This window comes from Francisella philomiragia subsp. philomiragia ATCC 25015, from assembly GCF_000156715.1.
Lineage (GTDB): Bacteria > Pseudomonadota > Gammaproteobacteria > Francisellales > Francisellaceae > Francisella > Francisella philomiragia.
Window position 1 is genome coordinate 596,667 of sequence record NZ_DS999316.1, and the last position, 103,192, is coordinate 699,858.

Below are 103,192 nucleotides of genomic sequence, written 5' to 3' on the forward strand. Positions count from 1 at the left end.
AGCACCTTAATTTATATTAAATATTTTGTTTTTTAATAATTATCTTAATCATGATATAATTTTCATTAATTTTGTGATTTATTTTAGTATAAATGATTGACAGTCCGTATATTAATAAGAAGCTGGCTTCTTTATTACTACATCGTAAACTCATAACAAGACAGCAGCTTGAAGAAATAAGCTTAGATAAGTCACTGGCTAAACAAGACTTTTTAGACTACTTAATAGATCATGAATTAATTGATAGTAAATCATTTATGATTGAGTCAGCGACTTTACTGCGCTTACAGTATATTGACTTAACTGCTATAAACGTAAAATTTTTACCTCAAGATTATTTTGATACCGAATTTTGTAATGAAAATAAATGCTTACCTCTATTCAAAAGAAAGAAAAGTGTGTATGTAGCAATAGCAAACCCTATCGATAGTCAAAAAATATTAAAAAAACTTCGTAGTAAATATGATTACTCTTTTACTTTAGTAGTTGGAGAAATAAATCTTATTCGAGAGAAAATTGAAGAATATGATCAATATCTGAAAGATGAAGGACATGTCGAGAGCGAGTCAAAACTTGAAGAGCAGATGAATGCAGGTGGAGAACTTGATATCGATTTTGTTGATGAAGGTGAACGCGAAGGTGATGCTATAATAGGAAGTGGTGAAGATGAAGAAGCTCCTATTATTAGATTTATTAATAATACAATTGTTGATGCAATACAAAAAGGAGCATCAGATATACACTTTGAACCATATGAGAAAAACTTCCGTATAAGATACAGAATAGATGGTTTATTAATAGAAACTTTTAATACTAAAAAAAATCTCGGTCCCAAAGTTATATCGAGACTAAAAATCATGTCTAGTTTAGATATTGCAGAGAAGAGGATTCCTCAAGATGGTAAATTTAAAATCTCTCTTTCACGAGAAAAAGCCATCGATTTTCGTGTTAGTACATGTCCAATAAGTTTTGGTGAAAAAGTTGTACTTCGTATCCTTGACTCTAGCTCAACTCAAATACCTATTGAACAATTAGGTTTCTCAGAAACTCAAAAAGAGACATACTTAAAGTACATCAAACAGCCTCAAGGCATGGTATTAGTAACAGGTCCGACAGGTTCAGGTAAAACAGTTACGCTATATACAGGGATTAACATTCTTAATAAACCTGAGAAAAATATTTCTACAGCTGAGGATCCTGTTGAGCTTTTTGTAAAAGGTATCAACCAAGTTAATGTTAATAATAAACAAGGTCTAACATTTGCCGCAGCTCTTAAATCATTCTTACGTCAAGATCCCGATATAATCATGGTTGGTGAGATCAGGGATATTGAAACAGGCTCAATTGCGATTAAAGCATCTCAGACAGGTCACTTAGTTATGTCAACTCTACATACCAATAGTGCTCCAGAAACACTAAACAGATTAGTAGACATGGGATTGCCTAGATATAATATTGCTACTTCTGTAACATTAATTATTGCACAGCGTCTAACTAGAAAACTTTGTCCAAAATGTAAACTAGAAGATACAGAAACTGAATTTAAATTACTTGTTCAAGATAGTGGTCTTAATGATGAAATTTTAATGAAAACTTTTGGTACAACACTTGAAAAAGTGCAAAATTCAAAAATATATAAGCCCAATCCTAAAGGTTGTCCAAGATGTTTCAAAGGCTACAAGGGAAGACTTGGTTTATATGAGGTGATGCCTGTTTCTAGAGAAATTGCCAGAATGATACTAGAAGATAAAAACACTATGGATCTAGCAACACAAGCACAAAAAGAAGGTATTGCTACAGTAAGACAATCTGCCCTTGTGAGAGTTTCGGAAGGGTTAACATCTATGGAAGAGGCTTACAGAGTAAGTTAAAGGAATAAATATGCTATTTGGAAATAAAAACAAGAATAAAATAACTATTATATCTTGGAGTTTTAAGGCCAAACTTAAAAATGGTAAAACGATAAAAGGAGTTATTGATGCTGATACTAAGGAAAAAGCAGAAATTCAAATAAGGCAAAAAGGTTACTCCGATATAAAAGTAAAAAAACAACCCAAGGACTTATTCCCTAAGAAAATATCTTACAAAGATATTACTGAAATGACTCGTCAGCTAGCTACAATGACTAAAGCTGGTATCCCTATTATTAAATCATTTGAAGTATTTATAATGGGTATACGTAAGCATCCTCGTCTAAAAATACTAGCTATTCAAATTAAACAAGCAATTGAAGGTGGAGAATCATTTTCAAAAGCATTGAGTAATTTCCCAAAAGTATTTGATAAACTATACGTCGGACTTATCACTGCTGGTGAAGAGTCAGGTAATTTAGATTTGATGCTTAATAAAATTGCAGATCAACGTGAAGCATTAGAAAGTATAAAGAAGAAAGTTAAAAAAGCCCTCTCTTATCCTATTGTTGTATGTGTCATTGCTGCTGGGGTAACAGGAATACTTTTAACTTTCGCAGTTCCAGCATTCTCAGCAATGTTTATAAACTCAGGTAAACCACTCCCTGCAATTACACAAATTACAGTGAATGCATCAAACTTTATGCAAGATTCATGGTGGAAGATTATCCTTGTAATATTTGTATCAATATCAGTATTTAAATCATTAAAATTTAGATTTCCAAAGATACAAATTGCCCAAGATCATTTTATGCTTAAAGTACCAATAATTGGTGAAGTTATTTTTAAATCAGCTTTAGCAAGATTTGCCAGCACTTTAGAAATTACTGTTCAATCTGGTATGAGCTTAACAAGAGCATTAGACATGGTTTCACTAGCAACAGGTAATGCAAAATATGATCAAGCAGCTATAGACATTAAAAAAAGTATTAGTGAAGGAGCATCATTTAAAGAAGCTATTGTTGAAACAGGAAATTTTCCTTTCCTAGTAGAACAAATGATAGCTGTTGGCGAAGAGTCAGGTGCATTAGAAACTATGCTTGGAAATTTAAATAGAGTGTATCAAGAAGAAGTTGACACACTTGTAGGAAGCTTAAGTTCGATGTTAGAGCCACTAATTATGATTGTTTTGGGTGGAGTTGTTGGTTTCCTTGTAGTAAGTATGTATATGCCAATGTTCCAAATGGGTGATGCCATAGGATAAAATTAGAAACTTTTATTTCCTATACTCGTTATTATGCGCATTAATTTTTTATTTCTATGTCAATCCTCAAGACTCACATAACATTTTTGTCTGATATATTAAAACAATTTCAATTAGAGGAAATAGATTGAGTTTATACAAACATTAAATTATTCATAAAATATAGCACGAGCCACATAAAAATTAGCCATAGTAAATAAGAACGATGACTTTTACAATTTATTACTACTTTAGAGAAACTTATAAAAGGCAATCTAGTTATATGGTACTACAACAAAGATTAGGATATTCAGCATACTTTTAAAGAATTTAATATCATAATCAAAGATACTAATAATAATGATGATACTTTAGAATTATCACAGAAAGAATTAGAACCAAACTGTATAGTTTTTAAATCTAAGCATTGTAAGATTATAGCCGTACTAACCCTCTACAAAAAACATGATAATAAAGTGATATACAGAGTTTTTACAATGACGCAACATATAAATAATCTAAAGAAATTTAATTGCATTACTTAAGAATATTTTACTTTTAAATGGAAACAAAGACCAAGCTAAATACTCATTAGAAAGAGCTCAAAGTAAAGTTATTTAAGAGCCTAATCTGGTTTTTAGAAGATAATTAAAGCAATTAATAAGGATAAAATAAATTTGTTATAAAAAAATTAAGCTTCTTCTTTTAAAGGAGCTGAAACACTAGCTTGTACGCGCTGATTACGAGCATCTGACTTATGAATACCATCTAAAGTATTTTCATAACCAAAGCCTTTAGTGATAATTCTATCATTATCTAAACCTAATTGTTTCATATAGTCAGCAACTGCTTCCGCTCTTCTCTCAGAAAGTTTTTGATTATAGATCTCAAATTCGCTTCCAGTAGTTCCTTGAGAAGCATAACCTTTAACTGTTACAGTTTTAATATCACTATTTTTTACAAAGTTGACAAATGATGCTATTGCTTCTTTACCTTTAGAGTTTAAGTTTGCGCTATCATAAGCAAATTTAGTATCTAAATAAACTGTTACATCATCACCATTCACAGTATAACAAGCAACACCTTCTTTAGTTAAGTTAAAGTTACCTTCACACTGCTTAATACCTTGAGGTAAAACATATTTAGTCTCATCAATTGTTGGCATAGCTGTAGTTTCTGCTGCTGTAGTAGCACCATTATCCTGAATATTACCAGTGTCATTAGTAGTATCATCTTTACCACCAAAGAACCAAGTAATACCGCCACCAATCATATTAGTACCTGCTCTACCCTGAGCACCAGACATACCTCTTGGAGCCATTGTCTGAATATATCTATAATCAGCACTTACCTGAACATCTCTAGAAAGTTCAAATTTAAGACCACCACCAACATCCCATGCACCAGTAGCTTGACCAGCTAAATTAGCCCAACCAGCACCGCCAGCAGCATATGGAGTAATCATAGTGCTATTACTGAAGTTTATAACACCTTCACCCAAACCAGCAAATACTCTACCCACTAACTGGTTATACTGAACAGCAAAATATTTATTGACGTTATAACCAATAGTCATGTTCGCACCAGCTCCTGAAGGAGAATTAGGCGTTCCAGCAAGACCATTAGCATCAACACCAAAGTACCACTGACCAGTTCTATCTTGTGGCCCCCAAGTGTTGTTTTTGTTAGTTAAAGAGCTATAAGTGTTAGCAAAAGGAGCAATAAAAGAATTACTTGAACTACTTTGAGTTACTGGTGTATTTGTATCTGCTGACATATCCATATTGTCAGAACCTGCTGCAAATGAAAACGTAGCTGTACCAAATAGCACTGATGTAGCGATAACAATGTTCTTTAATTTCATCAAAAGCTCCTTTAAAAACTCTTTATTTTATTTAATAGTAAATTATAAGACTGAAGCATTATACAAAATTAAAACACTCTTTCCAAGTTTTTTTAACTTTTATGAAGTTAGTATTTTATACTTTGACAATAACTGTTCTTGAGTTTCAATATGATTTGGATCTGTAATTATGCATCTTATAGGACATACCTTTGTACATTGAGATTCTTCAAAATGCCCTACGCACTCTGTACATTTGTCCGGGTTAATTTCATAATATTCTTCGCCTTGTGATATTGCCTCGTTAGGACACTCTGGTTCACATATATCACAATTTATACAGTCATCAGTAATTAATAGTGCCATACTAATCCTTTGAATATTTTAATTCTATTCTATCAAATACACATTCAGGAACAAACTCACCTACTCTTTGATAATTATGAATAGCAACAGCTCTAACTAAAGTAGACGATATACAAGAAAATTTTTCACTAGGAGTTAGAAATATAGTTTGAATATCACTATTAAGCTTATTATTCATACTCGACATTTGAAACTCATAATCAAAATCAGAAACTGCTCTTAATCCTCTCACAATCGCACATGCACCATGCTTCACCGCCGTATCAACAAGAAGCCCCTCAAAGCTAACAACTTTTACTCTATCATTGTCTTTGAAAACTTCTTTAATCATTAACTCTCTTGTATCTAAATCAAAAAGAGTTTTTTTACCATATGCTGTTGATACCGCAACTACTATTTTATCAAAGATATTCAATGCTCTATCAACCAAATCAACGTGACCATTTGTTATAGGATCAAATGTGCCTGGATAAATTGCTACTTTTGACATAATTTACTTAAAATAATCCTAGCTCTAGTTTAGCTTCCTCTGTCATTAACTCTGAGTTCCATGGTGGATCAAAAACCATAACAACATCAACCTTATCAACATTTGGTAGCATTGCAACACGTTTTTCAACATCAGTCATTAATACAGGACCCATGCCACAACCAGGAGCTGTAAGAGTCATATCTATAATCACATGAAAATTACCACTCTCCAACTTTCGAGTAACAACATTGTAGATTAAACCCAAATCGACAATATTAACAGGGATCTCCGGATCATATACTGTTCTCATTTGATCCCAAACAGCATCCATATTTATTGGATCACCCGGCTTTATATCATAATTATCGACTGGATATTTGACTATTTGTTTACCAATCGCATCAGCATCTTTACCATCCAAGTGAAGTAAGTTACCATTTACATTTAGCGTAAAACTACCGCCTTTATCTTGAGTTACCAAAACTTCTTGACCAGGCATAAGTTCAATTTCGTTACCAAATGGTACTGCTACAGCTTTTACTTGCCTTCTAACTATAGTTACATCTGTTGTTTTCATTATATAATTCCCTAAACTGTAAAACTTTCGCCACAACCACAGCGAGCAGATTCATTTGGATTAGTATATTCTAACTTATATAATCCAAAGTCATGTTTAACATAATCAATTCTTAAACCATTTAAAAAATTCATAGATTTATTCGATACAAAAAATCTCAACCCTTGCTGATCTACTACTGTTGTATCAGCAGGCTGCTGTGTAACAAAATCAATATCATAAGCTAAACCAGAACATCCCATCAGTTTTGTGCCTACATATATTCCAATATTATTAGAATCCTTAGCTAAGTGTTTTTCGAAATGTTTTGCTGCTGCGACAGTAACTTCTAAAATACTATTATTAGGATCAAAAACTTCAACCATACTAACCTAATCCTTTTAATTATTTGACTATTTTAATTGAGATATTACTTTTTTCAATGCTTTAATAAATAAGTCTACTTCATCAATAGTATTATACATACCAAATGACATACGCACTGTTGATGTAGCACCCATTCTGTATAGTAGAGGATGTGCACAGTGTTTACCTGTCCTAACACACATCCCTTTGATTGCCAACAGCTCTCCTATATCTCCGGCATTACAACCATCAACTACAAATGTTATAACACCTGCCTTATTTGGTGCTTCACCTATTATTTTTAAACCATCAATTTTTTTTAATTCATTTGTTGCATATTCTAATAATTTTTTTTCATGACTTGCGATATTTTCCATACCAACTGAATTAACATAATCTATGGCTTCACCAAAACCTATAGAACCAACTATGTCAGGTGTTCCTGCTTCGAATTTATACGGCGGTAATGCAAATGTTGTTTTATCGATTGTTACATCATTAACCATATCTCCACCATAATTATACGGAGGCATTTTCTCTAACAATTCGTATTTACCATACAAGACTCCTACTCCAGTTGGACCATATAATTTATGACTAGAGAATACAAAGAAATCACAGTCTAGATCTTGGACGTCAACCTTTGAGTGTATTACTGCTTGCGCCCCATCAACAACTATTAATGTCTTTGGATTAATTTTTTTGACTTCTTGTATTATCTTTTTGACAGGATTAATAGTTCCTAATACATTTGAACATAATGTCAGTGCTATAACTTTAGTTTTGTTTGTAACTAGAGATAAAAGATTCTGTATATTAAGTTCACCGTTATCTTCAACTTTTGCAACTTTAAAAACTAACTGTTTCTCTTCACAAAGTATTTGCCATGGTACAAAATTAGCATGATGCTCCATTTCAGTAACAATAATATCATCACCACTAGAAACCATAGACTTACCAATAGAGCTCGCTAATAAATTGATTGATTCTGTAGTTCCTTTAGTTAATACAATTTCATCTGCTGATTTAGCATTTATAAAATGTTGAACTTTTACACGTACATTTTCATATTTATCACTTGCTTTTTGACTTAGTTCATAAACCCCTCTATGGACATTTGCATAATTAAACTTATACGCATCTGCCACAGCATCAATAACTACTTGCGGCTTCTGTGCTGAAGCTCCAGTATCAAAAAAAACAACTGGTTTATCGTTAATAGTTTGATTAAGAAATGGAAAATTTTCTCGAATTTTTTTCACATCATACATTGTGTGTTTGCCCAATTAAATATATAAATCACCTAAATTATACTAAATTAGTATAACTTTGTCAGTAAATGATATTTTTTTGATTTAAGAAAAATAGTTAAAATTAATTAACATACAGGAACATTTGTAGCTAAACCACCTAAAGATGTTTCTTTATATTTACTAGACATATCTAAGCCGGTTTCATACATGACTTTGATAACATAATCCAGTCCAACAAAACGCTTCTCACCCGTATCTAGATGAGCAAGCTTTGCAGCATTTATAGCCTGTACTGCTCCCATTGCATTACGCTCTATGCATGGGATCTGTACTAAACCACCAATAGGATCACAAGTTAATCCTAGATTATGTTCCATACCTATTTCAGCTGCTGATTCGATTGACTCAATGTCACTACCAAGCAGTGCACAATAACCAGCAGCAGCCATCGAACAAGCTACTCCTACTTCACCTTGACATCCAACTTCTGCAGCAGATATTGATGCTCCTGATTTATATAAAATACCTATAGCAGCACATACAAGTAAATACTTATTAACTACTTTTTTAAGTTCTTGTTGATTAATAATCTCATGAGTCTGTAAATAATACTTCAATACAGCAGGGATCACTCCAGCAGCTCCATTTGTTGGTGCGGTAACTACCCGTTCACCACAAGCATTTTGCTCATTCACCGCAATTGCAAAAGCATTCAAATAGTTAAAATCAGTATTAACAATATTTTGCTCTTTAAGCTTTCTTATCATACTTGGAGCTCTTTTTCTAACTTTAAGACCTCCTGGAAGTATTGCTTCTGGACAAGTTAAACCCTTTTCTATAGATGTATCCATAACTTGCCAAATTTCAGCTAATTTATTTAGTGAGTACTCTTCTCCATAAGCTATTTTTTCATTCTCAAACATTATCTCATCAATAGACATATTCTCTTTATAACAAATATCTTTTAATTCCGCCATACTTGTGAATCTATAAGGTTTATTGCATTCTATTTCTGTAGGAACCTCATCTTTTCTTATTTGTTTTTTATCAACAATAAAACCTCCGCCTATAGAAAAGTATTCCTTTTCACAAAGAAGATCCTCACCATTGAATAGTGAAAAACGCATTCCATTAGAATGTTCTGGAAGAAATTCATTATAGTGAAATATTAAATCTTTGTCATAATCAAACTTAATTTCAAACTTTTGAGCTAGATTAAGTTTTTTTTGCTCTAAGCAGGTTTCATAAAGTTTTTTTGCTAATTCAATATCCACTGATTCAGGTAAAAAGCCCATAACCCCTAAAACAACTGCATAATCTGTTTTGTGACCTTTACCTGTAAGAGCTAGTGAGCCAAACAAATCAATCTGGACTCTAGTAGTTTCAGGTAACTTATCTTTATACAAATCAATAAAATTGCATCCAGCTCTCATAGGGCCTATAGTGTGAGATGAAGATGGCCCAACACCAATAGAAAAAAGCTCAAAAGTACTTTCCATAAAACTCCTCCAGAAAGCTGAAATAAAACAATAAAACCACCCAAATTATATCTTATTTTAATCTTTTTTCTCTAACTTTCCAATCAGGCATATAGCATGAAATATAGTTATAAAATTCTTTTGAATGATTTGGATGCGTTAAATGAGCTATTTCATGTAATACTACATATTCTATAGCTTCTATATCTCTTAAAATAAGGTTGAAATTTAGATTAATTGTTTTTTTGATATAGTTACATGATCCCCAGCGAGTTTTTGTTTTTTTAATGGTTACTCTGTTAATTTCTTGGTTTGTAATTTTTAGGTACTTTGCCACTAGATTATTGAGAATAATATCTGCCTGATCTCTATAAAACTCTTCTAGCAGTTGTAATTTAAACTCTCTATTACTGATAACACTAGGATTTAACAGAAATTCAATGTAATAATCATAATAGTTAACCACATTATGCTTTGATTGAATAACTCGGATAGGATACTCTCTACCTAAAAAATAAATAAGATCGCCATCATTCAAACTATAATTATTGTAGTCAAATCTTTGATTGTTCTGCAATCTTTGAGTTTGTTTATCTATCCATGATTTCTTTGTTTGTAATAACTCTAAAATCTCTTTTTTTGCTATACCTTTCGGTGAAACTACAGTAATTAAACCATCTTTGCTCAAAGAGATTTTAAGATTTTTAACATTTTTATAGACTATATCAACTTTATATGACATCAATTATTCTACTACTATATTTTGCCAACCTTGAGCAATATCTGCACTATTTTTTGACCAATAATCGGCTATCATATCTCTTATCGTAATATTACTGTCTTTATGATTTTTAATATTATCAAATACAAAACCATCTCCACCAGTAGTTAAAAAATCAATCGTTGCAAGCTTATATGTTTGCTTTTCATTTAATGGTTTACCATCTATTAAGACATCTTTTATATTACCGGCGCTATCCAATGAAACTTTCAATCCTACAAGCACTCCTACTTGTTTATCTCCAAGAGGCTGTATACTATGCTCAATAAGCTTAAGCAAATCAGTGCCTTTGATATCTAATGTAACAACCATATTATCAAAAGGCATTGTTTCATAGATCATTCCATAAGTAATATCACCTTGAGGTAGAGATCTTCTAACACCATGTGAGTTGACGAGCGCTAAGTCAGAAGCTGTTTGACCCTTGATGATATTTGCTAGTGTATATGTTAAGGGGATATTATAATAACCATCTTGAGCTTCATCTGACAACTCTCTAGGGGCATTAGTTATGACCTTATCAAGCTCAGCTTTGACAGAGTCATTATACTTAGCTAGTATATTGTTAACATCCTTATTTGGCTCAAGATTTTTTGTTGCTTGTGCTAGATTAATAACCTCTGGAGTTACCTTACATACATCTGATGTGTGACAATCATAGTGCAAGACACTTATGTCTTTACCTTGACTCTCTCCTTGCTCTACTACAACGCCATTTTTAATACCATTAACAAATTTATGGCTATGTCCAGTCAATACCGCTGAAATACCATCAACGCCATTTACTACTGCATATATTTCTGACTCATCGCCTAAATCAGCTCTCTTAGTGAAAAAGACTTCTGAGTTTTGTTGATCAGTAGGAATATGTGTAAGCAAGACTATCGTATCTGGTTTTGGAATATTATGTCTATTATAGTTACTTATATATTTAACCCATTTATTAGCGCTTGTAACTGGATCTGTGAATTTGAGATTAGAAATATTTTTCTCTGCTGTGGTTTCAGGAGTTTCTAAGGTTGCTAGCCCTATAAAGTATATTGTTTTACCACTAGGCAATGTTTCGTAGCCAAATGGCTTAATATAAGCCAAAGAATCCTGACTTGTATATTTTCTATAAAAATAATCAAATAAAGAGTCATCTTTATAACTAATATTTGCAGCTAAAAATCTGATACCATTCTTTTCATACCAGTGCTTAAACCACTTTTGACCATAATCAAAATCATGATTACCTACAGCAGAGTACTTAACTCCGATATAATCAAAGAAATCATTGACAACATCACCATGTGAGATATTTGATATGCCAGTACCTTGATAATTATCTCCTGCTGCTACAACTACTAAGTTCGGATGTGTTTTTTTGTAATCATCGATAAAACTAGCTATCTTTGCTGCTCCAACCATGTCTTTATTGGGTTCAACCTGACCATGAAAGTCATTTAAAGATAAAACTGTTATATCATCTTGAGCATATCCAAAAACAACACTAAAAAAAATTATTATAAAACTAAATATTTTTTTCATAATTATTTCCATTAATTATAATGATAACTCTTGTATGAACCTAAAACTTTTAAGAAAGTGCTCTTCTTAAGTACTTCTAATAAAGCTTTTTGAACATTTTCATCATCCTCAGATCCCTCAAAATCTATAAAAAACAGATAATTCCAAGCTCTATTTCTTGATGGTCTAGACTCTATTTTTGTAAGATTAATGTTATGTTTACCAAATACATTCAAAGTATTTACAAGCGCATTTGATTTATCTTCAACAGAAAAAATTAATGTTGTTTTATATTTATTGTTATCAGAGTCGAGCTGGATATCATCATATCCCATTAATAAGAAACGTGTGTAATTAAAGTGCTCGTCTTCAAACTCATCTTGGAAGATCTTTAATCCGTATGTTTTTGCAGCAAGTTCTCCAGCTATTGCTAAATGATCTTTTATATTTTTCTCAAAAATATACTTTGCCGCTCCTGCAGTATCAACAAATGCTTCTGGAACAAGCTTTAATTTATTAAGACTTTTTGAACATTGTGATAGTGCTTGCGGATGAGATATTACACTTTTAATATCAGAAAACTGAACCCCTTCTAATCCCATTAAGCAATGCTTAATTTTTAACACTACTTCAGCCTTTACTTTTAAATTACTTTTGATTAACTCATCATAAGCAGGTACGACAGATCCTGCTAATGAGTTTTCAACAGGGATCATGACAAAATTTGACTTACCAGCTATTGTGTGTTCAATAGCTTCAGAAAACGAGAAACACGGAACGGTCTGAAAATCTTTGATATTTTGTTGATTTAAAAAACTAGTTATTGCCTGCTCAGAGTAAGCTCCATGCTCACCCTGAAAAGATACTTTAATCATAATATGTTATTAATAAGCTTGTCTAAACAATATAATACATTATGAAATAATAAGATAGAAATATTTATTTAGATATAATTGTCATCACTAATAGCTTTTTTGATTCCTTCTTGCATATCTTCTGCTGGTAAGCATAGATTTTTTGCAATAGTAACAACAATAAAACTAATCACAAGAACTATTGCCGAACTCCAGTATAAATCGAGATCTCCAGTCCCCCCAAATGAACTAAAGTATGAAACTAATGTTACTAAAACTATATATATCCAAAACCATACAGATTCTCTTAGATTCCAATGAATCTCTTCTGATCTATCCCTTCTAAACGTCCTATAAACACCAAGCATAACCAAAGCAATGATTAAAGCAATACCAGCCTTTGAAACTATTGCCCAACCACTCCATAAAAATACTAAAGTAGCTGCAAACATACCTAAAGTTGACAACAAATAAGCGCCTTTAAGCCTAAATGGTCTATGCATATCAGGTAAATGATGTCTAAGTGCCATAGTAGATGTTGGACCAGTAATATATGTAAGTGCTATCAAAGATGTTAAGAAAGTAGCCATTTCCTTCCAACCAGGAAATGGTGCAAACATAACTAAAGCTATCAAGAAATTAAGACCAATAGCATAAATTGGTTTTTGCATGATTGGACTTAACTTTCCTAAAATGCTCGGAAGATAACCATTATGTACCATTGCACCTAACGACTTCATTGCGATACTAAAGTAAATTAAACCAGCCATAAGTGGAAAAACTATAGCTCCAAAGTACAATGGATACATAACCCACTTAACTCCAAAACTTTGAGCCATCACAGCAAATGGTCCAAAACTAGATGAAGTAGCACCTGGCATAACAACACCTTGCCAATCATTGTTATGTACAAATTTTGACATAACTAGTAAATATGCGGCTTGCAAAAATAGAAAAATAACCAAACAAATCAAAACAGCACCGACTGTTGCCACCGGGATTGATTTCTTAGGATTTTTTGTGCTACCTGCTAATTCTACAATAGTCTTAAATCCTGTAAACGCATAAGCAATACCACCAACTGAAACTGCAGCTAATACACCATTAAAACCAAATGGCATAAATGATAACTCTTCTGTCTTTATATCTTTTAGAGCAGGTAATGTAAAACAAAATATAATAAATACAATAGATATAAATATTGGTACAGCAACCTTAAATAAAGTAACAATATTATTAATTTTTGCTAACCATTTAAGTGAATAAAAATTAATAACACAGAATCCCAAAAGAAAGATTATCGCTAAAGGTAATCCAGCCATCGACAAAGCACCATCTCTACTGGCATCTATAAGCGAAGGATAAAATACAGCTAAATATTGAATAACGGCTTGAACTTCGATTGGCGCTAAGACCAAGTATGATATCCAAGTAATCCATGCAAACATATAGCTTGTCATAGTTCCATGTGTGATATGAGGAATACGAGAAGTAGATCCCTCAACAGGCACAATTGTACAAACCTCAGCAAATACTAAAGCTATGAAGACCATTAAAATAGCACCAACTATCCAAGAAAGAATAGATCCTGGCCCAGCTTCTTGAGAAGTATACTGAGCTGCGAACATCCATCCTGATCCCATAATAGCACCAACACCCATAGCTACCAAGCTAAGGGTGGAAAGACTTTTCTTTTCCATGTTATCCTTTAATTAAAAATTATTAATGTAATTATGAGTTTACTGTGAATGACCTTCCTTGTAAATACTTTAGCTATTATATAACCTCTCTTATAATTCTATCATTTAGCGTACTCATGATGTCATACTCAATGGTGTTGACTTGTTTAGCCATTAAAAAAGCACTGTTCCTATTGCGTGGAATATCAGATATTAACTCTACAACATCTCCAACTTTAACATTATGCTCATTATGACCTAATGAAACTGTCAGGCCATCCATACTCATTCTACCAGCCATTGGATACATTACATTGTCAATATTAACAAAACCTCGATCTCCAAGTTCTCTTGGAAATCCATCGCCATAACCAATTGGTATCACTGCAACTTTTTCGCCATCGAAACCTCTATATATCATAGAGTAACCCACCCCATCGCCCTCTTCTAATTCGATTATCTTAACTACTTTTGATAATAACCTTGCGATCGGTTTTATTTCTCTAATTGATCTTTCAACATAGAACTCTGGAAGAAAACCATAAATGAGGATTCCTGGTCTAACCATATCGTAACAAATTTCTTTGTCACCAAGAAAGCCATAAGAATTTGATAAATGACAAATTATGTCCTGAGATAACTCTTTAGCATACTCAACAATTTCTGAAAATCTTTTCTTCTGCTTAGTATTAGTTGGATGATCCCTATTATCAGCACACGCCAAATGACTGTACACACCTTCAAGTACAACCCACTTAGAATTATAAGCTCTCTTAATAGTTCTACAAACATCATTGTAACAAACACCCATACGGTTCATGCCGGTATTTACATTAATATGGACATATATCTTTTTATTAAGCTCTTTGGCTATTTGCTCTAACTTTTCAATATCGTCATAATCTTGGATACTAACTCTAATATTTTCAGAGACCATTCTTTCAAGATACTCATAGTATATTACTCCAAATACTAGCACTGGCTTTTTAGTGATAGCAGTAACTCTAAAAGCCTCTAGAGAGTTAGCCACAGCAAAGAAATCAACTAAATCATGCGTATTTTCTACTATCTCTTCTATACCATGCCCATAAGCATTTGCCTTAACAGGAAAACATATCTTAGCGTTGCCAACATATTCTCGAATAATCTTAATGTTATTTCTCAAAGTTTGTTTACTAATTTTTAGAATATTCATAAATTTCCCACATTATTTATAAATTACATTATTAATTTTATTTTTTAAAACCAGAAGTGAACAAGCTGCAACTATAGTAACTATAGCTATCCACATAAACAAATTTTCATATCCTAAATAGCTATTAATCTTAGCTTGACCAACTAGTAGAGAGCTTTTAGAGTTGGCTAAATCTTTACTAGCATAAAGCGAAGCTACGTATGCACCAAGCTTGATCCCAACAGCCCAAGTTAAGAACCACATCCCCATACAAAAGCCTCTTACCTTAGTGGGAACAAGTTGGGTTATCAAAGATAAACCAACAGCTGTTGCCATAATCTCAGCCCATGAAAAAAATACTCCAACTGCTACTACTTCCCACCAAAATGAAACTTTTGAAGATGGATCATTAAATACACAAACGAAGTATAAAAACGCGTAACATATACCAGCAAATAATAAACATAAAGCAAACTTACTAGTTGATCTTAATCTATCGCCCATCTTGTTAAAATACATAGCAAGAATTGGAGAGAAAATTAAAATCCCTGAAGTATTTAATAGTCCTGGTACAGTTTGCGAATTTAGCTTAATACCTAAAACATTCAAATCCACATGGTGAACATTAAATAAGAAAAATGACGTTGTCTTTTGAGCATAGGTCATAAAGAATATTGTTGCGTAAAATATAAATACTAATAAAAGTAACATTTTCAAACGATACTCTTTATCTTGCTGAAAAGTAATATTTATAAAATAGCCAACAATCATAACTACTGCTAAAACCAGCACAATGATAATTAGACTACTAAAATAAAGTAATCCTGTAACTACTGATACAAAAAATATTATACCTACTATAGCTAAAACTAACTGCTGAAAACTAAGTGTTTTTTTGCCTACAGGAGCTGCTATTGTTGAAAATAACTTTTTATTCATAAATATATTACCAAGAGCTAACAATACTCCACAAGCACACACCCCTAAAGCAATTCCATAGTGTCTATTTTCTAAGCCGTAAGAGTCCGCACTACTTAAATAAGGTATTAAAATAGCACCTGATAATGCCCCAATATTGTTAGCCATATTAAAATACGCATATATAGAATCTAGCTTTGCTGGATCTCCTGCATATAATCTAGACACACTGTTTAAAGTCATCGGCACAAATAAACATGCTCCAACGATAATCATTGCCAACCCAATATAAATCGAAAAATTCATTAGCATATCGCTAGTTGCTAATAATGAATATCCTAATAGTAAACAGATACCACCAGCTATTAAGGTTCTTCTAACACCTAAAGCTTTATCAGAAATAAAGCCCCCTAATGAGCTTAAAACATAACAAAGCGCAGTAAAAGAACCAGCAAAAGTTGAAGCATACGACTCTGTAAGATTTAACTTATTTATACAGAAGAATATTAAGATATAAAAGAAACCAAAAAAACTAAACCTTTCAAATAATTGTAACAAGAATAATGAAATAAAATATTTTGTTCTTTGTTTTTCTTCTATATGCTGCACTTACAGATCCTCCTCATATTAGCGACAAGCCGTTTTAAAGCTATTTGAACTAGTCAAACAGTAAATCGTGTTAAATTATTACTCTTTAAAGTACTACTTAGTAGAAAAGTAGTCGCGTAGATTAAAAATCAAGCTCAAATGATTCTTGCATATTTTTAATAAAATTATCAAGTTTAAGACTAACCAAAAAGTTCTGCAATCTTCGCCCACAACTGCCGTCAGCAATATTAATTAGAAAGCTAAACACTACCAAGTCTACTAATGATAGTTTAGAATTGAAGAAATACTCTTTTTCACCCAAATAGTCTGCTATAGCCTTTAAATCACGCTCCGCTTTTGAATAAATTTCATTATTAGTTAGGTTTGTAACACCAGCAGCCTTTAGTTGACGCAGAATGTTTCTCTTAGCAACAGGATAAACTATACTCGCCATAGCCTTTGGTAGTTTAGTTGATTCTAGAAACTCTTTCTTCCATGCATAATTATCTTTATCAGCCCAGCGACTATATACTCCAACCCAATACAAGCTATCCTCACATAATCTTATGAATGCTGTAGATATAGCTCTTTGCTCAGAATTTAGATGCTCATCCAAATTATTGTGATTTTGCTTATCTAACATTTCGATAATGAGATTGCTATCGGCGAATTTCTTACCCATAGTTTCTATATATGGCATCTTACCTGTTGGTGACTTATTAAACTCCAAACTAAAATGATTCTGATAACTCAAATCAGTAGCTTTTAGATATAGTTCAAGTTTTAGACAAAAAGGACTACAGCTATAATTTCTGCCTTTTAACTTTGGTAACTGGTGTAAATGAATAATCATAATTTTCCTTCTTCATCAAAATTTATAATATTATGTACTGATGATCCTGATTGAGAATCCTCAAATTGTTCAGATACTATATTTTCTCTGATAACATCAGCCTTCTCAAATTCTGATATAACAATATCATCAAGCCTACCGTTTCTTATTACTATATATCCTCTAAATCTGTCATCAGATAATGAACTGTTATAGTCGAATGAATATACTCTATAAAAAACTAAACGCCTATTCTCAAGCTTAACATCTATTTTACGTAAACAAACAGTTTCATCTAGCAACTCTAAATCATATTTTGCCGTTGAACGTTGAGCAACATCTACAGCATATTCCTTATTTTTCATAAAATTACGCCATAAAAAGAAACATAATCCTAAAAAAATAATCGTATACAATGCTAACGACATATAACTACCTTGAAAATATCTTGTAAAATATCATTATATGTTAAAATCTACTCGTTAAAAACATACTTTTTGATCGCTTTGAAAATTTTAAAATACTTCTATGGTTCTTTCTTTGTAACTCTTATTGGTGTCGGTATTGCTATATTTATTTATCCAACTGCTCCATTAGAAACAATATACTCGGTATTAATTCTGGCCATACTTGAAATTTCTCTTAGTTTTGACAATGCCGTCATCAATGCAAAAATTCTTGGACAAATGTCACAAAAATGGCAAAAGATCTTTATCTACTTAGGTTTACCGATTGCCGTTTTTGGTATGCGTTTATTATTCCCAATTTTATTGGTAAGTGTCACAAGTGGTATTAATTTTACTAACGTAGTTACACTTGCTCTAAACGATCCTCAACAGTATCAAAATATATTAGAACATTCGATGCCCTATATTTGCAGTTTTGGTGGTAGTTTCTTACTTATGGTTTTTCTGAACTTTTTTCTCAGTGAAAATGAAGGTCATCATTGGATACCTATAGTTGAGAACAATAGGATTACAAGAAAAATACGTGATTATAATGGTGGATATATTCTATTTGCAATCTTTATTGGCTTAATAATCATCTATGATGCAGAACCTGATTATCAAGGCAGTTTAGCAATTGCTTACTTTTTAGGTATAGTTGTACATGAAAGCATTGGTATGCTTAACTCCATATTTGATACATCGCATATAGATAGTTCGACAGTTGCTCGCAACGGCATAATGGGATTTATTTACCTTGAAATAATAGATGCATCATTTAGTTTTGATGGTGTAATTGGTGCATTCGCTATTACAGCAAATATTATCATAATTATGATTGGTCTTGGTATTGGTGCAATGTTTGTAAGATCACTGACCATACTATTTGTAGAAAAGAAAACTCTGGCAAAATATATATATTTAGAACATGGTGCTCACTACGCTATTGGTTTTTTAGCAGCTGTGCTATTACTAAAGATATTCGTTCATATTCCAGAATGGTTTAGTGGTTCTATAGGAATACTAGTATTGTTTATAGCATTTATTCACTCGGTAATATCTGCCAAAAAGTTAGAAAAGCAATAGCTCTAAGTCATCTACATTTCTAGCTATATATTTAGATAATTGTGACACTTTTTCTCTTTCAACATGTTCAAAATATGCTATGAACTTATTAACATAACCGCTTTCATATAGCTGATAATCTGTATAACCATCACCAACAGCTATAATTTCACCATTTATCAAATCTTTGACTTTATCAAAAGCGCTTAACTTTGAATTACATGCTCCATTAGAGTTATCAAGAGTCTTAAAGCTTCCATCGTCATTCCAAACAATATCTACTGCAAATATATTGTCTCGTGGAATATGCAAATAATCTGCAAATGGCTCGATACTCTCCGTTAATCCACCACTAAAAATCCATATTTGATAACCTTTATTTCTAAGTGTTTCGATTATTTTTTTGATACCACTTGTCAATAAATCAGGACAATACTTATCTGCAAAATCTTTGATACTTTGCTTTGTTGGACTTGCAATAGCTAATCTTCTTTCAAGAGATTCTCTAAAACAAATGTCTCCTTGCATACCTAAATTGGTAATATGCTCAATTTCTTTTAGCTTTGAAGGAGATTGTTTTAATAATGGCTCTAAGATTAACTCTAACGATTCTTTTTTAATCAATGTTGAATCAAAATCAAAAATTATATTTTTCATAGTACTGAGCATATTCTATAATAAAACAAGTAAGTGTAATTATATAGTAGCGCTAATTCGTACAGATATAAATAATATCTTTATTTTTATCAGTTTTAATTTACGTGGTATTTTTGAAGCATAATAACTAGTCAAATCTTGCTTCATCTTGGCACAAAACTATTATTTATCAACTCATTTTCTCTATTTCTTTGGATGTATGACAACTTAAGGCTCCATAGTTAAATATCGCATAATTTGGAGCGTAAGTGCATACTACCTTTTCACTATCAACAGTAGCTATCCAAAAATAAATTGGTTTACTGTCAATCTCGCTATGTATTTTTACATGATCTGCTTTTACATGATAGTTCTCTGCCGTCATATTAATTAAATCTTGTTTTGTCTGAGCACAAGAGCCTAAAAATAGCAAAATGATTATCAATATAAAATATTTTAACATCACAATCTCCAATATACCTGTAACTGCAATAGCTTACACTTAATTGATTATTTAGTCTAATGCACAACTTACTTAAGATAGATTCCATGTAGAGCTGGAGGAATTAGGATTGGTAAATATGCTTTATATACTAAACTTAAATCAGTTGCATTTAAATAGACAATATAACTAAGTTTCTTATCTGTATCGATAACATTTACAAATATAAGACCATCATCTTCAGTTTGAGCTTGTGGATTAGCTATAAATATAGGTTCTGAGACAAAATTATTTCCAAAGCAATATTCAACGATATCATTATTTGATAAGTCTATTTTTATTATGTTATTAAAAAATTCTGCTTGATCTGTACGCTTAACTAGATAAGCATAACGATAGTTTTTTATTAGATATTTCTCATTAATCCTTGGGAACTCAACATTAAGAGCTGTAATAATACTTTTCTCTATAGTGTTACGACCGATATCAACGACCATACGTGTTAGCTGTGTTTTTAGCCTACAATCATTACTCTCAATATTTTTAAAATAGAACTTCTTATATGGTTCAAGATTATCGGTATACTCAATAAAGTCTAGATATATTTTGTTATTTTGTTCAAAAGCATTAACACTGTGAAGGAAGACCATACTTGAAATATCCAACATGCTCACTTTATGTGTTTTTCGATTGATAAGCACTAATTTACATTTTGCATTTGGATCATGGGAGATCACTTCTGAAACAGGCTTAGTCAAAAAATCAAGTGGATTTGCTCTTAATGGGCCCAAATATAAAACAACATAGCTCTCTGTAAGAAATAGCGTATGGTTATATATAAATTGATTATCATAGAACTCATATATTTTTGTTCTTTGTGAAGAGTTTTTCGCAATTTTATAAATAGTATATTTACATTTTTTTGATATATCGACGACAAAGTTAAACTGCTCTTTTGTTATAGGATCGAATTGAGGATGCGCACAGCTAAACTGCCCTTTGATTTTATCACCAAATCTAAATTCGTTTAATGTTTGCAGATCATCTTTATCAAACTCAATCATAGTAGTTACTTCACTAGTTGCCAATAAACTATCTTTCACTTTTAGGATATTTACATTACAACTTGGTTTTTCTACCTTAACTCCTAATATAGTTTTGATTAATGATCTTATTCTGGCAAATTTATAAGGCACAATTGTACCAAACTCATCGAACTTTATACGTCCTTTAGTAGCAGCTAGATATTGCTCAGATCTTAAATATCTATTTGAAAAATAAATTTCCCTATCATTACATCTAAAGCTATACAACATAGCCAGTCCATCAAACCAGTGATTCAATTTAATATTCCCATATTCAAATTTAGCTGGCCCGACTCTCAAAACCTTTCCATCAAACCAATTAGGTAAGTTTGATATTTCAGGTTTTAATATATATCTAGTAAATTCTTCATCTACATTAACAAAAACTGATGATAATTTGTTCATATTTGACTACCAAATATAATGCTACTATTTACATTATACTTATTATTCTTAGCTAGTTTAACAAAACGATAAAGATACAATAATATAAATAATAGTTATTAATTCTAATATTTACTTTTTTTCTATATAAAAATTGCTTATTATTAAGAATCTTAACTAATTTATATAGAACTAAAGATGCAAAAATCTTCAAAAAAACCTTTGGTTTCTATAAAGAACCTTTCAAAACAGTTTGATGATGGTCATTTAGCTGTTGATTCTGTTAATCTTGATGTTTATCCAAAAGAGTTTTTTTCTTTGCTAGGTGGCTCAGGAAGTGGTAAAAGTACTCTTCTTAGAATGCTTGCAGGCTTTGAAAGACCTACTGATGGCAAAATAATTATTGATGGTGTAGATATGTCTAATACTCCACCATACAAAAGACCTGTTAATATGATGTTTCAATCATATGCTCTTTTTCCGCATATGAATGTTAAACAAAATATTATGTTCGGTTTAAAACAAGAGAAATCTCTAAAAAAAGAAGAAATAGAAAAAGCTACTGATGCTGCTCTAAAAATCATAAAAATGGATCATCTTGCTAAAAGAAAACCACATCAATTATCTGGTGGGCAACGTCAGCGTGTAGCTCTAGCAAGATGTTTAGCAAAAAGACCTAAATTAATTCTCCTAGATGAACCATTATCAGCTCTAGATAAAAACTTGCGTGATCAGATGCAGTTTGAACTTGTAGATATTCAAGAACAGACAGGCAGTACATTTATAATGGTAACTCATGATCAAGAAGAGGCTATGACTATGTCTACTCGAATAGGTATCATGACTGACGGCTGGCTAGAGCAAGTAAGTACTCCTTCTGAAATTTATGAATTCCCTAAGAGTCGATTTGTAGCTAATTTTATTGGTAAAAGTACAATTTTTGAAGGTCGCGTAGAAGCAGTAAGTAGAACTCGAAGTATCATAACTTCAGAACAAGCTGGCACTAATTTTGTATTAAGAAGAAACATAGAAGCTATTGAAGATCAAGAAATCTGGGTTGGGTTACGTCCTGAAAAGATTGTTATAAGTAAAGACAAACCAGAAGATTACAATCCTAACAAACCTGTAAATTGTATTAAAGGTATTGTTGAAGATATTGCTTATATGGGAGGTTTATCTACTTACCATGTTAGGACAGCTAATGGCAATATAATTAAGTCTACTGACTTTAATATTGAGAGAAATGCAGATCATCCATCTTGGGATGATGAAGTATATCTCACTTGGGAATCAGAAAATATCATGGTGTTATACTCATAATGCAAAACTTAGAAAAAAGCTTTAGACATACTTTAGTGTACTTAGTTCCTTTTGTATGGTTTATGGTATTTTTACTTATACCTTTCTTATTTGTTATAGGTATCAGTTTTACATTACCAACAGATGGTACTCCACCAGTTACATCTTTGATGCAATTCAAAGACTCAACTGTAAACTTCACCCTATATCTGAGTAATTACATTGAATTAATTCATTACAATCTTATATTCATATCATTACTTAAATCTTTTAAAGTTGCCTTTATAACCACTGCTTTGTGTATCTTAATTGGCTACCCTATGGCTTTAGCTTTATCTAGAGCTAAAAAAAATACTCAAATCTTCTTCTTAGTCTTGATTATTATTCCATACTGGACTTCATTTTTACTTAGAACTTACGCTTGGGTAACATTACTAGGCAATCATACTCTTAACCAATTCTTAATGGATCTAGGTCTACCAAGTATGGCTTTGTTATATAATGATTTTTCAATGTATCTAGGTATGGTTTATTGTTATTTACCATTTTTGATATTACCACTTTATAGCACATTGATAAAAATTGATCCTAGTATATATGATGCAGCTGAAGACCTAGGTTCTAAACCAATAAACTCATTCTTTAAAATAACTCTGCCATTATCTATGCCTGGCTTGATTGCCGGTAGCTTGTTAATATTTATTCCAGCTATTGGTGAAGTGGTAGTACCACAGATCATGGGTGGGATGAATTCATTAATGATAGGAAATGTTATTTGGGAAGAGTTCTTTACATCTAACAACTGGGGTATGTCTGCTGCAATATCTGTAGTACTAATAGTCGTACTAGTATTACCCATTCTGTGGATGCAACGTATACAAGCTAAGAGAACTTTTGTTTAGGAGGTATAAGCAATGAAAAAATTTTCATTTAGTAGCATAATGCTTGTATTTGGCTTGATATTTTTATATATACCTCTAGTAATCCTAGTAGTTTTCTCATTTAGCGACTCTCAGATTATAAACTTATGGGGTGGCTTTACTTTTGACTGGTATCATGAAGTAATTAATGATGAAGATATTATAAATGCTACTTTTACTAGCCTAAAGATAGCAACAATAACATCAATTATTGCAACAATACTTGGAACTATAGTAGCCTACTCTATGACTAGATTTAAATTTTTTAGATCGAGAAGTTTTTTATATGGTCTTGTAGCTACTCCACTTGTTTTGCCGGATATCATTCTTGGTGTAGCTTTATTATTAATGTTTTCAACATTACAACATCTTATCGGCTGGCCTCATGAGAGAGGAACTACTACGGTAGTTATAGCACATGTAACAATGTGTACAGCTTATGTTGCAATAGTAATGCAATCACGTATAGCTAGTGTAGATATATCATTAGAGGAAGCTGCTCTAGATTTAGGTGCTGGTCCTATAGAGACTTTCTTTAAAATAACTTTACCTCAACTTATACCTGCATTGATTACATCAGCATTACTTACATTTACATTATCTATTGATGATTTAGTTGTCACAGAGTTTGTGGCTGGTAGTGATAACCCTACTCTGCCAATGTATATTTACTCAACTGTCAAAAATGGCCCTACTCCAGAAATAAATGCCCTAGCGACAATTATGATAGCAATTATCATAATAGGCGTATTACTTGGTATGTTTATTTCTGCTAAATTCCAAAAAAGACAAAGCTAAAGTAATTACTCAAAAATCATAAGTACAATTGAAAGTATAAGCGATAATCCTAGGATTAAGTTAAATACTCTTAAATGATTTTCATTATTTAAAATTCTTTTGACTGAGCTACCTCCAAATAACCAAAATCCTGTACATAGAAATGAAACTATCATATAAATAATTGTTATAATAAGTACTTGAAACATCAAGCTCATATCAGCACTAACAACCGTATAAGTAGATACAACTCCAATTGCCATAATCCAAGCTTTAGGATTTATCCACTGAAATAATGCTGCTTGAACAAAGCTTAGTGGTTTACTACTTTTTTCATCATCTAAATTAGATGATAGAATTATCTTAAAAGCCAGCCATAACATATAAATACCGCCTACAACTTTTATCACTGTATGTAGTGTTGGATGATTTATAAAGATTGACTCTAAGCCAATCCCTATGATTAAAACCATAAAAGGAAAACCAAGACAAACTCCTAAATAATGAGATAATGTCTTTCTCACACCAAATCTTATCGATGATATCAACAACATCAAATTATTTGGTCCAGGCGTAATAGTAGATGATATACAAAATAAAAACAAAGGTATGTAGAAACTCATATAATTAACTTTAAGTTTTAAAGTAAAGATTATATCTAGAAAATAATTAATTATGATATCTTTTTCAGCAAATACTCATTATGAAATGATGATATTTTCAAAAAGATAGATATAGATAAATAGATTATTCGTCAATTGAAACGAACTTACGATTTAAAGCACCACCAACATGGAACTTAACAGTACCATCTTTAAGAGCAAATAAAGTGTGATCTTTACCACAACCAACATTCACACCAGGATGAGTCTTAGTACCTCTTTGACGCAGAATAATTGTACCTGCTTTAACAAATTCACCACCATATCTTTTAACACCTAAATACTTAGGGTTTGAATCTCTTCCGTTTCTAGTACTACCACCAGCTTTCTTATGAGCCATTTGTATACTCCTTAAATATTCTTAATAAAATTATAAACTAATAGATGAAACTTTTACCGCTGTAAAATACTGACGGTGACCTTGTTGCTTCATGCTGTGCTTACGACGACGGAACTTCATGATCTTAACTTTTTTGTTACGACCTTGTTCTACAACTTCGCCTACAACTTTAGCACCTTCTACAATAGGAGCGCCTATTTTAACTTCGCCTTCTGCTGTTTGACCCATCAAAACTGTATCAAACTCAACTTTTTCGCCAATACCAAGATCGAATTTCTCAAGTTTAACAACTTCGCCTTCTTTAACCTTGTATTGCTTACCGCCATTTTTAATTATCGCGTACATTTATTACTCCATTTATTAGATTTTAAATCCTCAGAACTGCCTATAATCAATAGACTTCTGACTTTTTGTTATTATTCCATAGTACCTAGTTACAAAACTAGACACCATATTATAACAAAATTAATTAAAAGCTCAAGTTTAAGATTAGATATTATCTACCTTTTTAGAGAACCTATAAAGCAAAACTGATCCGAATAAAACTACTACAGAAATAATATAGAGAGCAGGAGAAATAGATTTTGTAGTATCTATAATATAGCCTATCAAATATGGTGTAACAAACCCTGATAAGTTGCCCACAGAGTTGATTATAGCTATTGCAATAGCTGCTGCCATACCGCTCATCAAGGTAGCTGGTAGACTCCAAAATAGAGATACTAATGTTAAAATCCCTGCTGTGGCTAATGACATAAATATCAATGCAAAATAAATATTATTATCAAAAACTGCTATACCTAAAAAACCTATTACTGCGATAATATTTACTACTATGAAGTGATATTTTCTTTCTTTAAAATAATCAGAACTTGCACTAATAGCTATCATTGCTACTATGGCAGATATATATGGTATTGCCGATATAACACCTATTGCAAAAATATTTTTTATACCCACATTATTAATTAAAGCTGGCAAGTAAAAACAGACTGTATATAGCCCTGTAATGCCACAAAAATATATTGCAGATAACCACCAAACACGTATATCCATAAAAACAGCTAACTTTTTAGGCGATTCTTGATTTGCACAATCATTTTCTAATTGTTTGTGTAAATACTCTCTTTCAGCTTGATTTATCCATTTTGCTTTATCTATAGAACTTAATAAACTTGGTGCCATAAACCCAAGAATAATTGTAGGAATCCCCTCAATTAAGAATAGCATTCTCCAACCCCCATAATAATATTGATCAAAGATATTCATAATAAATCCAGAGATAGGGCCCCCAACGATTCCAGAAAGAGCTATCGAACTTAAAAATATGGCTGTAACTTTTGCTCTCCTATATGAAGGATACCACTCAGATAAATAATAAATAACTCCAGGAACAAATCCGGCCTCTGCTAAACCTAGTAAAAATCTAAGTAAATAAAACTGTTGCGCAGAGTCTATAAACATAGTCAAAGAGGACAAAGCACCCCACACTACCATTAAGAAGCCTAACCACCTACTAGCGCCAACTTTAACTAACAAATAATTACTAGGCACTTCAAATATAAAATAACCTATGAAAAATATCCCAGCCCCTAAGCCATATACAGTTTCAGAAAACCCAAGTTCTGACATCATTTGAATCTTAGCAAAAGAGACATTGACTCTATCTATATATGCAAGAGTAAAACATACAATTAAAAAGGGTAAAATTCGCCAACTAATTTTTCTATATATACTAACGTTCATACTCACTTTTTTAAAAAAAGTAACATTTATTAATTATATGTAATATTAATCAAAATGAAATAAAATAGTTTTATATAAAACCATAAGTAGCTTTTATATATATTCAGTGTAACACCAGCAATCAACTAAATGATCATTAACTAATCCAGCTGCTTGCATATAAGCATAAATTATAGTTGGTCCAACAAAACTCATCCCTCTTTTTTTGAGATCTTTTGAGATTTTCTCACTAATAGAAGTTGAGATTGGAACTTCTTGATGAGATTTCCAGTGGTTTTTAATAGGTTTATTATCTACAAATGCCCATATATAATCACTAAAACTATCAAACTCCTTTTGAATTTGTAGAAATGCTTTAGCGTTCTTTCTAGCAGAATAGATTTTCAATTTATTACGGATAATATTTGGATTGTCTCGAAGAGATTCAAGTTCAGAATCTGACATACTTGCAGCTTTAATAGGATCAAAATTATAAAAAGCATCACGATAAGCTTGACGTTTTTTTAGAATAGTTTCCCAATTAAGACCTGCTTGAGCTCCTTCTAATATCAAAAGCTCAAAAAGCTCCCTGTCATCATATTTAGGAATACCCCATTCATTATCATGATAGTTAGCATATATCTGTGAGTTTGAGCCAAAGCACCTTGTTTTGTTATCTATCATATTATAAGATTCACTAGTTTATTATTAGATTTATAGTATTAAAGACATAATAAAGATATTTATGACTCCAGTAAATACGTTAGTGTAGTTGGGTATATTTAAAATATAGTCTCTATATAAAATAATAAAAAAGATCAAAGATACAAACTGTTGTAAGTTTCAAATAAAGGATAAAAAATTATGGACATAAAATTCCCAACAATTGATACACTTCCTAAAAATGTTCAGGAAAAATTAAAGACTCTTCCCAATATCAATTTATATAAAAAGATGGCTACAGGTTATCCGCAAGGTTTTATACAAATGATTGATCTCATTGCTGTCATCTACTCTGATCAAAGAAAAATTCCTGACAGACTGAGAGAAATAGGGATACTAAGAATCGCTAGAAACACTAAATCAGAATATGAAAACTACCAACATTATTATCTTTCAAAAGCTTCAGGTGTAACAGACAAAGACGTAGAAATCATAAAATCAAGCTTCACTGTTACAGATCTGTCTACTGAAGAAAACTTAATCTGTAAAGTAGCAGATGAACTTTGTTCCAATTTTAAAGTCTCAGATGAAACATTAAATCAACTTTATACTAATTTTGATTATCAAACATCAACAGAAATTATAGTCCTTCTTAGCCTATATATTTTTATTGCATGCTTTATTAGTGGTGCTCGTGTAGAAATAGAAGATAATTCGCCTTTAAAGACACACAATACTCCTCTTTAAAAGCTTTCTATACTTACTCCAAACTATCTAATTCTCATTAATTAATATAGCTCTCACTTTGATATAAATTACAATCTTATCGAGATTATACAGATCGACTTCAAATAACAACCAAATCAGGGATTTAAAAAACCTATATTCACATCATTTTTTAATCAAATTAGAAAAAGTTAATCTACTACTTTACCATGACACTGTTTATATTTCTTGCCCGAACCGCAAGGACACGGATCATTTCTTTTTATTTTTGGACCTTCTCTCTTAACTTGCTGAACTTTTGGTGCTTCTTCTTGCTCTTTATCATCTTCTGATTGGTTACTATCAATAACACTTTCATGCTCGGCTTTGATTTCACTCATAGACTCTTTCCATTCTTCTTGAGCTCTTTGAGTTTCTTCTTCCGTAGCAATTCTTATCTTGGCAAGTGAAGATATAACCTCATACTTAAAGTTATCTAGCATAGTTGAAAACAACTCGAAAGCTTCTTTCTTATACTCATTTTTTGGATCTTTTTGAGCATAACCACGTAAATTTATACTATTACGTAAATGATCGATTGAGCTTAAATGCTCACGCCAGTGACTATCTAATGACTGTAATAATGAGAACTTCTCAAATTGTCTAACTGCACCGACCTCTAAGTTTTTAGTTTTCTCAGCAAATTCAAACTCTATAGCCTCTCTTACAAACTTCTTAAGATCTTCTTCTCCTAGATTATCATCTTCTTCATAAAGCTTTTGTAAGTCAATCTCTATCATAAAATCAGACTTAAGTGCCTTTTCTAGACCCTCAAGATCCCACAGTTCATGCATAGAGCCAGCAGGCACATAATCATGAAATAACTGTTCCGCCACATCTATACGAATATCAGCAAGAATTTCACTAACATCATCAGAATCTAAAAATGCTTGTCTTTGCTCATAAATAACTTTACGCTGAGTATTCACAACATTATCATACTCTAGTAAGTTTTTACGGATATCAAAATGATAACTTTCAACTTTACCTTGAGCTTTTGATATAACTTTTGACATAAAACCAAAAGCTAATGATTCACCACCTTTTAGACCTTTCTTAACTCTTTCAGCCATACTTTGAGAAGCAAAAATCCTCAAAAGATTATCATCCATTGATAGATAGAATTTACTCTCACCTGGATCACCTTGTCGAGCAGCACGACCTCTTAACTGATTATCAATCCTACGTGAATCATGTCTTTCTGAACCAATAATACATAATCCACCAGCATTTTTAACAACCTCGTTTCGCTTAACCCATTCTGCCTTAATTTGGGCAACCTCTTCTGCTGTAGGATCCTCAAGCTGTGCAATTTCAACTTCCAAATTACCACCTAAAATGATATCAGTACCACGACCTGCCATATTTGTTGCGATCGTTACATTACCTGGATAACCTGCCATGGCAATAATACTAGCCTCTTTCTCATGCTGCTTAGCATTTAATACATTGTGTCTAATTTTCTTTTTCTTCAGCAAAGTTGATAAAACTTCAGATGCTTCAATAGAAGCAGTACCAACTAATACTGGTTGACCTTTAGATATTCTTTGTTTGATATCCTCAACTATAGCATCAAACTTCTCTCTTACACTACCATATATTTCATCATGATGATCTTTTCTAATTAATGGTTTATTAGTAGGAATAATTATTACTTCTAATCCATAAATGGAGTGAAGCTCAAAAGCTTCTGTATCTGCCGTACCAGTCATACCTGCAATTTTGTTATATAGCTTGAAGAAATTCTGGAATGTAATAGATGCCATTGTCTGATTTTCAGCATTAATTTTGACACCTTCTTTAGCTTCTATCGCTTGATGCAAACCATCTGACCACCTACGCCCTGGCATAGCTCTACCAGTACTTTCATCGATAATAACAATCTCCTGATCACGCACAATATAATCAATATTAAGCTGATACAATGAATGAGCTCTCAAACATGCATTTAAATAGTGCATTTTTGTAATATTATGCGGACTATACAAATTATCATCTTCTTCAAGGATGCCCTCTTTCTTAAGCATACTTTCAATTTTTGCATAACCTTTCTCAGTTAAATATGCATTTTTAGACTTCTCATCAACATAAAAATCTTTTTGCTCTTGATCCTCGTCTAACTCTTCTTTTTCTTGCTTTTCTAAAAATGGAACTAATCTATTGAAAAGATTATACATCTCAGAACTATCATCAGATGCCCCAGATATAATAAGAGGGGTCCTAGCTTCATCAATTAAGATTGAATCAACCTCATCTATAATTACATAGTTACGACTTCTTTGGACTTGCTGTTCTTTATCATAAGCCATATTATCTCTAAGATAGTCAAAACCAAACTCATTATTTGTTCCATATGTAATATCACAAGCATAAGATTCTCTTCGTTGCTCAGGATTTAGGTCAGCCACTATCACACCTACTGATAATCCTAGGAATTCATAAATATCACTCATTAATTCCGCATCACGCTTTGCAAGGTAATCATTAACTGTAATCACATGCACCCCATTACCAGTCAAAGCGTTTAGATATGCTGGTAACGTCGCAACTAAAGTTTTACCTTCACCTGTTCTCATCTCAGCTACTTTGCCTTGGTGAAGTACTATACCGCCAATAAGTTGCACATCGTAATGGCGCATATTTTTGGTACGCTTACCAGCTTCTCTAACTGTAGCAAACGCCTCTGGAAGAAGATTATCTAATGCTTCACCTTTTGCTACTCTATCTTTATATTCTTGAGTTTTTGCTTTTAACTCTTGATCGCTAAGTTTCTCAAACTCAGGCTCTAAAGAGTTAATTTTTTGGACCGTTTTAGAAACTTTTTTGATGAATCTATCGTTGCGACTACCTATAATTTTTTGTACTAAATTTAACATTGTTAACTAACCAAATACTTAATAGTTTTAAATAAAAATAATAACCTAAATGTACATTATATAGAGTTTATAAGAAATTTAAATTAAGATAGATACATTAATTGTACGAATTTAGACCATATACCTGTCATAATGAGATATTTTAAGCTAAAGCTGCTAATGTTAATAACATTAAGTCTATTAACATCTTGTTGCTCCACAAATACTCAAAAGAAATATGATATTAGAACAAATGCTGATATTCAAAAGGCGCAAAAAACTAGCAATAAACCATCTAAAATAGAAGATCCAAATATAGAATCTATTCCACAATGGTTTATAGCAAATCAATCAAACACAGATGAAGTTTTATATGGCTTTGGTTCAGGTAAAACCTCACAACAGGCAACTCAAAATGCTCTAGCTGATATGATTCAAAGACTTCAGGTGACTGTGTCAACAACAACAAGTTTCACTAATATTTCTAACAACAATAAGGTATCTCAGAAACTTATCCAAGAGGTCACTACTTCTTCTGCAGATGTTACAATTCTAAATTATCAAGTAATAAATCAATCACAAACAGATAATACATTCTATATAGAAATTCAAATAAATAAATCACAAACCATAAATGACTTAAAAGATTTAATTAGTAGTAATATCAAACAAGCAAGTCAACTACTCTCCACTACATATAACAAAAGCTCTATTTATAGATTTAATATTACGCAACAAGTAGATAAAAATATCAAAATAATAAAATCTATCCTAAGAGCACTAGTAGTTTTATCTCCTAGTATTGATATTAATGAATACATGGAAGCCCTAAATCATATAGATAATGAGCTTTTAAATGTTAAGCGAACTATACAAATATATATTGATAAACAAAATAGTGGCTTTTTTTATAGCTCTTTAGAAAAATATCTACAAGTAAATAACTACATAACCACAGATAATAAAAACTCTGCAAATATCAGTATATCTCTAAAATTAAAAGACTATGATAACCGATTGATTAACAATTGTTACTGTATCAATACAACTATTGAGCTACAAATAACTGATAATTTATCTAGCCAATTAGCTCCTAAGCAATATGTAGTAAAGTCTTGTTCAAGTAAAGGAAGAGAATCCGCTATAGACAATGCTATTGAAATATTCTATTCTCAACTAAGTAATGCTACCAAAATATACTAGATTATTATGAGCTTAAAAATTATTCCAGAAAAAGTTGCTAATATAGATTCACACCGAACTAGAAAAAAAATTACTGAATCAACTTACGCTAGCAAAGATTTAATAGCAAAAGCTGTTAATCTAAGTACTACTATAGAAGTAGCAAATAAACAATTACATAAACTAAACCTACCATACCTAAAAGATACTCAGCTAGTCTTCTACTCTCCAACTAAGATAATAGTACAAAGTGACAAAGAAATACTAAAATCAAAAATAAAAGAACTACATAACCAGTTTATTACAAAATTAAACCAAACAACTCTGTTTTCAAGGGTTGAGAAAATAGAGCTTATCGTAGACTATTTAAACCATAAAACAAAAAAAGCTGATATAAATCCACCAAATAAAGTAGCTAAGAAGGCACTAGAAAAAATAAAACTAGAAATTAATAAATTAAAAGAATAAATATACTATTTCTCAGTAATAGTACCTAAAGCAACTTCCATCATGTTAGTGAAAGATTGCTCTCTTTGTTGAGCAGTAGTTGATTCACCTGTTATGAAGCTGTCAGATATAGTTACAACTGCAGATGCATTTTTACCCAACTCATTTGCTGTTGCAAATAAAGCAGCAGTTTCCATCTCAACTAAATCACAACCATACTTTTTGATAATTTTTTTATAATCATCAGAATTTTTTCTATAAAAAACGTCTGTACAATGTGCTTTTGCTTTTTTAAGTTCTATATTTTGTCTTTTTGCAGACTCTTCAAGATCCTTATTAAGCTCTTCTGAAGACTTAACATCGCGTGCCTTATCACCAGTTACAATTTCAACAAAATCAGATTCACAGTAACTTTCTTCAACAAGTACTACATCATAGACTTTGAACTCTTCTTTATATGAACCAGCTGAACCTACTCTAATGATATTATCAACATCATAATACTTAAAAAGCTCATAAGCATAAATGCCCATGCTCGCCATACCCATACCAGAACCCATAACACTTACTTTTTTGCCTTTGTAAGTACCTGTGTAACCAAACATATTTCTTACAGCATTAACTCTTGTAACATTTTCTAAATAGTTATCTGCAATATATTTAGCTCTTAAAGGATCACCTGGCATAATTACAGTTTTTGCAAATTCTTCTTTTCTTAATGTTTCTATATGAGGAGTAGGTAATGACATATCTTTTCCCTTTATCTTAATTTCGCTGAAGATATATTAGCATAAATTCCACAAAAATCTTAATTTTATAGCTTTTAATATCATTAACTTTAATTAAAGTATTAACTTTAAAATTATTATTCATATATGTTGGATTTTGTTATGAATATTTCTAGAATTAAAATATGTTTGTTTTGATTAATAAAAGATTTAAGTTTGTATATTTAAAGATCATTTCTGGGATTAGACTCATCAGATGAATCAGGAATATCCTCATCAGGTAAAGCAGGAGCGATAACCATACCATCATCAGTACTAGGCTTATAGCTATCTCCGTACTCACCTGGTTCACGCACATCGCGTCGTGCCATCAAATCATCTACCTGTAATGCATCTATAGTCTCATATTTCATAAGAGCATCGGCCATAGCATGAAGTATATCGACATTATCTTCCAATAACTTCTTAGCCTTGTTATAGCTCTTATCAATCAATTTACGTACTTCTGTATCTACCTCACGGATAGTAGAATCTGACATCTTGACAGATTTACCACCACTTCCACCAAATGGACCCTCATCTTCAACATCATATAAGACTGTTCCCATAGCATCTGACAAGCCCCAACGAGCTACATAATTACGAGCGATATCTGTAGCAACTTGAATATCATTAGATGCTCCTGTAGTAACATGATCATATCCAAATATAAGCTCTTCTGCGATTCTGCCGCCAAATATACTGCACAGACGTCCATGTAGAATAAGCCTGCTTTGGCTAACAGTGTCACCCTCTGGCATATACATAGTCACGCCAAGAGCTCTACCTCTAGGTATGATACTTACCTTATAAACTGGATCATGTTCAGGCATCAGTTTACCGATAATAGCATGACCAGCTTCATGATATGCAGTAAGCTTTTTCTCTTTTTCAGTCATAGCCATACTTCTTCTTTCTGAGCCCATCAAGATTTTATCTTTAGCTTTTTCAAAATCTGCCATGCTAATCTTATCTTTAGACTCTCTTGCAGCAAATAGTGCTGCTTCGTTTACAAGGTTAGCAAGTTCAGCACCAGAAAATCCTGGAGTACCACGCGCTATCCAATCAGCTCTAACATCATCGCCTAAAGCTACTTTTTTCATATGAACTTTAAGTATAGCTTCACGGCCTTTAACAGTTGGCAAACCTACATTTACTTGTCTATCAAACCTACCAGGTCTTAATAATGCCTTATCTAAAACATCTGGTCTGTTAGTAGCAGCAATTACTATAACGCCTTCATTATCAGCAAAACCATCCATTTCAACAAGCATTTGGTTTAGAGTCTGTTCACGCTCATCATTACCGCCACCCATACCTGAGCCACGATGACGTCCTACAGCATCTATCTCATCAATAAATACCAAACAAGGTGCTTTTTTCTTAGCTTGGTCAAACATGTCGCGTACACGAGATGCACCGACACCAACAAACATCTCTACAAAGTCAGAACCTGAAATTGAAAAAAATGGTACTTTAGCTTCACCAGCTATAGCTCTTGCTAGAAGTGTCTTACCCGTTCCTGGAGGTCCTACCATTAAGACACCTTTTGGAATTTTACCACCAATTTTTTCATATTTTTTTGGCTCACGTAAAAAATCAACGATCTCAGCCACTTCTTCTTTAGCCTCATCGACACCAGCCACATCTTCCAAAGTCACTTTGATCTCATCTTCGCCTAAAAGTTTAGCTTTACTCTTACCTACAGAGAAAGGACCTCCTTTGCTACCACCTCCAGCTTTCATCATCATATAGATAAAGAAACCAAAGATTAGTAACATAGGCAACCAATTCAGCAAGAATGCTAAAAATATATTTGGCTTCTCAGGTGCTTTTGCTTTAATAATAGCTTTGCTATCCTCTAACTTATTGACTAAACTACCATCAAGTAGCGGAGCATAAGTCACGAAGCTTTCACCATCTTCTGTCTTACCAGTGATAGTTCTACCATCAACGTCTACTACGCTAATCTTGTTATCTTTTAGCTTAGTTACAAATGAGGAGTAGTTAATACTTTTAGATGAGCTATTCGTATCATTGATACCATTGAAAAGCAGTAGCATCCCACCAATGATTAAAATCCAAAAAATAATATTTTTAAGCATATTATTTTTATTATCATTATTTTGTGCCATATATTTATTTTACCTTTTTCTTCCTTATGAAGTTTTAATACTAAAATCCAACTAATACTATAGTAAAAAATTCGATTATTAGCTAGTCGTTTTGCCAAATAATTGTATAAATATCAATATGATATTGAGCAATATAAATATATACTAATCTATTGATGATACTTAATTGTTGTCAAAACGAACGTAATTCTTAAATTTATAATGGATAAAAATAAAATAATAGCCTATACAATTGGTATAGTTTTTCTCATAGAGTTAATTGATGGTTCTGCACTTAATACTGCCCTACCTCAAATAGCAAATGATTTTCAAGTAAATGCGTTAGCTCTTAAGGTAGCTGTAACTGTTTATCTGTTAGCTCTGGGGCTATTTATCCCTGCATCTGGTTGGATCTCAGATAAAATAGGTTGCAAAAAACTTCTAATCATCTCTTTAATAGGGTTTATTATTTCTTCTGTAGCTTGTGGACTATCAACAAATATTATTAGCTTAGTAATATTTAGAGCCTTTCAAGGAGCCTTTGGAGCATTTACTGCTCCAGTTGCTCGTTTGGCTATGGTTAGAATATTCAAAAATGATCGACTGACAGCGATGTCAATAGTTGCAGTTATTGCTACATTAGGACCCGTTATTGGACCTTTAGTTGGAGGTGCGATGACAACTTATATTGGCTGGAGAATGATATTCTTTATTAACTTTCCTATTGTGCTAATTTGTATAATACTAATAAGCATCTACTTACCTAATATTTCGGTAGCAAAAATTAGAAAGTTTGATTTTAAAGGTTTTCTAATTCTTGGAATATCAATAGCTTTATTAATGTTCTTTATTGATCTTATGATTGATGCAAGCATACTTCCAAATATTAAATGGTTAATACTTTTATCATCTATAATTTTATTTGTAGTATATCTTCGACATGCAATACGATTAGGTGATAATGCCGTTATTAATCTAAACATTTTCAAAAACAACTGCTTTAAATATCTTACTATTATAAGCTCTACGACTCGCTTACTGATAATGGGGATGTCTTTCCTTCTGCCATTATATTTACAGACAAAGCAACACTTTTCTGCTTTTGAATCAGGCCTAGCATTAATGTTTTTTATAATGCCAGCATGGTATGTTAAAAAGATAGTAAAAAAAGTACTAATCAGCTTACATTTTTATAAGTTTTTTGTGATAACTCTTACAATAATGGCTTTTACATATTTGAGCCTAGGAATAGTCTTTATTGACTTTAACTTTTTTGCATTCTCAGTTTTACTTATAATAATCGGTATTTGTTTTGGGATGTTTACTATAGTTTGTAATGCAGGAATTTATAACTCCATTGAAAATGATGAACACATGAGTCCTGCGACAATTGTTAACAGTTCAATAATTCAACTAACAAATGCATTTGCCATATCATGGGCGAGTGTGGTTTTAGCAATGCTTTCTGGGGTTAAAGATATAAGCTTTGATTCTATTATATCTTCTTCTGCTTTTGCATGGGTTCAGGTTATATACTTTTTAGGCTTATTAGCTATCTTAGCTTATGTGATACTTTGCAAACCTAATAACTTAAATAAAGTTTCAACATCTTAATCAAAGTAAATTACTTAAGTACTTCCCCGTATAAGATTTTTTACATTTAGTAATATCCTCAGGTGTTCCTTCAAAAATTATCTGCCCACCTTTACTTCCGCCCTCTGGACCTAAATCTACTATCCAATCAGCCATTTTAATAACATCAAGATTATGCTCAATAATTACTACTGTATTACCTCTATCACGTAAATCCATAATTACTTTTAGCAGTTGATGAATATCATAGAAATGTAGCCCAGTTGTTGGTTCGTCTAAAATGTATAAAGTCTTACCCGTTGAGCGTTTTGAGAGCTCTTTAGCTAGCTTAACTCTTTGAGCTTCTCCACCAGATAAAGTAGTCGCACTTTGGCCTAACTTAATATAGGATAATCCCACGTTCATCAAAGCTTCTAATTTAGTTTTGATACTCGGAACAGCTTCATAAAACTCTAGAGCCTCCTCTACAGTCATTTCTAATACTTCGTATATATTTTTTCCTTTGTACTGTACGGCAAGAGTTTCACGATTATAACGCTTTCCTTCACAAACATCACAAGCAACATAAACATCTGCCAAGAAATGCATTTCAACTTTTATAACGCCATCACCTTGACAAGCTTCACATCTACCACCACGCACATTAAAACTAAATCTGCCAGCACTATAACCCCTTGATCTTGATTCTGCAGTAGCTGCAAATAACTCTCTTATAGGAGTAAAAACGCCTGTATATGTAGCTGGATTAGAACGAGGAGTACGTCCTATTGGCGACTGATCAATATCAATAACCTTATCTAAGTGGTTAAATCCTTTGTGAGATTTATATTCCATAGGTACAAGCGTACTTCTGTTTAGTAATCTAGATGCCAAAGGGTATAGTGTCCTATTTATCAAAGTTGATTTACCAGAACCTGATACCCCTGTTACACAAGTCAAAGCTCCAATTGGAATTTTTAAATTATCGCCTTGCAAATTATTTCCAGTAGCACCATTAATTTCAATATAACGATTTTTACTAGCTTTTAGCCTAGTCTTTGGAACTTCTATCTTCTTACGACCACTTAAGTAATCAGCAGTTAAAGATTTTTTATTTTTGATAATTGCCTGATAATCCCCAGATGCTACTACTTCGCCACCATGAACACCCGCCATTGGTCCCATATCAATAATATAATCTGCTTGTTTAATTGCATCTTCATCATGTTCAACGACGATAACTGTATTACCTAAATCCTTAAGATTATGCAACGCATCTAAAAGACGTTGATTATCTCTTTGATGAAGTCCGATAGATGGCTCATCTAATATATACATAACTCCCACTAGACCAGCACCAATTTGACTAGCTAGCCTAATGCGTTGTGCTTCACCACCTGAAAGAGTATCAGCTTGTCTTGAAAGGCTTAAATACTCCAAACCGACATTTGCTAAAAATTCGACTCTTAATCTAATCTCTTTAAGTAAATTCTCTGCAATAACTTTTTGCTGCCCTACAAATTCTAATTCATCAAGCCATTTTAATAAATCATCTATAGACAAGGCACATACATCTGCTATATTTTTATCTTCTATAAATATATTTCTAGCATATTCATTAATTCTAGCACCATTACAAGACTTACATTTGAGATTACTCATAAGCTCATATAGGTCTTTTTTGACCATATCAGAATCAGACTCATAGTATCTACGCTCAAAGTGAGGTATAACTCCCTCAAATGGCTTGACCCTAGTTTGCCTACCACCTCTAATTGAATCAATAGTCATCTTAATAGCCTCATCACCTGAGCCATATAAGATTACTTCTTGAATCTTTTTAGATAATTTTTCAAAAGGTTCATCTAATGAGAACTTATAATGCTCAGCTAAAGATTCAAATTGTGAGTAATAATACTGATTTGTCTTATTCCACTTAACAATTGCTCCATGTTTAAGTGAAATTGCTGGATCTATTATTACTTTTTTCTCATCAAAAAATTCTTTGACTCCTAGACCATCGCAACTACTACAAGCTCCTAATGGACTATTGAATGAAAAAATTCTTGGTGATAACTCTTTGAGAGCATAATCACACAACGGACAGGCATGCTTAGATGAGAATAAAATATCATCAGCAGTTTCGTTAGTCATATCTACTAATTTGACGATACCATTACCAAGATCTAAAGCAGTTTCTATAGACTCTGCAATTCGTTGCTCATTATCTTTTTTAGGCTTAAATCTATCAACCACAACTTCTATGTTATGTTTCTTGTAGCGATCTAACTCTGGATAATCTTCATCTAAATTAAAAAACTCTCCATTTATACGTACACGAATATACCCCTGTGCTAATATCTTATCTAACAGAGTATGATGAGTTCCTTTCTTTTGAGAAATAATTGGAGCTAATATCATTAAGCGTGTATTTTCATCAAACTCTAGGATTTTATCAACCATCTGACTGATTGTCTGTGCTTTAAGTTCTATTTGATGAACTGGACATTTAGCCGTTCCTGCCCTAGCAAAAAACACCCTCAGATAATCATATATCTCAGTAACTGTACCGACGGTAGATCTCGGATTGTGAGATGTTGTTTTTTGATCAATTGAAATAGCAGGAGATAGACCTTCTATATGCTCAACATCTGGCTTATCCATCATCGATAAAAACTGTCTAGCATAGGAAGATAGCGACTCAACATAACGTCTTTGTCCTTCTGCATACAAAGTATCAAATGCTAGTGAAGATTTACCAGAACCGCTTAATCCTGTAATGACAGTAAGCTTATCTCTAGGTATTTCAACATCGATATTTTTTAGATTATGGGTTTTTGCACCCTTGATGATAATTTTTTTCATAAAGAATTTTTTAGAGGAATATCCATTAGGTTAAAGATTATTTATATTCTACATCTACAATTTCGTATGTAACTTTACCTTTAGGAGTATCTAAGATAATCTCATCACCTACTTCTTTTTTAATCAAAGCACGAGCTAATGGCGCTACAACAGATATCTTATGATTATCTATATCAGCTTCATCTTCGCCCACTATCTGGTATGTAGTTTCTTCTTCTGTATCAACATTAATAACTGTGACAGTAGCTCCAAAAATGACCATACCATTAGCTTGAAGTTTTGTTACATCAATAACCTGAGCGTTAGATAATTTTGATTCTATATCTTTAATCCTGCCCTCAATAATACCTTGTCTCTCTCTAGCAGCATGATATTCAGCATTCTCTTTTAGATCCCCATGATCACGAGCTTCTGCTATAGCTTCAATAATCGCAGGCCTTTCAGTTTTCTTTAATCTACTCAACTCTGCTCTTAATGCTTGTTCTCCTGCTGGAGTCATAGGCACTCTACCATTTGTCATTATTTATTTTCTCCTTTTAATAACACACAAATTAAATTATTCACAAGTATACGCGCCACCGCCCTCTCTTGTAGGACTGTCAGTATAAACTACTCTGCCCACCAAGTTAATAACTAATGCTGCTTGATAGTTATTGTTTCTATCACAATATGTGATATTCCCATTACCGGTAGCCATAAAACCATTTGGCGCTATTCTTACGAAACCAGGATTACCTGCTAAATTAACATAGATATTTCCTCCATTCCCCTGAGGAAGATTAGCTATTATTTCATCGGTATTCCCATCATATAACTCAGTACCATTGGCGCTTTCAAAAGCTACTATTGGACCATCATTCCATGAAGTTGAATTTAAACAAGAAAAACTATTTTTATCTAACTTACCCGTTCCGTCAAAACTATCTGAATTAGCAGCACAAACAATTACAGTCTTGGCATCTGAACGAGCTTTGATAACACCATACTCAATAAGTTTTTGTAAATTAGTTAGTCTAGTTTCGGCAAATGTTTTATAGTAAAAAGAAAAGGAACTAATTGCTGCCATCATCAATATAGTCATAATGACAATAACAACCATTGTCTCAACTAAAGAAAAACCTTTTTCCTTACTAATAACCATTATTTACTTTTTACCTTCGCTATAAGCCACTTAGTTGACTCATCTAAATTTTGATACTCTGCTGAAGAGTCATCGCTCATTGCCTTTAAAATATTTTTACCAAGTTTTTTACCAAGCTCAACACCCCATTGATCATAGCTATTGATATCCCACAATACTCCTTGAACAAATATCTTGTGTTCATACAAGGCTATAAGTACTCCAAGGGTATATGGACTCAACTCATCTAGTAAAATTGTCGTACTTGGTCTATTTCCTGGAATCACTTTGTGAGGTGCTAACTGTTTTGCTTGAACTTCACTCAAACCAGAATTTAAGAGCTCATTATAAACCATATCATAAGATTGTCCAAACATTAGCGCTTGTGACTGAGCAAAACAATTAGCTAGTAAAGCCTGTTGATGATTATCATAATTATGATGACTTGTCGCTACAGCAATGAAATCAACCGGAATAAAAACATTACCTTGATGTAGAAGTTGATGAAAAGCATGTTGTCCATTTGTGCCAACACCACCCCAAAGCACAACACCAGTTTGATAATCAACACCCTCACCTGCAATATTTACTGATTTACCATTACTTTCCATATCAGCCTGTTGAAGATAGTCGACAAAATAACAAAGTCTCTCATCATAAGGGAGTAAAGCCTGTGATTGACTCTGATAAGCACAAGAGTAGTAGCTTGCTAATAGCCCCATAATAACAGGAATATTTTTATCAAACTCGGTTTCTTTAAAGTGCTTATCTATAGAGTAGGCACCTGCTAAAAGTTTCTCAAAATTATCATAACCAACTGCAAAAGCTATCGACATCCCTATTGATGACCATAATGAATAGCGACCACCAACCCAATCCCACATTTTATAGCAATGTTCAAGATTTATACCAAACTCTTCTACTTTATCTAATTTACTAGATATAGCAACAAAATGGTTAGCTACAGCTTTTTCATCTTCATAATGATCAAGTAACCACTCTCTAGCTGAAATAGAATTTAGCAGAGTCTCCTCTGTTGAAAATGATTTAGAAGCCACAATAAATAAGGTTGTCTCAGGATCAATAACATGCAAAGCTTGTAGCAATGAATCAGCATCAACATTTGAAACAAAATGTACTTTTAATCCAGTACAATGATAAGGTTGTAATGCTCTGACAACCATCTTAGGTCCAAGATCTGAACCACCAATTCCAATATTCACAATATCTGTAATTCTTTTACCCGAAAAACCTTTCCACTCTCCTGATGTTACTTTTTCAACAAGAGCTTTTACACGTTGTTTTTCTTCATTTACCTCTTTACGAATATCTTGTCCATCTATAACTAATGGAGAATTAGACAAATCGCGTAATGCAGTATGTAAAACCGATCGATTCTCGGTAGAGTTAATTTTTTCTCCAGCAAACATCTGCTGGATTTTATTTTTAAGATTAGATTTACTAGCTGACTCCAAAAGAGTTTTCAATATATTGTCATTTACAAGATTTTTTGAATAATCAAAATATATACTCTCAAACTTTAAAGATAATTTCTCAACTCTGTGATTATCTGTAGCAAACTCATGCGATAAGCTTACTTTCTGTTCTCTTAGCTCTTTATTAGAATCATTACAAAATAGCATTTAATCTATCCTTATATTTTGCATGCGATATAAACAATAAAATATCCCCACGTGAATAAGATATCTCTACCTTATCTTCTGTAGCATAATTTCTTGCACCTGTACCAGTATCTATACTCAAGCTTGCTCCGCTTAAAGGATACCTAAGACCATTATAATATATATTTTCTGCATATCCAAAAGGCATAACTGAAAACATCTTACCCAATACACCACTGACAGTATATTTTTTAGGTATAAAGAAGTATCTAGAATATATATCTATAAACTCAATTTCTATCTTTTGCATATAGTTTTTAGCAATAGTAATATTACATAAGAAATGATCCATTTCTCCTTCTGAAGCACCAAACACATAGATTTTTGAAACACCTAGAGATATTATATATTCTAGTGATTTTTCAAAATCAGTAGAATATTGATCCTTATCAATGAGAAATAGTTCATCATTTAAAACAGCAAACGAGTCAAAGTCGCCTATAACTTTTTTGACTTTTGAGTTTAAATATTTAGATTTATTGATCTTTTCGTAAGCACCATCTGCACAAAATATATCAAGATCATTAAAACTGCTCTGAATATACTTTTCACAAAAAAATAAATCAATACTACCATTTAAGAACAGTATAGCTTGTGACATTGTTTTTATATTTAGAAAATAATAGTAAATTATAACTTACTATGACAATAATCAAGAAATTTTAAGACTGATAATTAGGTGGCTCTTTTGTAATTGTTACATCATGGACATGTGATTCTTTCAAACCAGCTCCAGTAATTTGAACAAATGTAGGTTCTGTACGCATTGTTTGGATATCTTTTGAACCAGTATATCCCATACTAGATCTCAAACCACCTATTAACTGGTGAATAACTGCAGCTAGATGACCCTTGTAAGGCACTCTACCTTCGACACCCTCTGGAACGAACTTCTTAGCATCAGTATTACCTTGGAAGTATCTATCAGAAGAACCCTGCTCCATGGCACCTAGTGACCCCATACCACGATATGACTTATAAGAACGTCCCTGAAAAAGTTCAACCTCACCAGGCGACTCTTCAGTACCACCAAAAAGACCACCAATCATAACTACCGATGCTCCAGCAACTATAGCCTTTGCTATATCTCCAGAGAATTTGATACCGCCATCAGCAATAACTGGGACTCCTGTGCCTTCTAAAGCTTCAGCAACATTTGATATCGCTGTAATCTGTGGCACACCCACTCCTGCAACTATTCTTGTAGTACATATTGAACCAGGACCTATACCCACTTTCACAGCGTCAGCACCAGCCTTAACAAGATCTTTTGCAGCTTCTGCTGTAGCAATATTACCACCTACAACTTCAATATTTGGATAGTTATCCTTGACCCATCTAACCATATCAAGCACACCTTGAGAATGACCATGCGCAGTATCAACCACAATTATATCAACACCTTCTGCTGCTAACGCAGCAACACGCTCTTTCGTATCTGCAGCAGTACCAACAGCAGCACCGACTCTTAGACGGCCAAGCGAATCTTTGCAAGCATTAGGCTTATTTTGTGATCTTTCGATATCTTTTGTTGTTATCAAACCAACTAGCTCACCTTGTTCATTAACTACAAGCAACTTCTCTATTTTATGTTCATGAAGTTTTTTCTTGATTGCGCCTTGAGAAGCATCCTCTGCAACTGTTACTAACTGTTCTCTAGGTGTCATTATAGAGCTTACTGGTTCATCTAAGTCTTTAGCAAATCTAAAATCACGCTTAGTAACAATACCAATAATCATATTATTATCATCAACGACTGGAAAACCAGAAAAATTATGCTCTTTCGCAAGTTGCATAACTTCTTTGATTGAGCTTTCTTGCTTTATAGTAATTGGATCAATTACCATTCCGTTTTCAAATCTTTTTACTTTTTTAACTTCTTGAGCTTGAGCTTGTATAGACATATTTTTATGGATAATACCAATCCCACCTTCTTGAGCTATAGCTATAGCAAGACGAGATTCAGTAACGGTATCCATAGCCGCAGAAACTAAAGGAATATTCAATTGAATATTTCTAGTAATATTTGTCTTCAAATCTACTTGATGTGGAAGTACGTTTGAATATCTAGGCGAAAGCAACACATCATCAAAAGTGATTGCTTGTTGAGTAATTCTTAACATTTTTAATCTCCGTAATTAAAATCTAAAAGAGGTGATATTTAATTACAGAAATATTCTATCATATTAGAAAAAATATACTAGAGATAGATAAGCTAATAATCTACTATTTAGCTTGAGATAAAAGATAATGTACTAGTAGCGGTACTGGTCTGCCTGTTGCTTTGCAGCTAGCAAAATCTCCCATTGCAGACCCTGCAATATCAAGATGAGCCCATTCATAATCTTCCGTAAATTTTGATAAGAATAATCCAGCAACTATCGATCCAGCCGATCTATCACGACCACAGTTATCCATATCAGCAACTTTACTTTCTAATTTCTTAAGGTATGGCTTATGCAAAGGTAATCTCCACACCAAATCATTAGAAGCATCAGCTGCTTGCTGAAGACTATTAGCTAACTTATCACTATTTGCAAACAATCCAGAAAAAGCATCACCTAAAGATATAATCATAGCACCTGTTAAAGTTGCCATATTAATAACTGCTTTGGGATTATATTTACCGATATAAGTTAATGTATCACAAAGCACCAAACGACCTTCTGCATCTGTGTTGCTTACTTCTACTGTTATACCTTTCATACTCTTAAGTACATCACCAGGTCTATAAGATCTAGCATCTACAGCATTTTCTGCTAACCCCATAACTCCAACAACATTTATAGGAAGGTTTAGCATTGCTAGAGCTTTCATTGTACCCATAACAGCTGCAGCACCGCCCATATCCATTTTCATAGAGTCCATCCCAGCTGCTGGCTTAATACAAATACCGCCATTATCAAAGACTAAACCTTTACCAACCAGTACTATAGGCGCTTCATCTTCATCTCCACCATTATACTCCATACAAACAGTATAATTAGACATATCAGATCCACGACCTACAGCTAGAGCACAACCCATACCAAGCTCTGCCATTGCATCTTGATCTAGATAGTTAAGATTAAATGTTTCATATTTAGATGTTAAATCTCTCGCCTCATTTAACATATAGTCAGTATTACAGATATTAGCAGGAAGGTTTTGTAAATCTTTAGCATAATTTTGACCACATGCAATCGCTGAACCAATCTTAGCAGCATCTTCAAGATCTTGATTACCCGAATACACCAACTCAATCGCTTCTAATGAGAAATTTTCTTTTTTAGATTTTAGCTGATCGAAAACATAAGTTTCAGAGATAAATGCTCTAACAGTGTCTAATGCAAATTGCTTCACGTTAGCATTATCAAATATATAATCTATGTTTACAGAAACTTCTTTTATATTGAGCTTTTTAAGCTGCTCAGCTGCTTTAGCAATAATCTTATCATATTCAGATGCTATAAAATCTTGTCTAAGACCAAGACCTAAAAGAATCACAACCTTATCACCATGTAGCAAAGGAAGAACCTCACCAGACTCAGCTTTAAAAACTTTTTTATCCAATAAAGATTTGGAATTTGGGCACTTTGTTTCAGCAACTAATTTTTTAAGATTTTCTTGAGCAACGATTAATACCTCAGCAGACAACGTCGACTGATTATTTACAACAATTTTCATTAGAGATCCTATATTATTTGTAACACAATTTTATAAACATAATATCAAAAAAGAATATTTATCGCATTAAAATTAAAAGCTAGTTATTCTTATCTACTGACTTTTGCTTATAAAAAATATAGAATTGCAGATAGCATAATTATTATATATACATAGTGACATACATTGATTCTTGAAAAATATTACAATAAAGACATAGTTAACACCTTTACATCGATTACATTATTCATAATATCTATTGTATCGGCTAACTTACTTATTCGACTTTTTCAACAAGCATACTCGCAAGGTTTAGGTATTGACTCAATTATAAAGTTTGTGATACTAACAATACCTGGGAACGTAAGTCTAGTAGCTCCTATCGCAATATTTCTAGCTATTGTTATTTGTTTTGGTAAGTACTTTGCAAATAATGAGATGTTTGTAACTCTAGCAGGTGGAGTTACATGGATGCAAATAGTCAAAAATACTATGAAGCCCGTGTATGCTCTGACAATCATTACATTTTTAACCGTAATGTATATTAACCCCCTATCCAAACAAACTCAGGATATTTATCAAGCTTCACTAACAGCAAAAGCTCTTTTGTCCTCAATAACCGATGACAAAATAATTAAAACTACTGACGGAAAAGTCATATATATAAAAAGTAAATCAGGAAATACTCTTAAAGATGTATTTTTGTATATGGCTACAGATAATAGTGATGAGTATAAAGTAGTAACTGCACCTGTCGCAGAAGTTATAACAGATAAGGGCGCTGCATATGTAGACTTCCATGATGCTCACATATATACAAAAGAGCCCAAAACATCTGAGTATACTTATGACACAGCTAAAAATGCTATCTACACTATCTTTGACACTTCTGATCGTGATTACAATCATGATAAAGTTGATAGATTATATATGCACACTCTTATAGAAAACTTTACTGACAAAGATGATGGTACAGTCTCTCGTGGAGAGTTCTTTGGGCGTATTAACAACTCTATTTCTGTTATAGTAGCATCACTACTTGCACTTGCGCTTTGTCGTCTAAGACCAAGACAGAACAAGTATGCTAAACTACTACCCTCAGTTGTTGTTCTAGCAGTATATTTGTGTAGCAACATGTTTGTAAACACTCTTATGACTGGTGGTAAATTACCAGTTTGGATCGGACTTTGGCTTCCTCACATCTTTTTTATAATTTATGCTATCAGAACTATAAGAAAAGATAATGGATCTTCTAAGAAGGAAAAATAAATGTTTTTAAACCGTATTGATCGCTACATATTCAAAACAGTATTTAGTAGCTTTCTGATTGTAAGTTTAATTTTTTGTATCTTGTTTTTTATTTTTACTTATCTAGCACAAGTAAGTAACAATGATACAGGTGCAAGTAATATAGAACTTATTATAATAACCATATACCAATTACCAGGAATTTTATACACACTACTTCCCGCTTGTGCTATGGTGGGTGCTCTAATGGGACTTAGCTTACTTGCAAACAACTCCGAGATAATAGTATTGAGATCTTTTGGCCGCTCTACAGCTCAAATCGCAAAGGGAGTTGTACTAGTTGGTATCATAGGCTCTATAGTTACTATGGTTTTTGGTGGGTATATTGCCCCAGTTTTACAAAAACTTGCTGATTCAAATACTGTGGCATATAACACTCATGATTTATGGCTAAAAACTCCTGATGGTTTCATGAATATCTCAAACATCGATCCAAATGAAGGAAAAGCATACGGCATAAGAAAGTTTATAACTAAAGATAACCAAGTACAGGAAGTTAGATATGCTGAAAAAGCTGAATATGTGAACGATGCTACAGCGAATGTATTTAATGTCAGTGTCGTCACATTTCCTAATAAAGATGTTAAACATATAGATGTTAAAGAGAATGTTTATAAAGCTATATGGTCTAACCCTATACCAATATCTGTAGCCAAAGTTATCACTATCAATGACAATGATTATCTAAATTTCACCCAGTTGACTAGATATATGTTATCGAATAGCCAAGCTAAAGATTCAATATCACTAAAATTCTGGCAAGAGATTTTTCAACCATTAGCATTAATGGTATTAATATTACTTTCTGTACCATTAAGTATTGGATCAACCAGATCATCAACACTGATACTTAAATTACTACTAGGTGCATTTTTTGGTTTTGCATTTTTTATCATTAACCAAATATTTGGTCCAATTGCATTAATTCTACACCTACCAACTATACTTGGTGCCGCAGGTCCTACAGTTATTGCATTGATATTACTAATTTATCTATTTATAAAATCTAAAGAAACATAAGAAACTTATATGAGCATCGATAAATACTCCCTTGATAATGATCTTAATATATATATAAAAAAAGACTCTAGAGCACCTGTTGCTCTCGCTCAGATTTGGTATAAGGTAGGATCAACATACGAACCTACTAAACTAACAGGCATATCTCACATGCTTGAACACATGATGTTCAAAGGTACTAATAAATATACTAAAGATGAGCTAAACAGTATAGTTGAAAATAATGGTGGCGTGCAAAATGCATTCACAGGATTTGACTATACTGCTTATTATCAGTTTTGGCACAAAAAGAATCTAGAACTGAGCCTATCTATTGAATCATCAAGAATGTCAAACTTACTATTTGATGAAAATGAATTTATTCCAGAGAGAAAGGTTGTACTTGAAGAAAGAAATCTACGCGTAGATGACAAAGCATTTAGTTATGCTTTTGAACAATTTATGAAACTTGCATATCAAAATAACTCTCGACATACTCCAATAATTGGCTGGCGTGAAGATATTGAAAATTATACACTTAATGATCTAAAAAAATGGTACCAACAAAACTATGCTCCAAACAATGCTAGTATTGTTCTTGTAGGTGATATTGATAAATCATCTGCTATACCTATGATAAAAGATTACTTTGGTGGTATTCCCAAATCTAAATTGATGAATATAGAAAAAGAGCCAAGCTTAATAAATATTGGCTATAGACACTCAAAAGTACAAAAATCACCAAATGATACAGATGCTGCGATATTAGGATACATAACACCCTCGTTAACAACTGATTATCATGATAATGATCCTTTTGCTTTAATGATACTAAATAATATTATTGGTAGTGCTGATGCATCAATATTACAGCAGCGACTAGTTAGAGATGAAAATCTTTGTTGTCATATAGATAGCGAATACTCCCCTTTTATAAAAGGAGAAGATATTTTCACTATCACAGCAATAGCAAACCATGATCAAAGCCTAGATAAAATTCAGGATAAAATAGAAGACTCTATTGCTAAACTTAAAAACGATGGCGTAACTCAAGAACAATTGAATAGAGCAAAAGTAACCATAAAAGCTGATAAAGTATTTGCTATGGATTCACTTGAAACTCAAGCAAATTTGATAGGCTCTCTTGCTAGTATAAATCTAGATGTTGACTACTATAAGTATCTTGAGAAACTCTATGATGTCTCAATTAACGACGTTAATCGCGTACTTAATAGATATTTTGACAAAAACAATCTTACATCTCTTCACTTATTAAAGGATTAGAAACTATGATCCATAAATTTGATATAGATAATACAACAGTATATTTCCAAGAATCTCCTAGTCTACCAATGGTTGATATTCAGCTTAACTTTAGAGCTGGATCAGCATTTGATAGCGATCTAAATGGCTTAGCTGATTTAGCAGTAGGAATGTTCGCTACAAAAACTCAAAAATCTAGTGAACAAGAGCTTATAAATAAAATAACTGATAGTGGAATATCTATACACTCAGAAACTACTAAAGAATTTTTTAATATAAAAATTCGTCTATTAAATGACCTCAACATTATTAATAATACTATTAATATACTACAAGAAATTTTCACCTTCCCCGACTTTGATGCTGATATATTAGAAAGAGAAAAGATTCAGACTCTTACTCATATTGACTATTTATATCAACAACCTAACTACTTGGCTTCACTTGAATTTTCAAAGCATATTTTTGCAAATAATCCTTATAGCAAGCCAACAATTGGCTACAAAGGAACTATTAAAAAAATATCAAAAAAAGATATTGAAGATTTCTTTAATCAAAATATTTGTGCAAACAATGCCAATATATGTATAGTTGGTGCTATTGATAAAATACAGGCTGAAGATATTTCTCAGAGCCTAGTTAGTTTTTTACCAAAAGGTAAAAAAAATACGCAGAAATTTGCTCAACAAAAAAACAACTCTCAAATAATTAAAAATAAGTTCTCAAGTAAACAAACTGCTATACTAACAGGTCATCAATTGTTACTTGATATTAATGATCCATTATATTTCCCACTAAAACTAGGAAATGAAATACTTGGCGGTGGTGGCTTAAACTCTCTGCTTTTCAATAAAGTTCGTGAAGAGCTTGGATTAGTTTATAATATCTCAAGCACAGCTAATATTAATCCTGATTATGGTAGCTTTGTAATATCTGCTCAAACAAGCAATCCAAATCTTGCCTTAGAAACTATAAATAGTGTCTATAGTAATTTCATTAACTCTACTATAGATGAACAAACTCTAACAAACTCTAAAAAGCATATTGAAGGCACACATTTATTAAGCTGTGTAAAAAATAGCTCTAAGCTAAATATGCTATCTTCAATCGCAAATAAAAATCTGCCTTTAGATTTTTTTGATACTTATGTTGAGCATATCAATAATGTTACTGCTACACAAATTTACGATGCTTACCAAGCTATACAAGAAAATAACATAATCACAGTAATGGTTGGAGATATCGAATAAGTGAAGACAAATACTATTCGTATAATATCTGGAAAATACAAAAATCGAAGACTAAAATTTCCCAATGTGAATGGCTTACGTCCAACTTCTGATCAGCTTAAAGAAACTATCTTTAATTGGTTAGCTCCATATATACATGATAGCATTTGCATTGATGCTTTTGCTGGTAGTGGCAGCCTAGGTATAGAAAGCATATCAAGAGGTGCTTCAAAAGCCATATTCTATGAACTTAATTTTAAAGCTTTGCAGCAAATCAAAGAAAATATTAATACATTAGATATACTGAATTATGAAATATATAAAACTGATAGCATAAAAGCCCTTGCAAATTTTGATCCTTGCAATTCTAGGCTAATTATATTTTTAGACCCTCCATTTAATAAAAATATTATTCCAAAAGCTCTAGAGTCGATATTAAAAAATCAAAATATCCCTAATGAAACATTAGTATATGTAGAAACTGAAAAAACTGCTGAATATAACCTTGATGGTTTCGATATATTAAAAGAAAAAACAACTTCAAATATTTCTGCAAAACTAATAATAAAAAATGATTTAAATTCTAAAAATAATCTCTAAAATATAGCCAACTCTAGCTTTTGGAAATAATTATGTACCACGTTGGAATATCAGGCCCTTTTATTTTTACTATCATGTTCCTAATAGGCATAATTGCTGAAAGCATGACTGGAGTAATCTCATCATCTCGAAGAAACATGGATGCTTTTGGAGTAGTTGCAATCGCATTAACAACGGCTTTAGGTGGTGGTGTAGTTAGAGATTTGCTACTCGGTAATCTACCAGTAACCATTATGCTCCATCCTCACTATATTGTGATATGTTTATGTTTCTCTATTATTGCTATTTTTACACAAAAGTATATCAATAAGTTTTATAAAATATTTTTGATCTTAGACTCAATTGGTCTTATTGCATTTGCATATATAGGTAGTAGTATAGCGTACCAAATTTGTACAGAAGTATTTCATATGAAGTTCTTTAGTGTTTTTATAGTTGGAATTGTTATTGCTATAATTAATGGTGTAGCTGGTGGTATTATGAGAGATATGATCTGTAATGATATCCCTGTTGCCTTCAAGGCAGAATTATACGCATCTGTAGCAGCGGTTGTTGGAGGTATGAACATTATCTTTATATATTTGGATGTGAATTTATATATTAGTGCTGCAATAATTATCGGATTTGGATTAACTATAAGAGTTATGTCGATAGTATATAAATGGAAATTACCCATTATCTAATAATAGATCTCTAATCTATACTATAGCCTACTACTTTTAGATGATTTCAGCTATATAACTAAATACCACTATGGAATCTAAACTCTGAATCTGAAGATAATATAAGATCCTTTTCTATTTCACCTATTCTTTTGATATCTTTGCCAATATCTGTAGAAGAATATTTTTCTGCAAAATGTAGATATATCGTAAAATGTCTTTTTTCTGACTCTAATAATCCATTATAAAACTTCTGTAACTCAGAATCTAAATATGGAGCAACTTTTGCAAATCTTTCACAAGAACGAGCTTCTATATATGCTCCAATGATCAAAGCATCGATAAAGCGCCCTTCTTTATCTGTCCTAGCGGCTTTAATTAACTGACTAGCATATCTAGATGCTGATATAGCTTTGTATTGTATATCCCGCTTTTTCATAATACGCATCACTTGTTCAAAGTGTACTAACTCTTCTCTAGCGATCTTAGACATTCTTGTTACTAGTTCATATTTGTCTGGATGTCTATATATGTATGTCATAGCTGAAGATGCTGCTTTCATCTCACAGTGAGCATGATCTATCAGCATTAATTCTATATTAGCTAATGCTTTCTGTATCCATTGTTCAGGTGTTTCACATAACAAAAAATTCTCAATAGTTGCAAAGTCTGCATACTGCTGCTTCATAATAGCTTATAAATTTATTTTTTGAAGTATTATAAAAAAATTGCTTAATATATTCTATTTAAAATTATTAAGAGTAGAATGTTTATATGAGTAAATCTGAATATTTAAATTTATGAGTAATATAAATATAGCTAATAAACGCGTAGCAAAAGATGAAGTGCTTTATCATATAGGGTTAAGTGAAGAGATGATAGATAGTGCAGAAATCGCAATTCTTCCTGGAGATCCTAAAAGGTCTGAACCTTTAGCAAAAATGTTAGATAAAAATGCTAAGTTTCTTGCTACTAATAGAGAATATACATCGTATTTGGCCAAAATAGCTGACAGAAATGCTATTGTGATATCAACTGGTATGGGTGGTCCTTCAACTGCAATATGTATTGAAGAGCTAGCTATGATAGGAATCAAAAAACTAATACGTGTGGGAACATGCGGAGCTATTCAAGAGAATATTGATTTTGGTGATTTGATATTAACCACTGCATCTGTTCGTTTAGATGGCACATCATATCATTATGCTCCAATAGAGTATCCTGCGGTTGCTGACTTTAAGCTAAATAGTTCTTTATACAACTCGGCAAGATCATTAAATATAGATATTCATTGTGGGATAACGGGATCTTCAGATACTTTTTACCCGGGTCAAGAAAGAAGAGATAGCTATAGCGGTTATGTAAGAAAACATTTTAGAGAATCTCTAGATGAGTGGAGAAAATTAAATGTTCTTAATCTAGAAATGGAGTCTTCTGCTTTGCTTACAGTATGCGCTACTTTTGGCTTGCAAGCCAGCTGTATATGTACAGTTCTAGCAAAGAGAACAACCTCAGAATCAGTCAATAAAAGCAGATATGATGAAGGTATGCAGAATATAATGTCAATTATAAAACACTCGATTGAAAATAATTTCGAAAACTAAGGAAAAATAAATACTAATGAGCAATGATATTAACAACAAACTAATTGATGCAGCTATACAAGCAGCTGGGAATGCTTATACTCCATATTCTAAGTTTAATGTTGGTGCTGCACTATTAATGAAAGATGGCTCTATTTTAAAAGGTGCTAATGTAGAAAATGCTTCTTATGGACTATGCAACTGTGCTGAAAGAACAGTATTATTCTACGCTTACGCCCAAGGTTATCGTAAAGAAGATATCAAAAAACTTGCGGTAGTTGCAGACACTCCAGAAGGAGTTTCGCCATGTGGTGCTTGCCGACAAGTTATGTCAGAACTTTTGGATCTTGAATGTCCAATCATATTATCAAATATCAGAAAAACAGATATAAAAGAAACAAATATTAAAGAACTTCTTCCATATATGTTTTCTTTCTAAAAAAATTATTATCAACAAGCAAAATTAACAGCATAAACATAAGTTTATGTATAACGATCATGCTTTTATAAAAATAAATAATGGTGGGTAGTACAGGATTCGAACCTGTGACCAATTGGTTAAAAGCCAACTGCTCTACCGACTGAGCTAACTACCCATAATTACAAAATAAAATCTCTTTAATTTTGTATTGAAATGATTAATCTAATGGTGGGTAGTACAGGATTCGAACCTGTGACCAATTGGTTAAAAGCCAACTGCTCTACCGACTGAGCTAACTACCCAAAAGATGCTGTTTATTATACTGACTAGATTTTTTGTGTCAACACTTTATGCTGTTTTTTTCTATTTAATTCCAAAATTTCTATAGGGTGTTTGATTGTATGGCCTTCCATACGCTTTACTTGACATCTACATGAAAATCCTGTTGCGATTACAGACCTAATTCCACTTTCTTTAATTTTGTCTTTCCAGCTTAAATTATAAATATGCTTTGATGTATCGATATGCTTAGTCTCATGACCAAAGCTACCAGACATACCACAACAACCAACTTTAGCAATTTTAGTTTCTACCCCAAAATGCTTAAATATTTTTTGCCATTGCTCTATCGAAACAGCAGATAATGATTTTTCTGTACAGTGATTAAATAAATTAAACTCTTTATCTAGCATTTTGCTCATGGTCGGTAAAGTATCAAGTTTTGTTATTAACCACTCTTGTATTAGTTTAACTTTGAATCTTACCTTATCACCACAGATCTTTTTGTATTCATCTCTATAAACAAGAGTCATTGCTGGATCGACACCAATCATTTCGACTTTTGTTTCTGCTATTTGGTTGTATAGCTTAGTAGCTTTGATAGCTTGCTTTTTAAAGTACTTAAGGAAACCTTTGACATGTGATGGCTTACCATTTACTTTAAATGGAGCAAAATAAACCCTAAAGCCTAAAGCTGTCAAAAAGTCATATAATGTCAAAACTATATGAGTATCATATAAAGATGTAAATATATCTTGAACTATACAAACAGTTTTTTTCTTTTGCTCTGTAGACAGATTTCTCATCTCTTCGAGATTAAACTCTGGAGCACCTCTTTTTTTAAGTTCTGATCTTAGATTTAATGAACTAATAATTGGAGTATCCGCAAAACCAACCAAGTTAGTCAACCCAGCCCTAACAAATTGAATATTAAAAATATCATTATATATTTTTGGCATATACAAATTGATACTCAGCAATGATTCACTAAATTTAACAAAATAATCCAAGCCAGGACGTTTATATTTAGAGTGATAGTGATATAAAAATTGTGATTTCATCGTAGGAATATCAACTTTTATTGGACATCCAGATACACAAGCCTTACACCCTAAACACTTATCTAGTGAGTCATATACTTGATGTGAGAAATCATCTGGATATTCTTCTAACTTATCAAAACCAGTGTTATAAACTTTATCTTTTGTTGAATACCCTGCTGCTGAAAGCTGATTAAGCCACTCACGTAATACTGCTGACCTACCTTTTGGTGAGTATAACCAGTTTCTACTAGCTTTGGCTGATGGACATATTACAGTATCTAAATTATAGTTTAGACATTGTGAATTACCATTACAGTTATATGCTCCAGAGAATTGTTCGCGCATTTCTTTTGGCACTTGCTCATCTGAATAGCCTCTAAATGGCCCATCTACTTTTACAAGCTTATCTTTACTACCTGTTGGAACAGTAATCTTACCAGGATTAAGTTGATTATGTGGATCAAATACTTTTTTGATATGTCCTAATGAATCATACAGCTCTTGACCAAAGTACTCTTTGATGTACTCACTTCTATAACCATGACCATGCTCACCACATAAGACTCCACCATACTTCTTAACAAGATCACTAACTTTTTGGATAATTTGTTTGACCTTTTGAGAATCTTCAGCTGAAGACATATCTAGCGCTGGTCTTACATGCAGACAGCCTACATCAACATGACCAAACATTCCGTATTTAACACCATAAGAATCTAACAATACAGTTAACTCTTTGATATAGTCTGCTAATTTTTCAGGAGCCACTGTCGTATCTTCAATAAAAGGTATTGGTTTACGATCTCCTTTCATAGCACCAAGTAGACCTACACCTTTTTTTCTCAACTCCCAAAGACTATCCATATCTGTTTGACTTTCTGTGAAATGAAACACTGCTTGCTTTTCTAACAGTTTTCTTTCTAGACGAGAAGTCATATTATCTAACTCATGTTGACTATCAGCAATAAATTCAACTAAATTTACAGCCGCTACATTTGTAGAGTTACTACCCTTTTCAAGCATATACTTTATTTTATGATAAACCTCATCACCCTTTGCAATCTCAATAATATTATTGTCTATAGTCTCTATAGCAGATGGGTTAGATGATAATAAATCTCTAGCAGCTCTCAATGCGTCATCAAAACTACTATATGAAATTGCAAACAGTGCTTTAAATTTAGGTTTTTTAGTTAGTTTAAGTTTCAGCTCAGTAACAAAAGCTAATGTTCCTTCGGAACCGGATATTAAATAACTTAGATTGACCGTATTATCTTTTTTATTATAAGTTTTAGCTAGATTATATCCCGTCAGATAGCGGCTTAATTTAGGAAACTTCTCCTCGATTAGCTCATACTTATCTATAATTTGCTCAACAACAGTTGAGTATATATTTTTCTCAATATCATTTAACTTATTTTCATTAAGATCACTTAACTTAATTTTTTTAGTAGATAATTTCTGCCCATTTACTAGAGTACACTCTAATTCTAAGACATGAGCACTTGTACGCCCATATATTCTAGAACCTTTACCACATGCATCAGTATTTACCATACCACCCAAAGTTGCTCTATTACTTGGTGATAAGTTCGGTGCAAAGAAATATTCTGAGTCGGCTAATGTATCATTTAACTGATCAAGTACAACACCTGGCTCTACTTTGACATATTCATTATCAAAATCTACCTCTAGAATATTATTCATGTATCGACTAGTATCAACAATAACACCAGCACACAATGAATGTCCAGATGTACCTGTGCCACCGCCACGAGGTGAGAATTTAAGCTCTTGATATTCTTTTTTGCTTGCTAATGCAAAGATTCTATTTACATCATTTTTATTACATGGAAAAACAACAAGCTCAGGAACAACAAAATATACACTATTATCCATTGATGATGATATTCTCGAAGCATAGTCAGAATGTATATCACCTTCAAATCCTTTTCCTCTTAGCTCCTCAGCAAAAGCATTAATCAAAGCATTTAGAGCATTTGTCTTATTTAAGACTGGCAGTTTACTTGTTTTCATATATAAAAAATGACCCTAGTTAATAAAAAACAGACAAGATTCTCTTAAATTATATAAGAAAATTAACTTCACATAAATAATATTAGAAAAATACATAGAAGATAAAAACATTTCATTTTTTTGTATCAAAGCAGACAAAGTACAAATATAAAGTTATAATGACACTCGTATTTAAAAATAATTTCAAAAGTTAAAAGTTTTTGAGGATAAATATGAAAAAAACTACTCTTTTAGTAATCTTAGATGGTTGGGGCTATAGCGAAAGTGATTACTTTAATGCTATCAAAAATGCAAACACTCCTACTTGGGATAGCATCTGGCAAGACTTTCCTAGAACATTAATTAGCGCATCTAGCTTAGAAGTTGGTTTACCTAGAGGTCAAATGGGAAACTCTGAGGTCGGACATGTAAATATTGGTTGTGGTAGAGTGGTCTATCAAGAGCTTACAAAAATTGATAAAGCAATCGAAGAAAAAACTTTTGGTAATAATAAAGCTATCTGTGATGCTATTGATAATGTTATTCAAAAAGACTCAAATCTTCACTTAATGGGTCTACTCTCTCCTGGAGGAGTTCACTCTCACGAAGAACATATTTTTGAAATGATAAAAATTGCTAAACAAAAAGGTGTCAAAAGAGTATATCTACATGCTTTCTTAGATGGTAGAGATACTCCTCCACGCTCAGCTGAAAGCTCAATCAAAAAAACAGATGATCTGCTACAAAAACTTAATCTTGGCTATATTGCTAGTGTTAGTGGTAGATACTATGCAATGGATAGAGATAATCGTTGGGATAGAGTTGAAAAAGCATACGATGCTATAGTCAATGCTGATGCTGAATTTGTTTGTAATTCGGCATTAGAAGCTCTAGAAGAGTCTTATGCTCGTGATCAGTCTGATGAATTTGTCATTCCAACCTGTATCCAAAAAGATGGAAAACTGATAAAAATTGAAGATAATGATAGTGTTATTTTTATGAATTTTAGAGCTGATAGAGCTAGAGAAATATCTCATGCTTTCACGGATGAGAACTTTGATCATTTCCCGAAAGATAGACATTTAAACATAAACTTCACGACTCTCACAGAGTATGATTCAAAACTTAAATGTAATGTAGCATTCCCACCAGAACAACCAGTTAACACTCTTGGTGAAGTGCTAATGAAAAATCATAAGACTCAACTAAGAATAGCTGAAACTGAAAAGTATCCTCACGTAACTTTCTTTTTTAATGGTGGTAAGGAGGATCAATTTGAAGGTGAAGATAGAATATTAATTCCTTCTCCAAAAGTTGCCACTTATGATCTACAGCCAGAGATGTCAGCTCCGGAAGTTACTGACAGACTAGTTGATGCTATCAATAATGGTAAATATGATTGTATAGTTTGCAACTATGCAAACTCAGACATGGTTGGTCATACTGGCAACTATGAAGCAGCAATGCAAGCGATTGAATATCTTGATAAATGTTTAGCAAGATTGAAAGATGCAATACTTGAACATGATGGTAATATGTTTATTACCGCAGATCATGGTAATGCAGATATGATGGTCAACCCTAAAACACAAAAGCCTCATACTGCTCATACTACCAATCTGGTACCATTTGTATATGTTGGGCATAAAAAAGCTCAAGTAGCTTTAGAGCATGGCAAGTTATCTGATATTGCTCCAACTATACTTAATGTAATGAATATTGCTCAGCCTCAAGAAATGACAGGCAAAACTATATTTAAATTTGAAAAATAAGGATTTCAGACAAAATGCTTGATGCTAAATATATTAAAGATAATTTAGAAGAAGTAGCTGAGAAACTCGCAACTAGAGGTTATCAGTTTGATATAGCAGAATTCAAAGCTCAAGAAGCAAAAAGAAAAGACCTTCAAGAGAGAACTCAAGAGCTTCAATCTCAACGTAATACTATCTCCAAAGAAATAGGTAAAAGAAAGTCTAAAGGTGAAGATGCTAGTGACATTTTTGCCAAAGTTAATGATATCAACGATGAACTAAAAGTAATCGAAAAAAAGCTGAAAGATCTTCAAGACTGTATAAATAATACTCTTCTTTCTATGCCAAATCTCCCTGCTGATGATGTACCAGTTGGTAAGGATGAAAGCGAAAATGTCGAGATAAAAAAATGGGGAACTCCTCGTGAATTTCACCCTGAAGCTCAAGCTAAAGATCATGCAGATATTGGCGAAATACTTAATATGATTGACTTCAAAGCTGCAGCAAAAATTACAGGTAGTCGATTTGTAGTTCTAAAAAGTAAAATTGCTAAGCTTCATCGTGCATTGACACAATTTATGTTAGATATGCATACAGAAAAGCATGGCTATGAAGAATTATATGTGCCATATATGGTAAATAATGATAGTTTGTATGGAACAGGTCAGTTACCTAAATTCTCTGAAGATTTGTTTAAATTAGAAGGTGACTTTGAATATAGCCTAATACCAACGGCAGAAGTACCTATCACAAATCTAGTAAGAGATGAAATCTTAGATACAGAATCTCTACCTAGATACTACACGGCACACACACCATGTTTTAGAAGTGAGGCTGGTTCTTATGGGCGAGATACTAAAGGATTGATTCGTCAACATCAGTTTGAGAAAGTTGAATTAGTGCATATCACTATAGCTGATAAAGGTGAAGAATCTTTGGAGCTCTTAACATCTCATGCAGAAAAAGTACTACAAAAACTAAACCTACCATACAGAGTAGTCAAACTATGTACGGGAGATATGGGGTTTAGTGCGAAAAAGACTTATGATCTAGAAGTTTGGATACCTTCACAAAATACTTATAGAGAAATATCATCATGTAGCTGGTGTGGAGATTTCCAAGCTCGTCGCATGAAGGCTAGACACAAAAATCCAAGTATGAAAAAACCTGAATTGGTACATACTTTAAATGGTTCTGGTTTAGCAGTTGGTAGAACATTACTAGCTATTATTGAGAATTACCAACAAGAAGATGGATCTATCATGATTCCTGAAGCACTTATTAACTATATGGGTGGAATTTCTGTTATTAAATAATGAAATAATAAGTATACTTGTGACACTTATAATTGCAATAATGCCTCTGATTATTGCAATTATTTTGAGATCGACTTATTTTAAAGAAAAATTTGATAAACATAGCTTTAATAAATATAAATATGATGAGCTTGAAGCTACATTTGAATATTGTCTAAATAAAAATAATCCAAGTTCAGTCAAAAAAATAAAAGCTTATAAATATAAACTTTTATTTGATATTGCCGATATTCGAAAAATCTTTGTACGTATTTATCTTATTAATTTTCTTACTGCTAATGAGATTAATTCATTATTTTTATTAGATCTTATAAAATTTGGTAAGGAAAAGTGGATTATATTGCCTATTATAAGAAAGCCTGATGTAATTAAGTTAATAAAAATAACTATGATTTTAGGCGCATTAACTATTTTTATAATATTTATGGCTTATTTATATTATATATTTATTAATTCTCTTAATATTAACTATTATATTTTTATAGCGCTTTTAGCCGTTTATTTTTTAACTATATTAGCTTTAATATCATCATTAATATTTTTATATTTTGAGATTATAAAGTATGTTTTAATATCTTTATATATTGTTTATAAAGTGTTTATAAAGTTAAAAGAAAATCATTAGTTTTGAAAAGAAGATTTTATGAGAAAAATGATTATAAAGAACTTCAAAAATATTTTTAATAGGTGTTCTTAATGTCAAAGATTTTTAAAATTATAAAGCGTCAGATTTATGTATTGAAAAGTAAACTTTGGTTTAAACCGGCAGCTTATTGTGTTGTAGCAACTTTAGCAATATATTTTTGTTATCTATTTCAGAAAATAGGTATAAATTTCTATTCTACAACTATTAATAAAGATACTGTTACTACCCTACTCTCTATAATTACAAATAGTATGATTGCAGCAATGGTTTTTGCTGTAGGTGCTATAGTTACAGCTTATACATCAGCTAGTCAATCCGGAACACCTAGAGTACTATCTATACTTCTAAGAGACAGCACTTCTCATAAAGCTACATCAACCTTTATCGGTGCTTTTATATATGGAGTTATTGCTACTATTGGTCTTAAATCTGGAATTTTTAATCAAACAGGAATCTTTTTAATATTTATTATTACCATACTCGTATTTATATGGATTATTCTTACGTTTATTGTATGGATTGACAATATTGCAAAACTTGGACAAATAAAAACTATCTTGCAAAAAACGGAGAAACAAGCTTTTTCTACAGTTAAACAATATACAAAAAATCCGTACATGTATTGTAATAAGCTGGATAAAGAAAGAATACCAGAAGAGGCACTACCAATTTACTCTGATTATTATGGATTTCTTAATGAAATTCATCTAGAACTTCTAAACAACTATTGTGAAAAACTAAATGCAAAACTATACATTGTAAAATACAAAGGAGAACACTTAGCTAGCTCTGAGATTATAGCTTATATCAAATCTCCCAAATATTTATCTAAAGAGATGCTTAGCAAAATTACTGATAATTTTATTATCTCTAATGAAAAAAACTTTATTGAAGATCCAATATTTGGAGTAGAAACTCTCAGTGAAATCGCAGCTAAAGCTTTAAGTCCTGGAACAAATGATCCTGGAACTGCTATTAGTGTTATTGATTCGCTTAATCGTTGTTTGAAGTATCTAATTGATCATACAGACTCTACTACCAAAGTTATTTATAAAAATATTTATGTGGAAGGTATTGAGATAGATCGTTTTATAAAAAGTGGATTTGAATATATAAGAATCTACGGAAGCAATAACCTTCAGGTAGCAAAACGCATCCAAAAAAGTCTTCTTCATATTTCTAGACAACTTGAAAATAATAATAGTATTAATTTTGCAAAAGAATATCTATCAAACTGTCTAGCTCAAGCCAATCATGAATTAAAATATGACTTTGAAAAAAAAGATCTGAAAATATTTACTGATAAATTAGAAAAACAAAAATAAATTTCTCAAAAACTTAATAAACATTCAATCAAACAATTCTAAACTAAGCTTATCAGTGATACTATTTAAATATATTAAATACATTTATTAAATCAATTGGTATGCATTTATTAGGTATAGAAGCTGGTGGTACTAAGTTTTTCACAACGGTTGGTGATTTTGATGGAAATGTAATAGAACGTTATCGTACGGATACTACCACGCCAGAAGAAACAATGTCTGAAGTTCTTGGGATAATAAGGAATTATCAGAAAAATTATGAGATCAAAGCTCTAGGTTTGGCATGTTTTGGACCTATTGATATTAATATTAAATCTAAAACTTATGGATATATTACAAATACTCCAAAAATAGCGTGGCAAAACTTTGATATAGTTAAAGCAGTAAAATCTGTCTATAAAGGATCTATTGGGTTTAATACAGATGTAAATGCTGCGGCTATTTGTGAACAACTTTGGGGTTGTGCTCAAGACTTAGAAAACCTTCTTTATTTAACGGTTGGTACTGGTGTTGGTGGCGGAATAATCTGTAGTAATAAGCTAGTACAAGGTGCAATGCACTCCGAAATTGGTCACTTACTAATACCACAAAATCCACAAGATAATTTCTTAGGATGCTGCCCATTTCATGGCAACTGTATTGAGGGTCTTGCATCAGGTACTGCTATAAATAAAAGATGGAATGTAAGCCATGCTGGTTTACTAGCTGATGATCATATTGCTTGGCAGTTTGAAGCTGAATATATCGCAAAAGCATTAGTCAATTATATATGTGCATTTTCTCCAGAGAAGATTATTCTAGGAGGTGGAGTAATGCATAAGACAATCTTATTTGATATGATTCGGAAAAATGTAGCAGATTATATAAATAACTATTTAGAATACCCTGCATTAAAAGATATGAATAGCTTTATTGTACCTGCCTCTTTTGGTGATAATACAGGCGTAAAAGGCTCACTCGCCCTTGCACTAGAAACCTTCAATACACAAACTAAGTAATCTCGTCAAAATTATCCTTATATTATTTGTTCTTTACTGTTAAAATCTTGTTAAATTTAATTGATAAATAAACCATTAGCTAATCTTGATAAAAAAAATACTTGCTAACCATATACTATCCAAATCTTTGCAAACTATGGTTGTTCAAGCTTTAGGACAAGCATGCGCATTTATTACAGCTATCCTTTTAGCTCGCCATCTAAATATAAAAGATTATGGTTTTTATATTTTTGGTGTTACCGTTGCTACTATCATAGCCGTAGTTGCAACTATGGGAGCTGGTGGTATATTAGCCAGAACTTGGGGTAAATCTGACTTAGAAAGTAGCTTTGAGCGCCATAAAGAAACGTTTCGAGTACACAACTGGTACTTCAAACGAGGCTTTGCTATAGTAATTATAATAATTACTGTAATAATTTTTTATAACCACTCTGAACATAATGATAATTCAATAGAAAATTTTGCATTGTTGTTTGCTATACCATTTTTTATGGCAAATATATTCCAGTCATTTTTTGTTGCAAGAAGAGTTGTTGTTTTTGCTAATCTAATACAACTTGGTTTAAGACTTATTATGCTATTTTTAACCATAGCTTTTATAGTCTTATATATTAATGATACTGCAATGCTTATTGGGACCATGATGATCTTTATGACCATCTATGTTACATCCATATGGCTTATCCAGACATCAAAATATAGTTTCGAAAGTGCTAAACCAATTGGTAGCAACTTATCTTTTGCTTTAATGCAGTGGGGATTGCTACTTTTATCACAGGTAGATATTATTATTTTAAAAGGATTATCAGGTCCTAGCAATGTAGCACTATTTGGTGTCGCACTGCAGCTTAGCGCTCTAATAAGTTTCGTATTAAATGCAGTAAACTCTAATGTTTTGTCACAGGTAGCTGATGACTATAAAAATAACTCTAGAGAAGTATTTCAACAGAAAATAACATCATACACAAGAATAATATTTGTTCTATCTATTGTGGCCATATTGGGTCTCATCATCTGCGGTTATCCAATAACTTTAATGTATGGAGAGCAATATACAACATCATACTTTATTTTCTGTATTCTAATGGTGGGACAAATTGTTAATGTACTTTCTGGTTGTGTAGCTACAATTCTTAATATGGCTGGATTTGAGAAAAACACTTGTATTGCATTCTATATCGCTTTAGCTTTAAATATCATATTAGGAAGTATTTTTACTTTGCATTGGGGAGTATACGGACTAGCAGTTGCTTCAAGCATTTCAATGATATACTGGAATATTCACTTATTATATAAAGTAGTCACTAAAATAAAGATCAATCCTACTATATTTATCTTCAGATAGTCTTACGACTCTATTGGACTACTATTAGTCTTAGCTGCGCTATTAAGTGATTTAGAAACGTTATCAACGGCATTATTTACTTTTTCTTTGACTTCTTTTACTGGTTCACTTTTTATATTTGCAACAAGTAACAAGCCACCTACAAGAGCCAAGAAAACTATTAATGGTATATTTATTTTTCCAAGAATTTTTTTAAAAATTTTCATACAATATCTACTTAACTATTTAAAAAACCATAGTAGCTCCGCTACTTGCTTGATCTGTACCATCATCAAATCCTTTTTTAAAGTTTTGAACTTTTGTCTGAGCACTATTAGCCATATTACTCAAAGCATCTGAGGCATCATTTGCCTTTGCTTTTATAACTTCTTGGCTCTTATGTGCTTGATCTACTATTTGATTAGCTGTTTCAGAAAATTTATTCTTAACATCATTATATGTTTGATTCATAGATTGTGAAGCATTATTAGTCTTCTCGATAATATCTTGTTTTGCTTGAGTAACAGATTGTCCAAATTCTTTACCTGTTTGATAAGAATCCCCTTGTGAATAATCAAAATCATCAGCATATACTGATAAAGAAGATAATCCCAAAGCTGTCGCTATAATTGCTATTTTAATTTTTTTCATAAGAGAATCTCCTAGTCATTATCTATATCCAATTTATAAAATTAGCTAACTAGTCAAACCATTAGCTGCATCATCAATATTGCTAATTTCCTCTTTCTTAGATTGAGTTTTACTAGAGTTATCAATAGTTGCTTGATTATTTTCAGACTCAACATCTGCCAAAGTCTTAACTGCTTGTGGTGGTTGCTGCTGATTTGTACTACTATCACTAGTTATATTTTGAGCTGGAGTATCCATAGAAGTAGCTTCAGGAACAGCTCCACAAAACATTGGTAATATCATCAAACTTAATACCGATAAACTTAGATATCTTTTTTTCATCGTATTAACCTTACTTTAAAGTGAATAAACTATTATAGAAATTACCACAAAACTCTTTTTTTTACTATATTTCAGCACTAGTTTGATATCATAAACAAGTTTATAATTCTATTGTGTTATAATTTAAAACAAAATAAAAACTACTAAATTTCTAATGCTTTCAGATGCATCCAAAGAAGATAAAAAACTAGCAAGGAGTTGGCTTAAAGATATCGCATCTCCTGCTAAAAAATGGATTAAATTAACTGTACTAATAGCTTTCTTAAGTGGTCTACTACTAATAGGTCAACTGTATCTACTAGCTCATATTTCTTATGAAGCATATCTACAAAATTCAACACTAGGTCAACTAAGCACCTATTTTATTTTGATTATTGTGATTGTGTTAATCAGAGCTGGATTAAGCTGGATCAGAGAAATAGTAAGCTACAAAGCCGCAACATTAGTGAAAAAACAAATTCGTGAAGATATTTTAGCTCATGTTAATAGTCTTGGCCCTATTGAGCTTAATAAAACTTCTAATGCCAACATAATAACTAGTGCGATGGAGCAAGTCGAAGGATTAACAGGTTTTTTGACTAAGTTTTTACCTCAAATAACATTATCTGGGCTAATGCCCTTGGCTATTTTAGTATTTATATTTCCGCAAAGTATAGTATGTGGAATTCTACTACTAATATGCGCCCCTCTTATACCATTATTTATGATATTAGTGGGTTTAGGAGCAGAATCTGAAAGCCAAAAACATTTTAAAACTCTTGCAAGAATGAGTATGACTTTCTTAGATACTCTAAAAGGACTTACAACTCTAAAACTTTTTAATAAAAGCAAATCTCATAGCGAAACTATTTACAAAGCATCTGATAATTATAGAATCCGTACAATGAAAGTTCTTAAAATCGCCTTCTTATCTTCGGCTGTACTAGAGCTTTTTGCTGCTGCTTCGATCGCTCTAGTTGCGATATATCTTGGTATGGGTTTTATCAATGCTGGTGCAGGTAATGATATTTGGTGGTCGCTAGAAAATATAACTTTACAGGGTGGGTTATTTATTCTACTTTTAGCCCCTGAGTTTTTTATGCCTCTTAGAGAGCTTAGCACTCATTATCATGCCAAAGCTGAAGCAGTTGGTGCTGCTCTAGAAATTTCTAAAATATTTGAGATGCAACCATCTCATCAAGAAAGAAATGAAATATTTAATGATAAAGTAAACTCTATAAACATCAAAGATTTGATAGTTAAGTATGATGATAAAATAGCTCTTGATAATGTTTCTTTAGAGATTAATCACAAACAAAAAATAGCTATAGTTGGAGCTAGTGGCGCAGGTAAAACCACACTGATAAATACGCTACTTGGTTTTATAAAATATCAAGGTAATATCTTAGTTAATAACACTATTGAGCTAAAAAATCTTGAAGAAAAATCTTGGCTAAAAAATATCTCTTGGCTAGGACAAAACTCATCATTATTCAAAGGTTCTATCAAGGATAATCTACTACTCGCAAATGCTAGCGCTACAGATGAGCAAATAAATCAAGCTTTAAAAAATACCGATTTAAATGAATTTATAAGCTCTCTTGCAAATGGTTTAGATACGGAAGTTGGCGAGCAGAATATAGGAGTATCTGGAGGACAGGCGCAAAGATTAGCTTTAGCTCGTGCATATCTAAAATCTCATGATATCCTAATTCTCGATGAGCCTACAGCAAGTCTAGATAAAAATAGTGAAGAGAAAATCATTAACTCATTAAAATCAAACTGGAATGATAAAACTGTAATTATGCTAACTCACAAATTAAGCTTCCTAGAGTGTGTTGACAAAATTGTAGTCTTAGCAAATGGAAAAATAGTTGAAACAGGAACATTTGAAAAACTAGTTAGCGATCAAAATAGTGAGTTCTATAATTTCTATAGAAATGAGGTAACAGCATGAGAAATTTAATACCGTTTATAAAGCTGTTTAAAAGTCAAACTCAATGGATGCTCTTGGGTACTCTACTTGCATGGTCAGCAATACTTATGGGCATAGGACTAATGTCACTATCTGGCTGGTTTATCTCATATACTGGTTATTTGGCTACTACTACCTATGCTATTGCAACTTCATTTAACTATTTTTACCCTTCTGCTGGTGTACGCTCTTTCTCACTTGGTAGAATACTAAGTAGATATGGTGAAAGAATACTAACACATGAGGCAACTTTTAGAATAATTACAGATATTCGTGTATGGTTCTATCAAAAGCTTGAACCACTTGCGCCTTCTCATTTGTACAAATATAAAAGTGGCGACTTACTTACACGTCTAGTCAATGATATTGGTGCATTAGATAATCTATATATTCGTATAATCTCCCCAACTGTTGTATTTGTCTTAGCAAGTATAACTATAGCTATATTATTTAGTTTCTTTAGTTTGAGCCTTGCGCTACTGACATTTATATCATTATTACTAATAGGATTTGTAATACCGTTAGTTAGTAGCCTTTTAGCTATGAGAAAAACTCAAGATCTTAATCACACTAGTGCTGAATTAAAGACAAATATCACAGAACATGTTAACTCTCTAGCAGAGCTTAAAATCTTTGACTTAGAAGGTAAGCATCTAGAAAATATTAAAAAGCAAAATACTGAACTACTAAATCAAGAAGAAAAAATCAGTTTTATAAGCGGTTTTGGTAGTGCTTTAATGACTTTGGCGTTAGGCTTAACTGTAGTTATGGTAACAGTTTTTGCAGTCAAACTAACTCAAAATGGCTATATAAGTGGTGCATTTATTGCTTTGATATTTTTGGCGATAATGGCAATGTTTGAATCAATTATGCCATTACCACTAGCATATCAGTATTTAGGTAAGACAATTTCTGCTTCAAAAAGGATATTAAATATTACAGATGCTAAAGCAGATGTTGAGTATCCAACAAACTCTGACATTAGTTTAGATAACTATAGTATCAGCTTCAATAATGTTGATTTTGGATATAATGCAGAGCAATCAGTACTTAAAGATTTTTGTTTAGAAATCAAACAAAATGAAAAAATAGCACTATTCGCACCAACAGGAAAAGGCAAATCTACCATTATCAACCTACTTGCTAGATTCTGGGATGTTAATAGTGGTGAAATCGCTATCGGTGATAGAAATATCAAAGAATTTAACGAAGATCAACTTAGAAACCTAATGACTGTGATTAATCAATCTCCGCATATCTTTAATACCACGATTAGAGAAAATCTAAAGATTGCTAAAGATAATGCTACTGAAGAAGAGCTCCTAGAAGCTTTAGAAAAAGTTGAATTAAAAAAACATGTTGAGTCACTACCAAAAGGACTGGATACTTGGACTGGTGAGCTTGGTAGGCAATTATCAGGTGGTCAGCAAAAACGTCTAGCTTTAGCGCGTGCATTCTTACAAGATAAGCCTATACTTATACTAGATGAGCCAACCGAAGGACTTGATAAAGAAACTGAAAGATTAGTTTTTGAAAATCTAGTTAAGCTTATGCAAAATAAGACTGTAATATTTATTACTCATAATGCTAAGCTTTTGAATAAATTTGATAGGGTTGTTAGACTGTAAGTTACCCTCTCAACTCACTATTTAATTTACCAATATCTAATTTCTTCTGCCATTTGGATATAATAATAGTTCCTATAGTATTACCAATCATATTTGTAATAGCACGCCCTTCTGACATAAATCTATCTATACCTAAGATAATCACAATACCTGCAACTGGTACTACGCCCAAGGCGCTCAAAGTACTCGCTAATATAATAAATCCACTGCCTGTAACACCAGCAGCTCCTTTTGAACTAATAACCATAATTAGTAGCATAAAAACTTGCTGGCTCAAAGTAAGCTCTATACCTAATGCTTGTGCTATAAATATCGCAGCTAGTGATAAATATATAGCTGTACCATCTAAATTAAAAGAATATCCAGTTGGTATCACCAGACCTACAACCGATTTATCACAACCTAAATTCTCAAGTTTCTCCATCAAATTTGGTAGAACTGTTTCTGATGATGAAGTACCTAATACGATAAGTATTTCTGTCTTGATATATCCAAGTAGTTTAAATATATTTATGCCACAATATAGCTTTAGTATTAACCCTAAAAATACTAAGATAAATATCAAACATGTAATATAAAAGCATAGCAACAACCCTAATAAACCAAGTAGTGTACCTGCTCCATACATACCTATTGTATAACCAATCGCAGCACAAGCAGCTATCGGTGAATAATGCATTATTACATGAATTATCTTAAAAAATACTTTGGATAAGCTCTGGATACCATCTAATATTGGCTTGCCTGATTCTCCATACATTACTAAGCCAACAGCAAATAATATTGATACAAAAAGTACCTGCAGAATATCGCCATCTGTAAAAGCTCCTACAAATGTATGAGGAATAATATTCATAAAAAAGTCTTGCATATTTGCCACATGCTCAACATTTCCCATATACGCTTTTGCGGCACTAGCATCTAGAGTATTTGGATCAATATTAAGACCTAATCCAGGTTTTAGTAGATTTGCCGTAACCATCCCAATTATTAGAGCAACTATTGTCATTGAGAAAAAATACAATAATGCCACTCCACCTATCTTACCCACTGCTTTTAAGTCTTTCATTGCAGCAATACCTGAAACGAGTGTCAGAAATATAATTGGTGCTATCATCAGCTTGATTAATTTAACAAAAACATCTGCAAAAGGCTTCAAAGCTACAGCAAAATGAGGAGTAATAATTCCAAGTAAAACTCCTATAACTATACCAAGTAAAACCTGTGCATATAAGTGACGAAATATTTTCATATTGATTTCAAAATTAAGAAGTCATAATTTCAATATATCTTATATAGATATCCTAAGTAAATTGTTTTTACTAAAGTTTGCAAGTTATCATTTAAGAAATCATAATACTTCTAAGAGATAAAAATATAGGATTAGATATCATGACCAATGAACAAAAAGGCGTTTTACAGGGACTATTAATTGGAATAGTTCTATCTATTTTGATAGTTGCTATAGGATCAATATGTGATGTTTTTAATTTGGGAAAAATAGATAATAAAATTACTATAGCTTTTAATAGTTTAATAATTCCTGGGGTATTTCTTGTAATTGCCGTAGCAAGATTAGCAAAATATCGCTTCTTTAGTGATACTGATATAAATGGTAGTGGGTTAACACAAGGATCACAGCAAGCTAAGATCCTACAATCTTTAATACAAAATACTTTAGAACAATTATGTATAGCTTTTGTAGCATACTCCGCTTGGTCTGTAATCATGCCAGCTCAAAGTATGTCAACTATCATTTTCGCAGCTTTCACTTTTGCTTTAGGAAGAATATTATTCTTTGTTAATTATAGAAAAGGAGCCAGTGCCAGAGCTTTAGGATTTACTTTAACATTCTACCCTTCTGTAGTGATGATAATTACTGTCTTAGGCTTTAAACTTTATAATCTCTTCTACTAAGAGATAGTACATTAGAAAATTATTACTCTGCTAAAGCGACCGCTTCTATTTCAACCTTCACATCTCTTGGTAATCTAGCTACCTCTACACATGAACGAGCTGGGAAATTACCATTAAAGAAAGAGCCATAAACTTCATCAATAAGCTTAAACTCTGTCATATCTTTGATAAAGATAGTTGCCTTGATTACTTTATCTAGACCTGAGCCTGCTGCTTCTAATACTGCTTTTAGATTCTGCATGACTTGAGTAGTTTGTTCTTTAACACACTCTCCAGACATAGTGCCATCTGCTTTTAGTGGTATTTGACCAGAAGTATATACAAAGTTTCCTACTTTTATAGCTTGCTCATACGAACCTATAGCTTGCGGTGCATTAGTAGTATTTATTTTAATCTTTTTCATTAGACATCCCTCGCGAGTTTATAAGTTGGATCTATTTCTTCAAAAACACAGTATGGACCTGCACTTTTGAGTATTTTACGACAATCTTCACTTAGATGTTTAAGCGTAACTTTTTTACCTAAATCTAAGTATTTTTTAGTAATATCATCTATTGCCTCAGCTCCGGAAATATCCATAACTCTAGAGTTAGCAAAATCTAATATAATATTATCTGGATCATAATTTACATCAAATAAGCTCTTAAACGAAGATGTTGAACCAAAAAATAGTGGTCCAAAAAACTCATATACTTTTGTATTGTCATCTTCTCTATGAGTACGGCTATGTACTTGTGAACTTTTCCAAGCAAAAACTAAAGCTGAAATAATCACACCAGAAATAACGGCAATCGCTAAATCCGAAAATACAGTAATAACAGTAACTGCCACTAAAACCACCTTATCTGAATTTGGCATATAACGGATACGATTAACACTCTCCCACTCAAAAGTATTGATACACACCATAAACATAATACCAGCTAACACCGCGACAGGAATATAAGATATATACCCAGATAGAGCAACTACAAAAGATATCAATAGCAATGCTGCTGTTAATGATGATAAACGCCCACGCCCGCCATTTGTGAAGTTAATTATTGACTGACCTATCATGGTACAACCAGCCATCCCACCAAAGAAACCACAAACAATATTACCAGTACCTTGAGCGATACATTCTTGATTACCATTACCATGCTTATTATCCATTTCATCAAGCACTGATAATGTCAGCAGTGATTCAATCAAACCAACAAGTGCAACAATCACAGCATAAGGTAATACTATAAGAAATGACTGCATAGTCAAATGAATATTAGGCAATGCAAAACTTGGAAATGCTCCAGAGATATCTGCCAAATCTCCAACATTTTTTGTCTGTAATTTGAAGAATACTACTACAGCTGTTATAACAATAATTGCTACCAGACCTGAAGGCACTTTGTCAGTAAATTTAGGTAAGAAGTAAACAATCAACATAGTTATGCCAACTAATACATACATTGTAATTCCTTCACCTCGGAATAATGGTATTTGTGCTAAAGCGATAACTATCGCTAAACCATTAACAAAACCATACATCGCCGGTTGTGGTACTAGGCGAATTAACTTACCTAAACGAAGTATCCCAATTGTAACTTGTATAACACCAGCCATAATCGCACATAACAATATGTACTGCAGGATATAACTACTTAGTTCACCAGACTGGGTAAGTGAGTTTAGCATCTCAGGTGAAAGTGATGCCTTAACTTGAATACCTAAGCTTACTAATACAACTGCTACCGCTCCAGTTGCTCCAGAGATCATCCCGGGTTTACCACCTATAAGAGCTGTTATCAGACCCAATATAAAAGCAGTATATAAACCAACTGTAGGAGATACTCCCGCGATAAATGAAAAGCCTATAGCTTCAGGGATTAGAGCAACTGCAACTACAAAACCAGATAATACATCTGATTTGATGTTCCTGCCAATAAAATTCTCTTTATAATTTAACAAACTTATTTCCTAATTTTTTAGATTCTAATTTTTAAGCCTTAAAGATACCATAAAAGAAATTTGTATTTAAGTAGAATTAAAGTTCGTCTAAATAATCTAAATAGTATTTTTGTATTTTTTAATACATATTATCGAAACCACAATCATAAAAATCAATAGTGGATAAATGCTATTTAGAATATCAAAGAATCCTCCTCCTTTGAGAAGAATTTCTCGGACAATATTTAGATAATGAGTTAATGGTAAAATATTACCTATGACTTGTGCCCACTCTGGCATACCATCGAATGGAAACATAAATCCTGACAGCAATATCGATGGTAAGAAAAAGAAGAATGTCATTTGCATTGCTTGTAATTGTGTATCAGCAATAGTTGAAAATGTAATACCCACCAAGAGATTTGCAATAATGAAAGGAAAAGTTGCGATAAGTAATAGTAAAATACTACCAACTATAGTTATTCCAAATATTACTTTGGCAAATATTATAATAAGCAATAACTGAATATAACCAACCACAATATATGGAGTAATCTTACCGAAAATAATCTCAAGAGATGTAACAGGTGTCGCAAGTAGAGATTCCATAGTTCCATACTCTTTCTCACGTGTGATTGTCAAAGATGTAACCATAACCATAGTCATAGTCAAAATCACTCCTGCCAATGCTGGTACGATATTATTTTGTGTTTTACTCTCTGGATTATATTTATTATGGATTACAAAATTAAAAGGCTGTGGCTGAGGTATCTGCTTATTAGAAAAGTATTGACTGTATATCTCTTTGACCTTATCAACAGCGTGTAAAGCACCTGAGTTTGAAGTTGCATTTGCTCCATCTGCTATTATTAGAATATTCGGAGATTCACCACGATAAACTTGCTTAGTAAAGTTAGGCGGTATATCTATGATAAACTGTACCTTACCTTTACGCATTAGTGTTGTCGCATCATCTCTTGAGATGTCTTGATATTTGATATCAAAATAACCAGTATTATTAATTTTCTCGATTAGATAGTTTGTTTGTAGTGTCTTATCAGCATTAACTATTGCTGTACTTAGATGCTTTGGATTCATATTTATAGCAAAGCCAAATAGTATTAGCTGAATAAGTGGTATACCAATCACTAGTCCAATTGTGACTTTATCTCTAAGCATATGAATAACTTCTTTGAGAAAAATCGCATAGTATCTATTAATATCAAAATACTTCATGCAAAGTTATCCTTTTGGCTACTCATCAAATATATAAAAGCATCCTCAAGTGATGTTTCTATTGATTGCCATTCAAATTGATTATACTCTGTTTGAATGTGTGTAATATCAACATTATTTTTAACACTAAGATGTACACTACTACCAAACATTGATACTTGCTCAATTTCAGTATTATCTTGAAGCTCTAACACAAGGCTATAAACATTTTTGCCTGAAATATTGTATGTTTTGATACCACAGCTATTAATAATATCTTTTTGAGTACCACTAGATAACAGCTTTCCATAAGCGATATATGACAACTTATTGCACCTTTCTGCTTCATCCATATAGTGAGTTGATACCAATGTTGTGATGCCTTTACTTGATAGTGTTGATATATAGTCCCAAAATTCTCTGCGTGCTTTTGGATCTACTCCAGCTGTAGGTTCATCTAATAGTAATAATTTAGGATCATGAATTGTTGCCACACCCAAAGCTAATCGTTGTTTCCAACCACCTGATAATTCATAAGCTTTTTGATTTGCTCTAGCTTTACCTATTTGCAGATTATCTATTGTTTTCTCAACAGCTTCTTTAATATTTTTTAAACTATGAAGTCGCGCAAAAATCTTGAGATTCTCTCTAACTGTAAGATCGGGATAGAGTGTAAATTTCTGAGTCATGTAACCAACTTGCTGTTTGATAATACTCGCGTGAGTACCTATATCATAACCAAGACAAGTACCCTCACCTTTTGTAATTGGAAGTAGACCACATACCATTCTTATAGAGGTTGTCTTACCTGAACCATTAGGTCCCAAAAAACCATAAATATCCCCTTGCTTAACTTGCAGAGAGATATTATCAACTACCGTTTTATCACCATAGACTTTGGTAAGGTTTTTGACATCTATTATTAGTTGATCCTCTTTGTCACTTATCATCTTAGCTCTACCTTTACAGGCTCTCCGATATGAATCTCAGAGCTATTTGCGGAGTAATCAACCTTAGCATGCACTTCAAAAGAAATCTCTGAATCAGAATTTATGCCATACAATAATGGCGGTGTATATTCAGCCTTTTGTGAGATATAACTAACTTTAGCTTCTAAACTCTTATTATTAGGTGTAATAAATTTAATAGTTTGGCCAATATGTAGGTTAGCTAAATTATCCTTTGATAAATAAAATACAATATATACATCTTCAGGATTAATAATAGTCATTACTGGACTATACGCCCGCACTTGTTCACCTTTGTGATAAAAAATCTGATAAACATAACCATTTTCTAATGATTTAACATCTGCTGAACTGATTTTTTGTTGTAAATATTTAGAGTTACTATTGATAAATTTTGACATAAAGTCAACCGCATTTCGCAAATCCTCTCGAGCAGGTAAATTATTAATAATTTGCATTACCTCTAATGCTTCAACTTGATTATTTGCTTGGATATATTTACTTTGCGCCTGTTCAAATTCTTTTTGAGAAGTACTATCATCTTTTAATAACATTTGTTGGCGCTGATACTCTTTAGATGCAACGGCTAAATTTGCTTTAGCATTAGATATATCGATGGCTGTCTTTTCTATATATGGTTGTCTTTTACCTTTAGACATATTTTCTGAGACTGCCTGAGATGCACTGTACAGAAATTTATTTGAATCTAATAAAGTCTGATTTTTTGATGAATCAATTAGAAATAATGATTGCCCCTCTCTAATATACTCTCCTTGACTTACATCTAATCTAAGAAGCCTACCACTTTCCTGTGAAGATATATATCTAACATCTGTACTAACGTAACCAGGAATTACTTTAATACTCGATCTACTAATATAATAAATAAATCCTAAGACAAAAATAACAAATATAATCGATACAATTATAATTTTTTTTCTAATCGACATCACTAATCAAAGATAAAAATCACTACGGTGATTATAAAGTAAACAACTATCATAAAAAACCATTTTTCTGATATAAAAATATTGCTATTTGATAATAAAAAAGTAATTATACTTCTGCTTTCAACCAAATCATGTAAGTCAAAATGTTCAAAAAAATTACCGCAACTGCTTTTACTTTATGTAGTGTTAGTATCGCTACTGCTGATGTTATAAACATTTATGCTCATAGAGGTCTTAGACCTATTGCTCCAGAAAACACTTTGCCAGCATATACAGAGGCTATGCGTGTTGGTGTCGATGTTATTGATATGGATATAAATATGACTAAAGACAAAGTTTTAGTTGTAACACACGATTTAACACTAAACCCAGATCTTACAAAAGATGAAAATGGTAATTGGGTAACAGAAAAAACTCCAATAAAAGATCTCTCTTTAGATCAAGTCAAAAAATACACAGTTGGATATATAAAGCCTAATTCTGCAACAGCAAAAATGTATCCAAATCATATTGGTATGGATAATGTTCATATGCCAACACTTGAAGAAGTTATCAACTATGTCAAATCTAATGTTGGTAGTAGAGTTCGTTTACAAATTGAGATAAAAACCAACCCTTATGATCCAAATGCAAGCTGGTCAGCACAAGAAATGGCTGAAGCTTTAAACAAAGTTTTGGTTAAAACAGATATGACTGATAATGTTGAGGTACAATCTTTTGAATGGCAAGCTCTAGTAGATTTACAGAAATTAAATCCAAAAGTCAAAACAGCATATTTGACAGATCATACAACAGAGCCAATGAATGCTGAACAAGCAAAACAACTTACGGATTACCAAAAATGGACAGCTCCACTTGATCCTAAAGACTATAATTACAATTATCCATTAATGGTTAAAAAATTAGGTGGTACATTCTGGGAACCTTATGAAAAAGATCTAACTAAAAAAGATGTTGAAGAAGCTCATAAACTAGGTGTCAAAGTTGTGACTTGGGGCTGGACAGAAGATGAAGGTAGTGATTTCAACTATGAAGTTATCAATAACTTAATCGATTGGAAAGTTGATGGTATCATTACTGATAGACCAGACATACTAAGAGGTGTAGAAGCAGCTAAAGGTTTAGATTTACCACCTGCTTATCCTAACATCCCTTTTCCAAAAAAATTCTAAACATCATCTAAAACATCCTAATTAAACAGTTAATTTATATTGCTGAATACCAAAAATTAAACTAAACTAGCGAATTACTATTGTTTAATATTTACCAATTAATAATGAATTTTCTTAAACCTGCGAAAGCTCTGCCTTTATTAGCTAAAGAGCAAATTCAAAAAGCATACCCTCATTGGCGCCTAAGAATGTTTTTGGTAGCCTATATAGGTTATTTCACATACTATTTTGGTCGTAGTAGTTTCGATGTATCAAAACAATATATTACAACCTTAACTCCAGATGAGCTTGGACTAATTGGAGCGGGTTTAGGTATAGCTTATGGTATAAGTAAATTTTTGATGGGAAATATCTCAGATAGAAGTAATGCAAAGATATTTTTGGCTATTGGATTATTTATTACGGGGCTTATAAACCTAATATTACCTAGCTTATTATCTCTAGGCGTACTTGTATTATTCATTGCAATGCTTGTTAACGGATGGGTACAAGGTATGGGATGGCCAGCATGTGCGCGTATCATGACACACTGGTTTTGTGCTAATGAGCGTGGTACAAAAATGGGGATCTGGAATACTGCTCATAATGTTGGTGCTGGATTTTTAGCTATTGCAGTTGTACCTATTGGGCTACTAATATTTCATGATAACTGGCACGGCCTTTTTTATGTTGCTGGTGCAATGTGTATATTTGTATCTATTTTAGTTTTGATATTTGGTGCTGATACTCCTCAATCAGTTGGCTTACCAGCTATAGAAGTATACAAAGGCTATACAACTTCAGAAGCTCATCATGAACAAGAGTTTTCAGCTAAAGAAATCTTCTTTAAATATGTCCTAAACAATAAATGGGTTTGGCTAATTGCATTTGCAAATGCTTTTGTTTATTGTGCTAGATATGGTCTTTTAAGCTGGTCAACATATTATCTTGTTCATGTTAAGCACATGTCAACAACTACAGGACTTTTGGGATTTGCATTGTTTGAATTACCTGCGATTCCAGGAACTATAATAATTGGTTGGATAACAGATAAATATTTTGGTAGTCGTAGAGCTCCTATGGGTGTGATATGTATGCTTTTATTCATCGGTGCTTTGTTTGTATACTGGTATAGTGACACTGCTTGGGTATTACTACTTTCATTATCTGCTATGGGTGTACTTATCTACGGACCTGTTGCTTTGATAGGAATATTAGCTTTGGACTTAGTGCCTAAAAAAGCTGGTGGTACTGCAGCTGGATTCACAGGATTGTTTGGCTATTTCTTAGGTACAGTTGGAGCTCAAGCGGTGATTGGTATTATCGCAACTATGCTAGGTTGGGATGCTGTATTTATATTCTTATTAGGCTCTTGTGTGATTGCTACTGCATTATTAGCTATCTGCTGGAACCTAAGTGCAAAAAAACACTAAAAATACATTTATGAAAAATATTTTAATCACAGGTGCTAATGGTGGAATTGGATCTGCCATAGCATTAGCTGCAGCAAAAGCTGGTTATAATGTTGGTTTACAGTATAATAAAAATCATGAGAATATTGATAAACTAAAAACTCAGCTATCTAGCTATAATATCAATATTTCTACTCATTGCGCTGATATAGCAAATGAAGAAGATATCAAAAAAATGTTTGATGAATTTATATCTGACCATGGTTCTATATATGCCCTTATAAATAATGCTAGTACAATTTTTCATACCTCTCGGTTAGAAGATATGAGTGCCGATCGTCTGCAAAAAGTATTCCAAGTAAATGCTATCGGGAATATTCTATGTGCAAAGTATGCTATAAAAAATATGTCACAAAAATATGGCTATAGTGGTGGTAAGATTATTAATATATCATCTGGCGCATCTCGCTCAGGCTCTCCTAATGAGTATATAGATTACGCTTGTACTAAAGGTGCGATTGATACTCTTACAAAAGGTTTATCAAGAGAACTAGCTGATGAAGGAATCCTTGTAAACTGTATAAGACCTGGCTCTACATATACAGATATCCATAAACTCTCGGGCGATGCCGATAGAGTTAACAAGATCAAACATAAAATCCCGCTTAAAAGAGGTGGTTATCCTGAAGAGATTGCTAGTGGGGTTATATGGCTATTATCAGATGGCGCAAACTACTGCACCGGTACTATTATTGATATCACTGGTGGATTGTAAAAGTGAAACTTATATTAATAAAGTTCCTTTTTTAAATGCTTCAGATATTTTTAATTTCATAACATTTAGACTAGATAAACTTTGCCTCTAAACCATTATTTATGAGCCTAATAATTTGAGCTTCAGATAACTTCAAAGCTTGAGCTATCTGCCTATAGTTTTCATTAAGATAACCTCCAAAATATGCAGGATCATCCGAATTGATAGTTACTTTAACACCCTTTTCTAAAAGTTTAGCCGCTGGATGATCAGATAAGTTACTTGTAACTTTTAAGCATTTATTTGATAATGGACACATTGTTAAAGCTATATTATCTTTTATGATTCTCTGTATTAGTGTCTCATCATTTAAAATAGCATTACCATGATCTATTCTATCAACCCCTAATATATCTATTGCTTCCCAAATATACTCAACAGGACCTTCTTCACCAGCATGAGCAACCAAATATAAACCTTCTTTCTTCGCCTGCTCAAAAACTCTTTTAAATTTAGATGGTGGATTTCCTAATTCACTACTATCTAAACCTATGCCTATAAAGCTCTCACGAAAATCCATTATTTTTTCAAAAGAACATAAAGCATGATTTTCAGATAAATGTCGTAAAAAGCACACTATTATACTTGTTTTTATAGAAAAATCTTTCTCTGCTCGCTTAATAGCTTGTGTAACACCACTAAATACTATAGATAAAGATATTCCTCTTTCTAAATGTGCTTGTGGATCTATAAAAATTTCAGAATGTGTCACATTATCCTGATTTGCCTTGACTAAATAAGCATAGGTTAGATCATAAAAATCTTGCTCAGTCAATATTACAGACATTCCTTGATAATATAAATCTAAAAAATCTTGAAGATTATTGAAATTATATGCTCTTTTTATTTCATCTATTGAGCCATATTTAAGATTTACTTTATTTCTTTGCGCTAATTGAAACATCATCTCAGGCTCTAATGTTCCCTCTATATGGAGATGAAGTTCTGCTTTAGGTATTGCTAAAAGATTTTCATAAATCATATTTAATTATACTACCAAATAAAAGTACTATCCCATTAAAGTTAGTAGATTAGCTATAGAGTTAGAACTTTCAGTTTCTATTTTAAGTAGATTATACAATATCTTGCAGAGTTCCTCTTTATCAATACTTAATAAATCTTCCTTAGGAACCTTATAAATACAACAATCATTAACAATTGCTTCTACGGTCAGGAAGTATTCAGAGTTACAAATACTATCGATCCCTATATGATCATTGTCTGCTACTATACCAATATTACTTTGCCAGCCACCTGGGGAAGTAATATTAAGCGAAGCAAAACCTCTTTGTAGTAAATACAAACTATCTGCTTTTTCACCAGTTTCTATAATATGCTTACCTGTATCAAAACTATATAACTTCGCTTTTTTAGCTAATTTCATAACAGTCTCTTCAGAACATTTATTAAAGATTTCAAATTTTTTAAAATCTTTCATCCTTGAACTATAAGCATCCTTAACCATATTAGCAATATTTAATGGATTGATTTCTGTCCATTTAAATCCTAATCTGTCTAATACTTCACTAGTATAATTCTGTTGGATAGTAAACGTTGTATGATCTCCATCTCCTAACCAACCATAGTGCAACATAAAGTCTTGTATATAAGCCGAGAAAGTTGCAAGATTATATTTATTACGAATACTATTAACAAAATCAACAAAAGAAATCCTTTCTATAGATAATCCGAGTTGATTATCTATAAGAATATCATCTAGATTAGTTATATTATTACTATATGTGTGATAAATACCATTGTATAAATTCTTCTTATCAAAGATAGTACATATAGCTCTAGCAGTATCATTAATGCATGACATCTCAGCTGAATATCCATCAAAAACTTCTCCAATATTCAAAATTGATGTCACTGTTTGAAAGAAACCATTATCTTTCAAATTTTGCTGATGTTTTAGAGTCTCTGAATTGTATACTAAGTTACCTACACGATATATATTTGCATTGATTCCCTCACTTCTTGCTTTAACAGTTTCATACTCACCCTCTAATTTTGTTTTAATATAAACACTATCTATACCTTCTAATTTAGGAATATCTGCCTCGTTAAAAACAATATTTTTCTCTTGATATGATCCAAGTTCACATACAGAGCGAGTCGATATATAGTGGAATGATATTTTTTTATTTTGCCTTGATATATCTAATAAATTCTTCACAGGTAAAACATTATCATTATAAAACTTTTCATATTCACCATAATGACTTACATTAGCTGCAGTATGTATAATAGACTGAATATTCGTTAATGTATCAGAATAAGCATTATCACTTAGCCCTAAATTGTCTTTAGATAAATCCCCAGCATATATTTTTATACTGCCATCTTCGAACTTTTTATTCAGTTTGTCGCCAAAGTAGTAATAAAGTTTTTCTTTGGTGCGCTTAAGGGCATCATCATCATCTTTTCCTCTTACAATGGCTATTATTCTTTTATTTATTTTTATTAACTCATTTAGTATATGGCCTCCTAGAAAACCAGTAGCTCCTGTTACAAGAACAGTATTAACATCATCAAGCTTAGATATATCAACAGAATCTAACTTATCATATAAGTACTCAATCCTTTTATTTGCATTTATTTCTAAAGCTACTAACTCTCTACTTTGCTCACCAGGGTTACTTTCATTTGCTAAGATAATCTGATCAAATTTCAGATTAATATCAAACTCATTAATATTAACATTCTCAGTAATATTTCGAATAGTCTTATAATCAAATATATCTGATATTGATAATTTAAGACCTTCAGATTGTAAGGCTGAAATAACAGCTATTGCCTTAATTGAATTTCCTCCGATAGAAAAGAAAGAATCATCAATTCCTATTTGATTAATTCCTATAATATCAGACCATATTGTAGCTATTTTTTTCTCAATCTCATTTCTTGGAGCAATATATTCAGATTGTAAAGCTGACAAATCTGGTTCAGGTAAATTTTTTCTATCAATCTTACCATTTGGCGTTAATGGAAACTTATCAAGCTTAACGTAAAGATCTGGAATCATATAATTAGGCAATTGTTTAGCTAATTCCTCTTGAATTAAGATATTATCGAAGTCACTCTCAGCAGTATAATATCCACATAGATACTTATTGTTATTTTTATCATCTAAAGCTAAAACTACTGCATCTTGTATCTCTTTAATATTTGCTAATCTTGTTTCAATTTCTCCTAACTCCATACGATAACCACGAATTTTAACTTGGAAATCAATACGCCCGAGGAACTCAATATTGCCATCACTCTTCCACCTAGCTAAATCTCCAGTACGGTATATCCTCTCATCTAAAACATCGTGAAACATGAAGACTTTTTCAGTCAACTCAGGTTGATTCAGATATCCTTTTGCTAATCCATCACCTGCTATACATAACTCTCCAGGTACTCCTATAGGACAAATATTAAAGTTTTTGTCCAATATATATACTCTATAATTTTTTATAGGTTTACCTATTGGAATATTTAGATAGCCTTTATCTAAATTTATTGTAGTTGCATAAACTGTTGCTTCAGTTGGACCATATGCATTTACAAGCTGATATGAAGATGGCTGATAATGTTTCAGTTTATCTCCAGCTGTTATCAAATACTGCAAACATGGAACATCTTTATTTGCAAACTGCTCATAGATTGCTGGAGGCATAAATATATGCGAAATATTATTTTTGTTTATATATTCAGCTAAAGCATCTGGCGATAGCCTTAATGATTTATCAGAAAAATGTAAGTTAGCTCCAGATACTATAGTTGGAAATATTTCAGATATGGAAACATCAAATGCGACTCCAGCATATTTTAAAATTTGACTATCACTTCTAACGTTATACTCATCAATGTACCAATAACAAAAATTACTTAAAGCTTTATGTTGTACTTCTACACCTTTCGGTTCTCCAGTAGAACCTGAAGTATAAATAACATAAGCAGGCTGCTCAGTGGAAACTCTAACGCTAGGCTTTTCTGAACAACTAGTATCAATACGATCATCTAAACAGACAATATTTCCTTTATAATTCTGCTGAAGCTCAGAAGATATATATTCTTTATTAGATAGTAAAATTTTAGCAGAACTACTTTCTAAGATTTTTATTTTTCTATCAAGGGGAAACTCTGGAGATATTGGTACATAAGCCTTTCCACTTTTTAATACTCCTAAAATAGCAATAATCATATTACTGTGATTATTATCACTCAATATAGCAACAAAATCTTCTTTGGTATTACTCAATAGATAATTTGCTATCGCATTAGCCTGCTCATTTAACTCTTGATATGTTAAAACTTTTCCCTTATAAGTTAGAGCTATGTTAGTAGGATATTTCTCCACAATTTTATCAAACATATCAATAACTGTTTTATCTTTAGGATAGTTAATATGTGTATCATTAAACTCATTTAATATAGTCTTTTTTTCCTGAAGCCCAATTAACTCTAGATCTTTTAACTGTTTGCTCTTTTCACTATTAACTATCAGCTTAAGTAAATTTAAATAATAATTTAAAAAGTTTTCTATAGTAGTAGATTCAAAGAGCTCTTTTTTATACTGTATAGTAGCCTCAAGAGAATCATTATTTGTGCTTTGTAGTGTAAGAGTAAGATCAAACATAGACTCTTTGACTCTTGGTAAGTCAACATCCACCCTAAAACTATTACCATTATATTTTAAGTTTTTTTCTAGATAATTAAAAAAGAAGTTTATAAGAGGTAATCCTCCAGAGCTACTTTTAATATCAGCATCTTGAACTAACTGTTCAAAATTGTAATTCTGATTTTTTAATAAATTAAGTGATAGACTCTTTATATTATTAAAATATTCAGAGATAGTTCCAACATCATCAATCTTAACTCTGAAAGGTAAGGTGTGTACAAACATGCCGATATGTTCAGATATGCAAGAATTTGTTCTTCCTGTAGTTGCTGTACCAACTGTTATGTCATTTTGCCTTGAATATCTTGATAGAAGTAAACTATATACTCCCATCATCAACATATATGGTGTAATATCAAGTTCCTGACAGTAAGAAAATATTGTTTTTTTTAAGTTATCATCTATTGATTTACTCAGGTAATTTGCCTTACTACTCATATTAGATGACTTTAAGTAGTCAAAAGGAAACTCAATCTCACTCGCACCATCAATTTGTTTAATCCAATAATCTCTAGTGTTCTTATATGACTCTGATTTAATATAGAAATTCTTATACCAGTATGCATAATCTTTATATTGCACACTAAGCTCTCCAAGATCTATACCATCATATAGATCAAATAACTCTCGAACAAAAGGTTCTACTGAAGTGCCATCAAATATAATATGATGAAAATCAAATAGTAATACATGATAATCTCTACTTATTTCTAATAAACAAACTCTAAATAATGGTGTTTCTGAAAGTTTAAAAGGCTTAATAAAATCTCTAATTGTTATATCAAGTTCTTCAGCAGAGATTTTCTTATATTGCTTAGATACATTAGATTTAGTATTTATATTCTGTACTACAGCATCATCAGTATATTCAAAGCTAGTTCTCAGAGATTCATGTCTCTGTATTAATTTATCTAAAGCTAAACCAATTTGCTCTTTATCAATATCTCCAAAAATTTTCAAACATAAAGGTATGTTATAAGTAGTTCCTTGATTTCCTAGAAAATCGGTTACGTATATACCTTTCTGAGAACTTGTAACTGGATACTTATCAAGTTTAGGAGCATGTATAATCTCATGATCAGGACTTTTTTCCTGCAAACATTTTGCAAAATCCTGAATTATTGGATTCGCTAAAATATCTGCTACACTTATTTGATAACCTTTTTTTGAAATTGCTGATACTAAGGATATAGCTAGTATAGAGCTTCCACCAAGTTTAAAAAAATTATCCAACACACTTATTCTATCGATTTCAAGAATACTTTCAACTTCATTAACTATAATTTGCTCTGCTTCATCTCTTGGTGCAATATACTCAGATTGCAATGCTGACACATCTGGACTAGGTAAGCTCTTTCTATCAACTTTGCCATTAGGTGTTAATGGAAATTTTTCCATTTTAATATAAATCTCTGGAATCATATAATCAGGTAAATACTGACTTAGCTGTTCTATGATAAACTCATTATCTAAGTTTTTATCTGATATATAGTATCCACATAAGTATTTATTATTTTTATTATCATCCAAAGCAACTACAGCTACATCATCAATATTTTCAATACTCGCTAGTCTAGCTTCAATTTCACCTAGCTCAATTCTAAATCCACGAATCTTAACTTGAAAATCAATCCTTCCTTGAATTTCAATATTACCATCTTCTCTCCAAATAGCTAAATCACCAGTCTTATATAAAATATCTTTAGTAATTCTTTGATCTCCATCATATTTAAATGGATTATCTATAAACTTTTCTTTGGTTTGATCTTGCTTATTGAAATAGCCTAAAGCTAAGCTTTCTCCAGCAATACATAATTCTCCTGGAACACCCACAGGACATAACTTTAGCTCATTATCAACAATATAAATTTGGACATTTGAAAGTGGTTTACCAACTGGTATGTTTTGATAATTTTTATCAACTTGAAAATCTGTCACATAAACTGTTGATTCTGTAGGGCCATAGCCATTTATAAAGTTATAAGATCTTTCCGTCCATTCTTTAAGTTTTTCACCACCGACTTCTATAAAATCAAGTTGTTCATTATTATAAGCCCTTAGATACTGCTCTCCTAGCTGAGTTGTTAGGAAGCACCCTTTAATCTTATTTTTATAGAAATATTTATCTAATTCTTCAAGAGACATCCTGACATGCTCTGGTAATATGTGAACAGTCCCACCAACTATTAAAACTGGATATGTTCCCATTATACAAGCATCAAAACTAAAGCTAGCATATTCAGCAATTTGATCACCAGATTTAAGTTCTCGCTTATCTTTATACCAATAAGAGAAGTTCATAATATTTTGATGAGATAACATAACTCCTTTTGGATTCCCTGTCGAACCAGAAGTATATATTAATAGTGCAATATCTTTAGTATCTACATAAATATCTCTATGATAAGTTGATTCTAAACTATCTATCTGATCAATATCATTAAATTCACCATCAAATTTTATTTTATCAATTAATATCTTTTCTGAAATCAATGTAACGGCTTGTGCATCATCAAGCATATATTGCACACGCTCAAGAGGATACTTCTCATCTATACAAATATATGTATACCCAGCCTTCCATGCTGCAAGCATACTTGCTAGTATTTCTACTCTACGAGTCATATAAATAGCAATAATATCTAGTGAGTTTTGCTTTTTTTGGGGTAATGAATTTGCGATTTTATTAATTATTTGATCAAATTGTTTATATGTTAAGCTTTTCCCATCTGCAACTATAGCTATATTATCTGGATACTCATTTACTGTTTTTTCAAATAAATCAATAGTGGTTTTATTTCTAGGATAAGCTGTATACGTATTATTAAATTTATTTAATATTAGATTTTTATCTTCTTTAGATAATAAAGAATAGTTCTCATTATTTTTCATTACATTTAACTCCAAAAAATTTAATTAATATAGCTGTTTTATCATCTTGAGCTAAAGATTCATCTTCGAATAAGTTTATATCTTCAAGTAATTTTTCTAATTGGTTTGAAGCTGAAAGCTCTGAGCTTGTTATCAAAATATTTTTTATTTTATCAATACCATAAAAACCTTGTGATGATTTAGTTTCTGATAGTCCATCAGTATATAAAAGCAAATTCTTGCAATTTACCATATCAACAATATCTTCACTATATATAGCATTTGGATCTATACCTAAAACTATATAACCATCATTCAAAGATGCAAATTGATTATCTTTTAACACAATAATAGGTTTATCATGCCCTGCATTTGATATATATATTTTGTTATTTTCAAAATCAATTTTCATACATATACAACTAATAAACATATTATTCTTATTATGCTTACACATATAACTATTTAATTTTGTAATTATATCTGCACAAGAAATTTCCGACGAAATAAGAAACCTAAATCTAGCTAGTAAAAACAAACTGAAGATACTCGCTGCTGAATTTTTTCCCATCGAATCACCAACTAATATCCATAGATTATTTTTTTTATCTCTTCTTATATCATAGATATCTCCACTCAAATCTTCTGCTGAACTATAATGTGTTGCTATATCTAAATTTTTAATTTGTGACATATCAATAGTATCAGACATAAACATTTCTTGAATTTGTTTAGCTAAATATAGTTCTGATTTTTTAATATTGAATTTTTTTTGAATTTCTATATATCTAAGGATGTCTGTTCTCATCTTTTCTACAGATTCAAATAGTTTTTGAATTTCTATACTCTGTATATTTGATGATTCAATTTTTTTATTAAGATTTTTATTATCTACAATATTCTCTAGATGATTAGATAAATCAACTAATGGCAAAATTAATTTATCTATTTTCTTACGCAAAATTTTTGATAAAAGAATATTTAAAGCTATTAGTAATAAAATAAGAATAATAAAAACAGATAAAACAATAAGTATTAATTTAGTTAAATCGATCTCTGTTATGATATCAATACTCCCAAAAACAAGACTTTCTTTACGATATATTCGTAACCCATCAATATACCACTCACCATTGACTGGTTGTATTAAAAAATTATCGTACAAAAGCTTAGGAGTTAAATCACTATCAAACTTAGCGTATGCTGGTCTATCATAGTTATCTTCAACACGCACAAAGACACTTGTATCACTAAAATCTATTTCTGACTTTATTAAATTAACTATATCTTTTATATCAATATCTAATGCAGCTACTGCATATATTTCATGATTACTATTAGTTACAGGAAATGAATAAGTTGCTGTAAATTCGCCAACTTCTTGACTAAATAAATTACTTGTAGGAAGATCAATAAATGCTTTTTTCTCAATCAATGGTTTTTTAAACCATTCTCTATCATAATAATTAGTTCCATATTTATCATATATATCTGAAAGCTCTTTTAATTTCACTGTATTATTATATTTATAAAGATAAACTCCTCTAGCTCCATATTTAGGAGTAATCGCGTAAGCAATACCAAAAATATCCGCATGAGTTAGCAACACATCTTTTGTAAAAGAGATAAGCTGGTCACTAATATAAGGCTTGGATATAGTAATGTCCGAATCAAGTAAATATAAAGTTTTAATCTCAGCTGAAGATGATGCTATTTCGCGTTCAATTCTATCTGATACTTGATCTATCGATGCATACATTCTATTAACTTTAACAGTTTCTTTATATGTAAAAAAAGAAAACAATGATGCTACCAATACTAAAAATATTATAAATATAAGTATATTAATAAACCAATAAGCTGGCCTATGAAAATACCATGATAAGTTTCTATGAGTATGTTTATTATTAATTTTCATAATAATATTTCTAAATAATTTATATTATATTCATCTGTTCTCATATAGTCCCATCTATCACAAAAATTTTCTATTAGACCAATCCCATGACCTCCAATACTATGCTTTGTATGCTCTTTAGAGTATTTTTTATAGTCAAAATAAGATGTATTATCTTTTAAGGAAAATTTTATACAAGAACCATAATTTTCAATGAATATCTCAAACTCTAGAGAAGTATAATTTAGAGTACTTCCATGATACCAACAATTAAGCATTAATTCTTCATAAATTAATTTAATTTTAAACAACTCGACATCACCAACTTTTCCTTCTCGTAAAATTACATCAATGTCATAAATGAAATTATTTATGTCTTCTAGATTGAAACATTCTCTTGAGATATTTAACTTCATTTTAATTGATCTTTTACTTCTTCAAAATTTTCGTAAACAGGAATAAGTTTTATAAAACCAGATACTCTTAAAACTTCTCTAACTAAACTAGATGGTTTTAATATCAACATTTTTTTATTATCGAAAGATAGATCTTTAAAAACTATTATTAAAGATCTCAAGCCAGCACTACTTAAATAAGATAATTTTGAAAAATCAAATATAAGATTATTTTTTTTATCTATTGATAATTCTTTTATAGTTTCATTAAATTTATTACATGATGCTGAATTTAATTCACCATCCAAATAAATAATCAAAGCATTATTTTCTTCATTAGAAAATGTTATTTCCAACACTATATACAACCCTTTATTAAATAAATTAATTAAACCAATTTACCTGATAAAAAAATATAATTAAATATATTTTTATAGAATTTTAATATTTTTTTTAAAAGAGCTTTGAAATTTTATAGTAAAATACATAATATTTTTTTAGACATAACTTTTATATAAAACTATTATTTGTCTTACAAACAGACACCTTATATTCTGGCATTAATTTATTTAAAATTATATTAGTACTTAAATTATCAACTTTATAATCCGAAAATATACTAATATCTAATATATTTATTTTTTTAACATCATAATACAAACCAGTTCCTAAACATTTAATTATTGACTCTTTAATATTAAATACATCAAAAAAAAAGTGTAACTGTTCTTTATGACTTTTAAGAGAATTATAATAACTGATTTCTTCATCATGCATTATAATACTTTTTAAATCTAAATGATTAATATTGCTATCAATATACTCAATATCAACACCAATATTACTCACTTCACTAATTCCTACTAATATATGATTATTAGAATATGAAATACTAAAACCTATATTATAATCATCTTTAAGCATTGGCTTTTTGTATGCTCCATATTCTAATTCAAAGTTATTAATGTTATAACGATCATTAAGATAGTGATATAAGAAACTTCTAGCTAGTAACCTTTTAAACCTATCATTTTCAAATTTATAAGTTTGTATCTCAATTTTTTGCTTTTTGGGAATAATATTAAAATCATATTCTAAAGAATTTTTGTTTGTGTCTAATAAAAACAACTCAATATCATCAGAAATATGACTAATCTTTTCAAACTTCATAAACTATTACATTTTACGATAAATATACAATAATATATTAAACTTATAGAAATGCGAAGAATCTCAAATATAAACTGATATTCATACAATCTATAAGAATTTGTTATAGAGCTTATAACTATATACTATTTGACTAGACTTTTTCATTTACATACAATCACTTGTAGACCTTAATTTTATTTTAAAGATAAGATTCGGTTCAGTTTAGAAAATATAAGAAGAATCTTGTATTATAAGTTAACTTTATAGCGAGGAAATCACCATGCTAAAGAAAATTGTAACAGCATTAGGAATGTCTGGAATGCTACTAGCAGCCAATAGTGCTATAGCTGATGACAAAAATACCGAAATGGCTACACCTCAAAGTGTAGATTTATCGCCATTACGTAATCTAAATAAGCTTGATAGTCCAATGGGGAAAAACTATGACTATCACCAGTCTTTCAAGAAGTTAAATACTGAAGAACTTAAAAAAGATATACAAGATCTTTTGACCCAATCTCAAGATTGGTGGCCTGCAGATTTTGGTAATTATGGTCCTTTCTTTATTAGATTATCTTGGCATGATGCTGGTACTTACAGATTAGCAGATGGTCGTGGTGGTGCTAATCGTGGTCAGCAAAGATTCTCTCCGCTAAATAGTTGGCCAGATAATGTTAACCTTGATAAAGCAAGACAGCTTTTATGGCCAATCAAGCAGAAATATGGTGATGCTGTATCATGGTCTGATTTGATTGTTTTAGCTGGTACTGTTTCATTAGAATCAATGGGTATGAAGCCGATTGGTTTTGCCTTTGGTAGAGAAGACGATTGGCAAGGCGATGATACAAACTGGGGTATATCTCCTGAACAACTAATGTCTAGTAATGTCAAAGATGGCAAGCTTGCTCCAGCTTATGCAGCAACTCAAATGGGTCTGATATATGTAAACCCTGAAGGTCCAGATGGCAAACCTGATATAAAAGGTGCTGCTAGTGAAATTCGCCAAGCTTTTAGAGCTATGGGTATGACTGATAAAGAAACAGTAGCTCTTATTGCTGGTGGTCACACATTTGGTAAAACTCATGGTGCAGTTCCAGAGAAAGATATCAAAAAAGATATTGGTCCTGCTCCGGATAAAGCACCTATCGAGCAACAGGGCTTAGGATGGCATAATAGCTACGGTACTGGCATGGGTGATGATACTATGGGTAGTGGTCTTGAAGGATCTTGGACTTCTACACCAACTTTTTGGAACCATGACTTCTTACATAACCTATATAACTTGAATTGGGAAAAAACTCTTAGCCCTTCTGGAGCTCATCAATGGACTCCTACAAATGCTAAGCCAGAAAATATGGTTCCTGATGCTCATAAGCCAGGTGTAAAACATAAACCTATAATGTTTACAACAGACTTAGCATTAAAAGAAGACGATGGATTTAATAAATATACTCAAGAATTCTACAATAACCCTCAAGAATTTAAAGAAGAATTTGCTAAAGCATGGTTTAAATTAACGCATAGAGATATGGGTCCAAAATCTAGATATATAGGCCCTTGGATTCCTGAACAAAACTTTATATGGCAAGATCCTGTACCTGTTGCTGACTACAAGCAAGTATCAGCTCAAGATATCGCTCAACTTAAGCAAGATATCATAAAATCTGGATTAACGAATCAACAACTTATAAGAACTGCTTGGGATTCAGCTTCTACTTATCGTAAAACCGACTATAGAGGTGGATCAAATGGCGCAAGAATTGCTTTAGCTCCTGAGAAAGATTGGCAAATGAATGAACCTACTAAACTTGAAATTGTTCTTGCTAAGCTTAAAGAGATTCAAACCAACTTTAATAATAGCAAAACTGATGGCACCAAAGTATCATTAGCTGACTTAATAGTACTAGGTGGTAATGTTGGTGTTGAGCAAGCAGCTAAAGAAGCTGGTTATACTATAGAAATACCATTTGTACCAGGTAGAACAGATGCTACGCAAGCTCAAACTGATATAGAGTCTTTCAACTATCTAAAAACAAAAGCTGATGGTTTTGTAAACTATAGTGACGGTAGTCTAGCATCTAACAAGCTACCTCAAGCACTAGTTGAAAAAGCAAGCATGCTTAATCTAAATATCCCTGAAATGACTGTCTTGGTTGGTGGTATGCGTGCACTAAATGTAAACTACGATAACTCTCAAGAAGGTGTATTTACCAAAACTCCTGGTCAATTAAATAACAACTTCTTTGTAAACTTACTTGATATGTCTACAAAATGGGAAAAATCTGACACAAACAATGGTGAGTATATCGGTATAGATAGAAAAACTGGTGCACAAAAGTGGACTGCTTCTTCTGTAGATCTAATCTTTGGTTCAAATTCTGAACTTAAAGCTGTGGCTCAAGTTTATGCTGAAAATGGTAATGAGCAAAAGTTTGTAAACGACTTTGCAAAAGCTTGGCATAAAGTTATGATGCTTGGCAGATTTGATGTTCAAGAATAAACTTTAATTCTTATAATTTTCTCAATCATATTTCTTTTGGTTTAAAATAGATAAATATAGTTCCTAGTAATTAATTTAATATGCCTGTTATCTTACAAATATTTGATTTTTTGAAGAATTTAACTGAAATGCTTTTACATAGCCTTGATCCCTCGTTATTTCAGAATATCACACTAGGAATACTAGCTATATTCATTCCTTTTGTAATCGTATTTTTAACAGATCTCTTGAGCTCCAAAGAAAAAAAGAAAACTGAGTTTGAAAAAATGGTTTTAAGTGATGAAGTATTTGGAACTAAAAAAGTTTTTTGGTTAGCAATTTTTGGAATATTTTTCTTTTCCTTTTTTTCAGGAACTAATATATCTATCACCGCAAAATTAATATGTTTATTAATTGTGATTATTATTATTTGGGAATTTTATAAACCATTCAAAAAACTTCTAAGATTTTCAGAGGGAGATAAACTTCAATTTAAGAAATCATTTTTGAAAAGGCTAAATTTTTCTACGTTACCCTACTTTAGTAAACCTAATAATATTAAAATAGCCAATAAGATGGTCAAATCATGGCAATCTATCTGGTATGAAGAAAATATTAATAATGAGAGAGAATTTATTAAGATATTTATTTCTCATATTGAGAACTCAATAGAATCAAAAAGGTTTGAATTAGTTATACAACTATCACTAACATATATAACTAATATTAAAAAAAGAAATTTATCAGAAATTGGAATCTTTATTCTACCTAAGATTATAGAATGGAATGAATCACTTTTGGAAAGTAGTGAAATATTTTTTGATAAGTTTAAAAGTAATAAAATAAATAAAAAAAGGGAAATAAGAAGAATTCTCTCTTTATCAGAATCTATGAATTTTAATAGAAATACTTTCCACAACTGGCACTTTTTTAGAAGATTTTTTTAGAAGCTATTATTAAAAACTCTATTAAAAGCAATTATATTGAAATTTTATATGACTTCAAAGAATATATTGATGAAAATGACTTAGATCAATATGTTACAGAAGTTAGCAAGCATCAAAAGTTATTCCTAGAAAGTTTTTTTAAAGTATTCTTTGATGAAATATATAAAATCAAATACAGAAGTTTGGATTCTAACTTTCCAAATGATTGGCAAGTAACCACTCAAAATAAAGATAAACGAATGCCTAGATATGTTTTAAACACCTTTACTAATCTTGCAAGATTTGAAATATTCAAAAAAACTGATGATGAGTTTAACATAGGGATTACTGAAATAATTAGTAATATTTTTCCAACTGTTTGCCCTATGCTTTTCAAAGCTTTCATTCTGCTTTATTTTTCTGGAGAAAATATTAAATATGCAATAGATAATGGAGATAACTTTTTTATTATGAACTCATCTGGAGTTACTTGGTATAGTTCTGAAAACGAAACTAAAAAAGATAGAGAAGAAAAAATACAAAAACTTTCTAGTGAGCAAGAAGCTACCCAAAAGAAAGAAACAATTGAAATTATCTTAAATTACTTTGGTAATGACTGGAGAGTAATTAGATGCTTCAAAGAAGATCTATCTGAAGAAGAAACTAAAAACTGGGAAAATTTATCAGAAAAAGAAAAGAGAAATATAATTAAAAGAGTTAAGATAAACAAGCTTATAAATTTAAAAAATAATATTAATGATAATGAGATAAAAGAATATTGCAAAGAATCTAAGCTAAAAGAATATAAAAGAAAAGACCTTTTAGAATTAGTTGAGCTTTTGTTGATTAATAAGCTAAATAAGTGAACTTGTAAATATTTTTATTTAATCTAATATGTAACTATATGAGCACTAATTTACTAGATTTTATATGCCTATAAATCTTTATTGTGAAAATGACTACCTTAGACAAAACAATGAAATTGCTAAAAAAGAAAATTTTTCTGCTTTTAGAAGAGATTATGCTCGTGTTGTCCACTCTTCATCATTTAGAAGACTTCAAGCAAAAACACAAATTTTCCCTAGTTTTGAAAATGACTTTTTTAGAAATAGGCTTACTCACTCTCTAGAGGTAGCACAAATAGCCAAGTCTATAGCTGTTAAACTTAACGCAGAACATGGACTAAATTTAGATTATGATCTAATTGAAACAGCAGCACTCTGTCATGATATTGGTCACCCTCCTTTTGGTCATAACGGTGAAGTTGCTTTAAATAAAAAAATGCGTAATTTTGGCGGCTTTGAAAGTAATGCTCAAACGCTACGACTGATATCGCACACTGCTAAAAAAGACATCGATCAAAAGCAAACTTTCGGTTTAAACCTAACCTATAGAACTCTTGCCGCAACTATAAAATATGATCAGCTTATTCCTCCAATCAGTGATTTAGGAAAACTTACAAAAGGCTATTATCATGAAGAATCAAGACTAGTTGAAGATATTAAACAAAAACTCCTTGAGCCATATAATATAAAAATTATAGAAAACTTTAAGACTATAGAATGTTATATTATGGATGTAGCAGATGATATTGCTTACTCAACTTATGATGTCGAAGATGCTCTTAAAGGCGGATTTATAGATCCTCTATCTATGGCAAGTATTGATAATAAGCTTCTTGATAAAATCTACAATGCAATGCCTAGTGATTTAGGAATTACTAAGAATGAAATCCAAAATATCCTCAAAGATATATTTTCAGATTATATTGATTTTAATGATGACTGTACAAAAATATATAAAAGATCTAAAGATATTGCTAACAATAGCTTATTACGTACAAAACTAACCTCAAAATTAGTTAATAGTTGTATTCAAAATATTGAGCTAGACTTAAACCTAGAAGTTCCTATTATTTCAAAGGTATATCTAAATAATGAAATTAGAAAACAAGTCGAAGTACTTAAAAAATATATTTTGTTTAAAATAATAAAATCACCTAAACTTAATGTCCTAAGATATCGTGGTCGAGAAATAATTTCAGAGATTTTTGATATTTTGATTAGTTCAACCCCTGATGAAAGCCTACTACCTGATGATATCGGAGCTATATTTTATAATACGCAAAACACTCATGGGAAAGCTAGAATTATAAGCGACTATATATCTTCTATGACCGATAGGTATATAATTGAGCTCTATAATCAATTCAAATCAGACCCTTCAGCAATGATTTTTAAGCCTTTCTCATAAACCAACTAGCTGCTGTAATCCCAAAAAATGATACAGCTCCAGCAAATACAATTAAATATACTGGTACCAAAAGATTATTAGTTGTAACTATAAGTGATATTGTCAAGGCTGGTATACCTGCAGAAAATATCAAATATCCTAGATTATAAGCAATACCATAACCACGACATCTATACTCTAATCTAAAGAAATTTGTAATAATCACATTATATGTTGAAGCAAAAAATCCCATCATAATAGATAAAATAATAAAGCATGCAAAAACATCAGTTCCAGCAATCATATTCTTATAGAAAATTGGTGTTACTGAAATACTTATCAAAATCAATAAGGCCATCATCTTAGACTTAGATACATAATCACTAATAAAACCACCTACCAAACAACTAACCGCCATAATTATAGAACCAGTTAGAAGTAAATTAGAAATATCATAATTTGACTCTACATACATTTGTTTATACGCGGGTAAAAACATATATAGCTGAGTAGTTAACATAGCAATACAGGCAACTAAAGCTATACCAATAATTACTTTTACAATAAATAAAGAATTCTCAGAGCGAGGTTTGTCTAGCGCTTCAACAACTCTAGGAATATCAACAATATTTTTTCTGAGGAAAAATAATATAAATGTAAAACAAGCACCTATGAAAAATCCAATCCGCCAACCATAATTTTCTATAAAGCTTTGACTAGTAAAGTGATTTAGGACAAATAGCACTAATGATGTCATCATAATCCCAATACTTAAACAACAAAACACTATACTTGTCATAAAACCTTGTCTTTGAGGATAATTCTCAACAATATATACTACTGATACTGGTATCTCAGCACCTACTGCCAATGATTGTACACAGCGCAATCCAACAAACAAAATAGTAGCTAAAACACCAATACTTTCTATGGTAGGTAAAAAAGCTAATGCAAGAGTTGCGAAGAATAGTAAGAACATATTAAGCCTTAAGACAAATGCTCTACCTTTCTTATCAGCGATATATCCAAACCCCCAAGCACCAATAGGACGCACAAGATAGCCAACGATATATACTAAAAAAACCAATAACGTATTGCTTATAGAACTACTTTTATCAAAAAACTTACTACCAATAGCTACAGCAAATACAGAATATATTGCAAAATCATAGAATTCAAAAGCAGCACCTAATGATGAAAATAGTAATCTATTATAGTTTTTCATTAATTTTCTAATATCTAAGTTTGAAGATTTTAGTATATATTAGTGAAATAATAACGATAATCAAATATTAATTAGCATAAGCAGTAGATAGCTCCATCAACTCTAAAGTTACACTATAATTGTCTAAATTAATTTCAGAATTTAACACTTCGCGGATTTTAGCTTTCAATTGTTGTGAGATCTCTTCTAGGTGCTCAGGCTTTCTTCCTTTTAGAACTTTTATCTGTACATGGATTACATCTAGGCTATCATCTCCAGCTACACTACTAAAATTGTATCTATAAACTCTACTTTTAAAGGTTTCTAATTTAGTTGGTAACTTTTCTACCAAAAATTGCTGTGCTAAATTTATTACCTTCTTTGCTAATTCTGTATCAAATTGTTGAGGTACTTCTAAGATTATATGCGGCATTTAAACTCCTTTTTTAATATACTGACCTAGTGGAGGCATCAAAAATACTGTTCTAGCTATATAGAATAATATTAGCGCAATCCATAAGCCATAATTTTCATAAGATTGTAATAAAAAAACAGAAGCAATATACACTCCTGCCGATAAAATCATCGCATTTCTCATTGCTACAGTCTTTAGGAGACCTACAAACACACCATCTATCCAAAAGCTAAAACTTGCAAATAGCGGCATAAGAAACGAAAAAATAATATATTTATTTATCTGGATCTTAACATCTACAATATCAGTAAAGATTGATATTATATAACCACTAAAAGAAAAATAAACCAAAGATAAAACCAGAGTTAGTATCATACTTTGCACAAATGTTTTGTAAATAGTTTCTCTCAATAGGCTAGTATTTTTATCAACGTACGCTTGAGCAACTAACGACTCAGTTGTATTAGCAAGAGCATCCAAAAACATTGCAAAAAACATACCTATTTCTACAAGTATAGTATTTGCGGCTAGAATAGTTTTTCCGTAATTCGAAGAAAATATATAAAATGAATTAAATGCTAATAATAAACATAAAGAACGTACAAAAATATTTATATTAAGTTGAAGAAAAGGCATATAACTACCTAAATTCAAGAGCCTATAATCCATTAACTTTTTGATACTAAAACTACCTGATTTATAGAAATATCTAAATGTCTTTATACTCAGATAAATACTACAACTAGCAGAGGCTATAACTAAGGAAATTGCTACACCAACAACATTATAATTGAGAATAACAACAAATATTGTGCTCAGCACTATTGCTACACTCATATAGATGATAGAACTATAAAGTACTACTCTAGGATTTCCAATACCAATAAAGAAACCAATAAAAATATAATTTAGTAATGAAAAAAACAAAATATAAATAGCGATATTATAAAAATTTGCTAATAAAATTTTTATATCTGATGAAATATTTACTACCTTCAATACAGTAATCAGAATTACACTTTTAAAACTAAAAGCAATTATTGATACTAATAGTGCAATTAGCACGGCCTTTATAACTATTTCTAACATCTTTTCGAGATTATTTAGTGACTGGGCTATCAATCCTGTCAAACTCATTCTAAAAAATGAAAACATAAAGCAAATAACATTTATTATTGAAACTCCTAATCCTATAGCTGCAAGATAGTTGCTATCACTGAGATGACCAATTAATGCCGTATTAACAATACCAACCATTGGTAAAACCAAATTAGATAATATAAGAGGTAAAGATAATAAAAATATTTTTTTGTGCATCTAAAGAATCAAAAATCTATGTATAAATAAAATTATAACATTTTAAAATTATCGTAATCCTATCAATCATATCTACCTAGCTATTATTTTTTACTGTGAGCTATTAGGTTTTGATAATTAACTCATTTATAACCATATGTTATATTGAGTGGCAAATTAACAACAAATAAGGATTTTTAAAGAAAAATTAATTTTTATTTATGCAAATCATAATAAACATCAGGAAAAATATTTTTTTCTTGATTAGCTTTATTTCATAAGCATAAAATTAATTTGTAAGCAATACACTTACGGTTATTAATATTTGTATAAGGAGAATTCCATTATGAAAAATAAACTTAAACTTACACCTACTATGGTTTGTGCTTTGATAGGTATAGGATCATTTTCAATAGCTAATGCTACTGATGCATGGTCTACTGCAAACCTAAAGTCATACGTTGCAGGCTCTCAAGTAACTGATGGTGGCAAAACATATAAATGCAAAGTCTGGCCAGCTTCTGGATGGTGCCAAATCGCTGCATATAAACCAAGTGGCACATATGGCTCTGATGCTTGGGATGTTATTGGTGATGATCCATCTCCAACTCCTACACCAGAGCCAACTCCGGAGCCTACGCCTACACCAGATCCAGTAAATCCTGGTGACTCAGTACAACAGTGGGATGCAAATACTGTATACAATCCAAGCGATAAGTCTAAACCTTCTCAAGCTATATATAATGGCAACTTATATACTGCTAAATGGTGGACCCGTGGTGAAAATCCTAGTCAATCTGGACAATGGGGAGTTTGGAAAAATGAAGGCCCTGTTACTGAACAAGGTAAAGCAACTGTATCAATAGTATTACCAGCAAAACCTGACTTTATAGCTAATGATAAATTAGCGGATGTTCAAATCTTAAAAGATGGTCAAAAAATAGCAGAATCAACCAATGCTAAATGGGGCTCTACTACAAATCTAGAAGTTGTAGTTGGCGATAGTGCAGACTTAACTGTAAGTGTTCCAGCTATTGATGGAGCTACAGGCTCTGCTACTCCAGCTTCATTCACTTTAGCCAAAGATGCTTCCAAAACAGTTAATATAGAATACACAGCTCCTAAGCCTGCTGAAGAAGGATCTATTAAAATAAACGCTACAGCAGAAGCAATGGGTAACCCTACAGCAACTTACACTCTCAAAGATACTAATGGAAATATTGTTAGTAGTGGTAATCTTGCAATTAATAGTTCTACTACCTTAGATCATATTCCTTCATCTGAAAATGGTACTGCTTATACTCTAACTATAGGTAGTTTTACAACTAATGGATATAATTATACTCCTGTCAAAACTTATTCTTTAGTTGTTACTAACTTTAATACTACAGCTGTTGATGTTACATTCGCTAAGAAACAAGTTCCTACTGAAAGTATTTCAATAGCAGTAGAAGGTCTACCAAAAGACAAAACAACTACTCTTACACTGACCAGTGAAAATGGTGATACTAAAGAAGTTGATATTAAGAGTAACTCTTCAATTTCTGTAGAAGTACCAAAAGATGGAAGTATCTGGAATATTGCAGTAGCTGCAATCGCTGGATTTAAACTTTCTGTGACTCCAACATCTTTTACAGCTAATCAAGATACTCAGCAAATCTCACTGAAAATTACTGAAAATAGCTCTTCAGCTGATAACTGGCCTGATAGAGTTGTTGTTGGTTATGTTAGAGGGTATGACGCTCCGTGGTATAGCCAGCCTGAAACAACAAATGAAATGATTCAAGCTGCTATGACTCATGGCTATAATGTAATTGTTTACGCTTTTGCTGGTCAAGAACCTAATGGTACAGTAACTCTACCAAAATGGACTGATTCAATGAAATCCAGAGTACCAAGCCAAATTAATATAATTCATAATAGCAATGGTATTGCACTGTTATCAATAGGTGGTGCAGTTAACTATTTTGATCCAGATATGAGTGGAGATAAAGCTATTCCTACAGGTAAAGCTATGGGTAAATATCTAGCAGAGAATGGCTATGATGGTCTTGACATAGATGTAGAGCATCCAAATGCTTCTACATCAGTTGCTGCAAACTTTATCAAATATATAGATGCGGCTAGAGCAGAGTTCAAGTCAATCACTGGTAAAGATATGTACTTAGCTGCAGCACCTCAAGTTAATGGATGGTATGGAACAGGTCAATGGGCAAGTGGTAGTGCTAAATTTGCTGAAGCAATGTATACTCAAGACTTCATGAGAGACGCACACTTCAATGCTGTATTTATCCAAACATACAACCAATATGGTGGTGCTAACTTTGGTGGTTTATTAGGTTTTGATGTTGGTTTCTTAACTAAGACTTTTGAATTATTAAGCCCTCAAACTAGAGATAAAATGCCAGGAATACCTGCAGGTTCTTTCTACGTACCGGAAGATACTAAGATAGTTCTTGGTGTACCTGATTTCAAAGATCCTTCTGTTTCTGCAGCAGAATATAAACAAGGTTCATGTCTGGCAACAGCTAAATGCTCTGGTGCTGGTCTATATGATCCTGTAGATATATCAAAAGATATAACAAATGGTGGTCTTGGTAACTATAGTCAATATGGTGGTCTAATGACATGGATTCTAAACTCGGATGACTATCAAGGTTGGACTTGGGTAGATGGTGTCAAAGGAGTAGCCTATAACTAATCCTATTATATCTTAAACATTTCAGAGCAAATCTTATCTTATTCATATAAATCAAATATCTA

88 protein-coding genes and 2 tRNA genes are annotated in these 103,192 nt (G+C 31.8%); 35 read left to right on the forward strand and 55 right to left on the reverse strand.

What is annotated here, in order from left to right; all coding sequences use genetic code 11:
* Positions 1 to 92 precede the first annotated feature (92 nt).
* On the forward strand, positions 93 to 1,871 hold the full coding sequence (pilB, locus tag FTPG_RS08325) for a type IV-A pilus assembly ATPase PilB (RefSeq protein WP_004288006.1): 1,779 nt from the start codon (positions 93 to 95) through the stop codon (positions 1,869 to 1,871).
* Between the two features lie 10 nt (positions 1,872 to 1,881).
* The gene (locus FTPG_RS08330; protein WP_004288007.1) at positions 1,882 to 3,114 is read left to right on the forward strand and encodes a type II secretion system F family protein; all 1,233 of its coding nucleotides are present in this window, start codon (positions 1,882 to 1,884) and stop codon (positions 3,112 to 3,114) included.
* A gap of 670 nt (positions 3,115 to 3,784) precedes the next feature.
* Here the strand turns inward: FTPG_RS08330 and FTPG_RS08335 are convergent.
* The 15 genes from FTPG_RS08335 to FTPG_RS08405 all read right to left on the reverse strand — a co-directional run bounded on the left by FTPG_RS08335 (position 3,785) and on the right by FTPG_RS08405 (position 18,190).
* Positions 3,785 to 4,957 (reverse strand): OmpA family protein, encoded by a 1,173-nt coding sequence (locus FTPG_RS08335; protein ID WP_035722631.1) that lies wholly within the window; start codon positions 4,955 to 4,957, stop codon positions 3,785 to 3,787.
* A 99-nt stretch (positions 4,958 to 5,056) separates the two neighbouring features.
* The gene (locus tag FTPG_RS08340) at positions 5,057 to 5,302 is read right to left on the reverse strand and encodes a YfhL family 4Fe-4S dicluster ferredoxin (RefSeq protein WP_004288009.1); all 246 of its coding nucleotides are present in this window, start codon (positions 5,300 to 5,302) and stop codon (positions 5,057 to 5,059) included.
* Between the two features lies 1 nt (position 5,303).
* Complete coding sequence (gene coaD, locus FTPG_RS08345) at positions 5,304 to 5,792, reverse strand: pantetheine-phosphate adenylyltransferase (RefSeq protein ID WP_004288010.1); 489 nt, start codon at positions 5,790 to 5,792, stop codon at positions 5,304 to 5,306.
* Between the two features lie 7 nt (positions 5,793 to 5,799).
* Complete coding sequence (gene sufT, locus FTPG_RS08350; RefSeq protein ID WP_004288011.1) at positions 5,800 to 6,351, reverse strand: putative Fe-S cluster assembly protein SufT; 552 nt, start codon at positions 6,349 to 6,351, stop codon at positions 5,800 to 5,802.
* Positions 6,352 to 6,362: 11 nt separating this feature from the next.
* Complete coding sequence (locus FTPG_RS08355; protein WP_004288012.1) at positions 6,363 to 6,716, reverse strand: HesB/IscA family protein; 354 nt, start codon at positions 6,714 to 6,716, stop codon at positions 6,363 to 6,365.
* Between the two features lie 27 nt (positions 6,717 to 6,743).
* Positions 6,744 to 7,967, reverse strand: coding sequence for an aminotransferase class V-fold PLP-dependent enzyme (locus tag FTPG_RS08360; protein WP_004288013.1), 1,224 nt, complete (start codon positions 7,965 to 7,967; stop codon positions 6,744 to 6,746).
* A 107-nt stretch (positions 7,968 to 8,074) separates the two neighbouring features.
* Positions 8,075 to 9,448 carry an L-serine ammonia-lyase gene (locus FTPG_RS08365; protein ID WP_004288014.1) on the reverse strand — a complete coding sequence of 458 codons (1,374 nt, stop codon included), beginning with the start codon at positions 9,446 to 9,448 and terminating at the stop codon, positions 8,075 to 8,077.
* A gap of 52 nt (positions 9,449 to 9,500) precedes the next feature.
* The gene (locus tag FTPG_RS08370) at positions 9,501 to 10,169 is read right to left on the reverse strand and encodes a M48 family metallopeptidase (RefSeq protein WP_004288015.1); all 669 of its coding nucleotides are present in this window, start codon (positions 10,167 to 10,169) and stop codon (positions 9,501 to 9,503) included.
* 3 nt (positions 10,170 to 10,172) lie between these two features.
* The gene (locus FTPG_RS08375) at positions 10,173 to 11,738 is read right to left on the reverse strand and encodes a bifunctional metallophosphatase/5'-nucleotidase (protein ID WP_234367166.1); all 1,566 of its coding nucleotides are present in this window, start codon (positions 11,736 to 11,738) and stop codon (positions 10,173 to 10,175) included.
* A gap of 11 nt (positions 11,739 to 11,749) precedes the next feature.
* Positions 11,750 to 12,592, reverse strand: coding sequence for a prephenate dehydratase (gene pheA, locus FTPG_RS08380; protein WP_004288017.1), 843 nt, complete (start codon positions 12,590 to 12,592; stop codon positions 11,750 to 11,752).
* A gap of 68 nt (positions 12,593 to 12,660) precedes the next feature.
* Positions 12,661 to 14,271, reverse strand: coding sequence for an APC family permease (locus tag FTPG_RS08385; protein ID WP_004288018.1), 1,611 nt, complete (start codon positions 14,269 to 14,271; stop codon positions 12,661 to 12,663).
* A 76-nt stretch (positions 14,272 to 14,347) separates the two neighbouring features.
* On the reverse strand, positions 14,348 to 15,445 hold the full coding sequence (alr, locus tag FTPG_RS08390) for an alanine racemase (RefSeq protein WP_004288019.1): 1,098 nt from the start codon (positions 15,443 to 15,445) through the stop codon (positions 14,348 to 14,350).
* A 12-nt stretch (positions 15,446 to 15,457) separates the two neighbouring features.
* Positions 15,458 to 16,951, reverse strand: a complete 1,494-nt coding sequence (locus tag FTPG_RS08395) for a peptide MFS transporter (RefSeq protein ID WP_004288021.1) — start codon at positions 16,949 to 16,951, stop codon at positions 15,458 to 15,460.
* Positions 16,952 to 17,072: 121 nt separating this feature from the next.
* Positions 17,073 to 17,780 carry a glutathione S-transferase family protein gene (locus tag FTPG_RS08400; RefSeq protein ID WP_144402403.1) on the reverse strand — a complete coding sequence of 236 codons (708 nt, stop codon included), beginning with the start codon at positions 17,778 to 17,780 and terminating at the stop codon, positions 17,073 to 17,075.
* Positions 17,780 to 18,190 carry a DUF3301 domain-containing protein gene (locus FTPG_RS08405; RefSeq protein ID WP_004288025.1) on the reverse strand — a complete coding sequence of 137 codons (411 nt, stop codon included), beginning with the start codon at positions 18,188 to 18,190 and terminating at the stop codon, positions 17,780 to 17,782. The genes FTPG_RS08400 and FTPG_RS08405 overlap by 1 nt, the downstream gene beginning before the upstream one ends.
* A 78-nt stretch (positions 18,191 to 18,268) precedes the next feature.
* On the opposite strand from FTPG_RS08405, the gene FTPG_RS08410 reads away from it, so the two are divergent.
* A complete protein-coding gene (locus FTPG_RS08410; protein ID WP_004288027.1) occupies positions 18,269 to 19,294 on the forward strand; it encodes a DUF475 domain-containing protein in 1,026 nt (341 codons plus the stop codon).
* On the opposite strand, the gene FTPG_RS08415 is transcribed toward FTPG_RS08410, so the two are convergent.
* The 3 genes from FTPG_RS08415 to FTPG_RS08425 all read right to left on the reverse strand — a co-directional run bounded on the left by FTPG_RS08415 (position 19,280) and on the right by FTPG_RS08425 (position 21,841).
* On the reverse strand, positions 19,280 to 19,930 hold the full coding sequence (locus FTPG_RS08415) for an HAD-IB family phosphatase (RefSeq protein ID WP_004288028.1): 651 nt from the start codon (positions 19,928 to 19,930) through the stop codon (positions 19,280 to 19,282). The two genes, FTPG_RS08410 and FTPG_RS08415, sit on opposite strands and share 15 nt — an antisense overlap.
* A gap of 169 nt (positions 19,931 to 20,099) precedes the next feature.
* The gene (locus tag FTPG_RS08420) at positions 20,100 to 20,372 is read right to left on the reverse strand and encodes a hypothetical protein (protein WP_035722635.1); all 273 of its coding nucleotides are present in this window, start codon (positions 20,370 to 20,372) and stop codon (positions 20,100 to 20,102) included.
* A 68-nt stretch (positions 20,373 to 20,440) separates the two neighbouring features.
* Positions 20,441 to 21,841 (reverse strand): carotenoid oxygenase family protein, encoded by a 1,401-nt coding sequence (locus FTPG_RS08425; protein ID WP_004288030.1) that lies wholly within the window; start codon positions 21,839 to 21,841, stop codon positions 20,441 to 20,443.
* A gap of 177 nt (positions 21,842 to 22,018) precedes the next feature.
* Here FTPG_RS08425 and FTPG_RS08430 point away from each other — a divergent pair, with 177 nt between their 5' ends.
* From FTPG_RS08430 to FTPG_RS08440, 3 genes are read left to right on the forward strand one after another with little or no spacing between them, the layout of a single operon-like run.
* A complete protein-coding gene (locus tag FTPG_RS08430) occupies positions 22,019 to 23,140 on the forward strand; it encodes an ABC transporter ATP-binding protein (protein ID WP_003015139.1) in 1,122 nt (373 codons plus the stop codon).
* Positions 23,140 to 24,021: an ABC transporter permease gene (locus FTPG_RS08435; protein ID WP_035722638.1), complete on the forward strand. Its 882-nt coding sequence runs from the start codon at positions 23,140 to 23,142 to the stop codon at positions 24,019 to 24,021. Before FTPG_RS08430 ends, FTPG_RS08435 begins: the two co-directional genes overlap by 1 nt.
* Positions 24,022 to 24,033: 12 nt before the next feature.
* Entirely contained in the window at positions 24,034 to 24,837 is an 804-nt protein-coding gene (locus FTPG_RS08440; RefSeq protein WP_004288032.1) for an ABC transporter permease, read from the forward strand.
* Between the two features lie 5 nt (positions 24,838 to 24,842).
* On the opposite strand, the gene FTPG_RS08445 is transcribed toward FTPG_RS08440, so the two are convergent.
* The 5 genes from FTPG_RS08445 to FTPG_RS08465 all read right to left on the reverse strand — a co-directional run bounded on the left by FTPG_RS08445 (position 24,843) and on the right by FTPG_RS08465 (position 28,227).
* Entirely contained in the window at positions 24,843 to 25,439 is a 597-nt protein-coding gene (locus FTPG_RS08445; RefSeq protein WP_004288033.1) for a LysE family translocator, read from the reverse strand.
* Between the two features lie 124 nt (positions 25,440 to 25,563).
* On the reverse strand, positions 25,564 to 25,818 hold the full coding sequence (gene rpmA, locus FTPG_RS08450; protein WP_004288034.1) for a 50S ribosomal protein L27: 255 nt from the start codon (positions 25,816 to 25,818) through the stop codon (positions 25,564 to 25,566).
* 30 nt (positions 25,819 to 25,848) lie between these two features.
* Complete coding sequence (gene rplU / locus FTPG_RS08455; protein ID WP_004288036.1) at positions 25,849 to 26,163, reverse strand: 50S ribosomal protein L21; 315 nt, start codon at positions 26,161 to 26,163, stop codon at positions 25,849 to 25,851.
* A gap of 144 nt (positions 26,164 to 26,307) precedes the next feature.
* Positions 26,308 to 27,564 (reverse strand): MFS transporter, encoded by a 1,257-nt coding sequence (locus tag FTPG_RS08460; RefSeq protein WP_144402391.1) that lies wholly within the window; start codon positions 27,562 to 27,564, stop codon positions 26,308 to 26,310.
* Between the two features lie 93 nt (positions 27,565 to 27,657).
* Positions 27,658 to 28,227 (reverse strand): DNA-3-methyladenine glycosylase I, encoded by a 570-nt coding sequence (locus FTPG_RS08465; RefSeq protein WP_004288038.1) that lies wholly within the window; start codon positions 28,225 to 28,227, stop codon positions 27,658 to 27,660.
* A 180-nt stretch (positions 28,228 to 28,407) separates the two neighbouring features.
* Between FTPG_RS08465 and FTPG_RS08470 the strand changes: the two genes are divergently transcribed.
* Positions 28,408 to 28,953: a carboxymuconolactone decarboxylase family protein gene (locus tag FTPG_RS08470; RefSeq protein ID WP_004288039.1), complete on the forward strand. Its 546-nt coding sequence runs from the start codon at positions 28,408 to 28,410 to the stop codon at positions 28,951 to 28,953.
* Positions 28,954 to 29,123: 170 nt separating this feature from the next.
* Here the strand turns inward: FTPG_RS08470 and secA are convergent, their stop codons facing one another.
* Entirely contained in the window at positions 29,124 to 31,847 is a 2,724-nt protein-coding gene (gene secA, locus FTPG_RS08475) for a preprotein translocase subunit SecA (protein ID WP_004288040.1), read from the reverse strand.
* 132 nt (positions 31,848 to 31,979) lie between these two features.
* On the opposite strand from secA, the gene FTPG_RS08480 reads away from it, so the two are divergent.
* The gene (locus FTPG_RS08480; RefSeq protein WP_035722641.1) at positions 31,980 to 33,029 is read left to right on the forward strand and encodes an LPP20 family lipoprotein; all 1,050 of its coding nucleotides are present in this window, start codon (positions 31,980 to 31,982) and stop codon (positions 33,027 to 33,029) included.
* A gap of 6 nt (positions 33,030 to 33,035) precedes the next feature.
* Positions 33,036 to 33,476: a hypothetical protein gene (locus tag FTPG_RS08485; RefSeq protein WP_004288042.1), complete on the forward strand. Its 441-nt coding sequence runs from the start codon at positions 33,036 to 33,038 to the stop codon at positions 33,474 to 33,476.
* A gap of 5 nt (positions 33,477 to 33,481) precedes the next feature.
* On the opposite strand, the gene deoD is transcribed toward FTPG_RS08485, so the two are convergent.
* Together deoD and ftsH are read right to left on the reverse strand one after the other, a co-directional pair.
* Entirely contained in the window at positions 33,482 to 34,204 is a 723-nt protein-coding gene (gene deoD / locus FTPG_RS08490) for a purine-nucleoside phosphorylase (RefSeq protein WP_004288043.1), read from the reverse strand.
* 203 nt (positions 34,205 to 34,407) lie between these two features.
* Positions 34,408 to 36,357 (reverse strand): ATP-dependent zinc metalloprotease FtsH, encoded by a 1,950-nt coding sequence (gene ftsH / locus FTPG_RS08495; RefSeq protein ID WP_035722643.1) that lies wholly within the window; start codon positions 36,355 to 36,357, stop codon positions 34,408 to 34,410.
* 201 nt (positions 36,358 to 36,558) lie between these two features.
* On the opposite strand from ftsH, the gene FTPG_RS08500 reads away from it, so the two are divergent.
* On the forward strand, positions 36,559 to 37,950 hold the full coding sequence (locus FTPG_RS08500) for an MFS transporter (protein WP_004288045.1): 1,392 nt from the start codon (positions 36,559 to 36,561) through the stop codon (positions 37,948 to 37,950).
* On the opposite strand, the gene uvrA is transcribed toward FTPG_RS08500, so the two are convergent.
* The 7 genes from uvrA to FTPG_RS08535 all read right to left on the reverse strand — a co-directional run bounded on the left by uvrA (position 37,951) and on the right by FTPG_RS08535 (position 47,241).
* Complete coding sequence (gene uvrA, locus FTPG_RS08505; protein WP_004288046.1) at positions 37,951 to 40,773, reverse strand: excinuclease ABC subunit UvrA; 2,823 nt, start codon at positions 40,771 to 40,773, stop codon at positions 37,951 to 37,953.
* A 37-nt stretch (positions 40,774 to 40,810) separates the two neighbouring features.
* On the reverse strand, positions 40,811 to 41,293 hold the full coding sequence (gene greA, locus FTPG_RS08510) for a transcription elongation factor GreA (RefSeq protein ID WP_004288047.1): 483 nt from the start codon (positions 41,291 to 41,293) through the stop codon (positions 40,811 to 40,813).
* 36 nt (positions 41,294 to 41,329) lie between these two features.
* Positions 41,330 to 41,914 carry a GspH/FimT family pseudopilin gene (locus FTPG_RS08515; RefSeq protein WP_004288048.1) on the reverse strand — a complete coding sequence of 195 codons (585 nt, stop codon included), beginning with the start codon at positions 41,912 to 41,914 and terminating at the stop codon, positions 41,330 to 41,332.
* Positions 41,914 to 43,536 carry a glucose-6-phosphate isomerase gene (pgi, locus tag FTPG_RS08520; RefSeq protein ID WP_004288049.1) on the reverse strand — a complete coding sequence of 541 codons (1,623 nt, stop codon included), beginning with the start codon at positions 43,534 to 43,536 and terminating at the stop codon, positions 41,914 to 41,916. The genes FTPG_RS08515 and pgi overlap by 1 nt, the downstream gene beginning before the upstream one ends.
* Positions 43,523 to 44,176, reverse strand: a complete 654-nt coding sequence (locus FTPG_RS08525) for a thiamine diphosphokinase (protein WP_004288050.1) — start codon at positions 44,174 to 44,176, stop codon at positions 43,523 to 43,525. The genes pgi and FTPG_RS08525 overlap by 14 nt, the downstream gene beginning before the upstream one ends.
* A gap of 61 nt (positions 44,177 to 44,237) precedes the next feature.
* Entirely contained in the window at positions 44,238 to 45,698 is a 1,461-nt protein-coding gene (guaB, locus tag FTPG_RS08530; protein ID WP_004288051.1) for an IMP dehydrogenase, read from the reverse strand.
* 103 nt (positions 45,699 to 45,801) lie between these two features.
* Complete coding sequence (locus FTPG_RS08535) at positions 45,802 to 47,241, reverse strand: leucyl aminopeptidase (RefSeq protein ID WP_004288052.1); 1,440 nt, start codon at positions 47,239 to 47,241, stop codon at positions 45,802 to 45,804.
* Positions 47,242 to 47,406: 165 nt separating this feature from the next.
* Here FTPG_RS08535 and lptF point away from each other — a divergent pair, with 165 nt between their 5' ends.
* The 6 genes from lptF to FTPG_RS08565 are packed head-to-tail and all read left to right on the forward strand — an operon-like array spanning position 47,407 to position 53,302.
* Positions 47,407 to 48,489 carry an LPS export ABC transporter permease LptF gene (lptF, locus tag FTPG_RS08540; RefSeq protein WP_004288053.1) on the forward strand — a complete coding sequence of 361 codons (1,083 nt, stop codon included), beginning with the start codon at positions 47,407 to 47,409 and terminating at the stop codon, positions 48,487 to 48,489.
* Positions 48,490 to 49,548: an LPS export ABC transporter permease LptG gene (lptG, locus tag FTPG_RS08545; protein ID WP_004288054.1), complete on the forward strand. Its 1,059-nt coding sequence runs from the start codon at positions 48,490 to 48,492 to the stop codon at positions 49,546 to 49,548.
* A gap of 9 nt (positions 49,549 to 49,557) precedes the next feature.
* Positions 49,558 to 50,811, forward strand: a complete 1,254-nt coding sequence (locus tag FTPG_RS08550) for a M16 family metallopeptidase (protein WP_004288055.1) — start codon at positions 49,558 to 49,560, stop codon at positions 50,809 to 50,811.
* A gap of 5 nt (positions 50,812 to 50,816) precedes the next feature.
* Positions 50,817 to 52,040, forward strand: a complete 1,224-nt coding sequence (locus FTPG_RS08555; protein ID WP_004288056.1) for a M16 family metallopeptidase — start codon at positions 50,817 to 50,819, stop codon at positions 52,038 to 52,040.
* Entirely contained in the window at positions 52,041 to 52,619 is a 579-nt protein-coding gene (rsmD, locus tag FTPG_RS08560) for a 16S rRNA (guanine(966)-N(2))-methyltransferase RsmD (RefSeq protein WP_004288057.1), read from the forward strand.
* A 32-nt stretch (positions 52,620 to 52,651) separates the two neighbouring features.
* A complete protein-coding gene (locus tag FTPG_RS08565; protein ID WP_004288058.1) occupies positions 52,652 to 53,302 on the forward strand; it encodes a trimeric intracellular cation channel family protein in 651 nt (216 codons plus the stop codon).
* 58 nt (positions 53,303 to 53,360) lie between these two features.
* Here the strand turns inward: FTPG_RS08565 and FTPG_RS08570 are convergent, their stop codons facing one another.
* The gene (locus FTPG_RS08570) at positions 53,361 to 53,972 is read right to left on the reverse strand and encodes a MiaE family protein (protein WP_173405921.1); all 612 of its coding nucleotides are present in this window, start codon (positions 53,970 to 53,972) and stop codon (positions 53,361 to 53,363) included.
* A 109-nt stretch (positions 53,973 to 54,081) separates the two neighbouring features.
* On the opposite strand from FTPG_RS08570, the gene udp reads away from it, so the two are divergent.
* Together udp and FTPG_RS08580 are read left to right on the forward strand one after the other, a co-directional pair.
* Positions 54,082 to 54,885, forward strand: coding sequence for a uridine phosphorylase (gene udp, locus FTPG_RS08575; RefSeq protein WP_004288060.1), 804 nt, complete (start codon positions 54,082 to 54,084; stop codon positions 54,883 to 54,885).
* A 16-nt stretch (positions 54,886 to 54,901) separates the two neighbouring features.
* Positions 54,902 to 55,303, forward strand: a complete 402-nt coding sequence (locus tag FTPG_RS08580; RefSeq protein WP_004288062.1) for a cytidine deaminase — start codon at positions 54,902 to 54,904, stop codon at positions 55,301 to 55,303.
* Positions 55,304 to 55,384: 81 nt separating this feature from the next.
* Here the strand turns inward: FTPG_RS08580 and FTPG_RS08585 are convergent.
* The 3 genes from FTPG_RS08585 to FTPG_RS08595 form a co-directional block, all read right to left on the reverse strand.
* Positions 55,385 to 55,460: transfer RNA gene (locus FTPG_RS08585), tRNA-Lys, on the reverse strand.
* Between the two features lie 51 nt (positions 55,461 to 55,511).
* Positions 55,512 to 55,587, reverse strand: a tRNA-Lys gene (locus FTPG_RS08590).
* 24 nt (positions 55,588 to 55,611) lie between these two features.
* Complete coding sequence (locus tag FTPG_RS08595; RefSeq protein ID WP_004288063.1) at positions 55,612 to 58,644, reverse strand: FAD-binding and (Fe-S)-binding domain-containing protein; 3,033 nt, start codon at positions 58,642 to 58,644, stop codon at positions 55,612 to 55,614.
* A 212-nt stretch (positions 58,645 to 58,856) separates the two neighbouring features.
* Here FTPG_RS08595 and gpmI point away from each other — a divergent pair, with 212 nt between their 5' ends.
* The 6 genes from gpmI (at position 58,857) to FTPG_RS08625 (ending at position 66,004) form a co-directional block, all read left to right on the forward strand.
* Positions 58,857 to 60,395 carry a 2,3-bisphosphoglycerate-independent phosphoglycerate mutase gene (gene gpmI, locus FTPG_RS08600; RefSeq protein WP_004288065.1) on the forward strand — a complete coding sequence of 513 codons (1,539 nt, stop codon included), beginning with the start codon at positions 58,857 to 58,859 and terminating at the stop codon, positions 60,393 to 60,395.
* A gap of 14 nt (positions 60,396 to 60,409) precedes the next feature.
* Positions 60,410 to 61,690, forward strand: a complete 1,281-nt coding sequence (serS, locus tag FTPG_RS08605) for a serine--tRNA ligase (RefSeq protein WP_004288066.1) — start codon at positions 60,410 to 60,412, stop codon at positions 61,688 to 61,690.
* Between the two features lie 40 nt (positions 61,691 to 61,730).
* A complete protein-coding gene (locus FTPG_RS08610) occupies positions 61,731 to 62,315 on the forward strand; it encodes a hypothetical protein (RefSeq protein WP_004288067.1) in 585 nt (194 codons plus the stop codon).
* Between the two features lie 71 nt (positions 62,316 to 62,386).
* Positions 62,387 to 63,661, forward strand: a complete 1,275-nt coding sequence (locus FTPG_RS08615) for a DUF2254 domain-containing protein (RefSeq protein WP_050754315.1) — start codon at positions 62,387 to 62,389, stop codon at positions 63,659 to 63,661.
* 101 nt (positions 63,662 to 63,762) lie between these two features.
* Positions 63,763 to 64,659 (forward strand): ROK family protein, encoded by an 897-nt coding sequence (locus FTPG_RS08620; RefSeq protein WP_004288069.1) that lies wholly within the window; start codon positions 63,763 to 63,765, stop codon positions 64,657 to 64,659.
* 85 nt (positions 64,660 to 64,744) lie between these two features.
* Positions 64,745 to 66,004: a lipopolysaccharide biosynthesis protein gene (locus FTPG_RS08625; RefSeq protein ID WP_004288070.1), complete on the forward strand. Its 1,260-nt coding sequence runs from the start codon at positions 64,745 to 64,747 to the stop codon at positions 66,002 to 66,004.
* 2 nt (positions 66,005 to 66,006) lie between these two features.
* Here FTPG_RS08625 and FTPG_RS08630 read toward each other — a convergent pair whose 3' ends face one another.
* Genes FTPG_RS08630 through FTPG_RS08640 form a run of 3 tightly spaced genes read right to left on the reverse strand, consistent with a single transcriptional unit; the run spans position 66,007 to position 66,955 of the window.
* A complete protein-coding gene (locus tag FTPG_RS08630) occupies positions 66,007 to 66,210 on the reverse strand; it encodes a hypothetical protein (protein ID WP_004288071.1) in 204 nt (67 codons plus the stop codon).
* 19 nt (positions 66,211 to 66,229) lie between these two features.
* Complete coding sequence (locus tag FTPG_RS08635; protein WP_004288072.1) at positions 66,230 to 66,634, reverse strand: YtxH domain-containing protein; 405 nt, start codon at positions 66,632 to 66,634, stop codon at positions 66,230 to 66,232.
* 45 nt (positions 66,635 to 66,679) lie between these two features.
* Positions 66,680 to 66,955, reverse strand: coding sequence for a hypothetical protein (locus tag FTPG_RS08640; RefSeq protein WP_004288073.1), 276 nt, complete (start codon positions 66,953 to 66,955; stop codon positions 66,680 to 66,682).
* Between the two features lie 154 nt (positions 66,956 to 67,109).
* Between FTPG_RS08640 and cydD the strand changes: the two genes are divergently transcribed.
* Together cydD and cydC are read left to right on the forward strand one after the other, a co-directional pair.
* Entirely contained in the window at positions 67,110 to 68,891 is a 1,782-nt protein-coding gene (gene cydD / locus FTPG_RS08645) for a heme ABC transporter permease/ATP-binding protein CydD (protein WP_004288074.1), read from the forward strand.
* Positions 68,888 to 70,537 (forward strand): heme ABC transporter ATP-binding protein/permease CydC, encoded by a 1,650-nt coding sequence (gene cydC, locus FTPG_RS08650; protein ID WP_004288075.1) that lies wholly within the window; start codon positions 68,888 to 68,890, stop codon positions 70,535 to 70,537. The genes cydD and cydC overlap by 4 nt, the downstream gene beginning before the upstream one ends.
* Position 70,538: 1 nt before the next feature.
* Here cydC and dctA read toward each other — a convergent pair whose 3' ends face one another.
* Positions 70,539 to 71,789, reverse strand: a complete 1,251-nt coding sequence (dctA, locus tag FTPG_RS08655) for a C4-dicarboxylate transporter DctA (protein ID WP_004288076.1) — start codon at positions 71,787 to 71,789, stop codon at positions 70,539 to 70,541.
* Positions 71,790 to 71,929: 140 nt separating this feature from the next.
* Here dctA and FTPG_RS08660 point away from each other — a divergent pair, with 140 nt between their 5' ends.
* Entirely contained in the window at positions 71,930 to 72,454 is a 525-nt protein-coding gene (locus FTPG_RS08660) for an MAPEG family protein (RefSeq protein ID WP_004288077.1), read from the forward strand.
* 22 nt (positions 72,455 to 72,476) lie between these two features.
* Here the strand turns inward: FTPG_RS08660 and FTPG_RS08665 are convergent, their stop codons facing one another.
* The 5 genes from FTPG_RS08665 to FTPG_RS08685 form a co-directional block, all read right to left on the reverse strand.
* Positions 72,477 to 72,857 carry a RidA family protein gene (locus FTPG_RS08665; protein WP_004288078.1) on the reverse strand — a complete coding sequence of 127 codons (381 nt, stop codon included), beginning with the start codon at positions 72,855 to 72,857 and terminating at the stop codon, positions 72,477 to 72,479.
* A complete protein-coding gene (locus FTPG_RS08670; RefSeq protein WP_004288080.1) occupies positions 72,857 to 74,401 on the reverse strand; it encodes a SulP family inorganic anion transporter in 1,545 nt (514 codons plus the stop codon). Before FTPG_RS08670 ends, FTPG_RS08665 begins: the two co-directional genes overlap by 1 nt.
* 96 nt (positions 74,402 to 74,497) lie before the next feature.
* On the reverse strand, positions 74,498 to 75,616 hold the full coding sequence (locus FTPG_RS08675; RefSeq protein ID WP_004288081.1) for an ABC transporter permease: 1,119 nt from the start codon (positions 75,614 to 75,616) through the stop codon (positions 74,498 to 74,500).
* Complete coding sequence (locus FTPG_RS08680; RefSeq protein WP_004288082.1) at positions 75,613 to 76,545, reverse strand: ABC transporter ATP-binding protein; 933 nt, start codon at positions 76,543 to 76,545, stop codon at positions 75,613 to 75,615. The genes FTPG_RS08675 and FTPG_RS08680 overlap by 4 nt, the downstream gene beginning before the upstream one ends.
* Positions 76,542 to 77,513: an HlyD family secretion protein gene (locus FTPG_RS08685; protein WP_035722655.1), complete on the reverse strand. Its 972-nt coding sequence runs from the start codon at positions 77,511 to 77,513 to the stop codon at positions 76,542 to 76,544. The genes FTPG_RS08680 and FTPG_RS08685 overlap by 4 nt, the downstream gene beginning before the upstream one ends.
* A gap of 143 nt (positions 77,514 to 77,656) precedes the next feature.
* Between FTPG_RS08685 and FTPG_RS08690 the strand changes: the two genes are divergently transcribed.
* The 3 genes from FTPG_RS08690 to FTPG_RS08700 all read left to right on the forward strand — a co-directional run bounded on the left by FTPG_RS08690 (position 77,657) and on the right by FTPG_RS08700 (position 80,851).
* Positions 77,657 to 78,685: a glycerophosphodiester phosphodiesterase gene (locus FTPG_RS08690; protein ID WP_004288084.1), complete on the forward strand. Its 1,029-nt coding sequence runs from the start codon at positions 77,657 to 77,659 to the stop codon at positions 78,683 to 78,685.
* A 104-nt stretch (positions 78,686 to 78,789) separates the two neighbouring features.
* A complete protein-coding gene (locus FTPG_RS08695) occupies positions 78,790 to 80,097 on the forward strand; it encodes an MFS transporter (protein WP_004288085.1) in 1,308 nt (435 codons plus the stop codon).
* A gap of 10 nt (positions 80,098 to 80,107) precedes the next feature.
* Positions 80,108 to 80,851 carry an SDR family oxidoreductase gene (locus FTPG_RS08700; RefSeq protein WP_035722722.1) on the forward strand — a complete coding sequence of 248 codons (744 nt, stop codon included), beginning with the start codon at positions 80,108 to 80,110 and terminating at the stop codon, positions 80,849 to 80,851.
* 70 nt (positions 80,852 to 80,921) lie between these two features.
* On the opposite strand, the gene FTPG_RS08705 is transcribed toward FTPG_RS08700, so the two are convergent.
* The 6 genes from FTPG_RS08705 to FTPG_RS08730 all read right to left on the reverse strand — a co-directional run bounded on the left by FTPG_RS08705 (position 80,922) and on the right by FTPG_RS08730 (position 91,895).
* A complete protein-coding gene (locus FTPG_RS08705; RefSeq protein WP_004288087.1) occupies positions 80,922 to 81,872 on the reverse strand; it encodes an adenosine deaminase in 951 nt (316 codons plus the stop codon).
* 27 nt (positions 81,873 to 81,899) lie between these two features.
* Positions 81,900 to 88,454, reverse strand: a complete 6,555-nt coding sequence (locus FTPG_RS08710) for a non-ribosomal peptide synthetase (protein ID WP_035722659.1) — start codon at positions 88,452 to 88,454, stop codon at positions 81,900 to 81,902.
* Positions 88,444 to 90,351: a SpoIIE family protein phosphatase gene (locus tag FTPG_RS08715; protein WP_004288089.1), complete on the reverse strand. Its 1,908-nt coding sequence runs from the start codon at positions 90,349 to 90,351 to the stop codon at positions 88,444 to 88,446. Before FTPG_RS08715 ends, FTPG_RS08710 begins: the two co-directional genes overlap by 11 nt.
* Positions 90,348 to 90,746 (reverse strand): ATP-binding protein, encoded by a 399-nt coding sequence (locus tag FTPG_RS08720; protein WP_004288090.1) that lies wholly within the window; start codon positions 90,744 to 90,746, stop codon positions 90,348 to 90,350. Before FTPG_RS08720 ends, FTPG_RS08715 begins: the two co-directional genes overlap by 4 nt.
* Positions 90,743 to 91,084 carry an STAS domain-containing protein gene (locus FTPG_RS08725; protein ID WP_035722662.1) on the reverse strand — a complete coding sequence of 114 codons (342 nt, stop codon included), beginning with the start codon at positions 91,082 to 91,084 and terminating at the stop codon, positions 90,743 to 90,745. Before FTPG_RS08725 ends, FTPG_RS08720 begins: the two co-directional genes overlap by 4 nt.
* Positions 91,085 to 91,235: 151 nt before the next feature.
* Positions 91,236 to 91,895 carry a 4'-phosphopantetheinyl transferase family protein gene (locus tag FTPG_RS08730; protein WP_004288092.1) on the reverse strand — a complete coding sequence of 220 codons (660 nt, stop codon included), beginning with the start codon at positions 91,893 to 91,895 and terminating at the stop codon, positions 91,236 to 91,238.
* 262 nt (positions 91,896 to 92,157) lie between these two features.
* Here FTPG_RS08730 and katG point away from each other — a divergent pair, with 262 nt between their 5' ends.
* From katG to dgt, 4 genes are all read left to right on the forward strand, one after another.
* Positions 92,158 to 94,377, forward strand: coding sequence for a catalase/peroxidase HPI (katG, locus tag FTPG_RS08735; RefSeq protein ID WP_004288093.1), 2,220 nt, complete (start codon positions 92,158 to 92,160; stop codon positions 94,375 to 94,377).
* A gap of 80 nt (positions 94,378 to 94,457) precedes the next feature.
* On the forward strand, positions 94,458 to 95,303 hold the full coding sequence (locus FTPG_RS08740) for a hypothetical protein (RefSeq protein WP_004288094.1): 846 nt from the start codon (positions 94,458 to 94,460) through the stop codon (positions 95,301 to 95,303).
* 182 nt (positions 95,304 to 95,485) lie between these two features.
* On the forward strand, positions 95,486 to 96,148 hold the full coding sequence (locus FTPG_RS08745; protein ID WP_004288095.1) for a hypothetical protein: 663 nt from the start codon (positions 95,486 to 95,488) through the stop codon (positions 96,146 to 96,148).
* 64 nt (positions 96,149 to 96,212) lie between these two features.
* Complete coding sequence (gene dgt / locus FTPG_RS08750; protein ID WP_004288096.1) at positions 96,213 to 97,535, forward strand: dGTP triphosphohydrolase; 1,323 nt, start codon at positions 96,213 to 96,215, stop codon at positions 97,533 to 97,535.
* Here the strand turns inward: dgt and FTPG_RS08755 are convergent.
* The 3 genes from FTPG_RS08755 to FTPG_RS08765 form a co-directional block, all read right to left on the reverse strand.
* A complete protein-coding gene (locus tag FTPG_RS08755) occupies positions 97,519 to 98,739 on the reverse strand; it encodes an MFS transporter (RefSeq protein WP_004288097.1) in 1,221 nt (406 codons plus the stop codon). The genes dgt and FTPG_RS08755 overlap by 17 nt on opposite strands.
* A gap of 67 nt (positions 98,740 to 98,806) precedes the next feature.
* Entirely contained in the window at positions 98,807 to 99,151 is a 345-nt protein-coding gene (locus FTPG_RS08760) for a tautomerase family protein (RefSeq protein ID WP_004288099.1), read from the reverse strand.
* Positions 99,152 to 100,450, reverse strand: a complete 1,299-nt coding sequence (locus FTPG_RS08765; RefSeq protein WP_004288100.1) for an MATE family efflux transporter — start codon at positions 100,448 to 100,450, stop codon at positions 99,152 to 99,154.
* 325 nt (positions 100,451 to 100,775) lie between these two features.
* Between FTPG_RS08765 and FTPG_RS08770 the strand changes: the two genes are divergently transcribed.
* On the forward strand, positions 100,776 to 103,130 hold the full coding sequence (locus tag FTPG_RS08770; protein ID WP_004288102.1) for a glycosyl hydrolase family 18 protein: 2,355 nt from the start codon (positions 100,776 to 100,778) through the stop codon (positions 103,128 to 103,130).
* Positions 103,131 to 103,192 lie beyond the last annotated feature (62 nt).

Excerpts from the sequence above, each read along its gene's own strand:
- FTPG_RS08715 (WP_004288089.1), bottom strand. The coding sequence starts at position 90,351 with ATGAAAATTAATAATAAACATACTCATAGAAACTTATCATGGTATTTT.
- FTPG_RS08665 (WP_004288078.1), bottom strand. The coding sequence starts at position 72,857 with ATGAAAAAGATTAAAATAAATACTACTAATGCACCGCAAGCTATAGGT.
- FTPG_RS08730 (WP_004288092.1), bottom strand. The coding sequence starts at position 91,895 with ATGAAGTTTGAAAAGATTAGTCATATTTCTGATGATATTGAGTTGTTT.
- FTPG_RS08430 (WP_003015139.1), top strand. The coding sequence starts at position 22,019 with ATGCAAAAATCTTCAAAAAAACCTTTGGTTTCTATAAAGAACCTTTCA.
- FTPG_RS08445 (WP_004288033.1), bottom strand. The coding sequence starts at position 25,439 with ATGAGTTTCTACATACCTTTGTTTTTATTTTGTATATCATCTACTATT.
- FTPG_RS08700 (WP_035722722.1), top strand. The coding sequence starts at position 80,108 with ATGAAAAATATTTTAATCACAGGTGCTAATGGTGGAATTGGATCTGCC.
- rplU (WP_004288036.1), bottom strand. The coding sequence starts at position 26,163 with ATGTACGCGATAATTAAAAATGGCGGTAAGCAATACAAGGTTAAAGAA.
- dgt (WP_004288096.1), top strand. The coding sequence starts at position 96,213 with ATGCCTATAAATCTTTATTGTGAAAATGACTACCTTAGACAAAACAAT.
- gpmI (WP_004288065.1), top strand. The coding sequence starts at position 58,857 with ATGAAAAAAACTACTCTTTTAGTAATCTTAGATGGTTGGGGCTATAGC.
- FTPG_RS08340 (WP_004288009.1), bottom strand. The coding sequence starts at position 5,302 with ATGGCACTATTAATTACTGATGACTGTATAAATTGTGATATATGTGAA.
- guaB (WP_004288051.1), bottom strand. The coding sequence starts at position 45,698 with ATGTTAAGAATTACTCAACAAGCAATCACTTTTGATGATGTGTTGCTT.
- FTPG_RS08595 (WP_004288063.1), bottom strand. The coding sequence starts at position 58,644 with ATGAAAACAAGTAAACTGCCAGTCTTAAATAAGACAAATGCTCTAAAT.
- FTPG_RS08720 (WP_004288090.1), bottom strand. The coding sequence starts at position 90,746 with ATGAAGTTAAATATCTCAAGAGAATGTTTCAATCTAGAAGACATAAAT.
- sufT (WP_004288011.1), bottom strand. The coding sequence starts at position 6,351 with ATGAAAACAACAGATGTAACTATAGTTAGAAGGCAAGTAAAAGCTGTA.
- FTPG_RS08465 (WP_004288038.1), bottom strand. The coding sequence starts at position 28,227 with ATGATAGATAACAAAACAAGGTGCTTTGGCTCAAACTCACAGATATAT.
- FTPG_RS08760 (WP_004288099.1), bottom strand. The coding sequence starts at position 99,151 with ATGCCGCATATAATCTTAGAAGTACCTCAACAATTTGATACAGAATTA.
- FTPG_RS08765 (WP_004288100.1), bottom strand. The coding sequence starts at position 100,450 with ATGCACAAAAAAATATTTTTATTATCTTTACCTCTTATATTATCTAAT.
- FTPG_RS08385 (WP_004288018.1), bottom strand. The coding sequence starts at position 14,271 with ATGGAAAAGAAAAGTCTTTCCACCCTTAGCTTGGTAGCTATGGGTGTT.
- FTPG_RS08705 (WP_004288087.1), bottom strand. The coding sequence starts at position 81,872 with ATGATTTATGAAAATCTTTTAGCAATACCTAAAGCAGAACTTCATCTC.
- FTPG_RS08375 (WP_234367166.1), bottom strand. The coding sequence starts at position 11,738 with ATGAAAAAAATATTTAGTTTTATAATAATTTTTTTTAGTGTTGTTTTT.
- FTPG_RS08485 (WP_004288042.1), top strand. The coding sequence starts at position 33,036 with ATGAGCTTAAAAATTATTCCAGAAAAAGTTGCTAATATAGATTCACAC.
- FTPG_RS08615 (WP_050754315.1), top strand. The coding sequence starts at position 62,387 with ATGTCAAAGATTTTTAAAATTATAAAGCGTCAGATTTATGTATTGAAA.
- FTPG_RS08515 (WP_004288048.1), bottom strand. The coding sequence starts at position 41,914 with ATGGTTATTAGTAAGGAAAAAGGTTTTTCTTTAGTTGAGACAATGGTT.
- serS (WP_004288066.1), top strand. The coding sequence starts at position 60,410 with ATGCTTGATGCTAAATATATTAAAGATAATTTAGAAGAAGTAGCTGAG.
- ftsH (WP_035722643.1), bottom strand. The coding sequence starts at position 36,357 with ATGGCACAAAATAATGATAATAAAAATAATATGCTTAAAAATATTATT.
- cydC (WP_004288075.1), top strand. The coding sequence starts at position 68,888 with ATGAGAAATTTAATACCGTTTATAAAGCTGTTTAAAAGTCAAACTCAA.
- FTPG_RS08635 (WP_004288072.1), bottom strand. The coding sequence starts at position 66,634 with ATGAAAAAAATTAAAATAGCAATTATAGCGACAGCTTTGGGATTATCT.
- FTPG_RS08710 (WP_035722659.1), bottom strand. The coding sequence starts at position 88,454 with ATGAAAAATAATGAGAACTATTCTTTATTATCTAAAGAAGATAAAAAT.
- FTPG_RS08360 (WP_004288013.1), bottom strand. The coding sequence starts at position 7,967 with ATGTATGATGTGAAAAAAATTCGAGAAAATTTTCCATTTCTTAATCAA.
- FTPG_RS08535 (WP_004288052.1), bottom strand. The coding sequence starts at position 47,241 with ATGAAAATTGTTGTAAATAATCAGTCGACGTTGTCTGCTGAGGTATTA.
- FTPG_RS08690 (WP_004288084.1), top strand. The coding sequence starts at position 77,657 with ATGTTCAAAAAAATTACCGCAACTGCTTTTACTTTATGTAGTGTTAGT.
- FTPG_RS08525 (WP_004288050.1), bottom strand. The coding sequence starts at position 44,176 with ATGTCACAAGCTATACTGTTCTTAAATGGTAGTATTGATTTATTTTTT.
- FTPG_RS08370 (WP_004288015.1), bottom strand. The coding sequence starts at position 10,169 with ATGTCATATAAAGTTGATATAGTCTATAAAAATGTTAAAAATCTTAAA.
- pgi (WP_004288049.1), bottom strand. The coding sequence starts at position 43,536 with ATGCTATTTTGTAATGATTCTAATAAAGAGCTAAGAGAACAGAAAGTA.
- secA (WP_004288040.1), bottom strand. The coding sequence starts at position 31,847 with ATGTTAAATTTAGTACAAAAAATTATAGGTAGTCGCAACGATAGATTC.
- FTPG_RS08660 (WP_004288077.1), top strand. The coding sequence starts at position 71,930 with ATGACCAATGAACAAAAAGGCGTTTTACAGGGACTATTAATTGGAATA.
- uvrA (WP_004288046.1), bottom strand. The coding sequence starts at position 40,773 with ATGAAAAAAATTATCATCAAGGGTGCAAAAACCCATAATCTAAAAAAT.
- FTPG_RS08640 (WP_004288073.1), bottom strand. The coding sequence starts at position 66,955 with ATGAAAAAAAGATATCTAAGTTTATCGGTATTAAGTTTGATGATATTA.
- dctA (WP_004288076.1), bottom strand. The coding sequence starts at position 71,789 with ATGAAAATATTTCGTCACTTATATGCACAGGTTTTACTTGGTATAGTT.
- deoD (WP_004288043.1), bottom strand. The coding sequence starts at position 34,204 with ATGTCATTACCTACTCCTCATATAGAAACATTAAGAAAAGAAGAATTT.
- rpmA (WP_004288034.1), bottom strand. The coding sequence starts at position 25,818 with ATGGCTCATAAGAAAGCTGGTGGTAGTACTAGAAACGGAAGAGATTCA.
- FTPG_RS08770 (WP_004288102.1), top strand. The coding sequence starts at position 100,776 with ATGAAAAATAAACTTAAACTTACACCTACTATGGTTTGTGCTTTGATA.
- FTPG_RS08440 (WP_004288032.1), top strand. The coding sequence starts at position 24,034 with ATGAAAAAATTTTCATTTAGTAGCATAATGCTTGTATTTGGCTTGATA.
- FTPG_RS08355 (WP_004288012.1), bottom strand. The coding sequence starts at position 6,716 with ATGGTTGAAGTTTTTGATCCTAATAATAGTATTTTAGAAGTTACTGTC.
- alr (WP_004288019.1), bottom strand. The coding sequence starts at position 15,445 with ATGAATATTCTAAAAATTAGTAAACAAACTTTGAGAAATAACATTAAG.
- greA (WP_004288047.1), bottom strand. The coding sequence starts at position 41,293 with ATGACAAATGGTAGAGTGCCTATGACTCCAGCAGGAGAACAAGCATTA.
- FTPG_RS08460 (WP_144402391.1), bottom strand. The coding sequence starts at position 27,564 with ATGAACGTTAGTATATATAGAAAAATTAGTTGGCGAATTTTACCCTTT.
- FTPG_RS08405 (WP_004288025.1), bottom strand. The coding sequence starts at position 18,190 with ATGTCGTTAGCATTGTATACGATTATTTTTTTAGGATTATGTTTCTTT.
- FTPG_RS08420 (WP_035722635.1), bottom strand. The coding sequence starts at position 20,372 with ATGTTAAAATATTTTATATTGATAATCATTTTGCTATTTTTAGGCTCT.
- udp (WP_004288060.1), top strand. The coding sequence starts at position 54,082 with ATGAGTAATATAAATATAGCTAATAAACGCGTAGCAAAAGATGAAGTG.
- FTPG_RS08500 (WP_004288045.1), top strand. The coding sequence starts at position 36,559 with ATGGATAAAAATAAAATAATAGCCTATACAATTGGTATAGTTTTTCTC.
- katG (WP_004288093.1), top strand. The coding sequence starts at position 92,158 with ATGCTAAAGAAAATTGTAACAGCATTAGGAATGTCTGGAATGCTACTA.
- FTPG_RS08610 (WP_004288067.1), top strand. The coding sequence starts at position 61,731 with ATGCCTCTGATTATTGCAATTATTTTGAGATCGACTTATTTTAAAGAA.
- FTPG_RS08470 (WP_004288039.1), top strand. The coding sequence starts at position 28,408 with ATGGACATAAAATTCCCAACAATTGATACACTTCCTAAAAATGTTCAG.
- FTPG_RS08330 (WP_004288007.1), top strand. The coding sequence starts at position 1,882 with ATGCTATTTGGAAATAAAAACAAGAATAAAATAACTATTATATCTTGG.
- FTPG_RS08630 (WP_004288071.1), bottom strand. The coding sequence starts at position 66,210 with ATGAAAATTTTTAAAAAAATTCTTGGAAAAATAAATATACCATTAATA.
- pilB (WP_004288006.1), top strand. The coding sequence starts at position 93 with ATGATTGACAGTCCGTATATTAATAAGAAGCTGGCTTCTTTATTACTA.
- lptG (WP_004288054.1), top strand. The coding sequence starts at position 48,490 with ATGTTTTTAAACCGTATTGATCGCTACATATTCAAAACAGTATTTAGT.
- FTPG_RS08365 (WP_004288014.1), bottom strand. The coding sequence starts at position 9,448 with ATGGAAAGTACTTTTGAGCTTTTTTCTATTGGTGTTGGGCCATCTTCA.
- FTPG_RS08435 (WP_035722638.1), top strand. The coding sequence starts at position 23,140 with ATGCAAAACTTAGAAAAAAGCTTTAGACATACTTTAGTGTACTTAGTT.
- FTPG_RS08675 (WP_004288081.1), bottom strand. The coding sequence starts at position 75,616 with ATGAAGTATTTTGATATTAATAGATACTATGCGATTTTTCTCAAAGAA.
- FTPG_RS08555 (WP_004288056.1), top strand. The coding sequence starts at position 50,817 with ATGATCCATAAATTTGATATAGATAATACAACAGTATATTTCCAAGAA.
- FTPG_RS08480 (WP_035722641.1), top strand. The coding sequence starts at position 31,980 with ATGAGATATTTTAAGCTAAAGCTGCTAATGTTAATAACATTAAGTCTA.
- FTPG_RS08685 (WP_035722655.1), bottom strand. The coding sequence starts at position 77,513 with ATGTCGATTAGAAAAAAAATTATAATTGTATCGATTATATTTGTTATT.
- coaD (WP_004288010.1), bottom strand. The coding sequence starts at position 5,792 with ATGTCAAAAGTAGCAATTTATCCAGGCACATTTGATCCTATAACAAAT.
- FTPG_RS08580 (WP_004288062.1), top strand. The coding sequence starts at position 54,902 with ATGAGCAATGATATTAACAACAAACTAATTGATGCAGCTATACAAGCA.
- FTPG_RS08695 (WP_004288085.1), top strand. The coding sequence starts at position 78,790 with ATGAATTTTCTTAAACCTGCGAAAGCTCTGCCTTTATTAGCTAAAGAG.
- cydD (WP_004288074.1), top strand. The coding sequence starts at position 67,110 with ATGCTTTCAGATGCATCCAAAGAAGATAAAAAACTAGCAAGGAGTTGG.
- FTPG_RS08740 (WP_004288094.1), top strand. The coding sequence starts at position 94,458 with ATGCCTGTTATCTTACAAATATTTGATTTTTTGAAGAATTTAACTGAA.
- pheA (WP_004288017.1), bottom strand. The coding sequence starts at position 12,592 with ATGATTAAAGTATCTTTTCAGGGTGAGCATGGAGCTTACTCTGAGCAG.
- FTPG_RS08680 (WP_004288082.1), bottom strand. The coding sequence starts at position 76,545 with ATGATAAGTGACAAAGAGGATCAACTAATAATAGATGTCAAAAACCTT.
- FTPG_RS08335 (WP_035722631.1), bottom strand. The coding sequence starts at position 4,957 with ATGAAATTAAAGAACATTGTTATCGCTACATCAGTGCTATTTGGTACA.
- FTPG_RS08415 (WP_004288028.1), bottom strand. The coding sequence starts at position 19,930 with ATGAAAAATATAATTTTTGATTTTGATTCAACATTGATTAAAAAAGAA.
- FTPG_RS08565 (WP_004288058.1), top strand. The coding sequence starts at position 52,652 with ATGTACCACGTTGGAATATCAGGCCCTTTTATTTTTACTATCATGTTC.
- FTPG_RS08550 (WP_004288055.1), top strand. The coding sequence starts at position 49,558 with ATGAGCATCGATAAATACTCCCTTGATAATGATCTTAATATATATATA.
- FTPG_RS08755 (WP_004288097.1), bottom strand. The coding sequence starts at position 98,739 with ATGAAAAACTATAATAGATTACTATTTTCATCATTAGGTGCTGCTTTT.
- FTPG_RS08425 (WP_004288030.1), bottom strand. The coding sequence starts at position 21,841 with ATGAACAAATTATCATCAGTTTTTGTTAATGTAGATGAAGAATTTACT.
- FTPG_RS08620 (WP_004288069.1), top strand. The coding sequence starts at position 63,763 with ATGCATTTATTAGGTATAGAAGCTGGTGGTACTAAGTTTTTCACAACG.